The sequence below is a fragment of the Micromonospora sp. NPDC020750 genome, assembly GCF_044334565.1.
In the GTDB taxonomy this organism is placed as follows: Bacteria; Actinomycetota; Actinomycetes; order Mycobacteriales; family Micromonosporaceae; genus Micromonospora.
The window spans coordinates 228,108-335,739 of record NZ_JBIRTH010000003.1 but is presented as its reverse complement, the minus strand read 5'-3'; the positions used below and the strand labels follow the sequence as shown (position 1 = coordinate 335,739).

Below are 107,632 nucleotides of genomic sequence, written 5' to 3'. Positions count from 1 at the left end.
TGACACGGGGTAGGCCGGCACTCCTGACACGGGGTAGGCCGGCACTCCTGACACGGGGTAGGCCGGCACTCCTGACACGGGGTAGGCCGGCACTCCGGATACGGGGTAGGCCGGCACCCCTGACACGGGGTACGCCGGCACCCCGGAGATGGGCCGCGTGGGCGGTTCCGAGGCGGGCCGTGCCGGCGGTCCCGAGATGGGCCGCGTCGGCGGTATGGAGGCGGGCCGTGCCGGCGGCGCGGAGACGGGACGTGTCGGCTGTTCCGGTGTCGAGGGCGCCGACACCGGTGCCCCCGCGGCCCCACCCCTCGGCGTGGATGCCGGTCCCCCCTCCGCCGGCACCGCGACGGGCGAGGTTCCCGAGGTTGCCGTCGCGGTCGGCGGGCGGGCCGCGTCCGGGGCCGACGGCTCGGGGGCCGGCGCCTGCTCGGGGGCCGGCGGTGCGGGCCTGCTCGGTCGGAACCAGGCGTCCGAGTGGTCCGGGGCGGGCGCAGGGGCGCGTGACGGCTCGTTCGACACCGGAGTGTCGGGGCTGTTCGTCGGCGGTGTGGGCCGCGCCGTGGGGGAGTCGGCCGGCGCGGCCGTGGTCACGGTGTCCTGCGGCGCGGGGGCGGTCACGGCCGACGGCGGCTCGTCGACCGGCTGTCGGCCCGGTGGCCGCGCCTCCTGCCGAGACTGCGGGGTCGGCTCGCTCCCCGACGTCTCCTCAACGGCCCGGACGGCGAGACTTTCGTGTTCGTCGGCGACGGCACCCGCCTCGTCGGGGACGGCACCCGCCTCGTCGGCGACAATGCGCGGTTCGTCGGCGACGCCACCCGCCCCGTCGGCGACAATGCGCGGTTCGTCGGGGACGGCACCCGCCCCATCGGCGACGACACGCGGTTCGTCCACCCGGACCAGCGGCTCAACGGCTCCGACATGCGGCCCGTCGGCGTCGACGAGACCGTCGACGTCCCTGCTGTCGGTGTCCGTGCCGTCGGCGTCCGCCCCGGGGTCGTCGGCGTCCATGCCGACGGCGGCATCGTCGAGGTCCACGGCGAGGCCGGTGTCGGGCAGCGGACCGGCCGGCGGCTCCGGGTAGCCGACGATGGCATCCAGCCGGTCGTCGTCCACCCCATTGACGTCCGTCGGGCTGGCGTCCGGCTCGGCGGGTCGTGGTTCGACCGGGCCCGGATCCGGCTCGACCGGCGGCTCAGGGACGGCCTGGACCGCAGACAGCGGCTCCGGGACGGCCTGGACCGCAGACAGCGGCTCCGGGACCGCAGGCAACGGGTCGGTCGACGCCTCGGCTAGCTCCGGCTGGCGCGGAACCGGCCGTGCTTCCGCGCGCTCGGTCGGGCTGTCGTCCTCGGTCCGCAGGGGCGACGACAACTCGCCCGCGTCCGGCGTCCCGACACCGGCGTCCGGCTCTGCGGCCTCGGGCGCCGGGCCGGGGTCGGCGGGCGCCCCGGCGGCGACCGGAAGACGATCTGCCGGGGTGGGCGGAACTGGCCCGGCAACATCCACCGGTACGGACTCGTCGGCCACCGCGTCCACCGGGCCCGCCGCTGTCGGTGTGCCGGTGTGCGGGGCTGACCCCACCAGCGGTTCGTCCCGCTGTGCGGGTGCGGATACGTGCCCGGCCGGTTCGGGGGCCGGCAGGAACTCCAGTCGAAGCCGGGGCGCTGGCGGCCCGGAGACCGGCTCGACCGGAGCAGCGGACGCTGTGCCCCCGGGCGGCCCTGAGACGGGCCGGACCGCTGGCATGGGCCGGCCGGGTGGCCCGGACACCGGCCCGGACACCGGCGCGACGGACGTCAGGCCCGTGGCCGCCCGGATGGCGGGCGGCGGGGCGACCGGAGCTACCGGCTGTGCGGGGACGGGCGGCGCGGGTGGCCCGGAGACCGGCGGGCCGGACACGGGGGCACCCGCAACCGGCATACCGCGTGCCGGCCATTCGGAACCGAACGCGCCGGGAGCCGGCGGCCCGGCCAGCGGCGGCCCAGAGCTCGGAGGACCCGAGACGGGCCGCCCCGGAACAGGCCGTCCGGCCACGGGTGGACCTACCACCGCCCGGTCCGGCCCCGGCGGGCCCGAGACCGGCCGACCCGGGCCGTCCGAGACCGGGGCGTCCGAGACCGGGGGGCCCGAGGCCGGGGCGCCCGAGACCGGGACGGCCGAGACGGGCGCGTCGTTCGTGGGCGGGGTGCGGCGCTCGTCGTTCGATGCGTCGGCGGCCGGCTCGACCGGTGGCCGGTGTGGTGCAGCCGGTCGGTGCGGCGGTGGGCCGAACCGGGGCGCGTCGCTGGGCGGCTGCTCGGTGTCCGGGCGCTCGGCCGGCCGGTCCTGATGGACCGGATCCGGCCCGGGACGGCGTGCGGCCGGCTGGTCGGCGTCGGGCACGGGCCGGACCGGGGCCTCGGGCGGGTGCCCGGTGAACCGCCGGTCGTCGCGGAGCGGCTGCGTGCCCCGTTCGTCGCGAGGTGGCGGAGCGAGCCGTTCGTCGCCGGGCGCAGGGGTGAGCCGTTCGTCGCGGGCGGGCGGAACGGGCCGGTTCTCGCGGGCCGCTGGGGTGTCCCGGTCGACCGGCGCGGGGCGTCCGTACCGGTCGGTGGCGGACCGTGCGTCGGGCCGGCCTTCGACCGGTCCGTCCGGGCCGCGCAGGTCGGCCCGGGCGGCGTCCGCGAACCAGGGGTCCTGTCGCGTGCCGTCGACCCGTTCCGCGCGGTCGACCGGCCGCGTGCCGTCGACCGGCCGCGTGCCGTCGACCGGCCGCGCTCCGGGGCGGGCCGGGTCGGTCGGGCCTGCGCCGGGGCGGGGACCGTCGCCGGGGCCCGCGGGTCTCCGATCCGGGCCCGGCATCCGGCCCAGGTCCGGCCGTAGGGGACCGGGTTCCGGCCAGGGCAGACCGCCGTCGCGGGCCGGCGCCGGCCGACCGGTCGGGTGGCGGTACGGCTCCGCCCACGAGGCGGCCTCCCGGCTGGCGTCCCGGTGCGGTTGCCCCTCCCGATCGACGGGGCGGTGCGGCGCCCCGGCAGCGGGTCGGCCGGCGTCCGGCTGGCCGACGCCAGGCCGGCCGGCATCCCGCTGCCCGTGCTCGGGCACCGTCCCGTCGACGGGGCGCGCGGGGCCGGTTCCGGGCGACGGCGTCCAGCCGCCGCGGTCCGGCGTTGGCCGGCCGTCGCGCTCCTGGCTCGGCTGGCCGGCGCGGTCAGGGCTGGTCCGGCTTTCACGCTCCGGGCTCGGACGGCCGTCGTGGTCAGGGCTCGGCCGGCCGTCGCGGTCCAGGGTGGGCCGTTGACGTTCCGGCCAGCCGGGCCGGTCGGGTCCGGGCCGGTCAGTTCTGGGCCGGTCAGGTCCGGGCTGGTCAGGTCCGGGCCGCTCGGCACCGCTTCGGTCGCCGGTCGCCCGGTCGTAGGAGTGGTGACGGCGCTCCTCCGGCTCAGGCAGCCACCCCGGCTCCTGCCGGTGTGCGGGGGACACCGGCGCCGACGGCTCGGACGGGGGAGTCCGCCGGCCGGGGTCGGCGGGGTGCCGCTGGTCGTATCGGTCACCGTGCCAGCCGGCCGCCTGGCCGCGATCCACCGTCCACTCGGGCCGGCGCGGCTCGTGGCGCGCCGGCAGGTCCGGATCGGGCCGCAACGGGTACGCCTCGACCGGTCCCCGGTCCGCCGGGTGCTGGTCGCGGCGCCACCCGCTGTCGTCGCGGCCCCCGCGGCCGGAGCGGTCATGGTCCGTCGCCTCGGGCCGGCGGTCCTCGCCCCGCAGGCCGTACCCGCCCTCGCCGTGTTCTGCGGCCCCGGCGCCCCGCGGGCGCCACGCCTGTTCGCGCTCGTCGCGGCCGTGCCGGCCGGGATCCCGCTCGTCACGGCCCCGGCGGTCGTCGACGGGGGTGGCGCGGTCCCGGGGCGGGCCGGCCCAGGCCGGGCGCGCGTCGGGCCGGCGGGCCGGGCCCGCGCGGCGGTCGTCCCAACTGCGCCGGGCGTGGCCGTCCGGGGTGGGGGCCTCCCCGGGGTACGCCCCGTCGCGCCCACCCGGCGCCGGGCTCACCGGTCCGGTGTCGGGGTTGACCGGCTTCGCCTCGGCCCGGCCGACGACGGTGGCCCTGCCACGGTGCTGGGGCGGCAGGTGCCGCAGCCCGATGTCGCCGGGGTAGCGCTGCCCCGGGAACTGCGGCTGCCACTCCGAGGTCGGCGCGAAGACCCAGGACGGTTCGACCGGGTCGCGCCAGCGGTCGTAGAAGTCGCCGCTCATCGCACGGCCTCGTCGCCGCTCGCGTGGCGAGCCCCGGCGCCCGGCTCGCGTCGCTCGCTCACGGCGATGTCACCTCGTTGGAAATTGTCGCGCTGGGCGCCCCGCCCGCCGGTAAAGTCGCCCGGTCCGGCATGGCGTGGCTGCGGAAGGAGGGTAACGGCGTGGGCTCTGTCACCGCCACTGCGGCACCGCCCACCGAGTCAAACATTATCCTATGGTTTCGGACATTCAGTGCCATAGCGGGATCGGGATTCCGACGATACGCCACGTACCGCCAGGCGGCGGTGGCCGGTGCCGTCACCAATACCGTCTTCGGGTTCCTGCGCTGCTACGTCCTCCTCGCCGTGGCCGGCGCGGCCGGCAGCGCCGCCGGCTACGACCGGGAGCAGCTCGCCACCTTCGTCTGGGCCGGGCAGGGCCTGCTGGCGGTGGTCCTGTTCTGGAGCTGGACCGATCTGGCCGACCGGATCCGCACCGGTGAGGTGGCCAGCGACCTGCTGCGGCCGGTCCACCCGGTGACCAGCTACCTCGCCACCGACCTGGGCCGGGCGGGCTGGGCCGGCGTGTCCCGGCTGCTGCCGCCGTTGGCGGTGGGTCCGCTCTTCTTCGACGTCCATCTGCCCGCCCGCTGGCCGACCGTGCCGCTGTTCGCGCTCTCCGTGCTGCTCGCGGTGGTGATCTCCTTCGGCTGCCGCTTCCTGGTCAACGCCACCGCCTATTGGCTCGAGGACGTCCGTGGCCCGCAGATCCTGTGGGCGCTCGCCTCGGGCGTGCTCGCCGGGCTCTACTTCCCGCTGCCCTTCCTGCCCGACGCGTTCTACCTGGCGTTGCAGTTCGGCACCCCGTTCCCGAGCCTGTTGCAGATCCCGCTCGACGTGCTGGTCGAGCGGGACCCGACGGCCACCCAGGTCGGGTTGGTCGCGGTGCAGGTCGGCTGGGCGGTCGCGGTCCTGGCGCTGTGTCGGCTGGTGCAGCGCCGCGCCGAGGGCCGGCTGGTGGTGCAGGGTGGCTGAGCCGGTCGTCCTGCCCCGGCAGCGGCCACCGGGGAGCCCCCGGCGCCCGTCCGGCCGGCTGGCCGCGTACCGGGCGCTGCTCGGGGCGCAGGCGCGGTCCCAGGCCGCGTACCGGACGTCGTTCGTGGTGGACCTGGTCGGCAACGTCGGAGCCACGGTCTTCGACGTGGTCACCGTGCTGGTGATCTTCGGGGTCACCCGGGAGCTGGGCGGGTTCACCCTCCGCGAGGCGCTGGTCATGGTCGGGCTCTCCACCGCCGCGTTCGCCATCGCCGACCTGCTCGTCGGCAACGTCGAGCGGCTGCCCCGGTACGTGCGCACCGGCCTGTTCGACGCCGTGCTGCTGCGTCCGCTCGGCGCGCTGCCCCAGCTCCTGCTGATGGACCTGCCGCTGCGCAAGGTGTCCCGGGTGGTCTTCGGCGTGGGCGTGCTGGCGGTGGCGGTCGGCTCGGCGGGAATCGACTGGACCCCGGGCCGGGTGGCGCTGATGATCATCGCCCCGCTCGCCGGGGTGGTCTTCTTCGGGTCGGTCTTCGTGGCCACCGCGACCGTCTCGTTCTACTGGACCGAGTCGGGGGAGTTGGCCAACTCGATCACCTACGGCGGCAAGGACTTCACCTCGTACCCGGCCACCGTCTACGACGGCTGGTTCCGGGCGGCCTTCGCGTACGGGATGGGGTTCGCCTTCGTCAGCTACCAGCCGGCGCTGGCGCTGCTCGGCCGCGCCGACCCGCTCGGCCTGCCGGCCTGGGCCGGCTGGGCCGCCCCGGCGGTCGCGCTGGTCGCCGCCGCGCTCGCCGCCGCCGCCTGGCGCGTCGGGGTCCGCCACTACCGGAGTACGGGGTCATGAGCGTCATCGAGGCACGCAACCTGCGCAAGGAGTTCACGGTCCGGGTGAAGGCGGGGCGGCTGCGCCGCGAGAAGCGCACCGTCGGCGCGGTCGACGGGGTCGACCTGCTCGTCGAGCGGGGCGAGATGCTGGGCTACATCGGCCCGAACGGCGCCGGCAAGTCCACCACCCTGAAGATGCTCACCGGCGTGCTCACCCCCACCTCCGGCGAGGTGCGCGTCTGCGGCCTGCGCCCGGTGCCCGAGCGCACCCGGCTGGCGTTGCGCATCGGCGTGGTCTTCGGCCAGCGCTCCCAGCTCTGGTGGGACCTGCCGCTGGGTGACTCGTTCGACCTGTTGCGGCACGTCTACCGGGTGCCGGCCGACGCGCACGCCGCCCGGCTGCGCCGCTGCCGCGACCTGCTCGACCTGGACGGCTTCCTGGACACCCCGGTCCGGCAGCTCTCCCTCGGCCAGCGGATGCGCGGCGAGCTGACCGCCGCCCTGCTGCACGGCCCGGAGGTGCTCTTCCTCGACGAGCCGACCATCGGGCTGGACGTGGTGAGCAAGCAGGCCGTCCGGGGCTTCCTGGGCGAGCTGGGCCGGGCCGGCGACACCACCCTGGTGCTCACCACCCACGACCTGGCCGACATCGAGCGGCTGTGCCGGCGGCTCGTGGTGATCGACCACGGCCGGGTGGTGCACGACGGCACGATCGCCGCCCTGCACGACCGGTACGGCTCGCGCCGCCTCGTCGTCGCCGACCTGGACGCCGCCCTGCCGGAGCCCCCGGAGCTGCCCGGCGCCCCGCTGCGCCGGGTCGAGGCGGACGGGCACCGGCTGGTCTTCGCGCTGGAGTCGGCGGGTGCCGCCGAGGTGGTGGCCGCCCTGGCCGGGCTGGCCACCCTGCGCGACATCTCGATCGTCGAGCCGGACATCGAGGAGGTCGTCGCCCGACTCTACGGCCGGGGGGAAGGGCCCCTCGTCGACGCCGCCGGGGCGGCATCGTGACGGCCGCCCGCCAGGCGCGGGTCAGACCGGGTCGCCGACCTTGACCCGGGGCTCCGGTGCGCGCATCCGGCGGAAGGTGATCGACCGCATGATCGCGTACAGGTAGAGCGAGCCCATCCGCTCGCCGCTGTTCGGGAAGCGCGCCTGGACCAGCTTCTTGATCTTGCGGCTGATCAGGATCGAGTCGATCACCACGCCGAGGGCGAGCACACCCCAGAGGATGTTCGAGATCAGCCGGACGATCGGCGGCATCGCCTGGTTCGAGCCGAGCAGCACGATCAGCGCCCCGCCGAAGAACCAGGTGCCGATCGTGCGGCGGGAGTCGACCACGTTGCGGGCCAGCAGCTTCACCGGGCCCCGGTCGCGGGGGCCGCCCTCGCGGCGGAACTCGGCCGACGACTCGGCGCGCAACCGCCGCCGCCGCTCCCGGGCCTCCTCCTTGCTCAGCGGCTTGGTCGGGCCGGCCGGCCTGCGGCCGGCGACGGGCCGCTTCGGCGTCTCCCGCCCCAGTTCCTTCTTGCTCGGGGTGTAGCTGCGGCGGGCGGGCGAGGACGCCTCGTCGGGCGTCACCGGGGTGACGGACTCATCAACGAGGTCGGAGGACTTGCGGCGAAACAGCGACGGCACGAGGAAAGGGTAGCCACCCGCCCGCGCCCGGTGCACATCGCGGTGCACCCGGGCGCGGTCAGGCAGTGAGCGAGGTTACCGGCGGACCCCGCCGCGAGCGGCGCTACGGCCGCTCGACGTGGGCGCCCAGGTCGGCCAGCTTGGCCTCGAAGTCCTCGTAGCCCCGGTTGATCAGGTCGACGCCGTACACCCGGGAGGTGCCCTCGGCGGCGAGCGCGGCGATCAGGTGGCTGAACCCGGCGCGCAGGTCCGGGATGACCAGGTCGGCCGCGTGCAGCTTGCTCGGGCCGGCGATCACCGCGGAGTGCTTGAAGTTGCGCCGGCCGAACCGGCACGGGGTGCCGCCGAGGCAGTCGCGGTAGACCTGGATGTTGGCACCCATCGTGTTCAGCGCCTCGGTGTAGCCGAGCCGCTGCTCGTACACCGTCTCGTGGACGATCGACAGGCCCCGGGCCTGGGTCAGCGCCACGACGAGGGGCTGCTGCCAGTCGGTCATGAAGCCGGGGTGCACGTCGGTCTCCAGCGCCACGGCGTTCAGCTCGCCGCCCGGGTGCCAGAACCGGATGCCGCCCTCCTGGCCCGGGTCGCCCAGCTTCGGCGGCCGGGAGTCGGTCACCTCGTACTCGCCGCCGACCGACCGGAAGACGTTCAGGAAGGTCATCATGTCGGCCTGCTGCGCGCCGAGCACCTCGACGTGGCCGCGGGTGGCCAGCGCCGCCGCCGCCCAGCTCGCCGCCTCGATCCGGTCCGGGATCGGCCGGTGGGTGTAGCCGTGCAGCTTCGGCACGCCCTGGATCTCGATCACCCGGTCGGTGTGCACCTTGATGATCGCGCCCATCTTCTGCAGGATGCAGATCAGGTCGATGATCTCCGGCTCGACCGCGGCGTTGCGCAGCTCGGTGACGCCCTCGGCCATCACGGCGGTGAGCAGCACCTGCTCGGTCGCGCCGACGCTCGGGTACGGCAGGGCGAACTTGGTGCCGTGCAGCCCGTTCGGGGCGGACAGGTGCAGCCCTTCCGGGGTCTTCTCGACCGTGGCGCCGAACTCGCGCAGCGCCTGGAGGTGGAAGTCGATCGGGCGCGGCCCGATGTGGCAGCCGCCCAGGTCGGGGATGAAGGCGTGGCCGAGCCGGTGCAGCAGCGGCCCGCAGAACAGGATCGGGATGCGGCTGGAGCCGGCGTGCACGTTGATCTGGTCGGTGCTGGCGCTCTCGACGTTGGCCGGGTCGAAGACCAGCTCACCGATCTCCGCGCCGTCGGTGACCTTGACCCCGTGCAGGCCGAGCAGCCCGCGGACCACCTCGACGTCGCGGATGCGCGGCACGTCGAACAGGCGGCTGGGGCTGTCGCCCAGCAGGGCGGCGACCATCGCCTTGGAAACCAGGTTCTTCGCGCCGCGCACGCGGACCCGCCCTTCGAGCGGAGTACCTCCGTGTACGACCAGGACGTCATCGGTCAACGCAACCTCCAGCGCGTCGGTGCTGCCGTGTTTGTGATGTTGCGGGAGTTTGTTGGTGGTACCCGCGGTGCGGCCGGCGGTAAACGGGCCCGCGCGTGTCGTCGCCCCGGCAGCATAGCCCTCGGTGACCGGCTTGGATGGGGTCACATCGCCCCGGAGGGCACGAAACGGGGTGTCACGTGCGCAAACGCACCAAGCGCGTCACGCAGGGTGATCAGGTTGTCGGCGCTGCGGTGTCGGCGGCGGGGAGGGCCAGCATCTGGTCCAGCGCCACCCGGGCGTGGTGCGCGGTGTCCGGGTCCACCGTGATCTGGTTCACCACCCGGCCGGCCACCAGCTCCTCCAGCGCCCAGACCAGGTGCGGCAGGTCGATCCGGTTCATCGTCGAGCAGTAGCAGACCGCCTTGTCCAGGAACATGATCTGCTTGTCCGGGTGGGCCAGCGCCAGCCGGCGCACCAGGTTCAGCTCGGTGCCGATCGCCCACGCCGAGCCGGCCGGGGCGGCCTCGACGGCCCTGATGATGTACTCCGTCGAGCCCACGAGGTCGGCGGCGTTGACCACCTCGTGCCGGCACTCCGGGTGCACCAGCACGTTCACCCCCGGCACCCGCTCGCGGACGTCGTTGACGCTGTCCAGGGTGAACCGGCCGTGCACCGAGCAGTGCCCGCGCCACAGGATCATCTTCGCGTCGCGGAGCTGCTCCGGAGTGAGCCCGCCGTTCGGCTTGTGCGGGTCGTAGAGGACGCAGTCGTCGAGCGAGAAGCCCATCTCCAGCACGGCGGTGTTGCGGCCCAGGTGCTGGTCGGGCAGGAAGAACACCTTCGACCCCTGCTCGTACGCCCAGTCCAGCGCCCGCTTGGCGTTGGACGAGGTGCAGACCACGCCGCCGTTGCGGCCGACGAAGCCCTTGATGTCGGCCGAGGAGTTCATGTATGTCACCGGGACGGTGTCCTGCGCCACGCCCAGCTCGGTCAGCACGTCCCAGGCGGTCTCGACCTGGGACAGCACCGCCATGTCCGCCATCGAGCAGCCGGCGGCCAGGTCGGGCAGGATCACCTTCTGGCTGCCGGTGGTGAGGATGTCGGCGCTCTCGGCCATGAAGTGCACGCCGCAGAAGACGATGTACTCCGCGTCCGGCCGGGCCGCCGCCTCGCGGGCCAGCTTGAACGAGTCGCCGGTCACGTCGGCGAACTGGATCACCTCGTCGCGCTGGTAGTGGTGGCCCAGCACGAAGACGCTGTCGCCCAGCGCCGCCTTCGCCGCCGCCGCCCGGGCCACCAGGTCGGGATCGCTGGGTGCCGGCAGGTCGCCCGGACACTCCACGCCACGCTCGGTGGCGGAGTCACCCCCACGGCCGAGCAGCAGCAGGGCCGTCGCAGTGTTGGAGGGTTCCGCCCACGTCGAAGTCACGCCCCCATGGTTCCACAGCCGGGGAGAAGGTGGCTCGTGGCGGTGTGGGCTGCCGCACTGCCTCGTACCGAAGTGCCCTGCCACACTGCTCGGCATGCGCGTGCTGCTCTGTCCCGACAAGTTCGCCGGCACGCTGCCGGCTCAGGAGGTCGCCGCGGCGGTGGCCGAGGGCTGGCGGGAGGTGGCCGACGGGGACGACCTGCTCATCCGCCCGCTCGCCGACGGCGGGCCCGGCTTCGTCGCCGTCCTCGCCGAGGCGCTCGGCGGGCGCCGGGTGCCGGTGCCGACCGTCGACCCGCTCGGCCGGCCGGCCGAGGGTGAGATCCTGCTCACCGACGACGGCACGGCGTACCTGGAGAGTGCCCAGGCTTGCGGCCTGCACCTGCTCGCCGCCGCCGAGCGCGACCCGAAGGCCACCACCTCGTACGGGCTCGGCGCGCTGGTCACCGCAGCCGTGGAGCACGGCGCCGGGACGGTGGTGATCGGGCTCGGCGGTTCGGGCACCAACGACGGCGGGGCCGGCCTGCTCACCGCGCTCGGCGTCACCACGCTCGACGAGGCCGGCCGGGCCCTGCCGTACGGCGGGGCGGCGCTGGCCGGGATCGGCGGGCTGGACGGCGCGCCCCGGCTGCGCGGCGCCACCCTGGTCGCCGCCACCGACGTGGACAACCCGCTGCTCGGGCTGCACGGCGCCAGCAGCGTCTACGGCCCGCAGAAGGGCGCGACCCGCTCCGACGTGCTGCTGCTCGACGCCGCGCTGGAGCGCTTCGCCGGCGTGCTGGAGCGGGACCTGCCCGGCTGCCCGGCGGGCCTCGGCGCGCTGCCCGGCGGCGGCGCGGCCGGTGGCCTCGGCGCGGCGATCCTGGCTCTCGGTGGTCGGTGCGAGTCCGGCATCGGCCTGGTCACCGAGGCCATCGGGCTGTCGGCCGCGCTCGACGCGGTCGACCTGGTGGTCACCGGCGAGGGCTCCTTCGACCACCAGTCGCTGCGCGGCAAGGTCGTCGCCGGGGTGGCCGGGGCCGCCCGGGACCGGGGGGTGCCCTGCGTGGTGCTCGCGGGACAGGTGAGCACCGGGCGGCGCGAGGCCGCCTCGGCCGGGGTCACCGACGCGTACAGCCTGGTGGAGCACTTCGGCGGGGAGGAGCGCGGCGGGCTGGACGCGGCGCTCAGCCGCCCGGCGGAGGGGCTGCGTGAGCTCGGCGCCCGCCTCGCCCGCCAGTGGAGCCGCTGAGCGCCGGCGGGCGGCGGCTGACGACCTCGACGCCCCCGCCTCCCACCTATCCTCCTAGGACGGCCCGTCGGTTGTGCCAAGCCCGGGTCACGTCGACCGGGTGGCCCCGGCCGGGGCGGCGTACCATCGGGTCTGCGACCACATCGGGAATCACTGGACGACGCGAGACGTTGGCCAGTGCGTCCAGACCCAGACCGCGCAGGGAGATTTCCACGTGACCACGCCAGCGCAGACCGAGTCGACCGAGTCGACCGAGGCCCCTACTTCCATCGTCCTCACCGACGTGGCGGCGCAGAAGGTCAAGGCCCTGATCGAGCAGGAGGGCCGTGACGACCTGCGGCTCCGGGTGGCGGTGCAGCCGGGCGGTTGCTCCGGCCTGCGGTACCAGCTCTTCTTCGACGAGCGCTCGCTCGACGGTGACGTCGTCACCGACTACGACGGTGTCGAGGTCGTCGTGGACCGGATGAGCGCCCCCTACCTGTCCGGCGCCACCATCGACTTCGCCGACCGGATCGACGCCCAAGGCTTCACCATCGACAACCCGAACGCGGGTAGCTCCTGCGCCTGCGGCGACTCGTTCAGCTGAGTCGACACCCTCGGCCGATACGGCAGCGGGGCCACCCCTGACCCGGGGTGGCCCCGCTGTCTTTTTTGCGGCACGGCTTCACCGTCCGTAGCTACCCGCGGACGCAGTCACGGTGGGCCGACCAGTGCGGATCCGCTCCCCGGTGGACGCCGACCGGCCGGCCGGCGACGAGGGGTCAACCGGAACGTGAACGATCTCTCTCGACCCAGGACCACGACACCGAACGGCCCGGTAGGCTGACCCGCGCCGTGTTCCCGACCGCGAGGGTTGACATGAAGATCGCCGTGACCGGCTCGATCGCGACCGACCACCTGATGAGCTTCCCCGGCCGGTTCGCCGACCAGCTCATCGCCGACCAGCTCGACAAGGTCTCGCTTTCCTTCCTCGTGGACGACCTGGTGCTGCGCCGGGGCGGGGTGGCCGCCAACATCGCCTTCGGCATGGCGCAGCTCGGCCTGAGCCCGATCCTGCTCGGCGCGGTCGGCGCCGACTTCGCCGACTACCGTTCCTGGCTGGAGCGGCACGGCGTCGACTGCGACTCGGTGCACGTCAGCGAGGTGGCACACACCGCCCGGTTCGTCTGCACCACCGACACCGACATGTGCCAGATCGCCTCCTTCTACGCGGGCGCGATGAGCGAGGCACGCAACATCGAACTGGCCCCGGTCGCGAAGCGGCTCGACGGGCTCGACCTCGTGCTGGTCGGCGCCAACGACCCGGCGGCGATGCTGCGGCACTCCGCCGAGTGCCGCGAGCGCGGGTACGCCTTCGTCGCCGACCCGTCCCAGCAGCTTGCCCGGATGGGCGGCGACGACGTGGTGGGCCTGATCGACGGCGCCGAGTACCTGATGACCAACGAGTACGAGAAGGCGCTGCTGCAGAGCAAGGCCGGCCTCACCGACGCGCAGCTGCTGGACCGGGTGACGGTCCGGGTGACCACGCTGGGCAGTAACGGCGCGGAGATCGCCGGCCGGGACTTCGACACCATCCACGTGCCGATCGCCCGGGAGACCAGGGCGGTCGACCCCACCGGCGTCGGGGACGGCTTCCGGGCCGGATTCTTCGCCGGGCTCTCCTGGGGCCTGAATCTGGAGCGGTCCGCCCAGGTCGGCTCCCTGCTGGCCACCCTGGTGCTGGAGACCGTCGGCACCCAGGAGTACGAGGTGCGCCCAGACCTGTTCGTCAAGCGGCTCGCCGAGTCGTACGGCGACGCCGCCGCTGACGACGTCCGCCCCCACCTGCTCCCGTAGCGAGTACGCGGTGATCGTTTGCGCCTGACCGGCACGACACGCCGAGGCTGGTGCCGGTCAGGCGCAAACGATCGAAGGCTGCGAGGGCCGGCGGCCCCTGGTCGTGCCGGCACATCCGCTGTCACTCGTCTTCGTCGTCGCACTCCGGGAGATCGGGGAGATCTTGGAAGATTTCGGCCCCTGGAAGGGCCGTTTGCTTCCAAGATCTACCAGTTGGGGGGCTAGCGTGGGCCGGCTGCCTGCGGCGGGGCGACCGTGCCCGAGGTGGTTGCGGCGATGAATGCGGACCACTGGTGGAACGGGAAGATGAGCGTGGGGCCGGACCGGTCCTTGCTGTCGCGCACCGCCATCAGCTCGGGCAGAACGGCGCACTCCACGCAGTCACCGTTGTTGGCGCTGCGACTGCTGGTGAACCGGTCGGGGTGGGCATGGTGGCCTTCGAGGGTCAGGCCGCGCCGGCCAGCTCCCGGATCAACGCGCGCGACTCGGCGGGGGAGAGGGCGACCTGGCGCAGGTTGTCGGCCACCACGTTATGGGTGCGTACGCCGTCCGGGTCCTGCACGTACATCGCCCCGTCGAGCCCCCCGGTGTAGGCGATCGGCCGGACGTGGGCGAAGTCCAGCACCACGAACTTGCCCAGCGGCGTTGCGGAGTGCGGCCCGTCCTCGGGGCGGAGCACCTGCACGGTGACGTTCGGCAGCTCGGACATGGCGGCCAGGTGCGCGAGTTGGGCCCGCCGGGTCTCGTCGCCGTTGACCCGCAGCCGGAGCGCCGCCCCGCCGACCACCGCGTGCAGGGTGAGCGACTCGTCGTCGGTGAGCCTCCTGGCCCGGGTCTGCCGGAAGGACACGAAGCGCTCGGCGTGGTCGGGGCGGACGAACCCGGTGCCGAGGGTCAGCGCCTGGGCGTACTCCTCGGTCTGGAGCAGGCCGGGGATGACCATGGACCCGAACACGAACGCGGAGTCGGCCAGCCCTTCCAGGCCGACGTACGTCTTGAACGAGTCCGGCATCACGGCGGCCCACAATGCCCACCAGGTCTTGGCGTCGGAGCGGGTGGCGAGCGTGGTGAGTCGGTCGATCGCGGGCGGGTCGTGGGCGGCTCAGTGGGCGCGGCGGACGTCGTAGCCGGGGCCCTCGGAGTGCGCGGCGACGAACTCCTGGCCGCGCATCCGGCACCAGGCCGGGATGTCGACGGCCGCCGCCGGGTCGTCGGCGAGGACCCGCAGCACCGCGCCGACCGGCAGCTCCGGCAGCCGTCGGGCCAGCCCGATCACCGGCAGCGGGCAGCGCTGCCCCCGGCAGTCCAGCATCTCGGCGGGGGCGGCCGATGCCACCGGCCCGGTCACCTCCTCCGACTCGGTCACCCCGTCCGACTCGGTCACCCCGTCCGGCCCGGTCAAAGCCCCACCACCCCCGCCTCGGCGCGCAGGTCGGCGACGATCCCGGGCAGCTCGGCGAGGAACCGCTCCACATCCGCCTCCGTCGTCTCCCGGTGCAGCGACACCCGCACGTTGCCGTGCGAGAGCACCCCCATCGCCTCCAGCACGTGCGACGGGCGCAGCGTCGACGACGTGCAGGACGAGCCCGAGGAAACCGCGAACCCCCGGCGGTCCAGCGCGTGCAGCAGCGCCTCGCCGTCGACGTACAGGCAGGAGAAGGTAACCAGGTGGGGGAGTCGGTCGACCGCGTCGCCGACCACCTCGACGTCCGGCACCTCGGCCGCCACCCGGGCCCGGATCCGGTCCACCAGCGGGGCCAGCCGGGCCGCCTCGGCCGCCGCGTCGGCCGCCGCCGCGCGCAGGCTCGCCGCCGCCGCCACCACCGCGGGCAGGTTCACCACCCCGGGGGTACGCCCCGACTCCCGCTCGTCGGCCGGCCACGGCGACTCCCACCGGGTGCCCTTGCGCACCACCAGCAGCCCGACGCCGGGCGGGCCGCCCCACTTGTGCGCGCTGGCGGTCAGCACCGACCAGCCGCCCGGCACCGGGGCCCGCCCGACGAGCTGGGCCGCGTCGACGTACAGCGGCACCCCGGCGGCGGCGCACGCGGCGGCGGCCTCGGCCACCGGCTGCACGGTGCCCACCTCGTGACTGGCCCCGATCAGGGCGGCGAGGGCCACCCCCGGGGCGGCGACCGCAGCCGACCAGGTGGCCGGGTCGATCCGGCCGAGCCGGTCCACCGGCACGGAGGTCGCCGTGCCGCCTGCGGCGACGTGCCGCTCGGCGGCGTGCAGCACGGCCGAGTGCTCGATCGCCGAGTGCACCAGCGTCCCGCCCGACCGGCGCCGCCCGGCCAGGCTGCCGAGCACGGCCGAGTGCGCCGCGGTCGTACCGCTGGGGGTGAAGGACAGCTCGTCGGCGCGGACACCGAGGGTGGCCGCGGCGGCCTCGCGGGCGGCGTCGAGCAACTGCCGGGCGCGGCGAGCCTGCGTGTAGAGCCTGGCCGGGTCGGCCCAGCCGTCGTCGAGGGCGGCCAGCAGGGCCTGTCGGGCGACCGGATGCAGCGGCGCGGCGGTGGCCGCGTCCAGGTAGACGGGGGATGCGCTCACGGCTCCGACGCTATCGCGCCGGTATGCCCAAGATCCCCCCGATGGGGGCGGACAGTGACCCCAACACGGTCAGGCCCGTCATGGTCGAGTAATCTGCGACCGTCGGTGACGCCTTTGCCGCAGGTACGGGGACAACAACCACCGCGGCGCGCTAGGGAGGCAGGACCAGGTGGTCGCAAGGAGTTCGGAGGTACGGCCGTCCGCCGTACGGCACAGCGCTTCTCCGGGAGCCGGTGGAGGCCGGCGGCGTGGTGCTGGCCGGCTCGCCGGGCTCGGCCTCGGCGGCGCGGCGCTGCTGGTCCTGCTCACGGGCTGCGACGTCGGCAAGACGTTCGGCGGTTTCGGCTGGCCGCAGGGCGGCATCACGCCCGAGTCGCACCGGATGTACGACCTGTGGATCGCGTCCTGCATCGCGGCGCTCGCGGTCGGCGTGTTCGTCTGGGGCCTGATCTTCTGGTGCGTGGTGCGCTACCGGAAGCGGGGCAACGAGCTGCCGGTGCAGACCCGCTACAACATGCCGATGGAGTTCCTCTACACGATCGCCCCGATCCTGATCGTGTCGGTGCTCTTCTACTACACGGCGGTCGTGCAGACCGACGTGGTGAAGACGACGAAGAACCCGGACATCACGGTCGAGGTCGTCGCCTTCAAGTGGAACTGGCAGTTCAATTACCGCGACGGCCAGGGCAAGGACGCGAACACCGTGGCGTCGGTGCTCGGCACCAGCGAGGTCATCCCGATCCTGGTCCTGCCGACCGACCGGTCCATCCGGTTCGAGGAGACCAGCAAGGACGTCGTCCACTCCTTCTGGGTGCCGGAGATGCTGTTCAAGCGGGACGTCATGCCGGGCAACGTCCGCAACGTCTTCGAGGTGTCCAGCATCGACGCCGAGGGCGCGTACGTCGGTCGCTGCGCCGAGCTGTGCGGCACCTACCACGCGTTCATGAACTTCGAGCTGCGGGTGGTCTCTCCGGAGAAGTACGACCAGTTCCTGGCCGCGAAGCGGGACGGCAAGTCGACGCAGGAGGCGCTCACCGCGATCGGTGAGGACCCGTACGCCTCCACCACGCGGCCGTTCGACACGCGGCGCGGGACTGCCAACTTCAACCCGGACGACGTTGCCGCCGGCGCGGGAAGCTGAGGGAGCGGGCATGAAGACCGAGTGGCGTATCTTCCTGATCATCGCCGGGTTCCTCTTCGGCGTGACGGTCCTCTACGGCGCCTGGACGTACGGCGACTCCGGCGGACAAGTCGAGTGGATCGGCACCGTCGCGCTGCTGCTGTCGTTCCTGCTGTGCGCGATGTGTGGTGGCTTCTTCTGGTTCGTCTCCCGCCGCATCGACCTGCGGCCGGAGGACCGGCCGGACGGCGAGATCGCCGACGGCGCTGGCGAGATCGGCTTCTTCAGCCCGGGCAGCTACTGGCCGTTGGGGCTGGCGCTGTCCGCCGCGATCGCCGGTCTCGGCCTGGCGTTCTGGCAGTTCTGGCTGATCGGCCTGGGCCTGGTGTCCGTCATCTTCGCCGCCTGCGGCCTGCTCTTCGAGTACTACACCGGCACCCGGCGCACCGCCGAGCACTGACCGGCGACCCCGGCACTTCCGGAAGCCCGCACCCCCGAGGGGGTCGCGGGCTTCCGTGTGTCCGAAGGGGTCGCGGGCGGGGTGCGCGCAGCTCTGGGTGGCACGCCGACGCGATGGCGGGGTGCACGGTGCCGGGGTCCGTGCCGGTCAGGCCGCGCGGTGCCGGGTCGTGCCGGTCGGGCCGCGCGATCCCGGCGCGCGGCGGAGTCGGGGCGTTGGTGCTGCGGGGGTCGTGCCGGTCAGGCCGCGCGGTGCCGCGGCGCGCGGTGGCGGCGGCCGGCGGGCTGGTCGGCCGGGAGGGTGAACGTGCCGATCAGCACGGCCGCGCCGCAGCGGGTGCAGGCCAGATCCGGGCAGTCGGCCCCGTGGCCGTCGGCGCACGGTGGCGTCTCGAACGGCTGCACGCCCTCGCAGGTGTCGCAGTAGAGCTCGCGGTCCGACACGGGCGTCTCCTCTCGTCGCTGGACGCCGTCGTGGTCGCGCGGTGCCGTCGGGCGGCTGACCGGGGACCCACGGGGGACGTCGGCCGGCGGAATGGCCGGCGGCCCGGCCGGCGGTCGGGGCCGGAACGGGCGCGGAAAATCACTCGGATGTAGTTTCCCACGGGGGGCCGACACAACCGCCGGGGGATGCGCGTGGGTCGCCGGTGCCGTCTCGGCGCGCGGGGGCTGCCCAGAGCCAGGCCGGCCGGGCGCCGGTGGTCAGGCGGAGCGGGCGATCTCGATCCAGCGGTCCAGCGAGGCGGCGGCGGCACCGGAATCGATCGACTCGGCGGCCCGGGCCATCCCGGCGCGCAGCGCCTCGACCAGGTCGCCGTCGAGCGGGCCCTGGGTGGCCAGCGCGGCGGCGGCGTTGACGAGCACCGCGTCCCGCACCGGGCCTGTCTCGCCGGCCAGCAGCCGCCGGGCCACGCCGGCGTTGTACGTCGCGTCCCCGCCCCGCAGCTCGGCGAGGGTGGACCTGGGCACCCCGAGGTCGGTGGCGTCCACCACGGCCTCCCTGACGGTGCCGGCCTGGGCCGCCCAGACCCGGGTGGGCGCGGCGGTGGTGAACTCGTCGAGGCCGTCCTCGCCCCGCAGCACCAGCACCGAGTCGCCCCGACCGGCGAAGACGGCGGCCATCACCGGCGCCATCCGCAGGTCGAAGCAGCCGACCGCGCCGGCCCGGGGCCGGGCCGGGTTGGTCAGCGGGCCGAGGAAGTTGAAGAAGGTGGGCACGCCCAGCTCGCGCCGGGTCGGGCCGGTGTGTCGCATGCCCGGGTGGAACCGGCCGGCGAAGCAGAAGCCGATGCCGGCCTCGGCCACGCACCGGGCCACCCCCTCGGGGGACAGGTCGAGCGGCAGGCCCAGGAACTCCAGCAGGTCGGCCGTGCCGCACAGGGACGAGGCGGCCCGGTTGCCGTGCTTGACCACCCGGACCCCGGTGCCGGCCACCACGAGGGCGGCCATGGTGGAGATGTTCACGGTGTGGGCGAGGTCACCGCCGGTGCCGACCACGTCGAGCGCGGTCGTGCGCAGTTCCTCCGGCAGCTCGACGGGCACCGCCTCACCGAGCATCGCCTCGACCAGCCCGGCCAGCTCGGCCGGGGTCTCGCCCTTGGCCCGCAGCGCGACGGCGAAGCCGGCGATCTGCGCCGAACCCGCCGAGCCGGCCATGATCTCGCCCATCGCCCAGGCGGTGTCCGCGGTGGAGAGTTCCTCGCCGCGTAGCAGCGCGGAGATCAGGTGCGGCCAGGTCCGTTCGCCCATGGCGGGCCTCCCGATCGGGCGTGGGGTGCGGAAACGGGGTGCGACCGGGGTGGGCCGCGGGTCGGGCCGGGCGTCGCCGGTGGCGCCGGGCCGCGGTGGCTCAGGCCGGGGCGTGGCTGCGCAGCAGCTCGGCGACGGTGGTGCCGGTGGTCACCGGGTCGAGCGGGTGCACCAGGGTGGCGTCGACCTGGGCGTACGCGGCCAGCCAGCGGTCGGCGGCGCGGGCGATCACCAGGCAGGTCGGGGGGGCGTCGTCCCGGTCGTCCTTGATCTGCCGGGCGATGCCGAGGCCGCCGCCGGGGCTCGCCTCGCCGTCGAGCAGCATCAGGTCGATCTCGTACTCGTCGACCAGCCGGATGCACCCGGCGTAGTCGGACGCGTCGACGAACTCGATCTTCAGCCCGGGGGCGGGCCGGGTGCCGACGGCCAGCCGCATCCGGTCACGGACCTGCGGGTCGTCGCTGTAGAGCAGGACGGTGCAAAGACGATCGCTCATCGCTGGCTGGCTCCCACCTCGTAGCTGCGCGCTGATCGTACCCGCCGCCGCAGGCCCGTCGACCTCGCGCCCACGCGGCGCGGTCGGCGTACCGGAAAGGGCAGGTCAGGGTGTTGTTTCCGCCGCCTCCGCGGCGCGCTGGCGGGCCTCCTGGCGGTCCAGTTCGCGGTCGAGCCGGCGGGCCTCCCGCTCGGACTGGCGTATCCACTGCGCCACCAGCACCGCGAGCATCGTCACACTGACGAACTCGCCGCCGGCCCACAGGACCCCACCGGCGACCACCTGGTCGTCCCAGGGGTTCGACCAGGTCAGGCCGAGCGACGGGTACCAGTCGCCGCCGAAGAGCGTGGTGCTCTGCATGATCGTGAGCCCGAGCACGGTGTGGAACGGCACCGACAGCACCATGAGCAGCGCCCGGCCCGGGTACGGCCACCGGCCGGGCAGCGGGTCCAGCCCGAGCAGCGGCCAGAAGAACACGCAGCCGGTCATGATGAAGTGCGCGTGCACCACCTCGTGCGCCCAGGCGTGTTCGAGGGTGTAGCGGTACAGGTCGGTGAAGTAGAGCGCGAAGGGGTTCACCACGAAGATGGCGAACGCCACCAGCGGGAAGCTGTAGATCCGGGCGATCCGGCTGTGCACGATCGCCAGCAGCCGCTTGCGCGGCCGGACCGGCAGGGTGCGCAGGGCCAGGGTGATCGGGGCGCCGAGGGCCAGGAAGATGGGCGAGACCATCGACAGCACCATGTGTTGCACCATGTGCACCGACAGCAGCGCGGTGTCGTACGCGTGCAGGCCGCTGACCGTGACCGCGGCGATCCCGCCGAGGCCCGGGCCGAGGAAGAACACCGTGCGGGCGACCGGCCAGCGGTCCCCGCGCAGCCGGAGCCGGTGCACTCCGTAGAGGTACAGCCCGGCGGCGAGGACCAGCCCGAGGGCCAGCCAGCTGTCCAGCCGGGTCTCGGTGAACACCCGGGCCACGGTGAACGGCGGCGGAATCGGGTCGCCGCCGGCCGCGACAGCAGGCGGCGCGGCGACCGCCGAGGTGGCGGCGAAGATCGAATCGACGTGCAGCACGCTTTTCAGGCTAGGCCAGGCGAACCGGACCCCCACGATCGGGCCACCTGTGCCACCGATTTGCCCCCCCGCTGATCGCCGGCCGTGGTCAGGGGCAATAATGACCGCGTGACTGCGGCCCCAGCCATTGACAAGAGCCGGATCCACTCCCTGACACGGCCCAACATGGTCAGCGTCGGGACGATCGTGTGGCTCTCCAGCGAACTCATGTTCTTCGCGGCGCTGTTCGCGATGTACTTCTCCATCCGTGCGGCAGCGCCGGAGCAGTGGGCGAAGCACACCGAGCACCTCAACATCCCGTACGCGACCACCTTCACGGTGATCCTGGTGTTGTCCTCGGTGACCTGCCAGCTCGGTGTGTTCGCCGCCGAGAAGGGTGACGTCCACGCCCTCCGGCGTTGGTTCACCATCACCTTCGTGATGGGTCTGATCTTCGTGCTCGGTCAGGTGAACGAGTACCGGACCCTGGTCCACGAGGGCGTGAAGATCAACGCGGACGGGTACGGGTCGATGTTCTATCTGACCACCGGCTTCCACGGCCTGCACGTGACCGGCGGTCTGATCGCCTTCATCATCTTCATGGTCCGCACGACCATGGGCCGGTTCACCCCGGCCCAGGCCACGTCGGCGATCGTCGTGTCGTACTACTGGCACTTCGTTGATGTCGTGTGGATCGGCCTCTACGCCATGATCTACTGGCTTCAGTGATCTTGGCGCGTCACGAACCGCGCCGCTGCCCCGTCCCCTGAGACAAGGTCCCACCGGTTAAGGACACAGGTCATGACTTCTGACAACGACCGCCGACGCGGTCTGCTCGCGCGGCTGCGCGGCGAGCGGTCCGCGGGGCGCAGCAGGGGCCGCCGCCGGCTGGGCGCCGCGGTCCGGCTGATCGCCGCGCTGACGCTGGCCGGCGGCGCCTACACCGTCTTCGCCCCCGGCGTGCAGGCGCAGGAAAACCCGCCGATCACCGGCGCCGCCGCCGAGGGCAAGGCGCTGTTCGACGTGAGCTGCGTGTCCTGCCACGGTCGCAACGCGCAGGGCGTCGAGGGTCGTGGCCCGAGCCTGGTCGGGGTCGGTGCGGCCTCGGTCGAGTTCCAGGTCAGCTCCGGCCGCATGCCCATGGCCCGCCAGGAGGCGCAGGCCATGCGCAAGCCGCCGGTGTTCACCGACGAGGAGGTCCGCCAGCTCGGCCAGTACGTCCAGGAGCTCGGCGGCGGCCCGCAGGTGCCCGAGGGTGACCTGCGCGAGGGCGCCAACCTGGCGACCGGCGGTGAGTTGTTCCGGATCAACTGCTCGCAGTGCCACGCCTTCGGCGGTGGCGGTGGCGCCCTGTCCTCCGGCAAGTACGCGCCGAGCCTGCGCCCGGCCACCGACCGGCAGATCTACGCCGCCATGCTGAGCGGCCCGCAGAACATGCCGGTCTTCGGGGACAACCAGATCACCCCGGACCAGAAGGCGGACATCATCGCCTACATCCAGGACACCCTGAAGTCCGACCAGGATCAGGGTGGCTTCAACCTCGGTCGGTACGGGCCGTCCACCGAGGGCCTGGCGATCTTCCTGATCGGCATCGTCGCGCTCGTCTTCGCCAGCCTGTGGATCGCGGGCAAGTCGTGACCGAGCGGATCAATCGATTCAGCGCTGTGGTGCCGCAGCTCGGCACCGCCCGTAGCGAGGTGACGGCATGAGCACCAAGACCGAGCACCAGGCCCACCAGGGCCCGGAGCCGCTCGACGTCCACGATCCGCGGCTGAGCCGGTTCGACATCGTCCGGGAGGGCGCGCGTCGGGACGACATCGAGATCGTCCACTACGAGGAGCAGGTCGTCCCCGGCAGCCGGGCGGAGCGACGGCTGACCCGCACGGTCGCCTCGATGTTCCTGCTGACCGGCCTGGCCGCGACCGCCTTCCTGATCATCTACATCTGGTGGCCCTGGAAGTACGAGCCGGGCTCGGGCGGGGACAAGTACTACACCCCGCTGCTCGGCGTCACCCTCGGCCTGGCTCTGCTGAGCGTCGGCTTCGGCATCCTGACCTGGGGCAAGAAGTTGCTGCCCAAGGAGGTGTCGATCCAGGACCGGCACGTGGAAGACCCCGACGCGCCGGAGAGCCGGAAGATCACCGGCGAGACGATGCTCTTCCTCGCCGACGAGATGGGCGTGAAGCGCCGTCCCCTGCTGGGCATCTCGCTGCTGGCCGGCCTGGCCCCGGTCGGAGCGGTCGTCGCGGCGCCGCTGGTCGGTGGCCTGATCTCCAACCCGCACAAGAACAACCAGATGTTCACCACCGGCTTCGCGCCGGCCGGGGGCAAGAAGATCCGGCTGGTCCGCGAGGACGGCCGGCCGATCCGCCCGGCCGACGTCAGCGTCGGCGGCCAGCTCACGGTCTTCCCCGGCATCGAGCACGGGGTGAGCAACAAGCACGCCGACTCGCCGACGCTGCTGATCCACCTGCGCGAGGACGACGCCCAGCAGTCCCGGGCGGCCAACGCGCGGCCGAAGGTCGACCACGGCGACTACATGTGGGGCAACTTCGCGGCGTTCTCCAAGATCTGCACGCACGCGGGCTGCCCGGCGAGCCTGTACGAGCAGCAGACCAACCGTCTGCTCTGCCCGTGCCACCAGTCCCAGTTCCTGATCACCGACAACGCGCGGCCGATCTTCGGCCCGGCCAGCCGGCGGCTGCCGCAGCTGCCGATCGAGGTGGACGAAGAGGGCTTCTTCGTGGCGCGGTCGGACTACACCGAGACCGTCGGGCCTGACTTCTGGGAGCGGCCGTGAAGCGTCGTAAATTGGACATGGCGTCCGTGCCGGGCAAGGCGGCGGTGGGGGCGGACGAGCGGCTCCAGGTCTCCACTCCGCTGCGCAAGCTGCTGAACAAGGTCTTCCCGGACCACTGGTCGTTCCTGCTCGGCGAGATCGCGTTGTTCTCGTTCGTCGTGCTGCTGCTGACCGGTGTCTTCCTCACCTTCTTCTACGAGCCGGCGATGACCGAGGTGGTCTACAACGGCAGCTACGCCCCCCTGCGGGGCACGCCGATGTCGGCCGCGTACGCCTCCAGCCTGGACATCTCGTTCGATGTCCGCGGTGGCCTGATCATGCGGCAGATGCACCACTGGTCGGCGCTGCTGTTCATGGCCGCGATCGTCGTGCACATGCTGCGGGTCTTCTTCACCGGCGCGTTCCGCAAGCCGCGGGAGACCAACTGGATCATCGGCTCGCTGCTGTTCTGGGTCGGCTTCCTGGCCGGCTTCACCGGCTACTCGCTGCCGGACGACGGCCTGTCCGGCACCGGCCTGCGGATCGCCTCCGCGATCATGCTGTCGATCCCGGTGATCGGCTCCTGGGTCACCTCGTCGGTCTTCGGCGGGGAGTTCCCGGGCGAGATCATCATGAGCCGGTTCTTCATCGCCCACGTGCTGCTCGTCCCGGGCCTGCTGGTGGCGCTGATCAGCGCCCACCTCGGCCTGGTCTTCAAGCAGAAGCACACCCAGTGGCCCGGCCCCGGCCGGACCAACGACAACGTGGTCGGCGAGCGGATGTTCCCGCGGTACGCGCTGAAGCAGGGCGGCTTCTTCATGGTCGTCTTCGGCGTGATCGCCCTGATGGGTGGTCTGTTCCAGATCAACCCGATCTGGTACTTCGGCCCGTACGAGGCGTGGGTGGTCTCGGCCGCCAGCCAGCCCGACTGGTACGTCATGTTCCTCGACGGCTCGACCCGCCTCATGCCGGCGTGGGAGATCAACATCCCGATCGGCGACGGGTACGTCATCCCGCCGCTGTTCTGGCCCACGGTCGTGCTGCCGGGCATCCTGGTCGGCCTCTCCACGCTCTACCCGTTCGTGGAGGCCCGCCGGCTCAAGGACACCCGCATCCACAACCTGCTCCAGCGCCCCCGGGACGCCCCGGAGCGGACCGCGATCGGCGCGATGGCGGTGGCGTTCTACGTCGTGCTCACCCTCTCGGGCGCCAACGACGTGATCGCGGACAAGTTCCAGATCAGCCTGAACGCGATGACCTGGGCGGGCCGGATCGGCCTGCTGCTCCTCCCGCCGCTGGCGTACTACGTGACGTACCGGCTCTGCCTGGGCCTGCAGCAGCACGACCGGGAGGTGCTGGCCCACGGCGTGGAGACCGGCATCATCCGGCGGCTGCCGGACGGCCGGTTCGAGGAGGTCCACCAGCCGCTCACCGCGGCGGGCCACGACGGCCACGGCGAACTGGACTACGTCGGCTGGGTGGTGCCCAAGAAGATGAACCGGCTCGGCGCCCTCGGCCCGGCCATCCGGGGCTTCTTCTACCCGATCGAGAAGCTGGCCGAGGCGCCGGTCTCGCCGGGGCACCCGCCGGTCGAGCCCCGGCCGGAGCGGGAGGAGGTCGGCAGCGGCGAGAGCCGCCGCTGACCCGCCGAGACAACGCAAGCGTGGCGCCCTCCGGATCCCTCCGGCGGGCGCCACGTCCGTTTTTCGCCCTCCGGGTGGCCGCCGACCACCGGAGGCGCCCCCGGCGCCGCACGCGCGGTGGCTGCGGAACCGGCGGGGTTAATCCGGGTCAGCCGGGTATCCGTGCGGTCCAACGAAAAAGGGGGGGAAACATGTTGGGTCTCAAACGCCTCGGACTGCTCGCCGCCCTGGTGGTGGTCGGGCTGGCACCCGCGGCGGCGGCGCAGGCCGCGGCGCAGCCGTCGACGCAGGACACCCAGTATCTGCAGGCGCTGCACCAGGTGAACCTGGCGGAGATGGAAACCGGGAAGCTGGCGCAGGAAAAGGGCCAGAACCAGCAGGTCAAGGACCTTGGTGCGCAGTTCGTCACGGACCACACCCAGCTGGACCAGACGGTGCAGAGCACCGCGCAGCAGCTCAACGTCCAGTTGCCGGACGCGCCGACCGCCGACCAGCAGGAGGTCATCGACAGGCTGAAGAACCTCAACGGCGCCGAGTTCGACAAGGCGTGGGTGACCGCCGAGCTGGCCGGCCACGTCCAGGCCATCCAGGCCACCCAGACCGAGATCTCGCAGGGCTCCGAGCAGTCGGTGGTCCAGCTGGCCCAGAACGCCCTGCCGGTGCTCCAGGCGCACTACGACGCGCTGGTGGCCCTGGCCCAGACCCTGGGCGTCCCGGTCCCGCAGACCAGCGCCAGCGGCACGCCCAGCCCGGGTGGCAGCGCCACGACGCCGGCCCCGGGCGGCACCACCGAGTCGCCGGCCCAGGAGAACACCGAGTCGCCGACCCCGGAGAACACCGAGACGCCGGTTCCGAGCGTGAGCTGACGTCGTAGCACCGCCGGTAGCCAGCCCACCGACCGGTGGGCTGGCCAACCGCCGCGCGTGGGGTCGGGTCAGTCCGCGCTGGCCAGGCCGATGGCGAACGCCTCCTCCAGGTCGTGCCGGGAGTACGCCCGGAAGGCGATGTGCGACTCCGTGTCCAACACGCCGGGAACCTTGGAGATGCTGCCGGCGATCACCTGGGCGATCTCGTCGAACTCCCGGACCCGCACGACGGCGATCAGGTCGACGTGCCCGGCCACGGAGTAGACCTCGCTGACCCCGGGCAGGTTGGCCAGGTTCTCGGCCACCTCGGGGATCGAGTCGGTGGCGCAGTCGATCAGTACGATCGCGGTGATCACGGGTCCGCTCCTTCGTCGTGCGTCCACTCCCGCCGGTCGGCGTCGATCACCATGCTAGAGGCCGCCCGGTCCGCCCGGACCGGGACCGGCGGGCCGCAACGGGACGCCGCCGGAGGGTCACCCTCAGCGGCGCGCGGCCTGGACGGTCAGGCCCCCCGGCGCGCGGACCACCCCGGTCAGGCGCTCCCCGACGGCCACCTCGGCGCCCGGCCAGAGGACCGACCGGGTCACCTCGCCCCGCACCGTCGCCCCCGCGCCCACCACCGACTCCCGGCACCGACCGGTGACCGTGGCGCTCGGGTCGACCAGGTTGCCGCCGCCGGCGGCGTGCAGGTTCGCCGCCAGGTAGTCCGCCGGGGTGCCGGTGTCGTAGAAGGTGCCCCGGTAGGGCACCACGGTCAGCGCCCCGGCCGCCTCGGCCGGCCGCCACACCGCCCGGACCAGGTCGCCCGGCTCGACGGGCAGGCCCCGCACCAGCCGCCAGGGCAGCAGCGAGAAGCCGACGAACCGGTGGCCGTCGAAGGTGCCGGGGGCGGCCGGATCGTCGGCGGGCCGGCCGAGCAGGCGCACGGTCTCGCCGTCCCAGCCGGCCAGCAGCGCGGCGACGTCCGGGCCCGGCGCGGCGGCCGGATCCGCCAGGTACGCGTCGGCGTTGCCGACCAGCACGCCCCGGCCGGCGATCCAGTCCCGCAGGTTCGCCACGCCGCCGGCCGTGCCGAGCGGGTCGCCGGGCTCGACCGACAGGTGGGCCCGGCCGCCGACGTGCGCGACCACCTGGTCGCCGAGGTAGCAGGCGTTCACGGCGACCCGGGCCGGGCCGCTGAGGCCGAGCCCGGCCAGCCGGGCCAGCGCCCGGTCCAACAGCGGGGTGTTGCCGACCGGGCAGAGGGCCTTGGGCAGCCGCTCGGTCAGCGGGCGCAGCCGGGTCCCCTCGCCTGCGGCGAGCACCACCGCGCAGATCTCCGGCCCGCCCCCGCCGGACGCCGGGGCGGTCACGCCGTCGGGCGGGGCGGCGGCACCTCGCCGGCCCGCGGCCCGATGCCGTAGTACCCGAGCAGGTTCGCCGTCGCCCGGCTCAGCCGGGGCAGGTCGTCCAGCGGGTGCCAGGCGGCCTCGTAGACCTCAGCGCCGTCGACCTTCAGTTCCGTGGTCGACGCCGGGACCTCGGTCTCGAAGACCACGTCCACCCAGCCCTTGGCGTGCACCAGCGCGTTCGGCAACGCCGGGCGGAGCCGGTCCGGGGCGAGCTGGACCCCGGACTCCTCGAACAGCTCGCGCGCCGCGCCGACGACCGGGTCCTCGCCGCGTTGCAGCAGCCCGGCCGGGAGCGTCCAGCTGTGTCCCGGCGGCTGGCGCAGCAGCAGCAGGCGGCCGGGGCCGGCGGCCTCGGCGTCACGGACCAGGGTGACCGCCCCGACGATGTACTTCGGTGTGGCGAGCCGGACGAGCCGGCGTCGCACCGACACGGGCAGCCGGTAGAAGACCTGATAGGCGAAGGCCCGTCCGGTGGCGCGGGAGCGGGGGATCATGGGTCCAGGTTAGTGGCCGGCGGGGGCCGGGCCGGCCACCGGGGGGAGAACGGTCAGTGCCGATGGTCGACCAGGTCGATGAGCTGGAGCACCACCGCGTCGGGCTCGATGGCCCGGTCGAAGACCGCCACCAGCATGGTCTCCAGGTCCGGGTAGCCCAGTTCCTCCGACAGCCGCAGCAGCGGCAGGTCGTTGGCCAGCCCTCGGTTGTGCTTGCGCAGCGCCAGCCCGATGGTGGCCCGGCCGAGGCGGACCTTGTCGGCGATCGAGATGCCCGGCTCGGTGTGCTCGGCGAACCACCGGTTGATCTGCATCTGGGCGTGCGGGGACTTCACGAAGCCGAGCCACTCCTTGCGGGGGCCGCGCGGGGCGACGTCCGCCTCGAAGCCGGTCTCGGCGTCGGTCTCGGTGAAGATCTCCACCACGTCGCCCTCGTCCAGTTCGGAGGAGAGCGGGGCGAGCCGGCCGTTGATTCGGGCCGCCAGGCAGCGGTCGCCCCGGTCGGAGCCCAGCTCGTACGCCACGTCCACCGGGGTCGCCCCGGCGGGGAGGACCACCTGCCGGCCCTCGGTGACCACCTGGACCTGCGCCTCGGCGAGGTCGCAGCGCAGCGACTGGAGGAACTGTGCCGGGTCCGCGGCCTCCTGCTCCCAGTCGAGCACCCGGCGCAGCCAGTCGAGCTGTTGGGCGCGGGCGGCGGCCCCGGCGGTGCGGGGGAACCGGAAGTCGGCGGCGATGCCGTACTCGGCGGCGCGGTGCATCTCCTCGGTGCGGATCAGCACCTCGACCGTGCGGTTCTTCGGGCCGCACACGCTGGTGTGCAGCGAGCGGTAGAGGTTGTTCTTGGGGGAGGCGATGAAGTCCTTGAACCGGCCGGGCGCGGGCCGCCAGAGGCCGTGCACCGCGCCGAGGGCCGCGTAGCAGTCGGTCGCCGGGCCGTCCACCACGATCACGATCCGGGGCAGGTCGTACGGGGTGCCGTGGCTGCCGGCGACGGTGTCCTTCCAGATCGAGTAGAGGTGCCGGGGACGGGGGGCCACCTGCGCGTCGACCCGGCTGCGGCGCAGCGCCACCTTCGCCTTGGCGACCACGTCGCCGAGGTACGCGTCCCAGCCGGGCCGGTCGTGCACGAACCGGGCGATCCGGGCGTGCTCGTCGGGCTCCAGGTGCAGCAGCACCACGTCGTCCAGCTCGCGTTTGAGGGTCTGGATGCCGAGCCGGTCACAGAGCGGGACCAGCACCTCAAGCGTCTTGCGGGCGATGCGCTCCCGCGACGCGGCCGAACGGACCCCGAGGGTGCGCATGTTGTGCAGCCGGTCGGCCAGCTTGATGATCAGCACCCGGACGTCCTTGCCGGCCGCGATGATCATTTTCCGGGTGGTCTCCGCCTCGGCGGCCTTGCCGTAGAACGCCTTGTCGAACTTGGTCACCCCGTCGACCAGGTGGGCCACCTCGCCGCCGAAGTCCTCGGCCAGGGCCTGGAGGGTGTAGCGGGTGTCCTCCACCGTGTCGTGCAGCAGCGCGGCGACCAGGGTGGTGGGGTCCATGCCCAGCTCCGCGCAGATCTGGGCGACCGCCAGCGGGTGGGTGATGTAGGGCTCGCCGCTCTTGCGGAACTGGCCGCGGTGCATGTTCTCCGCGATCGTGTACGCCCGGCGCAGCACCGACGGGTCGGTGCCGGTGTGGATCGCCCGGTGGGTGCGGACGAGATGGGTGACCGGGTCTGTCTCGGCGCTCGGCCAGCTCAGCAACGACCGCAGCCGACGGGCCAGGGGCAGTTCACCTGGCTGGGTCGGGAGCGCGCCCCCCAGGGCGGCGCCGTGTCCGGCGTCGACGTCCACGAGGGACACCTCCTAACCCCGGCCCCACGACAGCCGGGCACCGGCAACCGGGAGCAGGCCCACGAAACGGGCAGTACTGCACTTCCTTAACAGCCTAAGCGAGGCGGGGTCGTCCGATCGGTCACTTGGTCATGGGCGTTCGGTCGAGAGTTGGTGGGACGAGGCGCCCTCGGCCTTGCTGAGCAGGTCACGGAAGCGGCCCGCCCCGGCAGCCGGGGACGACCAGCCGGAGGACATCTCCACCAACCGGGTATCGGGTCGCTCCAGCCAGGACAGGATCCGCTCCGACTCCTCGGCGGAGGCCCGGGGCACCGGGCCGTGCCCGGGCGGGACCGTCTCGGCCGTCGCCCGGATCGCGTTCAGCGTCGGCCGCGGGTGGACGCCGGGCGGGGAGACCCCCGCGCCGGCCAGCCGGCCGTGCCGGACCAGGGCCAGCTCCCAGCCGCCCCGGGCGGCGGGGCGGGCGGCGGCCAGCTCGGCGATGCCGGCCAGCGCGGCCAGCCGCTGCATCCGTACCGTCGCGCGCAGCACCGCGGCGAGCCGCGAGCGCACCACGGCCGCCTCCTCGTAGCGCTGGTCGGCCGCCAGCGCCTCGACCCGGGCCAGCAGGGCGTCCACCACGGACCCGGGGTCGCTGGCCGTGGCGGTGCGGAACGGCGCGACGGCGCGGTCGTCGTACTCCTGTGGGGTGATCCGGTGCTCGCAGGGCGCCGGACAGCGACCCAGCTCGGCCAGCGCGCAGGCCGGGGTGACCGTGCGCAGCGACAGCCGGTGCGTGCACTGGCGCAGCGGCACGGCGTCGTGGAAGCCGGCGGCGGCCAGGTCGGCCGCCCGCCGGGAGCTGAACGGCCCCAGGTAGGCCTCGTCACCGGGGGCCAGCGACCGGACCACCGACAACCGGGGGTACGGCCCGTCGGTGAGCCTGAGCCAGACCATCCGCTCGGGATACTTCGACCGCCGGTTGTACGGCGGCGCGTGCGCGCCGATCAGCCGCAGCTCGCGCACCTCCGCCTCCAGCGAGTGGGCGCACTCGACGGCCTCCACCCGCTCGGCGGCGGCGAGCATCTCGGATATCCGGGCCCGCTTCTCGGCGGCGGTGAAGTAGCTGCGCACCCGGGTGGCGATGTCGCCGGAGGTGCCGATGTAGAGCGGCCGGTCGTCGGCGGCCCGGAAGATGTAGACCCCGGGGACCTTCGGCAGCCCGTCGGCGAGGTGCCGCTTGCGCCGCTGGGTCGGGGTGACCGCCCGGGCGAACTCGATCGCCTCGCCGACCGTGTCGACCCGGTGCCCGCCCAGCCGGGCGATCAGCCCGTGCAGCACGTCGACGGTGGCCTTGGCGTCGTCGAGGGCCCGGTGGGTGGGCTGGGTGGCGGTGCGGAAGTACGCCGCCAGGGTGCCCAGCTTGCGGTTGGGCACCTCGTCGCGGGTGAGCACCCGGCGGGCCAGCGCCGCGGTGTCCAGCACCCGGGGGTTGGGCCAGCGGTAGCCGTGCCGCGCGCAGGCCGCCTTGAGGAAGCCGACGTCGTAGGGGGCGTTGTGGGCGACCAGCACCGCGTCGGCGATGAACTCCAGGAAGCTCGGCAGCACCTGCTCGATCGGCGGCGCGGGGATCAACATGGCCTGGGTGATCCCGGTCAGCACGGTGATGAACGGCGGGATCGGCACGCCCGGGTCGACCAGGCTGGCCAGCACCCCCAGCTCCTCGCCGCCGCGCACCTTGACCGCGCCGATCTCGGTGATCCCGCCACCGTCCGGCGCGCCGCCGGTGGTCTCCAGGTCGACCACCACGAAGGTCGTCGCGTACAGCGGCAGGGCCGGGTCCACCCCGTCGCCGGCGGCCCGGTCCAGACCGGCGAGCGCCTGCTGGACGTACTCCTCTCGTGCCACCTGCGGCACGTTAGTCCGCGGGTGCGACACTCGCGCATCAGCGGCCCCAGACGTCATAACCGGTCTAGGATGAGAGATCGGCTCACCACCGGGCGGTGGGCCCGGTCGCGGTGGGAGACTTGCCACATGCCCCTCACCGAGCCCTACGACGACAACCTCCCGGGGGAGGTGTCGGCCGGTGCCATGCGCCACCCCGGTGAGGACTCCCCGGACACCGACCGCGAGCCCGACCCGTCGCGTCCCGACCTGACGGAGCCGCCCGCTGGGGAGCCGCCCGCCGGGGAGCCGGAGCCGACACTGCCGGAGCCGGTACGCCAGCGGATCGTCGCGCTCACCGCCGCCGTGCTGCCGGTCCTGCCCGGCGACGAGGTGCCGGTGCCGCTGCGCCGGGTGGCCAAGTTCGCCCCCAACCGCCGGGCCCGGCTCGGCGCCTCGGTGATCGCCGCCCAACTCGCCGCCGACCCACTGTTCCGGCAGCGGATCAGCACGCGGGTGCTCGCCGACGCCGGCGACCTCGGCGCCGCCGTGGTCGAGGGCACCGCCCCGGCCGCCGCCGACCCCGTCGAGGTGGCCGCCCTGGCGTACCTGGCCCGGCCCCGGGGCTGGCGCGATCTGATCGAGGCCAGCGGCGCGGCGGTGCGGGCCGAGGCGGACAAGGCCGTCGTCGACGAGCTGATCCGCGAGGCCGAGCAGCGGGCCGGCCGGGCCGAGCACGACCGGGCAGTGGCCCGGGTGGAGGCCGACAAGCTGCGCGACGAGCTGGCCCGGGTCCGCGAGGAACTCGGCCAGCTCCGCGAGGAGAGCCGCCAGCTCGCCCGTACCCTGCGGGAGACCCAGGCCCGGGAGCGCAAGGCCGGCGAGTTGCTGGCCACCGAGCGGGGTCGGGCCACCCGGGCCGCGGCCGACGCGGACGCCGAGCTGCGCCGCGTCCGGGCCCGGCTGGCCGATGCCGAGGCGGCGGCCGGCGTGGCCCGGGTCAGCGCGAAGGAGGCCCGCTCGGTCGACGACGCGCGGCTGTGGTTGCTGCTGGAGACGATCGGGCAGGCCGCCGTCGGGTTGCGCCGCGAGCTGGCGCTGGACCCGGTCGACCAGCTTCCCGCCGACTTCGTCGCCGACGCCTTCGCCGACCGGTCGGCGCCCACCCCGGCCGGCGCCGCCACCCGGGCCCGCGACACCGACGACCCGGCCCGCCTCGACCAGCTCCTCGCGCTGCCCAAGGCGCACCTGGTGGTCGACGGCTACAACGTGACCAAACGCGGCTTCGGCGAGATGTCCCTGGAACAGCAGCGCAAGCGGCTGATCACCGGGCTGGGCGGGATCGCGGCCCAGACCGGTGACGAGGTCACCGTCGTCTTCGACGGCGCGGAGCGGATGCACGGCCTGCCGCCCACCCCGCGCGGCGTGCGGGTGCTCTTCTCCCGCAAGGGCGAGACCGCCGACGAGCTGATCCGGCGGCTGGTCCGGGCCGAGCCGGCCGGCCGGCCGGTGGTGGTGGTCTCCTCCGACCGGGAGGTCGCCGACGGGGTGCGCCGGCACGGCGCGTACCCGCTGGGCGCCGACTCGCTGCTGCGTCGGCTGGCCCGTTCCTGATCCGGGGCGCTTGCTCGGATCTGGGCGTAGCGAGCTGGTTGTCCGATTCTGTCGTACCCCTGCCGTAGCGTCGGGATGACCGACGGTGGCCGGCGGCGACGACGGCGACCTGGGCGACGACGTGGTCGGCCAGGTCGGTTCCGCCCGCCGCCGACGCATCGCTTCAGGAGGAACGATGCTGATCGACTGCGACAGGTGCGCGATCCGGGGCGCGGGCTGCTCCGGCTGCCTGGTGACCGCGTTGTTCGACGCCGACGGGCCGGGGGGCGAGCTCGGCGCCGCCGAGCAGCGGGCGATCGAGGTGTTCGCCCGGGCCGGCTTCGACGTCGAGGTGCTCCCGCCCGCCGCGCCCACCCGGGCGGCCCGCTCCCGCCCGGCCCGCCGCCGGGTGGCGTAACCGCCCACCCGCCGCCCGTCGGGGTGAGGGCTGCCGCGGCCCGGTCGGGCGGCCGCCGCCGGCCGCCGCCCAGAAAGGCCCCGCCGCCGGGCCATAGGATGGGCGCTCACGGCGGGAGGAGCGGCATGACGCGGGTACGACGCGACGGCGGTGCGCGCGACGCGACGCCGACCTGCCCACCGGCGGTGCCCGTCGCGGCCGGCCGCGTGCTGGCCCGTGCTCCGCTGGCCCGTGCTCCGCTGGCCCGGGGCCTGGTGGTGGCGGGGGTGGCGGGATGACGCCACGCGGCTGGGCGGTGCTCACCCTCGCCGGGTTGGCCGTGGCGCTGCTCGTCGCCGGTGCCCTACTGGTGCCGTGGCACCGGCCGCCGGCCCCGCGCGCCGACCAGCTCGCCGCGCTGCGGGACCTGCCCGTCGACCAGGTCGCCCACAGCCGGGAGTTCCGGGCCGCGCTGCGCCCCGCCGGCTGGGCCGGTCTCGCCCTCGGGCTGCTGGTGGCCGTGGCGCTCGGGCTCACCCCGCTGGGCAGTCGCCTCGTGGAGCTGGCAGGGCGCCCGTTCGGCGGGAACTGGATCGCCCAGGCGGTGCTCGGCGGGCTGGCCGTGGTGCTCGTCGCCGACCTGCTCACCCTGCCCCTCGCCGCCTGGCGGCAGACGATCCTCACCCGGTACGGGCTGAGCACCCAGGGCTGGGCCGGCTGGACGGCCGATCTGCTCAAGTCGTACGCGGTCAGCGCGGTGATCGGCGCGCTCGCGCTGCTCGGCTTCTACACCGTGACCCGGCTCGCCCCGCGTTGGTGGTGGGCGTTCGGCGCGGCCGGCGCGGCCGGGCTGGTGGTGCTGCTGTCGTTCGTGCTGCCGGTGCTGGTGGAGCCGGTGTTCAACCGGTTCACCCCGATGGAACAGGGCCCGCTGCGCACCGAGCTGATGGGCATGGCGGCCCGCGATGGGGTGCCGGTACGCGACGTGCTGGTCGCCGACGCGTCCCGGCGTACCCGCGCGGTCAATGCGTACGTCTCCGGGCTCGGGCCGACCCGCCGGGTCGTCGTCTACGACACCCTGCTGCGCGAGGCCACCCCGGCCGAGGTGACCAGCGTCGTCGCGCACGAGCTGGGGCACGCCAAGGACCGGGACGTGTGGACGGGCACGCTGACCGGGGCGCTGGGCGCCGCGCTGGCCGTGGTCGTGCTCTACCTGCTCGGCTCGGCCGGCCCGCTGCTGCGCCTGGCCGGCGTCGACTCGATCGCCGAGCCGCGCGCGTTCCCGCTGCTGATCGCGCTGGTCACGGTGGCCGGGCTGGTGACCGCCCCGGTCCAGGCACTGGTGTCCCGCCGGGTCGAGGTCCGGGCCGACGCGCACGCCCTCGCCCTCACCGGCGACCCGGCGACCTTCGAGGCGATGCAGCGCCGCCTGGCCGGGGTGAACCTGGCCGATCCCGATCCACCCCGCTGGGAGTACCTCTACTCGGCGTCGCACCCGTCCACGGTCGAGCGGATGGCCGCCGCCCGCGCCTACGCCAGGGAGACCGGCCGATGAGCCGCACGCTGCTGATCACCAACGACTTTCCGCCCCGCGCGGGCGGCATCCAGTCCTTCGTGCACAACCTCGCCGTCCGCCAGCCCACCGGATCCGTGGTGGTCTACGCGTCGAGTTGGCGCGGGGCGGAGAAGTTCGACGCCGACCAGCCGTTCGAGGTCGTCCGGGAGCGCACCCGGGTGCTGCTACCCACCCCGCTGGTCGCCCGCCGGGCCGCCCGGCTGGCCCGCGAGCACGACTGCGACACCGTCTGGTTCGGCGCGGCGGCCCCGCTCGGGCTGCTCGCCGCCGGGCTGCGCCGCCGCGCCGGCGTCCGCCGCGTGGTGGCCCTGACCCACGGGCACGAGGTGGGCTGGGCGGCTCTGCCCGTGGCCCGGGCCGCGCTGCGCCGGATCGGCCGGGGCGCGGACGTGGTGACGTACCTCGGCGAGTACACCCGGGTCCGGCTGGAGCGGGCGCTGCACGGGGTGACCGAGCTGCACCGGCTGGCTCCCGGCGTGGACGTCGAGACGTATCACCCGTCGGTCGACGGCGAGCCGGTCCGGGCCCGGCTCGGGCTGGCCGACCGGCCGGTGGTGGTCTGCGTCTCCCGGCTGGTGCCGCGCAAGGGCCAGGACATGCTGATCCGCGCCCTGCCGGCGATCCGCCGCCGGGTGCCGGACGCGGCGCTGCTGGTCGTCGGCGGCGGGCCGTACCGGGACACCCTGGAGAAGCTGGCCCGGCAGGCGGGCGTCGAGCGGGACGTGGTCTTCACCGGCTCGGTGCCCTCGGCGGACCTGCCCGCCCACTACGCCGCCGGTGACGTCTACGCCATGCCCTGCCGCACCCGCAACCGGGGCCTGGACGTCGAAGGGCTCGGCATCGTCTATCTGGAGGCGTCCGCGACCGGCCTGCCGGTGGTGGCGGGCGACTCGGGGGGTGCGCCCGACGCCGTCCGCGAGGGCGAGACCGGGTACGTGGTCTCCGGCCACGACGTCGCCCAGCTCGCCGACCGGGTGGCCACCCTGCTCGCCGACCGGGACCTGGCCCGGCAGCTCGGCGCGGCCGGCCGGGCCTGGGTGGAGCAGGAGTGGCGCTGGGAGACCCAGGCCGCCCGGATGGCCACCCTCCTCGCCGGCTGACCGCTGTCCCTCGGCCGGCTGCCGCTTGGCTGCTCGCTCTCTGCTGGTCGTCGTTCTTGGTTGGTCGTTGCTCTTGGTTGGTCGTCGTCCCCAAGGTTGGCGCAAGATCGGGAGTGAGCCGCCGCCGGGGGACGTCGGTCGCGGCCCTGGGGAGCTGCCCCGTCTGTGCACCCGCGCCGTGTCGGCCGCCGCACGTGGTGCCTGCCCCACGGCCCCGTCATGTCGGCTGCTCTGTGCCGGCTGAGGCTCGTGCCCAGGCCGCGCCGGCATATCGGCTGCTCTCTGCTGGTGCTGGTGCCCACGCCCGCGTCGGCCGCCGGGGCTGTCTCCCGTCCTCAGTTACGCCCGGGCTGTCTCCCGTCCTTACCTGTGCCCAGGGCTGTGACGGCCCCTGCCCTGGCTGTCATCGGCCCGTGTGCCCCGTTTGCGCGGGCAGCTCCAAAGGGCGTGCCGAGAGTGTCCCTGCGGGAGCCGCGTCCCGATAGAGGTGCTCAGCGCGACCAGCGTCAGGCCGGGGCCCGCGGCCAGCGGCGGCCCGCGGCCAGCGGCGGCCCGCGGCCAGAGGCGGTCCTGACCATGTGGTGACACCCCAACGAGGCCGGTCTCCGAACATGTCGGCGTCTCGGTCAGGCCGGCGTCCGGTCGGAGGGTCAGGTGCTCCAGGAGGGCGGCGGCGGTGCCGGTCGGCCGAAGTGCCAGCCCTGGGCGGCGTCGCAGCCGATGGCACGCAACCGGTCGGCCTGCCCGGCGGTCTCCACCCCCTCGGCGGTGACGGTCAGGTCCAGCGCGTGCGCCAGCGAGACCAGCGAGGCGAGGATCCGCTCGTCGGTGCGGCTGGCCGGGTCGTCCGCGGGGGCCCGCAGCCCGGCCACGAAATCCCCGGCCACCTTCAGCTCGGTCACCGGCAGGTCCCGCAGGTACGCCAGGTTGCAGTAGCCGGTGCCGAAGTCGTCGATGGCGATTCGCACGCCGAGGTCGGCCAGCACCCGCAGGGCGCGCACCGGCTCCTCGACGGCGCTCATCATGGTGCTCTCGGTGACCTCCAGCTGGAGCCGCTCGGGCGGCAGGCCGGTGCGGTCGAGCACGGCGCGCACCAGGTGCACCAGGTCGGGCCGGTGCACCTGCCGCACCGCCAGGTTGACGCTGACGAACGGCGCGGCACCCCCCGGCTCGGACCAGGTCGCCGCCTCCCGGCACGCCTCGGCGAGCACCCACCCGCCGAGCGGGACGATCAGCCCGGTCTCCTCGGCCAACCCGATGAAGCTGTCCGGGCGCAGCTCGCCGAGCGCGGGGTGCCGCCAGCGGACCAGGGCCTCGGCACCGAGCACGGTGCCGTCGCACAGCGAGGTCAGCGGCTGGTAGTCCAGGTAGAACTCACCCCGCTCCAGCGCCGCGGGGATCGCCGCGGAGAGCGCGTACCGGGCCAGCTCCCGGCGGTTGCGGTCGGCGTCGTACAGCGACCAGCGGGCACCCCCGGCGGCCTTGGCCCAGTGCAGCGTGGCGTCGGCGGCGCGCATCAGGTCGACGGGGGTGGTCCCGGCCACCGGGCGTTCGACGATGCCGATGCTCGCCGACACTGTCAGCTCGTGCCCGTCGACCAGGGCCGGCTCGCTGACTGCGGCGAGCGCCGCCTCGGCCACCTTCACCACGTCGTCGGTGCAGGCGGTCCGCTCGACCAGGATGACGAACTCGTCACCGCCGAGGCGGGCGACCAGATGCTCGTCGAGCGCCCGGCGCAGCCGGTCGGCGACCGAGACCAGCAGCCGGTCCCCGACCTGGTGGCCGAGGGAGTCGTTGACCACCTTGAAGCGGTCGAGGTCGAGGAAGCACACCCCGACCCGGTCGGCGCCCCGGCCCGGGACGTCGATCGCGGCGGCGAGCCGCTCGGTGAACAGGGTGCGGTTGGGTAGGTCGGTCAGCGGGTCGTGGGTGGCCTGGTGCCGGAACCGGGCCTCGCTGTCACGCAGCGCCCGCTCGGCCTGCGCCCGGGCCACCATCGCGGCCCGGCGGATGGACTCCTGCTCGTCCAGCGTGCGGCCCCGCAGCGCCCGGGCGTAGCCGGTGGCCACCGTGGCCAGCAGCCGGGCCAGCCGGTCCTCGACGTCCTCGCCGACCAGGCCCAGGTCGCGCAGCAGCCGGAGCTGCACGACCTCGATCGTGCGGCCCAGCCCTTCGGCGGAGGCGATGTGCGACTCGACCAGCTCCGCCCCGACCTGGTGGCCGACCCGCAGGTCGAACGGCTCGGCCACCAGCGCCTCGGCCAGCCGATCGGTGAACCGTTGCAGCAGCGCCTCCAACTGGGCCTGGGTCATCGGCAGGTAGCTGGTGCCGGAGACCGCCTTCGCCCAGGCCCGGGCGAAGGCCCCGGGGCGCGGGGTGAGGTGCCCCGGGTGCGGAGCGGGCGGCCCCGGATACGAGGCGAATGACCTCGGGCCCACCGGGCCCACCGGGCCGTCGGACCGCTTACCCACCGAGCCGCCCGACGCCGCCCATGAAGACCGCCTGCTCGGCGTCCTCCGCGCTCTCCGGTGTCTCGGGGCGCCACTGCGGCACCCAGCCCACTCCCGGGTCGACCAGCTCGAAGCCGTCGAAGAGGGAGGTCAGCTCGGCGCGGCTGCGGATGAACAGCGGATTGTCGGTGCGGCGGTAGACCGCCTCGGCCTCCGCGCGCTCCCCGGTGTTGTGCCGGTCCTCGTCACTGGCCTGGGAGAGCACCAGGTAGCTGCCCGGCACCAGCGCCTCGCGCAGCGTTCGCAGGATCTCCGCCGGCCGGTCGGAGTCCGGGACGAAGTGCAGCACCGCCACGATCATCACCGCGACCGGCTGCGACAGGTCCAGCATCCCGGTGACGTCGGGGTGGGTCAGGATCCGTTCGGGGTGGCGCAGGTCCTCCTGGACCACGGCGGCCCGGTTGTTGCCGCTGAGAATCTCCCGGCTGTGCGCCACCGCCACCGGGTCGACGTCGACGTAGACCACCCGGGAGGCGGGGTCGATCCGCTGGGCGATCTCGTGCACGTTGCCGACCGTCGGGATCCCGGAGCCGATGTCGAGGAACTGACGGATCCCGGCCTCGGCGAGGAAGTGCACCGCCCGGCGCAGGAACGCCCGGTTCGCCTGGGCCATCAGCGGCGCCTCGGGCACCGCGTCCACCATCGCCCGCGCGGCGGCCCGGTCGGCGGCGAAGTTGTGCGAGCCGCCGAGGTAGTAGTCGTACATGCGGGCCACGCTGGGACGCTCGATGTCGATGGTGTCGGGTGCCCAGTCCGGCCGCTGCATGCCCTACCCCTTTGTCAACGACGCGGAACACGTCGTCCCGCGCGGGTCATCCGGGTATTCTGCCCCGCCCGCCACACGGGTGACCAGAGAGGGCCGCTCCCCGCCCGACCGGCCGGTCGGGCGGTCCCGTTGACCGGACCCACCGGCCGTCGCGAAACCCCCGACCGGCGACTGCCGGTCGGACGGGGAAGCGGTCAGAACTTCGGGGCGTCCGGCGCCTCGAGCAGGCCGAGCCGAAGCGCCGTCATCAGCGCCTGCGCCCGGTTGGCCGCGCCCAGCTTCTCGTAGAGCTTCGAGATGTGGGTCTTGGCCGTCGACTCGCTGACGAAGAGCTGCTTGGCGATGCCCGCCACGCTCATGCCGTCGGCGAGCAGCCGCAGCACCTGGCCCTCCCGGGGGGAGAGCTGCGGACCGGACGGCGCGAGCCGCCGCTTCATCGCCTCGGCCAGGTCGGCCGCGGTGAACGCGCTCGGCGAGGAGGCGGCATGCCGGGCGGCGGCCACCACCTCGTCGGCCGGGGCCGTCTTGGGCACGAACGCGCTCGCCCCGGCCTCCAGGGCACCGAAGAGTTGGTCGTCGCCGGCGTACATGGTGAGCACGACGATGCCCATCGAAGCGCTGGACTTGCGCAGCGCGCGGGTGGCCTCCAGGCCACTGCCGTCGGGCAGTCGCAGGTCCATGATCACCACATCGGGCTGGAGGGCGCCGGCCTGCCGGACCCCCTCCGCCGCCGTGGCGGCCTCGCCGACGACCTCGAACTGCCGGTCCCGCTCGAAGGCGTGCCGCAGTCCCTTGCGGATCAGGTCGTGATCGTCGACAAGGAGGACCTTGGTGCGGGTCGCCGGTGTCGGGCTTGTGGTCATCCTCGGGTTACTCCCCTTCTGCTGCTGCGGCGTTGCCGCGCACCCTATCGCGCCGGGGCGAGGAGCCGAGAACCACCGCCACCGTCGTGCCGCTGGGTTGCCGCGGCCTGATCTCCAACCGGCCCCGGATACGTTCCGCCCTCTCGGCCATGATCGCAAGACCGTAGTGCCCGTCCGGGCGCTGTTCACCGATGCCGTGACCGTCATCCGACACTTCGATCTGCGCGTACGGCGGGTCCACCTCGCAGGTGACCCACAGGTTCGACGCCCCGGCGTGCTTGCGGGCGTTGGTGACCGCCTCCTGGGCGATGCGGAGGAGTTCCGCCTCGGTCGCGGCGGGCAGCCGGGCGCTCGACTCGTCCAGCGACAGGTGCACCCGCAGCCCACCGGACGCGCCGACGGTGCGAGCGTACTCGGCGATCGCGGCGGCCAGGCCACCCTGCCGGTCCACCTCGCTGCGCAGCTCGAACAGGCTCAGCCGCAGCTCGGTGATCACCCGGGTCACCTCATGGCGCAGCTGGCGCAGCGACTCGGCGGTCTCGTCGGCGTCCTCGAAGACGGTGGCCAGGGCGTTGTCGATGCCGTACCCGACCATGACCAGTTCCTGGGCCACCCCGTCGTGGATCTCCCGCGCCAGCCGCTGCCGCTCCTCGTTGGTGGCCAGCGAGCGCACCTCGTCGAAGAGCAGGGCGGCCTCCAGCCGTAGCGCGGCCGGGCGGGTCAGCGCCGTCACCCGGGACACCACCGGCGGCGGGTACGCCTGCGCGGCGTCCGCCTCCATCACCAGCATGCCGATCGTGCGGACGCCGGCGACCAGGGGCACGATCAGCGCCGACACGTCGCCGCCGGCGTGCGAGCGGGCCTGCGAGCGGCTCGCGGTCTGCGGCTGCTGGCTGGCCCAGGCGTCGGCGATCGCCGAGTCCGCGTCGAGCGTGGTCTCCCAGTCGACCCGGTCCACGCCCACCTGGGCGAGCACCACCAGCCGCCCGCCGCCGCTGGCCGAGAGCACCGCCGCCCGTTCGGCCCGGGCCACGGTGCGCAACTCCTCCAGCAGGTGCTCGGAGATGCCGCCCGGGTCGAGGGTGGCACCGGGAAGCTGCCGGGCGACCGTGCGGAGCTGGGTCAGCAGCCGGGTGGCCTCGGCGTACGGCTGGGGCTTGCCCTCGCTGCGGACCCGCATCACCCGGTGCAGGGTGCCGGCCGTGTAGAGCCCGAGGCCGGCCAGGATCAGCCACTGGGCGCAGACCGCGAGGTATCCCGGCTGGCCGAGCTGGCGACCGCCGTCGACCCCGGTGAGCGCGGCGCTGATCAGCAGGGTGGCGGCGCAGACGGCGAGCAGCGCCGCGCCCTCGCGGAACCGGCGGCGCAGCGCGGTCACGGTCACCGGGACGGCGAGGTAGGCCAGCACGGCCGAGGCGCCCAGCCCGCCGGTGGCGCCGTCGAGCGTGGTGACGGCGGCGACCTGGCTGGCGGCCAGCCCTAGCACCACGACCTCGGCGAAGCGGCTGAGCGGGCCGAGCAGCCGGTGCTGGGGGGCCAGGACGGCGGGCAGGCCGGCGGCTCCCAGCAGGGCGATCCACCAGAGCTGCCCGACGTCGCGGGTCGCGAGGAAGGTGAGGACGGCCACCAGCGCGAGCATGACCAGGCGCGCGGCGGTGGCGAGCGGCTGCGTGGGCGGCCGGACGGGTGTCGAGGAGGCTGGCACGTGACGGATCGTAGTCAGCGCCGGTAGATGTCGGCGATTTCCGCCGCGTACGTCTTGTGCACGGTCTGCCGTTTGACCTTCAGCGACGGGGTGAGTTCGCCGGTGGCCTCGGTGAAGTCGTGCGGCAGGATGCGGAACACCTTGATCCCCTCGGCCTTGGAGACCGACTGGTTGGTCTGGTCGACCGCGCCCTGCACCTCGGCGCGCAGCGCCTCGTCCTCGCGCAGTTCGGCGACCGGGGTGGTCTCCGGGCGGCCGTGGGCGGCCAGCCACTTCGGCAGCGCCTCCTCGTCGATGGTGACCAGCGCGGAGATGAACGGCTGGCGGTCACCGACCACGACACACTGGCTGATCAGCGGGTGCGCCCGGACCTGGTCCTCCAGCATCGCCGGGGCGACGTTCTTGCCGCCGGCGGTCACGATGATCTCCTTCTTCCGGCCGGTGATGCTGAGGAAGCCGTCGTCGTCGAGCGTCCCCAGGTCGCCGGTGCGGAACCAGCCGTCAGCGCTGAGCGCCTCGGCGGTGGCCGCCTCGTTGCGCCAGTACCCCCGGAAGATCAGGTCGCCGGAGATCAGGATCTCTCCGTCGTCCTCGATCCGGACGGTCACGCCGGGCAGCGGGCGCCCGACGGTGCCGATCCGGGTGGCGTCGGGCAGGTTCGCGGCGGCGGCCGGGGAGGTCTCGGTGAGCCCGTACCCCTCGCAGATGGTCACTCCGATGCCCCGGAAGAAGTGGCCGAGCCGGGCGCCGAGCGGCGCGCCGCCGGAGATCGCGTCCCGGCACCGGCCGCCCAGGGCGGCGCGCAACTTGCGGTAGACCAGCTTGTCGAAGACCGCGTGCTGCGCACGCAGCGCCAGGCCCGGCCCGCCCGGCTTGTCCAGGGCCTCGCTGTACGCGACCGCGACCTGCTCGGCCCGGTCGAAGATCTTCCCCTTGCCGTCGGCCTCGGCCTTCTGCCGGGCCCCGTTGTAGACCTTCTCGAAGACCCGGGGGACAGAGAGCACGAAGGTCGGCTTGAACTCCTGGAGCGCCCCGACGAGGTCCGTCGTGTCGGGGCAGTGCGCCATGGTGGCCCGCGCGTGCACCATGCCGATCTGGATGAGCCGGGCGAAGGCGTGCGCGAGCGGGAGGAACAGCAGGGTCGACGCGCCCGGCCGCAGGAACAGGTTCGGCAGTACGGGCACCGCGTTGGCGATGTCGGCGTACATGTTGCGGTGGGTCAGCACGCAGCCCTTGGGACGGCCGGTGGTGCCGCTGGTGTAGATGATGGTCGCCACGTCGTCGGCCCGGACCGCCGTGCGGCGCCGGTCGATCTCCAACGGGTCGACCGGGGCGCCGGCGGCGACCAGTTCGCCGACCGCGTCCAGCTCGATCTGCCAGACCTGCGCCAGCTCGGGGAGCCGGTCCCGGACGCCGGCGACCAGGGTTGCGTGCGCGGTGCTCTCGACCACGACCGCGACCGCGCCGGAGTCCTCCAGGATCCAGGCGGCCTGCTCGGCGCTGGAGGTCTCGTAGATCGGCACGGTGACCGCGCCGGTCGCCCAGATCGCGTAGTCGAACAGGGTCCACTCGTACCGGGTGCGGCTCATCAGGGCGACCCGGTCGCCGGGGGACACGCCGGCCGCGACCAGCCCGCGGGCCACCGCGACCACCTCGTCGCGGAACTGCTGGCAGGTCACGTCCTCCCGGCCCGCGCCCGCCTCGCTGGCCGACGGGACAGGGCGGACGAACTGCACCGCCTCCGGGGCCGCCTCGGCGTTGTCCCAGACCGGCTGGGTCAGGTTGGCCGAGTCGCCGACGGTGACGATCGGCGGAACGGAGAACTCGCGCACCTGCACTCCCTCGTGCTCGCACTGGCCGGGCGGGCGGGGCCCGGACGGGTCGGCTCTGTCGAAACCTACCCGCCCGCCCAGGTGACTGCGGTAGGAGGTTGCCCGCACCGCCTCCCGAATCGGCCCCGAGCGTGGCGCTCGCCGGACGGGTCCGCAGGCGACGGGCCGCCGCCTGGCGGGGGTGGACCGGGGCGTTCCCGCCCGCCGCCGGGTAGCCTCCCCCACATGGCGGACTCCTCCACCCAGTCGATCGTCATCGGCGCGTCACCGGATCGGGTCGCGGCGGTGATCTGCGACTTCGCGCGCTACCCCGAGTGGACCGAGGCGATGCGCCGGGCCGAGGTCGTCGAGGAGTACGAGGACGGCTACGCCAGTCAGGTCCGGTTCACCATCGACGCCGGGGTGCTGGCCGACGAGTACGTGCTCGCCTACGAGTACTCCGAGGACCTGACCCGCATCGAGTGGCATTTGGTGGCGCCCTCGAAGATGCAGCGCTCCCAGCACGGGTCGTACGACCTGGTCGGCAACCCGGACGGGACGACCACGGTGACCTACACCCTGGAGGTGGAGCTCTCCGTGGGCATGCTGGGCATGTTTCGGCGTAAGGCCGAAAAAATGATCATGGACACGGCGTTGAAGCAGCTCAAGCTTCGGGTAGAGGAATCCGGTGCGGCGCGGTGACGCGACCTGCTGCGGCACGCCCGGCACGGTAGAGGAGCCGACCATGGGGGGTACCGAGCCGGGTTCGGCCCGGGAAGAGGCGGAGCGGCTGGTCGCCACGGCGCTCGCGGCGGCCCGGCTGGCCGGGGCTCGCGCGGGCGCCGGTTCCGGGGCGGGCCCGTGGGGTCCGGTCGGTGGGATCCTGTCGAGTGTCCTCGGTCACAGCGCCGGTGGGCGGACGGCCGGCGGGCCCGCCGAGGCCGGCCGGGGCGGCTTCGCCACCGGTGCGGCAGAGTGCTGCATCTGCCCGGTATGCCGTGGTATCGCGGCGTTACGCGATCCGAGTCCGGAATTCGCCGAGCGGCTCGCCACCGGAGCGGGTGATCTGGCCGCCGGCGTGGCCAGCCTGCTGCGCGCGTTCGCCTCGGCCGGCGACCCCGCCCATGGCCCGCAGGAGCCGGGCGACGCAGCGCCGCCCCCGCCCCGGGCCGGGGCGCGCCAGGAGTCGGGCGATCATGTGTGGCGCGAGGCCACCCGTACCGGGCATGATTCTCAGCCGGCGCCGGAGCAGGACGTCTGGTCCGCCGCGACCCGGGGGGAGGGTCGGGGCGTTCCGGCTGCCGACGTGCCACCCGCCGACGACGCCGGGTCGGGCGCGCCGGGGGACCCCCGGCCGACGGCCGGCCAACCGGGGGTGCCCGTCTCGCGGACGCCCGGCGGCGCGGGCGAGGACGCACCAGGCGACGAGGCCTGACCACCGGACATCCCGACCCACCCCACGGCGGTTCGCCGTGGGGTGCCGGACAGCACAGCAGAGGGGAGTGGCAGCGGTGACGCTGACCATCGGAGTCGACGTCGGTGGCACGAAGGTGGCCGGCGGTGTCGTGGACGACACCGGCAAGGTTCTCGTGCAGGCCCGACGGGACACCCCCGCCGACAACGTGGCCAAGACCCGCGACGTCATCATCGATGTGGTCACCGAACTCGCCGCCGGCCGGCAGATCTACGCCGTCGGCATCGGCGCGGCCGGTTGGATCGACGTCAGCCGATCAAATGTCCTCTTCGCCCCGAACCTGGCCTGGCGCGACGAGCCGCTGCGCGAGTACGTCAGCGTCGCGACCGGCCTGCCGGTGATCGTGGAGAACGACGGAAACGTCGCAGCCTGGGCCGAGTTCCGCTACGGCGCGGCCCGGCACGCCGACGACTCGATGGTCATGTTCACCATCGGCACCGGCGTCGGCGGCGGCATCGTGCTCGGCGGTGAACTGGTGCGCGGGGCCAACGGCATCGCCGCCGAGTTGGGCCACATGCTCACCGTCCCCGACGGCCACCAGTGCGGCTGCGGCCGGCTCGGCTGCATCGAGCAGTACGCCAGCGGCAGCGCCCTGGTCCGGTTCGCCCGCGCCGCCGCCCGCCAGGAGCCGCACCGGGCCACCGCGCTGCTGGAACTGGCCGGCGGCGAGGCCGAGGCCGTCACCGGCCCGATGGTGACCGCCGCCGCCCAGGGCGGCGATCCCGTGTCCGCCGAGGCGTTCGCCCAGGTCGGGCGCTGGCTCGGCACCAGCCTCGCCGACATGGCGCAGATCCTCGACCCGCAGGTGCTGGTCGTCGGCGGTGGCGTCGTCGAGGCCGGCGACCTGCTGCTCGGCCCGACCCGGCGGTCCTTCACCGACGCGCTGGCCCAGCGCAGCCGGCTCCCGGTCGCCGAGGTGCGCCCCGCCGAGCTGGGCAACACCGCCGGCGTGATCGGCGCCGCCGACCTGGCCCGTCGGGTCTGAGGCGGGCCGGGATGAGCGAGAACGCGGGCGTGCCGCTGCGCGTCGTGTCGTACAACATCCACAGCCAGCGCGACGACACCGCCGCGCTGGCCGCGGTGGTCCGCGAGGCCGCGCCGGACGTGGTGATCGTGCAGGAGGCCCCCCGGCGGTTCCGGTGGCGGCAGAAGTCGGCCACGCTGGCCGGGTCGTTCGGGCTGGTGGTCGCCGCCGGCGGGCTGCCGTCGCTGGGCAACCTGCTGCTGACCAGCCTGCGGGTGCGGGTGCTCGACACCCGCTGCCAGCGCTACCCGCTGACCCCGGGGCGGCACCTGCGCGGCGCCGCGTACGCCGAGTGCCGGGTGGGCGGGGCGCGGTTCCTGCTGGCCGGCTCGCACCTGTCCACCGACCCGGCCGAGCGGCCCGCCCAGGCGGCGGCGTTCAAGCGGGAGTTGGCAGCCGCCGACCTGCCCGTGGTGGCCGGCGCCGACCTCAACGAGGGCCCCGACGGCCCGGCCTGGGCGACGGTGGGGGAGGGGCTGACCGACGCGGCGGTCGCGGCCGACCGGGCCGACCGGCACACCTACTCGTGCGCCGACCCGCGCCGGCGGATCGACGCGGTCTTCGTCGACCCCCGGATCACCGTGGTCGACTACGACGTGGTGGACACCCCGCAGACCCGCCGTGCCAGCGACCACTTCCCTGTCCTGGTCGACCTGCTGCTGCCGGCCGCCGGCTGACCGTCCCGGGGCGTCCGACCCTCCACAGGGGCTGGACAAACCGGTTGGGTTACCGGAAGGATTTCGCAGCGACCGGCACTCGTGCCGCACCTAAGGAGAATCCGGTGTCCCCCTCCACCGACCCCGGCCGTCCCGAGCCGGAAGCGGCGACGCCCGCCCCGACCCGGGAGGGCCGCCCGGTTTCCGACCGGGGCGACACGGTCTGCGTCATCGGGGCCGGGGCCAGCGGCCTGACCGCGGTGAAGAACCTGCGCGAACACGGCTTCGGCGTCGACTGCTACGAACGGGAGACCGGCGTCGGCGGCGCGTGGAACTGGCGGCACGACCGCAGCCCCGTGTACGCCAGCACCCACCTGATCTCGTCGCCGCCGTTCACCCAGTTCCCCGACTTCCCGATGCCGGACGACTGGCCGGACTACCCGCACCACAGCCAGTTGCTGTCCTACTTCGAGCGCTACGCCGACCACTTCGACCTGCGCCAGCACGTCTGGTTCGGCACCGAGGTGGTCCGGGTCGAGCCGGTCGCCGGCGACCGATGGGACGTCACCACCCGCAGCACCGGCGGGTACGGCCCGGAGCGCACCTCCCGGTACGCCGCCGTGGTCGTCGCCAACGGCCACAACTGGTCGCCGAAGCTGCCCCGCTACGAGGGGCTGGAGGAGTTCCGGGGCGAGATCATGCACGCCTCGTCCTACAAGGACCCGGCCCAGTTGCGCGGCAAGCGGGTGCTGGTCGTCGGGGCCGGCAACACCGGATGCGACATCGCGGTCGAGGCGGCCCAGCAGGCGTCCCACTGCTGGCACTCCACCCGCCGCGGCTACTGGTACGCCCCGAAGTACGTCCTCGGGCGCCCCGCCGACCAGGTCAATGACCGTCTGCTGGCGCTGCGGGTGCCGCTGCGGATCCGGCAGTGGCTCTACCACTGGACGCTGCGGCTCACCGTCGGCGACCTCACCCGGTTCGGCCTGCCGAAGCCCGACCACCGGGTCTACGAGACCCATCCGATCGCCAACAGCCAGCTCGTCTACTACGTCGGACACGGCGAGATCGCCCCGGTGCCGGACGTGGCCCGGTTCCACGCCAAGGCGGTGGAGCTGACCGACGGCCGCCGGATCGAGCCGGAGCTGGTCGTCTTCGCCACCGGCTACCTTCCCCGCTTCGAGTTCCTCGACCCGAGGATTCTCGGCGACGCCGACGGGTCGGGCCGGCCCCGGCTGTGGCTCAACGCCTTCGCCCCCGGCCATCCGACCCTCGCCGTCGCCGGTCTGGTCCAGTCCGACTCGGGGATCTTCACCCTGTCGCACTGGCAGACCGTGCTCTTCGCCCGGCTGCTCACGCTGCGCCTCACCCGGCCCGACCGGGCCGCCGTGTTCGCCAAGCGGGCCGCGGCCGGGGTCGGCGAGCGCTACTCCGGCAAGGTCAAGGACAGTAGCCGGCACTGGTTCGAGGTCGGCCACGCCGACTACCTGCGCGCCGTGCAGCGCGCGATGGATGACCTGGAGGAGAAGTGAGCGGCGGCGGGGAGCGGGTGCGGATCATGCGCGGCCGGGAGTGGGCCCGCCCGGTCCGCCCGGCCCGCCGCGAGGTGCTCAGCGCGCTCCCCGAGCTGGAGCAGGGCCGCCCTCCGCTGCTGTTCGTGCCCGGCTTCGGGCACGGCGCGTGGGCGTTCGCCGAGCACTGGCTGGAGCACGCCGCCGGGCGCGGCTTCCCGGCGTACGCGCTGAGCCTGCGCGGGCACGGCGGCAGCGAGCCGGCGCCGGAGGCGACGCTGCGGGCGTACACCCACGACGTGACGCAGGTGGCGGCGGGCCTGCCGCGCCAGGCGGTGCTGGTGGGGCACGGCGCCGGGGCACTGGTGGTCCGGCACGCCCTGGCCCGCTACCCGGCCCGGGCGGCGGTGCTGGTCGCCCCGGTGCTCGGCGAGTGGGGGACGCTGGGTGTCGCGTTGCGCCGCAACCCAGGCGGCACCCTGCCCGCCCTGGTCGGCGGCGGGCTGCGGCTGAGTCGCCGGCAGCTGTTCAGCCGCGAGTTGCCCGACGCCGAGGCCCGCCGGTACGCCTCCCGGCTCGGTCGGGCCAGCAGGCACGCGCAGTGGCAACTGCTGACCCATCGCGACCCGGAGCCGGCCGTGGGTCACCCGCCGGTGCTGGTGCTGGGCAGCCCCGACGACCGGGTGGTCCCGCCGGCCGCGCTGACCCGGGCCGCCCGGCGGCACGGCGGCGCGCCGCTGCTCTTCCCCGGGATGGGGCACGACCTGATGCTGGACGCCCGCTGGCGCGAGCCGATCGACGCGATCCTGGACTGGCTGGAGAAGGAGCACGCCCCGGCCTGACCCGCGCCGCCCCGGCCGGCCGGTTCAGCCGGTCGTGCTGATGTGGTTCAGCAGCGAGCCCTCGTCGTCGAGGGCGCTGAGGTAGGAGCGCGCCCAGGCGTGGATGTCGTTGCGGTGCAGGTGCTCGCGCATCGCGCGCATCCGGGCGGTCACGTCGGCCGGGTCGGCCTGGAGCGCGGCCAGCAGCTCCTGCTTGAGTCCCTCCAGGTCGTGCGGGTTGACCAGGTACGCCTGCGGCAGCTCCGCCGCCGCGCCGGCGAACTCGCTGAGCAGCAGCGCACCGGTGTCGTCCACCCGCGCCGCCACGTACTCCTTCGCGACCAGGTTCATCCCGTCCCGCAGCGGGGTCACCGCCATCACGTCGGCGATCCGGTAGAGCGCGGCCAGCTCGGCCCGGTCGAACGGCTGGGTGAGGTAGTGGATGGCGGGCTCGCCGACCCGGCCGAACTCTCCGTTGATCCGCCCCACCTCGCGCTCGACCCGGTCACGGAGGATCTGGTACTGCGTCACCCGCTCCCGGCTGGGCACCGCCACCTGCACCAGCACCGTGTCGCGCACCTTGACGTGCCCGCTGGCCAGCAGCTCGCTGTACGCCTTGAGACGCTGCTCGATGCCCTTGGTGTAGTCCATCCGGTCGACGCTGAGGATGACGTGGGCGGGGTCGCCGAGGTCGTGGCGCAGCCGCCGGGCCCGGGCGGCCACGTCGGGGCGGCCCGCCAGGGCGGCCATCTCGGCGGCGTCGATCGAGACGGGGAACGCCCCGATCCGGACCACCCGGTCGCCGATGCCGATCCGCCGGTCGGTCGCGGGCAGCTCCAGCACCTTGGCCACCAGCTGGGCGAAGTTGTGCGCTGCCTGGGCGCGCTGGAAGCCGATCAGGTCGGCGCCGAGCATGCCGCGCAGCAGTTCGGCCCGGCGGGGGAGCTGCATGAACAGCTCCGGCGGCGGGAACGGCACGTGTAGGAAGAAGCCGATCCGCAGGTCCGGCCGCAGCTCGCGGAGTAGGCCGGGAACCAGTTGCAGGTGGTAGTCCTGCACCCAGACCACCGCGCCCCGCTCGGCCACCTCGGCCGTCGCCTCGGCGAACCGCTGGTTGACCCGCTGGTACGCCTCCCACCAGCGGCGGTGGTACTCGGGCTGCTCGACCGCGTCGTGGTACAGCGGCCACAGGGTGGAGTTGGCGAAGCCCTCGTAGTGGTCACGAAGATCCTCGGAGCTCAGCGGCACGGTGTGCATCCGGACGCGGTCGACGTCGGGCAGGGCCGGTGCCGGCCCGGTGCCACCCGCCCAGCCGACCCAGGTGGCCGGGGTGTGCCGGAGCAGGGGGTGCAGGGCGCTCACCAGCCCGCCGGGGCTGCTTCGCCACTCGCAGGCGCCGTCGGGCGCCACACTGTCGTCGATGGGGAGGCGGTTTGCCACCACCACGAGTGAACTCTGTCGCATCTCGGGCATTCCGATCAGCAGAGACCGACCACCGCGAGCGAGGAACAACCGGGCAGTCAGTGGGGGAAGTGACGTACAGCGGTATTCCTACTGACAGTAAGTTACACCACTGTTACGCCTCTCGTGGTGGGCGGCGGCGTCCCGCAATCCGGGCACCCGGCGTCCGTGTCCGGGAACGGTACGCGACGGAGCGTGCACCTGCCGCCTCAGACCCGGGCGCCGTTGTCCGGGTCGTCGTCGGAGTCACCGGGGCGCAGCCGCCAGATCAGCGTTACGAAGCCGGCCAGTATCCCGGTGAACCCGAACAGGGTGACCACCGACCTGTCCACCGGCAGCAGCGACGGATTCAGGAAGAGCACGAAGCCGGCGATGATGGCGAGCACGCCGGCCGCCGCGTACTTGGAGATCCGGGGCAGGGGTGGGGGCGGCGGCGGGGTGTAGCGCTCCTCCGCGCCGTCGGGCAGGTCGGCGCCGAAGGTGTCCAGCCCGTCCAGCAGCGACGGCTCGTCCTGCCGGCCCTGGCCCACGGAGACGCCGGAGATGTCGGCGGCCCAGGGCAGCCGGCGCACGTCGGTGGCGGTCCCGCCCTCGTCCGTCCCGACCCGGCCGGCTCCGCCCGCCGCCGGCTCACCCGGCTCGTCGTCGACGTCCTCCGCCGCGGGCCAGGGGTGCGCCCCGGCGGCCGGGGCGGTGTGGAAGCCGGCCACGATGCGGGCCCACTCGGCGTCCACGTCCGGCTCGTTCCGGGCCGGCTCGGCGGGGGTCTCTTCGGCGAGCTGGGTGAGGTAGTCACGCGCCGTGGTCAGGTGCGACCGGTCGACGTAGAGCCGGTCGACCGGCCGGGACGGAACGGTGGTGGTGCGGGTGACGGGGTTCAGGTCGGCTGACGGCTGAAGGTACGCCGCGATGCCGCCGGCGGCCAGCACGTCGAGCAGATGCTCGCCGACGCGCGGATCCACGTCGCCGGCGACGGCGTACTCGCTCGCGTCGAGCCCGTTGTCCCGCCGCCCTCGGCGGGCCCCACCCGCTGACACCGGACATCCTCCCTCGGCGCACCTCACGGTGCGGTTGCCCCGGCGCCCCGCACGCCGTGCCCTGAATCGTGACACGTCGGGGCCCTGTTCCGGGAGTGCGTTGTGGCGTGCCGCTCCTGGTTCGTCGGCTCATGGCCGACAGTCCCGCTCGCCGAAGGCGCCCCGCCGGCCCACCCGGGCGCGTCCCGGGGCCCGGCCCGCCGGCCGCGGTGGCGTCGCGGCCAACCCTCGGGAAGGACGCCGGTGCTGTACTGGCTGATGAAGTACATCATCCTCGGCCCCTTGCTGAGGCTGATCATTGGCCCTCGGGTCGGGGCCTGCGCCACGTGCCCGACGGCGGGCCGGTCGTCCTCGCGGGCGGCCATCTGTCCTTCTCCGATCCGATCTTCATGCCGCTGGTCGGCAAGCGAAAAGTCACATTCATCGCGAAAGCGGAGTACCTCACCGGTAAGGGGCTCAAGGGTTGGCTGACGAAGCACCAGTACCAGCACCGGCGAGGCGGAGCAGGCCCGGCGCGTGGTTGCGGGCGGCGAACTCCCGCACCTGGGCCAGCACCTCGGCCGCGCCCGGCGGGTCCACCTCGCCGAGGGTGGGCAGCGCGAGCGCGAGGGCGAGCGCGTGGTCGGTGACGTCGCCCATCCGGCGGTACTGGTCGGCCGCCGACCGGAACAGCCCGGCGGCGGCGGGGGTGTCCCCGGCCGCCCGGGCGAGTGCGGCCTCTGCCTCCTGGCCGGCGGCCAGGGCCCACGGGGTCGTCCGCGGCGAGCGGGCCAGCAGCTCCCGGACCTGCCGGGCGGCGTCCCCGCCGAGCACCACCGCGACGTGCCCGATCGCGGGAACCCACTCGGCGAACGGGATCATCCGGCTCCGCCGCCAGTCGTCGTCCAGCTCGGCGAGCAGTCGCAGCGCCTCGGCGTCGCGTCCCTGCACCGCCCGGCAGAGCGCGGCGTGGGCCAGCGTCGAGCGGAGCACCCGGTGGAAGCCCGAGCGTCGGGCGGCCAGCACCGCCCGCTCCACCTGGCCGCCCTCGCCGCCCTCCTCGGCCCCGCTGGCCCCGCCCGGCCCGCTGGCGGCCTGCTCCGGGTGGTCGCGCAGCGCCCGCAGCCAGCCGGAGACCGCGACGATGTGCAGGTCCCACTCGGCGGTGGGCCGCCGGGTCGACTCGGCCACCAGCGCTGCCGCCGAACCCCAGTCCCCGGCGTAGTACGACCGGGCCCACTGGTCCTCGAAGCTCGTCGCGAGGCTGTGCTCGCCGCCGAGGTCCAGCGAGTGTTGCTCGTCCACGAGCCGGGCCGACCCGGCCAGGTCGCCCTCCTCCTGCAACACCCAGGCCAGGTTGTGCACCGCCCGGCGGCGGCTGGTCAGCCGCTCCACCCGGCAGTGCTCGGTGATCTCGGCCAGTTCGGCGTACGCCTCGCCGACGCCGGACAGGTAGCGGGCCACGGCGAGGGTGATCCGGGCGTTCGCGCTCACCTCGCGCAGTTGCAGGCGCTCGGCGAGCCCGGCGGCGGTCCGGGCCGCCGCGCAGGCCGGGTCGGTCTCCGCGTTGAGCATGTGCACCCGGGCCAGCTCCAGCAGGGCACCCGCCTTCTCCTCGGTGTCCGGCAGGTCGGCGTAGATGCCCAGCGCCCGGTCCAGGCAGCGCAGCGTCTCCGACCGGTCGGCCCGGCTCCACGCCGCCGTGGCGAGCAGCGTCCAGGCCCGGGCCGCCCCCGTCCACTCGCCGGCCTCGGCCAGCCGGTCGGCCAGCTCGGTCAGCTTGCCCGCGCCCTCGGCCACCAGGAACGCGTCGCCGTCGCGGTAGAACGCCAGCTCGGCGTCGAACAGCTCCAGCGTCGGGTCGGGCCCACCGGCCAGGGCCAGCGCCCGCCCGACCAGGGTCGCGGCGGTGTCCAGCGCGTGCAGCTCGTTCGCCCGCCGGGCCGCGCGGTGCAGGGCGGCCCGCGCCGCCGGGGCGTACGGGGCGGTGTCCAGGCCGACTGTGCGGGCGATCTCGTGCGCCGTCCAGCGGTGGTTGGCCAGCACCTCGACGAGGTCGTGCTGCCGGCCGTCGGTGACCTGCTCCAGCCAGTCGGCCGTGCGCTGGTGGCGCAGCACCCGCTCGGCGCGGGGAAGCCGCTGGTAGCAGACGTCCCGGACCAGGATGTGCCGGAAGCGGTACTCGGGCTGCCCGGGCATAGCCGAGGTGGACTGCTCGTACACCAGGTCGCGGCGTTGCAGCCGGTCCAGCGCCCGCTCGACCCACTCCACCGGCCGGCTCAGCGCGGTGGCCACCGGCCCCGGCCAGAACTGCACGCCGACCACTGCGGCGGCCTGGAGCACGGCCCGGTCGGACGGGTCGAGCAGGTCGAGCCGGTTGGCGATGACCGCCTGCACGGTGCGCGGCATACCCGGGGAGCCGACCGGGTCGAGCCGGACGTCCGGCCGGGTCGCGTCGAGCAGCCCGCCGTCGAGCAGCATCCGGGCGTACTCCTGGGCGTAGAGCGGGTTGCCGTCGGCGAATTCGATCAGTGGCCCCCGGGACTCGGGCGGCAGCGCGGCCTGCCCGAGCAGCAGCGAGTAGAGGGTGTCGATGTCCGCGTCGTGCATCGGCGGCACCGAGATCGACATCGCCCCGCTGATCGTCCCGGTCCAGGCCGGGTGGCGCTCCCGCAGCTCCGGCCGGGCGGTGGCCAACACCAGCAGCGGCACGCCGCGTGCCGCCGCGCCGAGCTGCTCGACGAAGGCGAGCATGGCCTGGTCGGCCCAGTGCATGTCCTCGAAGACCAGCACCGTCGGGCCGGCGGCGGCCAGGGTGAGCAGGAACCGCCGCCAGGACGCCTCGGTCTCGCCCGGGGTGAGCCGCTCGCCGGGCAGGCCGATCAGCGGGCCGAGCTGACCGGCCAGCCGGACGCCGTGCCGGTCGGCCAGCCCGCCCAGGCGGCGCCGCAGCAGGTCGTCGAGGGCCGTCGGGTCGTCGACGTCCGACACGCCGACCCACCCCTTGACGATGTCGGCGAGGGCGGCGTAGGTGACGTTCTCGCCGAACGGCGGGCACTGCCCGACCAGCCAGGTGACCGGCGGCCCGGGCAGGCTGGCGGCGTGCCGGGCCAACTCGCGCAGCAGTCGGCTCTTGCCCACCCCTGCCGGGCCGAAGACGGTGACCAACTGCGAGGTGCGCTCGGTGATCGTCCGGTGCAGGGCGTTGACCAGCAGGCCGCGCTCGTGTTCCCGGTTGACCATCGGGGTCAGCTCGGCGGTGCTCAGGTCCCGCTGGGGCAGCGCGCGGACGGCCAGCCAGATCCGGCTGATCGCCGAGCGGCCACGCAGCGTCACCGAGGGCTGGACGGCGTACTCCATGTCGTGCCGGGTGGCCGTCCAGGTGCTCTCGTCCACCACCACTCCGCCGGAGGGGGCGAGGGACTGCAACCGGGAGGCCGTGTTCACCACGTCCCCGGTGACGAAGCCCTGCCCGCCGTCGCGGGCCGCGGAGAGGTCGACCAGCGCCTCGCCGGTGGCGATGCCGACCCGGAACCCGAGCGGCGGGTGCGGGCCGACGGGCTGGCGGGCCAGGTTCCGTTGCAGCTCCAGCCCCGCGCGTACGCAGCGCAGTGCGTCGTTGTCGGTGGCCACCGGCGCCCCGAACAGCGCCATCACCGCGTCGCCGATGTACTTCTCGACCACCCCGCCGTACTGGTGCACCAGTTGGCGCACGGTGGCGAAGTAGCGCTGCTGGAGGCTGCGGGCCTGTTCCGGGTCGGCCCGCTCGGCGTACGTCGTGAAGTCGACGATGTCGATGAACAGGACGCTGACCTGGCGGCGGTCCTCCTGGGCCGCCACCGGCCGGTCGTGCAGCGGCTGGCCGCAGCTCGTGCAGAAGTTGGCCTCGGCGCCGTTGGCGTGCCCGCAGCGGGCGCAGCTCCGGCTCAATGCCTGCCCGCACCCGCCGCAGAAGCGGTCGTCGGGACCGGCTTCGCGTGAGCAGTGTCCACACTTCAGGTCGATGGTCGGCTCCGTAGCGCGAGGTGACCCCAGTATCACGCCCCCGCCACTGAGTCGGCTACCCGATATGTGGACGGACTGTGCGGCTGATCGGGCCAGACTAACCTTCCACTCAGGAGATACCCCGTCAGGAGAGTGCCGTGCACGTACGACTGTCCGCCCCGTGGATGGATTCGCGCGGGACCGTGTGGGCCCCGGGCGACACGGTCGAGGTCGACGCCGTCACTCTCGCCTCACTGGAGGAGCAAGGCATGGTTGAAGCACCGGACGGCCAGGGTACTGGTCCCGAGAACACCACGAACACCACGTCGACGCCCCCGCCGACGCCCAAGCCGACCGATCCGACAGAGATCGGTCCCGGCCCGGGTGCACCGCCCGCGGACGAGCCGGGCAACTGAATAACGGGATACGTCAATAACCGGTGAAAGGGCCGGCGGGCCTCGCCCGCCGGCCCTTTCCGTCGTCAGGGGCCGCCGGGCCGGGGTGGCTCAGCGGTCGTTCATGCCGGCCCGGCGGCGCAGCGCCCCCACGTCGGTGACCACGATCCGCCGGCCCTCGGTACGCAGCCAGCCACGGCTGGCGAACGAGCCGATCGCCTGGTTGACGCTCTGCCGGGAACCGCCGGCCATCTCCGCGAGCTGACTCTGGTTGAGCTCGATCGTGATCATCGGGGCCTGGCTCTCGCCGGCCAGCCGGACCAGCGTCTTGGCGACCCGACCGGGCAGGTCCAGGAAGACGTGGTCGGCGTTCTGCTCGGTCAGCCGGCGGATGAGTCCGCCGAGCGAGCGCATCACCGCGTCGAGGATGCGCGGGTTGGAGTGCACCAGCTCCATGAAGGCGGGGCGGGACAGCGCGAGCGCCGCGGAGTCCTCGATCGCCTCGGCCGACGCCGAGCGGGTGGACGCGTCGAGCAGGGAGACCTCGCCGAGCACGTCCGGGGGGCGGATCACCGACAGCACGGCCCGTTCGCCGGTCGGCGCGGTGCGGAACACTGCCACCGCGCCCCGGCGCAGCACGATCAGCGACTCGCCCGGGTCGTTCTCGACGAAGAGCAGTTGGCCCTTGCGATACGTTCGCGGCACCGCCGCCGCGATCACCCGCTGGCGCACCTCCGGTTCGAGGCCGGCGAACATGTCGACGCCGGTGAGGGCGTCACCCGGCTCCGGCAGGCGCATCTCCACGGCCCAACCCCTCCCCGGTCAAGGACCACAACTCGCAGCCGGGTGAACCTGACAGCCCCGGTACGAGGTTCTGAACCGGTTCGGCGTCCGGTAGCGGTACACATCAGATCATGACGGTCCAGTCGCTTGCTGTACACCCCTGGAAACACTTCCGTGACACTCCCGAGCTGCGACGGAGGGCGGCGGGGCGGGCCCCGGCCGACGGCGGGTGACGCGGGTGGGCCAGGATGGGCACGATGGTCTACCGCTACTTCTACGACTGCGAGTTCATCGAGGACGGGCGCACCGTCGACCTGGTGTCGATCGGCGTCGTCGACGAGAACGGGCGCGAGTTCTACGCCGTCTCCACCGAGTTCGATGACTCCCGGGCCGTGCCCTGGGTGCGCCGCAACGTGCTGGACAAGCTCCCCTCGCCGGCCGACCGGGCCTGGCGGTCACGGGAGCGGATCCGCGACGACCTCCACGAGTTCCTGGTCGAGCCGGTCCGGGACCGGCCGGGCGAGCAACTGGAGCTGTGGGCCTGGTACGCCGCGTACGACCACGTGGTGCTGGCCCAGCTCTGGGGTGCGATGCCGGCGCTGCCCCGGGAGATCCCCCGGTTCACCAAGGACCTGCGGCAACTCTGGGACGACCGGGGGCGCCCGCCGCTGCCGAACGCCGACGCCGCCCGGCACGACGCGCTGGTCGACGCCCGGCACAACCTCGCCCGCTGGCGCGCGATGACCGCCCGCTGACCTCGTCGGCTCCTTCAGGTTTGGTGGGGTCTGTCCCGGGCACCGCGTCGACATCCGGTCGATCGAGGGGGTACCGCCATGAGCAGTGAGCCGACAAGTGCCGCCGACGCCCGGCACCGGGTCACCGAGCTGATCCGCGAGGCGCGGATCTGCATGCTGACCACCATCGGCCTGGACGGGCGGCTGGTCAGCCGGCCGATGGGGCTCCAGGCGGCGGAGTTCGACGGCGACCTGTGGTTCTTCGCCCACGTCGACTCGGCGAAGGTCCGCCAGCTCCGGGTGAACCCGGAGGTCAACGTGGGCTTCTCCGACCAGCGGAACAACGCCTGGGTGTCGCTGTCCGGCACCGCGCAGGAGGGGTACGACCGGGCCCGCGCCGAGCAGTTGTGGAACCCGTTGCTGAAGACCTGGTTCCCGGACGGCCTGGACACCCCCGGGCTGACGCTGATCAAGGTGCACGCCAGCTCCGCGGAGTACTGGGGCTCGCCGAGCGGCACCGTGGTCAACCTGCTCGGCTTCGCCAGGCCAGCGGTCGTCGGGAAGCAGCCGAGGGCGGGGGAGAACCGGGAGGTGATCTTCTGAGCGGTGGGCGGGCCTGCCCGGGGCGCGCGGTCGACGCGCAGCTACGACGGCTACAGTTCGCACTGACGGCCCGCCCCGGGCCGGCAATGGCGCCGATGGTCTGATCTGACACATATCCTGGGGCAAATCGGGCTTTACCTGATGCTCCAGGAGGATTGAGCAGATCATGCGTATTGGCGTGCTCACCGGCGGCGGCGACTGCCCGGGTCTCAACGCGGTAATCCGGGCGGTGGTCCGCAAGGGCGTCGCCAACTACGGTCACGAGTTCGTGGGCTTCCAGGACGGCTGGAAGGGTCCGCTTGAGGGCCTGTCCAAGCCCCTGGGCATCGCCGAGGTGCGGGGCATCCTGCCGCGCGGCGGCACCATCCTCGGCTCGTCCCGCACCAACCCGTTCAAGATCGAGAACGGGGTCGAGCGGATCAAGGACAACCTTGCCGCCCAGGGCGTGGACGCGCTGATCGCGATCGGCGGCGAGGACACCCTCGGTGTCGCCACCAAGCTGTACGAGCTGGGCGTCAACGTGGTCGGCGTGCCGAAGACGATCGACAACGACCTCGGTGCCACCGACTACACCTTCGGCTTCGACACCGCCGTCAACATCGCCATGGAGGCGATCGACCGGCTGCACACCACGGCGGAGAGCCACCACCGCACCCTGGTCGTCGAGGTGATGGGCCGGCACGCCGGCTGGATCGCCCTGCACGCCGGCCTGGCCGGCGGCGCCAACGTCATCCTGCTGCCCGAGCGGCAGTTCGACGTCGAGCAGGTCGCCGGGTACGTCGAGAAGCGCTTCCAGCACCAGTACGCCCCGATCGTCGTGGTCGCCGAGGGCGCCCAGCCGCTGGACGGCCAGATGGTGCTGCACAACCAGGAGCTCGACTCGTTCGGCCACGTCCGCCTCGGCGGCATCGGCCAGTGGCTCGCCGAGCAGTTGGAGGCCAAGACCGGCAAGGAGGCGCGGACCGTCGTGCTGGGCCACATCCAGCGCGGTGGCACCCCGACCGCGTTCGACCGGGTGCTCGCCACCCGGCTCGGCCTCCAGGCCATCGATGCGGTGCACGAGGGCGACTGGGGCAAGATGGTCGCGATGCAGAGCACGGACATCGTCCGGGTGCCGCTGGCCGAGGCCACCCGCGAGCTGAAGACCGTGCCGCTGGAGCGGTACGAAGAGGCCGAGGTCTTCTTCGGCAGCTGACGCCCACGCGGCGCGTGCGGCACCCCCGGGCGGGGGACGCCGCACGCGCCGCCGGGCTTCCGCCGCGGCCGGTCCAGGGCGTCCGCGGCGGCCGTCGCGCGGGCCGCGGCCTCCGGGTCGGGCGTCCGACCGGGCGACGACACCCTGGAGCGACGCGAGGCGGGCGACTGAGGGGGTACGGCCATGGCGGCGGGGAAACACACCGTGGCGGTGATCGGGGCCGGCAAGATCGGCGAGCTGATGCTCTCCGGTCTGCTGCGCTCCGGGTGGCCGGTGGAGCGGCTGCTCGCCACCGCCCGGCGGCCGAGCCGGGCCGAGGAGCTGACCGCCCGCTACGGCGTCCGGGTGGTCGACAACCTGACCGCGGTGGACGAGGCGGCGGTGCTGGCCGTCTCCGTGAAGCCGCAGGACGCCTCCGCCCTGCTCGACGAGATCGGGCCGAAGGTGCCGGCCGACAAGCTGGTCATCTCGCTCTGCGCCGGCCTGCCCACCACCTTCTTCAGCCGGCGGCTGCCCGAGGGCACCCCGGTGGTCCGGGTCATGACCAACACCCCCGCCCTGGTCGACGAGGCGATGAGCGCGATCTCGGCCGGCGCGCACGCCACCGGCGAGCACCTGGCCCTGGCCGAGGAGATGTTCTCCCCGCTGGGCGCGACCGTCCGGGTCCCCGAGTCCCAGCAGGACGCCGTGACCGCCCTGTCCGGCTCCGGGCCGGCGTACTTCTACCTGCTGGTCGAGGCGATGATCGACGCCGGCATCCTGCTCGGCCTGCCCCGACAGGTCGCCCACGAGCTGATCGTGCAGACCGCGATCGGCTCGGCGGTGATGCTGCGCGACTCCGGCGAGCACCCGGTGAAGCTGCGCGAGGCGGTCACCTCGCCCGCCGGCACCACCATCTCCGCCATCCGGGAGCTGGAGAACCACGGCGTCCGCGCGGCCATGCTCGCCGCGCTGGAGGCGGCCCGCGACCGCGCCCGGGAACTGGCCGCCCAGTCCGAGTAGCGGCCCGGCACCGGTCACCGTCCCACCGCAGCGCCGGTCGCCGCCTCTCGGACGGGCCGGCGGGACATGCCGTCCGCAGGAATGCCCCATACTGTCGCGGTGTTCACACTCGCCCAGGCGCGGCACCTGGCTGCCACCCTGCACCCACGCGTCGACGAGCTGATCCGGCTCCGGGCCGACCTGGCCGAGCTGCGGGTCGACCTCGCCGACGGCGGGCTGAGCCCGCTCGGCGGCCTGGCCGAGGTCAAGGGCCTGGAGGCCCGGCTGCACGGGATCGTGGACGAGCTGCACGAGCACGACATCCAGGTCAAGGGCATCGCCCCGGTGCTGCTGGACTTCCCCGGCGAGCGGGCCGGCCGCCCGGTGCTGTGGTGCTGGCTGGAGGGCGACTCCGACGTGCGCTGGTACCACCGCGTCGAGTGCGGCTTCGCCGGCCGCCGCCCCGTCTGAAGGGGCATCCACCAGCCTGCGACCCGCCGCCCGGCCGGCACAGGCCGGGCTGTCAGGCGAGGGTGGACAAGGTGGCGGGGGAGACGTTGCCGCCGCTGAGCACCAGCACCGTGCGGGTGCCCGGGGCGGCGGAGACCAGGCCGGTCCGCAGCGCCGCGAGGGTTACCGCGGCGGCGGGCTCGACCAGCAGCTTCGTGGCGTCCAGCAGCTCCCACCAGGTGTCCCGGATCTCGTCCTCGGAAACCTCGACCACGTCGTCCACCAGGGCCCGGACGTGGGCCAGGGTGTGCCGACCGGCGAACGGCGCCGCCAGCCCGTCCGCCATCGACCTCGGCCGCTCCGGCAGGGCCGCGTTCCCGGTGCGCAGGGCGTGGCCGATCGCGTTGGCGGTGACGGGCTCCACCCCGACGATCCGCGCCGTGGGGGCCGCCGTCCGTACCGCCGCAGCCGCCCCGCTGATCAGCCCCCGCCGCCTATCGGCACCAGGACCAACTCCGGCGGCGGGCCGTCGGCCACGATCTCCCGGCCGCCACCGAGGCCGCGTCGTGGGCGGCCACCTTCCGGTACGCCGACGCGGCGGCCCGCCATTTCCGGGCGGCGACGGGCGGTGGCCCGCAAGGGCGGGACGGGCCGTTGCTGTTCGCGAGCCTCGCCCGGCTGGTCGACGGCGGCGACGACCCGGCGGGGCGGGCGGCCCTGCTGACGGTGCTCGGCCGGGCCCGGAACCGTCGAGCTGCACGTCCGAGCCGTCGCCGCAGGCGCCGTCTCCCGCGCCCTGGTGCACGAGGTACGCCCCGGCGAGCCGCTCTGGCTCGGCCCGCCCGCCGAGGTCGGGCTGACCCTCCACCCGCGACCCCGCCGGGACCTGCTCTTGGTCGCCGGGGCACTGGCCTCGCGCCGCTGCGCGCCCTCGTCGAGCAGGTCGCCGCCGCTCCGGACGGCCGCCGGGTCACCCTCGTTGTGGGTGCCCGCACCTTCGCCGACCTGTACGACGCGATCAGCCTGGACAAGCTCCAGTGCGCCCACGGCTGGCTGACCATCGTGCCGGCGTTCTCGCACGACGTCTTCGCCGAGCCGGCCGAGCGGGGCGACGCCCTCACCCTGGCCCTCGATCACCACGATCCCGGGCAGGAGGTGTACGTCTGTTGACGGCTGCCCGCAGCCGGTCCGCCGTCAGTCGCGTGGCTTCGTCTCCAGGGGCCACTGCGTGCTGACCCTCTCGTCCCGGCCCTGCCGGTCGAAGTAGCTCTGGAGGTCCCGGGACTGCTCGGCGTACCAGCCGATCTGTGCCTGGTGCAGCAGGTCCGGCCGCATCCGGGCGATGCGCCCGTGCCGGGCCGCGATCGACCGGGCCATGTCGGCCGCCGCCCGCGCGTCGCTGGCCGCCTCGTGGGCGGTCTCCAGCGTGACCTCGTAGTACCGGCACAGATCGCCCAACTGCTTGCTGCCGTACCAGCGGGGCTCGACCTCCTTGTGCAGCACCGACGGGTCGATGATGACGGCCCGGTCCCAGTCGATGGCGGGCAGGCCGTGCCGGGCCAGTTCCGTGTGCAGGGCCGTGACGTCGTACGGGGCGCAGAAGGCCACCAGCGGGATTCCGTCGGCGATCAGCTTGGCGACCGCCGTGCCCAGGTCCGCCAGCGCCTCCCGGGCGGGCTGGCCGCCGCCGCGGACCATCTCGTCGGTGATGCCGTGCCGGGCCGTCGCGTCGGCGGGGATCGGCACACCCGGGTCGATGAGCCACTCCTGCGTCGTCCCGTCCGAGTGGACCAGGGCTGCGGAGACGATCCGGGTCTCCGTCGGCTCGGGCAGCGTGCCCTCGAGGTCGAAGCCCACCACCGGCAGGTCGTGCCACCCGGCGTGCCGGCCGACCGGCGGCGCGACCCGGACCGGGACGCACCCGTGGTGGTACGAGCTCCAGCGCCCATCGACGTTGGCGGCCTGACCGGCGCCGGCCTCCACCGGTGCGCTGCACGTGCCGCAGCGCCCGGCGTACTTGTTGATCATCTCGGAGATCTCCTGTGGGAGTTGCTTGTGAGTCTGGAGATGATCTTCGAGTATGTGCCGGGCGGACGTCCGCCCGGGATCGCCGACGATCGGCCCGAGTGCCGCTCCGTTCGCTGGTGGTGGTGGTGGGCTCGTCGTCCGGCTCGGGGAAGCGACCGTCTCGGTGGGTTACCGCCTTCCGCCACTCTGGACGGTTGCGGACTGAAGCACCCCTATCCACCCCTGTAGGCAATCGGTGATCTTCCATCGAGCCGGCATTCAGTGATACCTATCTCTCACCACGACTTCCCACCCCCAGGAGTGCTACGTGCGGAGATCCCGCTTCATTACCCTCGCCGTGAGTGTTGCGGCGTCCCTCGGTGCCACGCTCACGCTGGCCGTTCCCGCCCAGGCGTCCGCCAGCGACCACTACGTCGCCCTCGGTGACTCGTACGCCTCCGGCGTCGGCGCCGACAACTACACCGCCGAGAGCGGTGCCTGTAAGCGCAGCACAAACGCGTACTCCGCGCTGTACAACACCAAGATCAAGCCCGCCTCGTACAAGTCGGTGGCCTGTTCCGGGGCGATCACGTCGGACGTGATCAACAAGCAGATCTCGGCGCTGTCGTCGAGCACCACGCTGGTCAGCGTCACCATCGGCGGCAACGACGTCGGCTTCTCCACCATCATGCAGACCTGCGTGCTCCAGGGCGAGAGCCAGTGCGTGGCCGCCGTGGCCGCCGCCGAGGTGAAGGCGCGCACGGAGCTGCCCGGCAAGCTGGCGAACGTCTACAACGGAATCAAGGCCAAGGCGCCCTCGGCCCGGGTGGTGGTCGTCGGCTACCCGGTCTTCTACCAGCTCGGCACGCCCTGCGTCGGGCTCACCACGACCTCCCGGACGAGGCTCAACGCGGGCATCAACCTGGTCGACGACATCATCCGCGCCGCCGCCACCTCGGCCGGGTTCAAGTTCGCCGACGTGCGGTCGGCCTTCGTCGGCCACCAGCTGTGCAGCTACGGCGACAAGTGGATGCACGCCCTGAACTTCCTCAACATCGGCGTCTCGTACCACCCGACGGCGGCCGGCCAGTCCGGCGGCTACTACCCGGTGTTCCGCTCTGCCGCGGGCTGACCGGGCCGGCCCCGGCCGGTGACCTCCGAGGCCGCGCCCCCACCCCGACGGGTGGGCGCGCGGCCTCGATCAATTTCGGGTAGGTGGGCCCGGCGGGCTAGGCCGGCAGGATCTCCTCGATCGCCGCGCGCAGCTCGGGGGAGTCCGGCGCGACGGTCGGGGCGAACCGGGCGGCCACCGTGCCGTCCGGCGCCACCAGGAACTTCTCGAAGTTCCACCGCACGTCTCCGGCGTGCCCGTCGGCGTCCGGCGTGGTCACCAGCTCCGCGTACAGCGGGTGCCGGGCCGGGCCGTTGACGTCCACCTTCTCCGTGAGCGGAAAGGTCACCCCGTAGTTGACCTGGCAGAACTCGCCGATCTCGGGGGCGGTGCCCGGCTCCTGGCCGGCGAACTGGTTGCACGGCACGCCGAGCACCACCAGGCCCCGGTCGGCATAGGTCTCGTGCAGGGCCTGGAGCCCGGCGTACTGCGGGGTGAGGCCGCAGCGGGACGCCACGTTCACCACCAGCAGGGCCCGGCCCCGGTGGCGGTCGAGTTCCGCCGGGCCACCGGTCAGCGCGTCGATCTGAGTGTCGAAAACGGTCATCCGCCGAGGCTACCGACCGGCCGCGACGGCTGGCCGGACCCCGGTTTCTCGTGGATCGACGCATGTACATCTTGACGAAGTGATGACGTCGTGAGTAGCGTCTCACCATCCTTTAGGAAAGTTTCCTAACTGTTTGGGGAGACGCCACATGAAGAGATCGTTCCGCCGGGCACTCTGGGCCGGCGCCCTGGTCGCGGTGACCGCCGCAGCGGTCCCGATGACCTCGGCGTTCGGCGCCGGAAGTGTGACCGCCACGTTCGCCAAGGCGCAGGACTGGGGGACCGGTCACGAAGCCCGGGTGACCGTCGCCAACGGCTCCGCCGCCAGCATCAGCACCTGGCGCATCGAGTTCGACCTGCCGGCCGGCACCACCATCAGCAGTTCCTGGGACGCCGACGTCACCAGCAGCGGCAACCACTACGTGGCGGTGAAGAAGAGCTGGGGCGGCCCGATCGCCCCCGGGGCGAGCTTCAGCTGGGGCTACAACGGAGTCGGGGCGTACAAGGCGCCGTTGAACTGCACCATCAACGGCGCGCCGTGCGCCGGGGGCGTCACCCCGACCACCAGCGCCCCGCCGCCGACGACGCCCCCGCCGACCACCCCGCCCCCCACGACCCCGCCCCCCACGACCCCGCCGCCGACCACCCCGCCGCCGACCACGCCCCCGCCGGGCGGCAAGAAGGTCGTCGGCTACTTCGCCGAGTGGGGCGTCTACGGCCGCAACTACCACGTCAAGAACATCCACACCAGCGGGTCCGCCGCGAAGCTGACCCACATCCTGTACGCCTTCGGCAACACCGCCGGCGGCCGTTGCAGCATCGGCGACAGCTACGCCGACTACGACAAGGCGTACACCGCCGCGGACAGCGTCGACGGCGTCGCCGACACCTGGGACCAGCCGCTGCGCGGCAGCTTCAACCAGCTCCGCAAGCTGAAGAAGATGTATCCGCACCTCAAGGTCATCTACTCCGTCGGCGGGTGGACCTGGTCGGGCGGCTTCACCCAGGCCGCGCAGAACCCGGCCGCGTTCGCCGAGAGCTGCTACAACATGGTCGAGGACCCGCGCTGGGCGGACGTCTTCGACGGCATCGACGTCGACTGGGAGTACCCGAACGCCTGCGGCCTCACCTGTGACACCAGCGGCCCCAACGCCTTCAAGAACGTGGTCGGCGCGCTGCGGACCAAGTTCGGCTCCTCGGCGCTGGTCACCGCGGCCATCACCGCCGACGGCAGCGACGGCGGCAAGATCGACGCCACCGACTACGCCGGCGCGGCGGCGAACCTCAACTGGATCATGCCGATGACGTACGACTTCTTCGGCGCCTGGGCGGCGCAGGGCCCCACCGCCCCGCACTCGCCGCTCACCTCGTACGCGGGCATCCCGCAGCAGGGCTTCTGGAGCGACGCGGCGATCCAGAAGCTCAAGAGCAAGGGCATTCCGTCCGACAAGCTGCTGCTCGGCATCGGCTTCTACGGCCGAGGCTGGACCGGGGTCACCCAGGCCGCCCCGGGCGGCACCGCCACCGGCGCGGCCCCCGGCACGTACGAGGCCGGCATCGAGGACTACAAGGTCCTCAAGAACACCTGCCCGGCCACCGGCACCATCGCCGGCACCGCGTACGCCAAGTGCGGCAGCAACTGGTGGAGCTACGACACCCCGTCGACCATCGGCGGCAAGATGACGTACGCGAAGAACCAGGGCCTCGGTGGCGCGTTCTTCTGGGAGCTTTCCGGCGACACGAGCAACGGTGAGCTGATCGGCGCCATCAAGGGCGGCCTCGGCTGAGCCGAGGGCCGACGCAACACCCACACGGCGGGGAGGGACCGGACACCGGTCCCTCCCCGCCCGCTCGTGCCGCCGGCACCCCGCCGACGCCCCGGTGACGCCCGTCCCGTCGACACCTCGCCACACCCGCCCCGCCTGCCCCGTCGTGGCGCCCGCGTGGCGCACCGGATGCTCGGCGGGGCCGGGGCGATGTGTCAGACTCGCGCATCGGCACCTGCCCGTGCCGGGTCCAGGGGAGGGACGGATGGCTGTGACTCACTCCAGGTCGGCGCTCGTCGCGGCGCTCGCGCTCCTGCCGTTCGCCCTGTTCGGCTGCGGGCTCGGCGACGACGACGAGAAGGCGGCGGCGGAGCAGCCCGGGCGGGCGCCCGCAGAGGAGGCGGCCACCAAGGCCCGCGAGCGGGTGCAGGCGTACCTCGACGCGATGATCGCCAAGGACGCCGCGGCTGGGCGCAGCCAGCTCTGCGCCCCCGCCCAGGGTGGCTTCGACTCCGCCGCCACCGGCCCGAACGGCGACTTCGCCGACCACTTCACCGTGACGGAGGCGGCCATCACCGACGTCCGCCCCGGTGCGGCCGGGCAGGAGGTCAGCACGTCGGTCACCGTCACCGTCGGGGCCCGCGCGGCCAACCGGCCGCTGCTGTTCACCGTCACCCGCAGCGGCGCCGACTGGTGCGTCGCGGGGGAAGCGCCGGGCGGGCACACCCCGGGGCCGACGGTTACCCCCTGACATCCTCCCGCCACGCCGGGCTGTGGCGTTCCGGAACTCCCAACCTCCGGAACCGTCCCCCTCGACGCCCGGTCCCTCCGGGGGCCGCCGTACGCTTTCCCCATGCGCCATGAGTGGCATCAGCTGAGCCATCCCGCGGTGGGCAGCCCCGGCCTGCAGACCAGCCGTCCGACCGTCGACTCCGCCGAGGACGCAGCCCTCGGCCTGGACCGCTGGCGGGACCTGCCCCGGGCACAGATCCCGCCGTGGCCGGACCCGGCCGCGGTCGCCGAGGTCTGCAAGGTGCTCGACACCGTGCCGTCGGTCGTCGCGCCCTACGAGGTAGACCAACTCCGGAACCGCCTCGCGCTGGTCTGCGAGGGCAAGGCGTTCCTGCTCCAGGGCGGCGACTGCGCGGAGACCTTCGTCGACAACACCGAGCATCACCTGCTCGCCAACGCCCGCACCCTGCTCCAGATGGCGATCGTGCTGACCTACGGCGCGTCGCTGCCGGTGATCAAGGTCGCCCGGGTCGCCGGGCAGTACACCAAGCCCCGGTCGCTGCCGACCGACGCCCGAGGGCTGCCCGCCTACCGCGGCGACCTGATCAACTCGCTGGAGGCCACGCCGGAGGCGCGCGTCGCCGACCCGCAGCGCATGATCCGGGCGTACGCGAACTCGGCCGCCGCGATGAACATGCTCCGGGCGTACCTGGCGGGCGGGCTGGCCGACCTGCACGCGGTGCACGACTGGAACAAGGGCTTCGTCAAGAGCTCCCCGGCCGGCGAGCGCTACGAGGCGATCGCCCGGGAGATCGACCGGGCGCTCGCCTTCATCAGCGCCTGCGGGATGACCGAGGACGACGCGCTGCGCACCGTCACCCTCTACTGCTCCCACGAGGCCCTCGCGCTTGAGTACGACCGGGCGCTCACCCGGGTCTCCGGCAACCGGGGGTACGGCCTGTCCGGGCACTTCCTCTGGATCGGCGAGCGGACCCGGCAGATCGACGGCGCGCACATCGACTACATCTCCCGCATCGCCAACCCGATCGGCGTGAAGCTCGGCCCGACCACCACCCCGGACGAGGCGATCGAGCTCTGCGAGAAGCTCAACCCGGACAACATCCCCGGCCGGCTGACCCTGATCAGCCGGATGGGCAACCACAAGGTCCGCGACGCCCTGCCGCCGATCGTGGCGAAGGTCACCGCCGCCGGCGCGAAGGTCGTCTGGCAGTGCGACCCGATGCACGGCAACACCCACGAGTCCTCCAACGGCTACAAGACCCGGCACTTCGACCGGATCGTCGACGAGGTTCTCGGCTACTTCGAGGTGCACCGGGGCCTGGGGACCCACCCGGGTGGCCTGCACGTCGAGCTGACCGGTGAAAACGTCACCGAGTGCCTCGGCGGCGCCCAGGGCATCGAGGACCTCGACCTGCCGGACCGGTACGAGACCGCCTGCGACCCACGGCTGAACACCCAGCAGTCGCTGGAGCTGGCGTTCCTGGTGGCGGAGATGCTCCGTGGCTGACGCGAGGAGTGAGCTTGCGAGCCCCGCAGTCGGCGGCCGAAGGGATGACTGTGGCTGAGCTTCTCGTCGACCTGCGCTCGGACACCGTGACCCGGCCCACCGCCCGGATGCGGGAGGCGATGGCCAACGCCGAGGTCGGCGACGACGTCTACGGCGAGGACCCGACGGTCAACGCCCTGGAGGCCGAGGTCGCCGCCCTGTTCGGGCACGAGGCGGCGCTGTTCGCCCCGACCGGGTCGATGGCCAACCAGATCGCCCTGCAACTGGTGGTGCCGCCCGGAGACGAACTGCTCTGCGACGCCGACGCGCACATCGTCACGTACGAGATCGGCGCGGCGGCGGCGTACGGCGGGATCTCGTCGCGGACCTGGCCGGCGGACGGCGCGGACATCAACCCCGAACTGGTCGCCGGCATGGTCCGGCCGGACGGCTACTTCGCGGTGCCGACCCGGGCCATCGCCGTGGAGCAGACCCACAACCGCGGCGGCGGCGGGGTGATCCCGCTGGCCACCCTGCACGAGCTGCGCCGGGTCGCCGACGCCAACGGGCTGGCCCTGCACTGCGACGGCGCCCGGATCTGGCACGCGCACGTCGCGGACGCCGTGCCGCTGGCCACCTACGGAGCCTTGTTCGACACCATGTCGGTCTGCCTGTCCAAGGGCCTCGGCGCGCCGGTCGGCTCGCTCGTCGTCGGCAGCGCGGAGAAGATCGAGCGGGCCCGGTTCGTCCGCAAGCGGATGGGCGGCGGGATGCGCCAGGCCGGCGTGCTTGCCGCCGCCGGCCGGTACGCCCTCGCGCACCACGTCCAGCGGCTCGCCGACGACCACGCGAAGGCCGCCCGACTGGCCGAGGCGGTCGCGCCGTTCGGGGTGCTCGCCTCGGCGGTGCGGACGAACATCGTCCCGCTGGACCTGACCAAGTCTCCGCTGGACGCGCGGGGCCTGGCCGCCGCCGCCCGCGCCGAGGGCGTGCTGATCTCGGTCCTCGGCCCGCGCACCGCCCGCCTGGTCACCCACCTGGACGTCGACGACACCGCCATCGCCCACGCCAGCCAGATCCTGACAACCCTCCTCCACCCCTAACCTGCGGATCGCCCCGGTGATCACGTCATCACCGCCGGTCGGGCCACCGCCGTCGCGTGGCCCACCACCCCGTCGGGTCGTTCGCTTGCGGTCGCCGATCGCGGCGGGCGTGGGTAGCGCTCCCGCCCGACTTCGCAATCGCCCTGGGTGATCAAGAGGTTTGCGCCGGGATCCGGCTCGAATGACGTAACGCACCTTGATCACCCAAGCCCGTCCGTGGCCCGGCCGGCCGGTGGGGTGGGTCAGGGGTGGAGGCGGGTGAGGGTGGCTATGTCGGCGGCGTGGCCCTCGTGTTTTTCGGTGGGGGTCTCCACCACCACCGGGATGCCCGCCGTGGCGGGGTGGGACATCAGCTCGGCGAACGCCGGCTCGCCGATGCCGCCCTTGCCGATGTTCTCGTGCCGGTCCCGGGTCGAGCCGCACAGGTCCTTCGAGTCGTTGGCGTGCACCAGCCGAAGCCGGTCCGGCCCGACCGTGGCGACCAGCGTGTCCAGGCAGGCCGTCATGCCGCCCTCGACGGCCAGGTCGTGCCCGGCGGCCCAGGCGTGGCAGGTGTCGAAGCAGACGCCCAGGCCGGGGTGTCGGTCCACCGAGTCCAGGTACGGGCCGAGATGCTCCACCCGGGAGGCCAGCGACCGGCCGCCACCCGCGCTCGGCTCGACCAGCAGCAGCGGGCCACCCGTCGCCAGCGTCTCGTCGAGCAGGGGCAGCAGCGCCTCGCGTACCTGACGCATGGCCGCGTCGGCGTGACCCGGGTCGACCGCGCTGCCGGCGTGGAAGACCACCCCGAGGGCGCCGATCGCCCGCCCCCGGCGCAGCGCGTGGGCCAGGGTCTGCGCCGACCGCTCGACCGTTGCCGGGGTGGGGGAGCCGAGGTTCACCAGCAGCGACGCGTGGACGAACACCGGCACGCCCCGCTCGGCGCAGCCGTCGCGGAACAGCGTGTCCTGGGCCGGGTCGCCCGCCGGGAGCGCCCAGCCCCGGGAGTTGGAGACGTAGACCTGGACGGCCTCGGAGCCGGCCGCGTCGACGTACGGCAGGGCGGCCTTCGCCAGTCCGCCCGACGTGGGGGTGTGCGAGCCGACCGGCCGGCGGAGAACGGACGCCGACATCTCTACAGACACCCGATCGTGATCTGGGTGCCCGGCGCCACCTGGGCGTTCTCGCCCGGGTTCTGGAACCGGACGATGCCGTTCGGGTTGAACTGCACGTTCACCGGGAAGCCCTGGCTCTCCAACTGCTGCTTGGCCTGCTGACAGGGCAGGTCGAGCACCCGGGGCACGACCACCGGGGCGGGGCCCTTGCTGACGTCCAGCTTGACCTGGGCCCCCTTCTCCACGCCCGCGCCGTCCGCCGGGCTCTGCCCGAGGATCTCGTCCTTCGGCTTGTCCGAGTCCTTGTACGTCTCGACCGGCACCAGGCCGAGCTGGGACAGGGCGGTGCGGGCCTCGTTGACGCTCTTGCCGACGAGGTTCGGCACCGAGATCGGGGCCTTGCCCTTGCTCAGGATGACGGTGACCTTCGCGCCCGGCTTGACCTCGGCACCGACCTTCGGGTTGGTGTCCACCACCACGCCCTCGGGCAGGTTGTCGTCGTACCGGGGGGTGCCCTTGGCGACCACCAGCTTGGCGTTGACCAGGTCGGCCTGGGCCAGCTCGAACTCCTTGCCGACCACGTCCGGCACGGGGAACCGGTCCGGCCCCAGCGAGAGGGTGAGGGTGATGGCACCGCCCTTGAGGATCCGGGCGGCCGAGACCGGGCTCTGTGCCACCACGCCGTCGCGCGGGACCTTCTCGTCGTAGCGGGGCTCGGCGTACTCGAGGGTGAAACCGCCCCGGGTCGCCTGCGCCTGCGCCTCGGCCTTGCTGAGGCTGACCAGTTCCGGGGCCACCGTGTACCGGCCCACCCCGAACCACCAGCCGGTGAGCGCGGCGATCAGGACGAGCACCACGGCCGCCGCGAGCAGGCCCATGCGCCCCCGCCGGTCGCCAAGCACCCGGGCCCGCAGGGCGGCGATCCGGCCGCCCGGACCGGGGCTCTCCGGCTCGGCCCGCCGCCGGTGCGGGCGCTGCTCCTTGTGCTCGGGCAGCCGGGCCCAGGCCGGGCGCTCGGCGGGCCGGACCGCCGCTACCACCATGGTGGGCTGAGTCAGCGGGGTTGCGTCGTCGGTCACCGCGCGCAGCACGGCGGTGTGCGCGTTCGGGTTGCCCAGCTCGTCGCGGGCGACCTGGACCTCGGCCAGCAGGACGCCGGCGTCGGCCGGCCGCGCCTCCGGGTCGCGTCGGGTGGCCCGGGCGACGAGTTCGTCGAGCGCCTTCGGCAGCCCCGGCACCAGCGTCGACGGGGCCGGCACGTCGTTGTCGACGTGCTGCCAGGCGACGTCCACCGGCCGGTCGCCGTCGTACGGGACCCGGCCGGTGAGCATTTCGAACAGCACGATGCCGGCCGAGTAGACGTCGGTGCGGGTGTCGGAGTGCCCGTCGGTGACCAGTTCCGGCGCGACGTACGCCACCGTGGCCATGAGCTGGTTGCCCGGCTCGTCCTCGGCGCTGGCCTCCACCGCCCGGGCCAGCCCGAAGTCGGCGACCTTGACCACGCTGTCGACCAGGTTGGCGACCCCGCCGGCGGGCGCCTCGGCGACCAGCACGTTCTCCGGTTTGACGTCGCGGTGCACCAGGCCGGCCCGATGCGCGGCGGCGATCGCGGCGAGCATCTGCTCCATGATCGCCAGCGCCTCGTCCGGGTGCAGCCGGCGCCGCTCGGCGAGCACGTCGCGCAGCGTCCGGCCGCGCACGTACTCCATCACCAGGTACGGCAGGCCGGCGTGGGTGCCCTGGTCGTAGACCGCCACCACGTTCGGGTGGGTCAGCCGGGCGATGGTCTTCGCCTCGTCGGTGAACCGCTCCAGGAACCCGGCCATCCGGGCCCGCGTCTCGGCGGCCTGGGTCGGGTGAATGATCTTGACCGCGACGGTGCGCTCCAGGCGCTCGTCGGTGGCGGTGTACACGGTCGCCATGCCGCCACGGGCCACGCGACCGCGAATGCGGTAGCGCCCGTCGACCAGCGAGCCCAGCAACGTGTCGGCGACCTGTGTGTCCATCGGCAGGCAGTCTATGTGTCCAGGGGGCAGAGGTTGAACAGGATGCTACAGATGGTTGGCGAGAGGGTCCTTCCCGCCGCGCTCACGTCGTCCCCGGAGCCCTCCCGGTGCCCGTCCGGACCGGTTGAGGGGGTGCCCTCGCCGCTGCTGCCGGCAACGTGGCAGGGTGATCGGGTGACCGACTCCGTACCCTCCGACCAGGCTGCCTCCGGCGCCGGCCCCGCCGGCCCGACCGATCCGGCCCGCTGGCTGACCCTGCCGGACGTCGCCGAGCGCCTCGACCTGTCGATCAGCAAGATCCACCAGATGATCCGGGACCGGGAGTTGCTCGCGGTGCGCCGCGACGGCGTCCGCCGGATTCCCGTCGACCTGGTGGCCAACCAAACCGTGCTCAAGCACCTGCCCGGGGTGCTCACCCTGATGACCGACGCCGGCTACGACGACGAGGCCGCGCTGCGTTGGCTCTACGAGCCCGACGACACCCTGTCCGGCGGCACCCCGGCCGCCACGCTCGGCGGCGACCACGCCCGCGAGGTCAAGCGCCGCGCCCAGGCCCTCGGCTTCTGACCCCCTGACCCACCCCGCCCGACCCCTGTTTCCCGTCGCACCGGGCGGGTCGGGCGGACTGCGCCGTACCGGGCGGGCTGCGCTGCACCGGGCGGGCTTGGCCGTACCGGGCGGGCTTGGCCGTACCGGGCGGGCTTGGCTGCACCGGGCGGGCCTGGCCGGGATGGCGGGTCGGCCGGGCGGGACGGGGTCAGTCGGCGCGGCGGGTGGCGGCGACGGCGAGGTCGACCAGGGCCTGGCGGGCCTCCGTCTCCAAATCGACGGCGGCCAGCGCGGCCAGCGCCGTGTCGGTCAGCGTGGCGATCCGTTCCTCGGTGCGGGCCAGCGCCCCGGTCGAAGTGATCAGCTCGCGCAGCCGGGTTACCCCGTCCTCGTCCAGGCCCGGGTCGCCGAGCCGGCCGAGCAGTAGCTCCCGGCCGGCCGCGTCGGTGGCCTCCGCGGCCACCGCGACCAGGTACGTCCGCTTGCCCTCGCGCAGATCGTCGCCGGCCGGCTTGCCGGTCTGCGACGGGTCGCCGAACACCCCCAGCACGTCGTCGCGCAACTGGAACGCCTCGCCCAGCGGCAGCCCGTACGCCGAGTAGGCCGCCCGGACGTCCGCCGTCGCGCCGGCCAGCGCGGCGCCCAGCAGCAGCGGACGCTCGACCGTGTACTTCGCCGACTTGTACCGGGCGACCTTGCCCGCGCGCTCCACCGAGGTGTCGCCGGTGGCCTGGGTGAGCACGTCGAGGTACTGCCCAACGGTGACCTCGGTGCGCATCTCGTCGAAGACCGGGCGGGCCCGGGCCACGATCCGCGGGTCCAACCCGGCGGAGTGCAGCAGCTCGTCGGACCAGACCAGACACAGGTCGCCGAGCAGGATCGCCGCCGCGTCGCCGAACCCGTCGGCGTTGCCGCCCCAGCCGGCGCCGCGATGCCGGGCGGCGAACCGCCGGTGCACCGCCGGCTCGCCGCGCCGGGTGTCCGAGCGGTCCATCAGGTCGTCGTGGATCAGCGCGCTGGCCTGCACGAACTCCAGTGCGGCCAGCGCGGTCACCACCTGGTCCGAGTCGCCCCCGCCGGCGCCCCGGAACCCCCAGTACGCGAAGGCCGGGCGCAGCCGCTTGCCGCCGCCCAGCACGAACGCCTCGATCGCCTCGGCCACCGGCACCAGGTCTTCGTCGACGCCCTTCATCCAGGCGTGCTGGCCGGCCAGGAACTCGGTCAGGGCCTTGTCGACCCGTTGACGCAGGCCGGCGCGGTCGACGGGGGACACGGGAGCAGCGTGGGTCACGCCCCCGACGCTAGCGGGTCGCCCGGGACCGCGTCGCATCCGTGGCCCATGGCGCGCCGTAGGCCACTCCGGCTGCCGAGCGCCGTCGCGCCGGAGTCAGCGCCTGGTCGCGGGCGGTGATCGCCGGCCCGCCCGGTGGACTGGCCGGTCGGGTGGTGGCGCTGGCCGGGTGGTGGCGCCGGTCGGGTGGTGGCGCCGGTCGGGTGGTGGCGCTGGCCGGGTGGCGGCGCCGGTCGGGTGGTGGCGCTGGCCGGGTGGCGGCGCCGGTCGGGTGGTGGTGTCGGTCGGATGGTGGCACCGGTCGGGCAGGTGACGGGCCGCCGCGCAGGCGAGGGCGGCGTGTCGCCGTACCGCCGGCTCGCGGGCGTGCCGGGCCGGCCGCCGGCGTGCCCCGGCGCGCTGGCCGGCTGTGCTCGGCGGCCTCGGCCAGTAGCTCGACCGGCACGGCGAGGGTCACGGCCAGCCATCCCAGCCAGAAGTCCCCCGGCACGCGGAGCTGCCGCTCCCAGCGCGACACCTCGTGCCGACTCAGCGTGGGCACGCCCGAGGCGGCGCACAGCTCGGCGGCGAGGAGCTGCTGACTGCGACCCCGGGCCAACCGGAGCCGGGCGAGCAGCGGCCCGAGCGGCTCGGGGCCGGGTGGCGTGGGCGGCGTCATCGGTCCTCCGGGAGGGGTCGGCGCGGTGGCGGCGTCGACCTGCCCGAACGGGCGGGACCGGACGCCGCCGGTCGGTGCTGACCCCCGCGCGGGCCCCCGGGAGCCGGCCCCGTCCGCGCTGCCCACCTGTCTACTCCGGGGGTACGACGGTGGCCGTCGTGGCGTGGTGCGAGAGGAACCTCAGGGTCGGTACGGCCCGCCCTCCGGGCACCGGGACGACCGGTTCCGTCCCGCGGATCCTGGTGCGGTCGCGCCAGGTGGGAAAGCCCTGGGCCCGGCAGGTGCCGGCCGCTAGAGTTCAGGCGTGGCGCTCGGTCTTCCCTCGGTCCTCCCCAATCCGCAGCCGGCGATCGGGGAGCTGATCCGCGACCGTCAGCCCACCTTCTCGTTCGAGTTCTTCCCGCCCAAGACTCCGCAGGGTGAGCGGCTGCTCTGGCAGGCGATCCGCGAGCTGGAGTCGCTGCGCCCGTCGTTCGTGTCGATCACCTACGGGGCCGGCGGGTCGACCCGGGACACCACGGTCGCGGTGACCGAGCGGATCGCCACCGAGACCACCCTGCTGCCGATGGCGCACCTGACCGCGGTCAACCACTCCGTCGCCGAGCTGCGCAACGTCATCGGCCGGTTGGCCGGCGTCGGGGTGCGCAACATTCTGGCGGTGCGGGGCGACCCGCCGGGCGACCCGGGCGGGGAGTGGGTCCGCCACCCCGAGGGCGTGCTCTACGCCGAGGATCTGGTCCGGCTGGTCCGCGACGCCGGCGACTTCAGCGTCGGGGTGGCCGCCTTTCCGTACAAGCACCCGCGCTCGGCCGACGTGGCCGGCGACACCGCGAACTTCGTCCGCAAGTGCCAGGCCGGTGCGGAGTTCGCGATCACCCAGATGTTCTTCGACGCCGACGACTACCTGCGGCTGCGCGACCGGGTGGCGGCGGCCGGCTGCGCCACCCCCATTCTGGCCGGGGTGATGCCGGTCACCCAGCTGAGCACCATCGAGCGCTCGACGCAGCTTTCCGGGGCGCCGTTCCCACCGGTCCTGGCCGCGCGGTTCGCCCAGGTCGCCGACGACCCGGAGGCGGTCCGCCGGCTCGGCATCGAGCAGGCGGCCGAGATGTGCCGACGGCTGCTGGACGAGGGCATCCCCGGGATTCACTTCATCACCCTCAACCGGTCCACCGCGACCCGGGAGGTCTGGCAGCAGTTGCAGGTCGACACCCGGGTGTGACCCCCGTGGCGCGACACCTGAGCGCCGATGCGACGGTTGTTCCGTGGTGGGCAGTCAGCTGAACTGGGACGAATACGCGACGGCGTGGGCGCGGCTGCACGGGGGCTTCGATCCCCGGGTGGCGGCCCCGGTGGTCCGCGCCTGGCTGCGGTTCGCCTACCACGTCGGGTACGTGCTGGGCCGGCTGCGGGTCGCCCCGACCGCGGTCACCGTGGTGGGCGTGCTGCTCTGCCTCTGCGTACCGCTGTTCGCCGTCCGGCCCGTGAACGGGCCGATCATCGGGGCGCTGTTCGTGCTGGCCGCCTCGGTGGCCGACAGCGTCGACGGCGCGGTGGCGGTCGCCACCAACCGCACCACCCGGCTCGGGTACGTCTACGACTCCGTGGCCGACCGGCTCGGCGAGGTCGCCTGGCTGGCCGCGTTCTGGCTGTTGGGCGCGCCGGGCCCGCTGGTCGTAGCCGCGGGCGGGCTGTCCTGGCTGCACGAGTACGTCCGGGCCCGGGCGGTCTCGGCCGGGATGCGGGAGATCAGCGTGGTCACCGTGGGGGAGCGTCCCACCCGGGTCTGCGTGGCCCTGGTCGGGCTGCTGCTGGCCGGGCTGGCCGGACTGATCGACCCGGACCTGACCGCCGGCACCATCACCATGGCCACCGCCGTCTGGGTGCTGCTCGCCGGCTTCGGCCTGGGCCAACTCCTCTCCACCGTCCGCCGCGCCCTCATCGACGCCGACTGACGACACCCCACCCCACCAAACCCCGTCCCGCCCTCGCCCCGCCCCGCCTCGCACTCGCTCCCGACGTCGCGCAGTTTCACGGAAAGAGTGGCCTCCAGGCTCGTCGAGGCCACTCTTTCCGTGAAACTGCGATGATCTTGGGGCGGGGGCGGGGGCGGGGGCGGGGGCGGGGGCGGGGGTGAGGCGGGAGCGGGGTGGGATTGGCTTTTCTCAGGCCCAGGCGGGGCCGATCTCGTCGGCGACGATCTGCGCGGAGAGGGCGACCATCGGGAGGCCGCCGCCCGGGTGGGTGGAGCCGCCGACGAGCCAGAGGCCGGCCGCCGGGCCCCGGTTGGCCGGGCGGAGCAGGCCGCCGGCCGTGCCGTAGATCGACCCGCCGGGCGCGCCGGTGGTGACGTCCAGGTCGGCCGGGGTGCGGACCTCCCGGAACGCCAGCCGGTCCCGCACGTCCACGCCCCGCTCGGCGAGCACGTCGAGGACCCGCTCGGCGTACGCGTCGGCGAGCCCCGGCCGGCGCCAGTCCACCGCCCCGGTGGCGGTGCCGTGCCGGGCGGCGTTGACCAGCACGAACCACGCCTCCTGCCCCTCGGGGCGGACGGCCGGGTCGTCGGCGACGGTGACGAAGACCGTCGGGTCGGGCGCGGGACGGGCCCGGATCCCGCGCCCCGGGTGGCCGAAGACCGCGTCGAACTCGGCGTCGTAGTCGCGCGGGAAGAACACGTTGTGGTGGGCCAGCCCGGTGTCACCGGTCACCCCGAGCAGCAGGACGAAGCCGGCGAGGCTGCGGTCGGTGAGCCCGGCCAGCCGGCGCGGGCTGGGCAGTAGGTCCCGGTAGACGGTCAGCGCGTCCACGTTGGCCACCACCACGTCGGCGGGGACGGGCGCGGCGACGCCGGCCAGGCGTACCCCGTGCACCCGGCCGCCCGCGGCGTCGATCCGGGTGACCGCGGTGCCGGTCCGCACGACCACGCCGAGGTCCAGGCACCGGGTCAGCAGCGCGTCAGCGAGGGTGCCCAGGCCGCCGCGCAGGTACCAGCCGCCGAACGTCAGCTCGGCGTACGGCACGGCGACCAGCGCGGCCGGGGCCCGGCGGGGGTCGGCCCCGGTGTAGGTGGCGTACCGGTCCAGCAGCATCCGCAACCGGGGGTCGGACAGGTGTCGGCGGCCCAGCCCGCGCAGGGTGCGGCCGGGCCCGATCGCGGCGAGGTCGCCCAGCCGCCAGGCCAGCCCGGCGAGGTCCAGCGGGGAGTCGACGGCCCGGCGCAGGACGTCGGAGTGCGAGGCGTCCCAGACCCGGGCGGCGCGTCGCCACAGCCGCTGCCAGTCGGCGGCGGCCCGGTCGCCGAACGCCGCCCCGACGCGGGCGGCGAACTCCGCCGGGTCGGCGCACGAGTCGAGCGTGGCCCCGTCGGGGAAGACGTGCCGGACGATCGGGTCCACCGGGACCAGGTCGAGGTACTCGTCGAGCTTCGCCCCGGTCGCCTCGAACAGGTCGTGGAAGACCTCCGGCAGGGTGAGCAGACTCGGCCCGGTGTCGAAGTGGAACGACCCGCCGGGGGTGTCGTGGACGTACCGGCCGAGCTTGCCGCCGACGGTGTCGGCCCGCTCGAAGACGGTCACCTCGTGCCCGGTGGCGGCCAACCGGGCGGCGGTGGCCAGCCCGCCCACCCCTGCGCCGACGACCACGATCCGCGCCATGACGTGCCCTCCTAGCTGACCGGGCGGCCGCGCCAGGACAGGCGGCGCCGCTTCCGCAGATGGTACGACCGCAGGGTCAGCCAACCGAGGACCACGACCGACACGGGGTGGCCGAGCGCGTCGGGCCACCACCGGCCGCCGGTCGCCCGGGCGCTGACCGCCCGCCCGGCGGCCCCGAGCAGGTAGCCGAGGAACGCCGCCGCCGCGACCGCCGGAGCGCCCGCCGCGAGGGCCCCCAGCGCCAGCAGCGGGGGAGCGGTGTACAGCAGGAGCAGCAGGGCCAGCACGGCCGCCGCCGCGCCCGGGTGGCCGAACGTGGCCCACAGCGACTTGGTGTAGCCGTCGCGCAGCTGCGGCCAGTCGTCGTACATCCGGCAGGCGGCCAGCCGGGAGCCGTCGGCGAGGGCGATCCGGCCGCCGGACCGCTTGACCGCCCGGGCCAGCTCGATGTCCTCCAGGACCCTCGCGCGCACGGCGGCGTGCCCGCCGGCCGCGTCGTACCCGGCCCGGTCCGCCACCAGGAACTGCCCGCCGGCCGCGGCCAGCGACGGCCGCGGCGATCGCTCCATCGCCCGCAGCGGCAGGAAGGTCAGCCACAGCCACTGCAACAGCGGCTGCACCAGCCGGTCGGCCGCCGTCGCCACCACGATCCGGGGGTACGGCGACAGCAGCGTCACCCGCGCGGCGCGCAGCTCCGCCACCGCCGCCGCCACCGCGTACGGGGTGAGCACCACGTCGGCGTCGACGAACGCCAGCACGGTGGCGGCCGGGTCGGCCCGGGTGGCGAGCTGGTGGCAGGCGTGCGGCTTGCCCAGCCAGCCCGGCGGCGGGGCAACCCCGGTGAGCAGGGTGACCCGGGGGTCGGCGCCGGCCACCGCACGGACCACGCCGGCGGTGCCGTCGGTCGAGCCGTCGTCGAGCACCACGATCCGCAGGTCGGGCACGCCCCGCTGGGCGAGCAGCGCCCGCAGGCACGGGGTGACCCGGGCGGCCTCGTCGCGCAGCGGCAGCAGCAACGCGACGGTCTCGGCGACCTCGACCGGCCCGTCGGCGGGGCGGCGCAGCCACCGGGTGGCGTTGACCCAGGTGTGCGCGGTGAGCGCGGCGACGCCCGCGACCAGCAGCAGGACGCCGGTCATGCGGTGGCGTCGGCCGGCCGGCGCGGGCGGCGCTCCCGGTGTTCCCGGCGCAGTGCCAGGGCCAGCGGCACGGCGGCCACCGCCATCCCGGCAGCGCCCCACGCCGCCGAGGCGGGCAGGCCGAGGAAGACCGCGTGGGCCAGGATGCTGGACAGGTACGTCCACAGGTAGAGCGCGAACATCGGGGCGTCCCGGGAGTCCGCGTGGTCGATCACCGGCCCGGCCAGCGGGCGCAGCGCCGCCATCAGCAGCGCCGCGAACAGCAGCCAGCCGAGGTAGTTGCTGACCGGCACGCCGGGCAGGCCGGGCAGCGCCGGGGTGGCGTCCCGCCACACCCAGTAGCCCTCGGCGACCATCTGCGGGTCGAGGAAGAGGTCCCAGGCGGCCAGCCCGACGGCTGCGAGCGCCACCCGGCCGACCCCGGGCGGGGTGAGCCGGGCCGCGGTCAGCCAGGCCGGCCAGGCCATCCACGTCCAGGCGAGCGGGATGATCAGGGGCACCCCGGCCAGCTTCGGGCCCAGCTCGCCGGAGTAGTCGTAGCTGCCGAACGGGAAGCCGGTGGCCACTCCCAGGGCCTCGATCGCGAAGCCGCCGCCGGTGGCCACGGCGACCAGCGCCACCGCCGCGCGGGGCCCCCGGCTCAGCAGCGCGTGACCGACCGAGAGCAGGCACCCGAGCACGACGGTGGCTACGGTCAGCCCGGCCCGGGTGGCGCCGGTGGTGAGCGGGTAGCAGATCTGGGCCAGGACCAGCACGCCCAGTCCGGCCCAGGGCAGCCGGCCGTCCAGCCCGGCCCGGGTCAGCCGGGGTCGGGTCACGGCACGCCCGGGCCCGGGGCGGAGGCCGCCCGGTCCGCGGGGGCCTGCGGGGTGAGCGGGAGGTCCCGGCCGAGGATGCCGAACGGGCGTTCGTCGCCGGGGAAGTGGAAGTGGCGCAGCACGTCGACGAAGCCGAACCGACGGTACAGCCGCCAGGCACGGGAGTGCTGCTCGTCGGCCTCCGGGGTGGACAGCAGGGTGGCGCTGCCCGGTGCCATGGTGAGCAGGGCGGTGAGCTGCCGAGCGCCCAGGCCGTGCCCCTGCGCGGGCGGCCGGACGTGCAGCTCGACCACCTCGAAGCAGTCGGCGAGCCAGCGCCGCCGGGCGTCGCCGTCCAGCGCCCGGTGCACCTGGTCGTGCCACCACTGGCCTGCGGCGCCGAGGTATCCGTACCCGAAGCCGGCCAGGTGGCCCTCGGAGGTGAGGCTGGCGACGGCGCGGAAGCCGGGGCGGCGCACGTGGGTGGCGATGTAGCCGCGCCGGGCCGCCAACAGGTCCGTCCGGTAGTTCATCGCCTCGCCGTAGACGGCCACCACGTCGTCCAGCCGCCGGACCAGGTCGTCCGGCGTCCAGCGCACCAACCTCATGCCCGTCCATCCTTCGCCGTCTCCGGATCGCCGTCGGCGACCCAACCCAGCACCGACCGGTCGCCGACCACGTCGCGCACCTCGAACCGCGCGAAGAGTTCCTCCGCGTACCACCCTGCGGTGGGGGTGCGCGTGATCGCGGCGCGGTGCTCGGGGTGACGGTACGCGAACGCGACGAGGTCCGCCGTGTCGCGCCACACGCTGACCGTGCCCTGCCAACCCAGCGGGGCCTCGCCGACGCCGAACCGGGCCAGCAGGCCGGGCGCGGCGTGCAGGGCGGCGGCCACCGGCGGCACCGCCCGCCAGAAGGTGGCCGCCCGGCGGGCCCGCAGCCGGGCCCGGGTCAGCGCCAGCACCGGGCCGGCGACCCGGCCGCCGGACGGCTCGCCGAACGGGCGTCGGCCGGACCACTCACCCCGGCTGGTCAGCGGGCGCAGGTCCACCCGGGCCGAGGAGCGGGCGACGCGGGCCCAGGAGCGGCCCACGGGCGAGTCGGCGAAGCCGGCCGCGGCGGCCGGCGAGTCCCAGACGGCCAGCGCCGCCCAGCGGGTCAGGTCGGCGTCGCTGGGGCCGAAGCCGGTGCCGGTCCCGGTGCCGAGCAACTTGCCGAACCGCACCCCGTCGGTGCGGCGCAGCCGCGTCGGGTGCGTCGCCATCCGGGCCAGCGCCCCGGGCAGCGCCGCCCGGGAAATCCGCCAGACGTGCAGGGTGACCAGCTCGGGTACGCCGCTCACGCCACCTCGGCCGGGGTGCCGGCGGTGATCCGGAGCAGCTCCGCGTACGTGGTGGGGAAGACCGCCCGGGGCACCCCGCCGGCCGCCCAGACCTCGTCGTACCCCTCCAGGGCGGTGTCGACCAGGGTGCGCAGCGGCGCGGGGTGGCCGAGCGGGGCGACCCCGCCGATCACCTGGCCGGTGTGCTGCCGGACGAACTCGGGAGTGGCCCGGCGCAGGTGGGTGACCCCGAGGGACGCGGCCAGGCCGGCCGTGTCCACCCGGTGCGCGCCGGAGGTGAGCACCAGCAGCGGGGCGTCGTCGGCGGCGAAGACCAGCGAGTTGGCGATGGCGCCGACGCCCACGCCGAGCGCCTCGGCCGCCGCGGCGGCGGTGTGCACCGCCTCGGGCAGCAGGCGAACCGCGCTGGGTCGGCCGGCGCCGTCGAGCGCGCCCGCGGCGTCGAGGGCCTCCCGCATCGCCCGTACGTTCGGGTGTGACTGCATGACGCCTATTCTTCCCGGCCCGCTCCCGCCCAGCTCCCAGGGGCGGCCCGAGCCTCGTCCGGCCCGTTCGTTCCCCGGCCCCTTGAGCGGCCGGGCGGGCGGTGCCGGGTCGAGCGTGACGGTGTCGGGCGCGGGCGGCGTGCTCGCCCGGGGTGTGGCCACCCGGGCCGTCTCGGCCAGCGCCACCCCGAGCAGCACCAGCGCCCCGCCGCCGAGTTGTGCGGTGTTGAGCGTCTCGCCGTCGCCGATGACCACCCAGGCGACCGCCGCGGCGAGTACCGGCTCCACCATGCCGACGATCCCGACGCTGGTCGCCGGCAGGTGCCGCATCGCGCCCGCCACCAGCAGGTACGGCACGATCGAGCCGAGCACCACCACGTACCCGCAGAGCAGGGCGACCGGGACGCCCGCCGCGCTGCCGGTCAGCGGCTCCCAGCCGCCGGTGCCGGCGGTGACCGCCCGGGTGAGCAACCCGGCCACGGCGGACGCGCCGAACGCCCAGGTGCACAGCGACAGGGTGTCCCGCCCCTGCACGCCACGCGCGCCGAGCACGTAGTAGACGGCCAGGAAGACCGCCGCGCCGAGGCCGGCGAGGATGCCGAGCCCGTCCAGCTTCAGCTCGCCCCACACCTCGGCCACGCAGCCCAGCCCGGCGAGGCTCAGCGCCAGGCCGGCCCAGAGCCGGGGGCGGACCCGGTGTCGCTGGCCGAACCGGGCCCAGAGGGCGACCAGCAGCGGGGCGGAGTACTCGAACAGCAGGCCGAGGCCGACCGGCAGCCGGGAGATGGCGACGAAGTAGAGCATCGGCACCAGGAAGAAGCCGGTCAGGCCGTACGCGACCAGCAGCGGAATCTGCCGGGGGGTGGTCCGGAGCCGGCGCACGCCCGGGCGCAGCACCAGGCTCAGCAGGAGCAGGCCCGTGACGGCGCCGAGCGCGCGCAGCAGGGTGAGCTGCTGGGCGTTCAGGCCGGCCCGGAGCACCAGCTTGGAGACCGTGCCGTTGACGGCGAACAGGGCTCCCGAGCCGAGCACCATGGCGACGCCGAGGGCGGGGCGGGAGGTCGTCACGAGCAGAGGCTAGCGCCGCGGTCGTCAGGGGCGTAGGGATGGGCGCTCGTTACCCGTCCGCGCCCCGCGCGGGCGCCGGGCGGTCGGGCCCCGTCGGGTGCGGGGAGCCGGTCCGGCGCGGGGGGCCGACCGGTCGTTGTCGCTGCACCGCGCCCGTCCGCCGTACGTTGCATTTTCGTCGGGCGCGGGGTGTACTGTCAGCAGCAGTTAGAACGAGTGTTCGATTGTCTAGAACACTCGTTCCAACAGCCCGGGCGGTGTTTCGCGGCACCGGCCCCGGGCGGTGCGGCTCCGCGGGCCGCACCTGGGTCCCGGGCAGTCGCGAGTCCGGGCCCGTCAGGCAGGAGCGTCGCCCGCCGCCCACGACCCCCGGGCGGCGGGCGACGAACCCGCCGGTACGCCGGCCGGGTGTGGTGTGGGGAAGCGTCCACACCCGGCCGGCCCCCCAACGGTGCGTCTTCCTCCGCACCACTCGACGGCCCGTGCGCCGGCGGCCCCGGTCGCCCGCGCCCCGCCCCGGCCACGTGGAGGAGACGGCCCATGCCGACCAACCCGGCCCAGCCACCGACGGTGCCGGCACATGTGCTGCCGCACCGCACCCCGGCCCAGCTTCTCGCGGTGGCCCGCCACGGGCTGACCGAAGCCGCCCGGACCGGCCCGGACGGGCTGCGCTACGCGGCGGCCCACCTAGCCGCGCTCCGCGCCGCCGCAGCCCTGCTCGCAGCCCGGGCCCGCCCCGCCCCGGCCCGGCGCAACCGGATCACCAGCGTCTGGGTCCTGCTCTCCACCGTCGCCCCCGAGCTCGACGAGTGGGCGGCGTTCTTCGCGGCCGGTGCCAGCAAGCGCGCCGCGGCCGAGGCCGGCATCCCCCGGGTGGTCACCGCCCGGCAGGCAGACGACCTGCTCCGGGCGGCCGAGCAGTTCGTGACGGTGGTGGAGACCACCCTCGGGCTGGCCCATCAGCCGGCGCTCGACGGCCTGGCCGCCTGAACGAGCGCCGCCCGGCGGGCGCTGCCCCCGGAGGGGCGGCCTCCGCCCAGCCCGCGCAGGGCTCCGATTCCGGCACGACGAGCACGACGGGGGGTAGGTCCGATGGCGGGCCGAATGGTGATCGGTTCCGCCGCGCTCGCGGGCCTGGTACGCCCGGCGAGCGCGCCGGACCCGGCCGGCGGGCAGCGGGTGCTCCCGGTGCCCCCCGAGCTGACCGGCCTGCTGCCCAACCGAGGGCTGCGCCGGGGCAGCACGATCGCGGTCGCCACCGGCCAGCCCCGGCGCAGCGGCGGCACGTCGCTGCTGCTGGCGCTGCTCGCCGAGGCGTCCCGAGCCGGCTCGTGGTGCGCCGTGGTGGGGGTGCCGACCTTCGGCGCGGGCGCGGCGGCCGAGGCCGGGCTCGCCCTGGACCGGCTCGCCCTGGTGCCGCAGCCGGGGCCGGAATGGCCCACCGTCGTCGCCGCGCTGATCGACGGGGTCGACGTGGTGGTGGCCGCCGTGCCGGCCACCGTCTCGGCCTCGGTCGCCAACCGGCTGGCCGCCCGGGCCCGGCAGCGGGGCAGCGTGCTCGTCCCGTACGGCCGCTGGGACGGCGCGGACATCACGTTGCAGGTGGTCCGGGGCGTCTGGGAGGGGCTGGGACAGGGCCGGGGCCGGCTGCGTCGGCGCGAGGTCACCGTCTCCGCCCGGGGGCGGGGCGCGGCCGCCCGGCCCAAGGAGATCAAGGTCTGGCTCCCCGGCGACGGGCTCACCCGGGTCATCCCCCGCCCGGCAGCCGTCCCGGCCGCCTCCGTCACCGGCCGCTCGGCCGCCGGCCGGCTCCGTCCGGTGTCCCCGGCGTTCCCGCCCGCCTTCGACGTTCCGCCCGCCCTCGACGTCCCGCCCACCTTCGACGTCCCGCCCGCCCGTGGCGGGCTCGTCCGCGATGTCCCGTCCCGTCGCGGCGTTGCGGGCCATCGTGGCGCGTCCGCCTCCGGCGTCCCGCCCGACCGTGGCGGGCTTGCCGTGGTCGGTCCCGCGTGACCGGGGTGCCGACGCGCACGCTGCTGCTCTGGTGCCCGGACTGGCCGGTGCTGGCCGCCGAGATCGTCGACGGGGTACCGGCCATCGGGCCGGTCGCCGTGCTGCACGCCAATCGGGTGGTCGCCTGCTCCGAGCGGGCCCGCGCCGAGGGCGTCCGTCGAGGGCTGCGCAAGCGGGAGGCGCAGGGGCGTTGCCCGCAGCTGACCGTCGTCGACCACGACCCGGGCCGGGACGCCCGGGCGTTCGAGCCGGTGGTCGCCGCGGTCGAGGAGGTCGCCGCCGGGGTCGAGGTGGTCCGCCCGGGCGCCTGCGCGCTGGGCGCGCGGGGTCCGAGCCGCTATCTCGGCGGCGAGGAGCCAGCCGCCGAGCGGCTCGTCGAGCACGTCGCGCAGACCTGCGCGGTGGAGAGCCAGGTGGGGATCGCCGACGGGGTGTTCGCCGCCGGCCTCGCCGCCCGCGTCGGACAGGTGGTGCCCGCCGGCGGCACGCCCGGGTTCCTGGCGGGCCTGCCGGTGGAGGCACTCGGCCGGCCGGCCCTGGCCGACCTGCTGCGTCGGCTCGGTGTCCGTACCCTCGGGGACTTCGCCGCGCTGCCGGCGGGGGACGTGCTGGCCCGGTTCGGGTTCGACGGTGCGCTGGCCCACCGGCTCGCCGCAGGCCGGGACCACCGGCCGTTGGCCGTCCGTCAGCCCCCGGCCGACCTGGCGGTCACCGCCGACCACGACGAGCCGATCGACCGGGTGGACGCGGCGGCCTTCGCCGCCCGTGCGCTGGCCGAGCGGTTGCACGACCGGCTGGCCGCGCACGGCCTGGCCTGCACCCGGCTCGGCATCGAGGCGGTTACCGCACACGGCCAGGAGCTGCACCGGGTCTGGCGGCACGACGGCCTGCTCACCGCCGCGGCCATCGCCGACCGGGTGCGCTGGCAGCTCGACGGTTGGCTCTCCGGCAGCACCGGGCGGCCCGGCGCCCGCCCGGCCCGGCCGACAGCCGGGATCATCCGGTTGCGGCTGGTGCCCGACGGGGTGCTCGCCCAGGCCGGCCTGCAACCCGGGCTGTGGGGGGAGGCGGGCGAGGAACGGGAGCGGGCGCACCGGGCGTTGAGCCGGGTGCAGGGCATCCTCGGCCCCGAGGCGGTGGTCACCGCGGTGCTCGGCGGCGGGCGGTCCCCGGCCGACCAGGTGCGGCTGGTGCCCTGGGGCGACGAGCGGCTGCCCGCCCGCCCGGGCGCGCCCACCTGGCCGGGCCGGGATGCCCTGCCGTCGCCGGTGGAACCGGCGGGGTCCGGCGGTGTCGTCGGGTCCGGCGGTGCTGTCAGGTCCAGTGGTGCTGTCGGGTCCGGCGGTGCTGTCGGGTCCAGTGGTGCTGTCGGAGCTGGTGGTGTCGTCGGGTCCGCCGCCGGGGTCGGTGGCGCCACCGGACCCGGTGTTCCTCCGTGGCCGGGGCGCCTTCCGCCGCCCGCGCCGGCCGTGGTGCTCCCCGCGCCGCTGGCCGCGACGGTGTACGACGCCGTCGGCGAGCCGGTCGGGGTCAGCGCCCGGCTCCAGGTGAGCGCCGCCCCCGCCCGACTGGTGGTCGGCACGGCCCGTCCGGTGGACATCGTCGGCTGGGCCGGCCCGTGGCCGGTGGACGAGCGCTGGTGGGCGCCGGCCGAGGCCCGCCGCCGGGCCCGGTTCCAGGTCTGCCTGGCCGACGGGGCCGCCCTCCTCCTCGCGGTCGAGGCCGGCCAGTGGCTGGTGGAGGCCATCTATGACTGACCGACGGGCCGCCCTACCCGCGGTTCTTGGAAGATTCCGGCCCCTCCAGGGGCCGGAATCTTCCAAGATCTCCGCCGAACCGGGGGCGTGGTGAGTTTCCACAATCCGCGGATGCAGTGGGCGGAGTTGGAGCGGGTGCTCTCCGGGCGGTCCGGCGGCGCGATGGCGGGTGGGCGGCACCTGCACGTGGTGGATCCACTCGCCGTCGACGCCGACGGGGGCGACGCGCCGGCCCGGGGGCGCCGGCGGGAGCCGTCCCGGCCGTCGGAGCCGTCCCGGCCGTCGGAGCCGTCCCGGCCGTCGGAGCCGTTCCGCCCCGGCGGCGCGGTGCCCTACGCCGAGTTGCACGCGCACAGCAACTTCAGCTTCCTGGACGGGGCCAGCCACCCCGGGGAACTGGCTGAGGAGGCGGCCCGGCTCGGGCTCACCGCGCTCGCCGTCACCGATCACGACGGCTTCTACGGCGTGGTCCGCTTCGCCGAGTCGGCCCGTGCGCTGGGACTGCCCACGGTGATCGGCGCGGAGCTGTCGCTGGGCCTGCCCGGCCCGCAGAACGGCGAGCCCGACCCGCGCGGCACCCACCTGCTCGCCCTCGCCCACGGCCCCGAGGGGTACGCGCGGCTGGCCCGTACCATCGCCCGCGCCCAGCTACGCGGCGGGGAGAAGGGCCGCCCGGACTACGGCGAGTTGGAGGAACTCGCCGCCGAGCTGCGCGACCACGTGCTGGTGCTCACCGGCTGCCGCAAGGGGCACGTGCCGGCGGCGCTGCTCACCGAGGGCGTCGACGCGGCGGCCTGGGAGCTGGACCGGCTGACCGCGCTGTTCGGCGCGGACACGGTGGCGGTGGAGCTGACCGACCACGGCCATCCGGTCGACGCCGACCGCAACGACGCCCTCGCCGAGCTGGCCGCCGCGGCGGGGCTGCCCACGGTGGCCACGAACAACGTGCACTACGCCACGCCGGGCCGGCGCCGGCTGGCCACCACCCTGGCCGCGGTGCGGGCCCGGCGCAGCCTGGACGAGATCGACGGCTGGCTGCCCGCCGCGTCCACCGCGCACCTGCGCAGCGGAGAGGAGATGGCGGCCCGGTTCGCCGCGTACCCGGGTGCGGTGGCCCGGGCCGCCGAGTTCGGCGCGGAACTGGCGTTCGACCTCCAGCTCGTGGCGCCACGGCTGCCGGCGTACCCGGTGCCGCCGGGGCACACCGAGATGACCTGGCTGCGCCGGCTCACCATGGACGGCGCCCGGGAGCGGTACGGGCCACCCGGGGCGCACCCGGCGGCGTACCGGCAGCTCGACCACGAACTGCGGATGATCGACGAGCTGGGCTTCCCCGGCTACTTCCTGGTGGTGTACGACATCGTCACGTTCTGCCGCCGGCAGGACATCTACTGCCAGGGCCGGGGGTCTGCGGCGAACTCGGCGGTCTGCTACGCGCTGCGGATCACCAACGTGGACGCCGTCCGGCACCGGCTGCTCTTCGAGCGCTTCCTCGCCCCGGAGCGCGACGGCCCGCCCGACATCGACGTGGACATCGAGTCCGACCGCCGGGAGGAGGTCATCCAGCACGTCTACGCCCGGTACGGCCGGGAGCACACCGCCCAGGTCGCCAACGTCATCTCGTACCGGCCCCGGTCGGCGGTGCGGGACGTGGCGAAGGCGTTCGGCTTCTCGCCCGGCCAGCAGGACGCCTGGAGCAGGCAGATCGACCGCTGGGGCTCCGTCGCCTCCGTCGACGTCGAGGGCATCCCCGAGCAGGTCGTCGCGTACGCCGACGAGTTGCAGACGTTCCCCCGGCACCTGGGCATCCACTCGGGTGGGATGGTCATCTGCGACCGGCCGGTGATCGAGGTCTGCCCGGTGGAGTGGGGCCGGATGCCCGGGCGCAGCGTGCTCCAGTGGGACAAGGACGACTGCGCAGCCGTCGGCCTGGTCAAGTTCGACCTGCTCGGCCTCGGTATGCTCTCCGCCCTGCACTACGGCTACGACATGATCGGCGAGACCCTCGACCTGGGCGACATGACGCTGGACGACCCCGAGGTGTACGACATGCTCTGCCGGGCCGACTCGGTCGGGGTGTTCCAGGTGGAGAGCCGTGCCCAGATGGCCACCCTGCCCCGGCTCAAGCCCCGCGAGTTCTACGACCTGGTGGTGGAGGTGGCGCTGATCCGTCCCGGCCCGATCCAGGGCGGCTCGGTGCACCCGTACATCCGGCGCAAGAACGGCCAGGAGCCGGTGACGTTCGCGCATCCGCTGATGCGCAACGCGCTGGAGAAGACCCTCGGCGTGCCGCTGTTCCAGGAGCAGCTCATGCAGCTCGCCATCGACCTCGCGGGCTTCGACGCGGCCGGGGCCGACCAGCTCCGCCGGGCGATGGGGGCCAAGCGCTCGGTGGAGCGGATGGCGCAGATCGCCGAGCGGCTCTACGCCGGGATGGCCGAGCGCGGCATCGCCGGGGAGTTGGCCGACGACGTCTACCGCAAGCTCACCGCGTTCGCCAGCTACGGCTTCCCGGAGAGCCACGCGATGAGCTTCGCCTACCTGGTGTACGCCAGCTCCTGGCTCAAGCGTTACCACCCGGGCCCGTTCCTGGCCGCCCTGCTCAACGCCCAGCCGATGGGCTTCTACTCGCCGCAGACCCTGGTCGACGACGCCCGCCGGCACGGGGTGGAGGTTCGCCGGCCGGACGTCAACGCCAGCGGCGCGAAGGCCGTCCTCGAGTCCACCCCGGTCACCCGGTGGGGCAGCGCCCCCGGGGAGCCCCCGCACGAGTGGGGGCTCGGCGGGCCGGCCGTCCGGCTCGGGCTGGGCGGCGTGCGTACCCTCGGCGACGGCGTGGCCGAGCGGATCGAGGACGAGCGGGCGGCGCACGGGCCGTACCGGGACATGCCGGACCTGGCCCGGCGGGTGGGTCTCACCGCCGCGCAGCTGGAGGCGCTGGCCACCGCGGACGCCTTCGCCTGCTTCGGGCTGACCCGGCGGCAGGCGCTCTGGGCCGCCGGGGCGGCGGCCCAGGACCGGCCGGGCCGGCTGCCGGGCACGGTGACCGGCGCGACCGCCCCGACCCTGCCGGGGATGGAGGCGGTGGACCGCCTCGTCGCCGACGTCTGGGCGACCGGGTTGTCGCCGGAGAGCCACCCGGCCCGGTTCATCCGGGACCGCCTCGACGCCCTCGGTGCGGTGCCGATCGCCCGGCTCGGCCGGGTGGAGCCGGGTCGGCGGATCCGGGTCGGCGGGATCGTCACCCACCGGCAGCGGCCGGCCACCGCAGGCGGGGTCACCTTCCTCAATCTGGAGGACGAGACCGGCATGCTCAACGTCACCTGCTCGCCGGGGCTGTGGCAGCGCCACCGGCGGGTGGCGCGGACCAGCGCCGCCCTGGTGGTGCGCGGCCGGTTGCAGCGGCACGAGGGGGTGATCAGCCTCACCGCCGACCGGCTCGACCCGATCGAGCCGCCGGTCGCCCCGGCCTCCCGCGACTTCCGGTGATCGACGTTACAGTGTGGCGGGCGATCGCGAGGGAGACTTGTGACCGCGCGCGGGCAGAGTGGCCCGGGTTCCACGAGGGGGTAGAACGAGTGGCGGGTAACGACACGTACACCGGTGCGGTGGCCAACGCCCGACGCACCCGGCTCGATGCCGGTTGGGTCGCGGCGCACACCACCGAGATTCGCGAATACTCGGTGACGGACGGACCGGTGGCCAACGCCCGCCGGTCCCGTGCCGAGGACGACCCGGCCGGCGGCGGCGAGTCCTGACACCACCCGGTCCGGAGCCCGCCCGGCTCGACCGGTCGCCGTTCCCCGGCCACCGGATGCGCCGGGCGGCTGGACCAGGTGACTAGGCTCGACCGCGTGGAGCAGACCCGTGGCCGGCTCACCGGCCCGCCGTTGACCCCCCGTACCGCCGTTATCTGGTCCGTGCTCCGGGCCGAACTGGACCGCCGCGCCGATGACCGGCTCACCGTCCTCGACGTCGGCGGCGGCACCGGCGGGTTCGCCGTGCCGCTGGCCCAGGCCGGGCACGGGGTCACCGTGGTCGACGCCAGCCCCGACGCCCTCGCCGCGCTGACCCGCCGGGCCGCCGAGGCCGGCGTCGCCGACCGGGTACGCGCCGTGCAGGGCGACGGCGACGCGCTCGCCGGGCTGGTCGAGCCGGCGAGCGTCGATCTGGTGCTCTGCCACTCCGTGCTGGAGGTGGTCGACGACCCCGCGCCGGTGGTGGCCGCGCTGGTCGCCGCGCTGCGCCCGGGCGGCGCGGCCAGCGTCCTGGTCGCCGGGCAGGCCGCCGCGGTGCTCGGCCGGGCGATGAACGGCCACCTCGACCTGGCTGCCGCCGTGGCCGCCGACCCGGCCGGCGCCGCCGGTCCCCGGGACACCCTGCGCCGGCGCTACGACGCCGACCGCGCCGCGGCGCTGCTCACCGACGGGGGCCTCGCGGTCGAGGAGATCCACGGGGTACGCGTCCTGGCCGACCTGCTCCCCGCCGCCGTCGCGGACGGCCAACAGGCCGCCCTGGTCGAGTTGGAGCGGGCCCTGGCCGCCCGGCCGCCGTACCGGGACCTCGCCGCCCAGCTGCATCTGTTCGCGCGCCGGCCGGTATGACCGGGCCCGTGCCGCCCCTGCCCGGCGATCCGGCCCGCCCGGCGCCGTCGGGCGGGCCGGAGTTCCCGGTCACGCCGGCCCGCCCGGCGCCGGGGCCGGAGTTCCCGGTCGCGCGGATGGAGCCGGTCGCGCCGCTGGAGCCGGTCGCGCCCCGGTACGGCGGCGGAAGCCTGGCCGACGTGCTGCCCAGCGCGCTGGCGGTGCTCGGGGTGCCGGGGGCCGTGGACCTGCTCGGGCTGACCCCCGGGCTGGCCGGGGTGCGGCGGGTCGCCGTGCTGCTGGTCGACGGGCTCGGCTGGCACCAGATCCCCACCGCCGCCCCGTACGCCCCGACCCTGGCCGGGCTGGCCGCGACCGTCGGCCGCCCGCTCACCTCCGGTTTCCCGTCGACCACCCCGACCAGCCTGGTGACCCTGGGCACCGGCGTGGCCCCCGGCGCGCACGGGGTGCTCGGCTTCAAGGTCCGGGTACCCGGCACCGACCGGGTGCTCAGCCACATCGAGTGGGCCGGCGACCCGGAGCCGCTGCGCTGGCAGCCCGTCGCCACCCAGTTCGAACGGGCCCGCGCCGCCGGGGTCGCGGTGACCGTGGTGAGCCGTCCCGAGTACGCCGGCAGCGGCCTCACCCTGGCCGCCAACCGGGGCGGCGACTACCGGGGCGCCGCCGACGCCGACGCGCTCGCTGCCGCGATGCTCACCGCGCTGGCCGCGGGGACCGGGCCGACCCTGGTCTCCGGCTACCACCCCGACCTGGACCGGCACGGCCATCTCAGCGGGGTCGACTCCGCGCCGTGGCGGGTCGCCGCCGCCGTGGTGGACGAGCTGCTCGCCCGGCTGGTCGACGGCCTCCCGAAGGACGCCGCGCTGCTGGTCACGGCCGATCACGGCCAGCTCGACGTGCCGGTGGCGGACCGGGTCGACTTCGACGCCGACCCCGGGTTGCGGGCCGGGGTGCGGGTGCTGGCCGGCGAACCCCGGGTCCGTTACCTGCACGTCGAGCCCGGCGCGGCCGACGACGTGGTGGCGGCCTGGTCGGCGGTGCTCGGCGACGCGGCCCGGGTGCTGCACCGGGGCGAGGCGGTGGCCACCGGTTGGTTCGGCCCGGTGCCGGAGGTGCACCTGCGCCGGGTCGGCGACGTGGTGGTGGTCTGCCGGGGCACGTCCGCGGTGGTGGCCACCCGGTCGGAGAAGCCGATCGAGTCGCGCCTGGTGGCGTACCACGGGGCGGACACGGCGGCCGAGATGACCATCCCGCTGCTGGTGGTCCGCGGCTGAGCCGCCGTGCGGTCCCCGGGGTGTCGTACCCGGGGGCTAGCCTGCGGGGATGGGCCGCAGTCAGTCGTTGCCGCGCGGGGGTGACTCGCGTTTCGGGCCCGACGGCGACGACTCCGGCTGCCCGATCCTGCACGTCGACATGGACGCCTTCTTCGCCTCTGTCGAGGTGCGCCGCCGCCCCGAGCTGCGCGGCCGGCCCGTCGTGGTCGGCGGGGTCGGGCCGCGCGGCGTGGTCAGCTCCGCCAGCTACGAGGCCCGACGGTACGGCGTCCGCAGCGCCATGCCCACCGGGCGGGCCCGGGCGCTCTGCCCGCACGCGGTCTACCTGTCGCCCGACTTCGCGCAGTACACGGCGGCCTCCCGGGCGGTCATGCAGGTCTTCCGGGACGTCACGCCGCTGGTCGAGCCGCTCTCGCTCGACGAGGCGTTCCTCGACGTGGCCGGCGCCCGCCGGCTCTTCGGTGCACCGGCCGAGATCGCCCGGCGGATCCGCGCCCGGGTCGAGCGGGAACAGGAGCTGACCTGCTCGGTGGGGGTCGCGCCGAGCAAGTTCGTGGCCAAGCTCGGCTCCACCCGCGCCAAGCCCGACGGGCTGCTGGTGGTGCCCGCCGACCGGGTGCTCGAATTCCTGCACCCGTTGCCCGTCTCCGCGCTCTGGGGGGTGGGGGAGCGGTCCACCGAGACGCTGTGCAGGCTGGGGCTGAACACCGTCGGTGACCTGGCCGAGGCGCCCTTCGGCATGCTCCGCAAGGCGGTCGGGGCGGCCGCCGCCGGCCACCTGCACGAGCTGGCCTGGGGGCGGGACCCGCGCCGGGTCACCCCGGAGCAGGTGGAGAAGTCGATCGGCGCCGAGGTGACCTTCGACGTCGACGTCGGCGACCCGCTGGAGATCCGCCGGGCGCTGCTGGCCCTCGCCGAGAAGGTCGGCGTCCGGCTGCGCCGGGCCGGCCAGGTCGGCCGGACGGTGTCGATCAAGGTGCGGATGGCCGACTTCCGCACGGTCAACCGCTCCCGCACCCTCGGCGTCCCCACCGACACGGCCCGGGAGATCTTCGACACCGCATGGGCGCTCTACACCGTTCTCGACCCCGGCGAGCGGATCCGCCTCGTCGGCGTGCGGCTGGAGGGCCTCGCACCGGCGGAGCAGACTCCGCAGCAGCTCACCCTCGGCGCCCCCGAGCGCGGCTGGCGGGAGGCAGAGGCGGCCGCGGACGCCGCAGCTGCCCGTTTCGGGCGGTCCGTCATAGGTCCGGCGAGCCTGCTTCGTCGTCGCGACCGAGGGCGAAATGAAAATCCACCCGGCCCATAGGTCGTCCCGCTTTCCGACGCGCGACCCCCCTCGTAGACTTGGCGGTAAGCAGCCGGTTGGCTGCCACGGTCTATCGGCCCGCCCGGGCCGACCCACGTGACCGGGGAGGAGTGCCGTGCCGCTCTCGGAGCACGAGCAGCGGCTGTTCGAGCAGATCGAGCGGTCGCTTGCCGAGGACCCCAAATTCGCCTCGGCCGTGCGTGCCAGCGATCCGCGCTTCCATGCGCGGCGTCGCCTGCTTGTCGCTGCCGGCGCGATCATCGTTGGGCTGGCCCTGCTGGTCTACGGTGCGGTGATCAAGACTCCGCCGCTCGCGGTGGCGGGTTTCGTCGTCATGCTGGGTTCGGCGGCGTACGCGGTGCAGTCGCACCGCAAGGCGCAGTCTCCCGACCTGCACGTGGTCGGCGGGACGACCAGTCGGCGCCGCCCGCGTGGGCGGTCAGGCCGGCGGTCGTCGTTCCTGGACCGGATGGAGGACCGGTGGCGGCAGCGCCCGGAGGGGCACCGCTGACCCGGCCCCTCCACTGATCCCCGGTCCCGCCGACCCGGCGGAACCGTGCTGATCCCGGCCCGTCCGAGGTCCCGCCGACCCGGCGGGGCCGCGCCGACCGGCCTGCCCGTCCGTCGACGGGCCGCTGTTTCGCGCCCGCGCCGATGCCGCGCGGGCCTTTCCGGCCGCCGAGGGGCGGCCGATTTCTTTCTGCCGTCCCATCTCTGTCGTGGCGTCTGCTTCGTCTCCACCGGCGGTACATACGCCCGGATCTTGGACATCCTCGTGCACGTTGAACGAGAACTGTCCAGGAATCGCGATTCGTCGGGGGTGTTCGCCGGTCAACGGAGCGTCAGCGCCTGAGCCCGCCGACGAACGAGGTCCAGGCGGACGGGCTGAACGACAGCGCCGGCCCCTGCCGGTCCTTGCTGTCGCGCACCATGACGGCCTGGGGTGGCGTGGCAACCTCCACACAGTCCCCGCCCGCGTTGCTGCGGGTGGACTTCTTCCACATGAGCGTGGTCATGTCTGCTCCCCTGCTATAGATGCGATGAGTTGCGAGACATCGCCTGGCTGAGGGCCTTCTTCTCGGTGGCGGACCATACGCTCCCGTACAGCCTCTACCTCGGCGGGCTTGTCGAGGTAGAGAGCGCCGGTGAGGCCGTCGGAGTAGATGATCGAAGGTTGACGATGTGGCCGAGCTGTTCGGCGTCCGCGCCGCGCCGCAGCGCCGCTTCGTCGAGCAGGATGTCGACCTGCGGGGCCGGCGGCATGGTGCGGGTCAGCAGGGCCTGCCGGCCGAGTCGCAGCGCCACGCCCCGATCGATCTCCTCGGGGGTCATCTCCGGACGCGCGACCTGGAAGACCCCTGTGGCGTATGCCTTGGTCTGAAGCAGCCCAGGGATTAGCTGAGCCTCGTCTGATCGGTGGGTCAGCGGCCGGAGCGGGCGGCCAGCAGCCGGCGCGGGTTCCAGCGCAGCAGCCGGTACCGGGCGTCGCCGGTCCTGGCCACCACCCGCGAGGATGTGTCGCTCACCGCCGTCCGCCAGCGCAGCAGCACCGACGGGGGCAGCGCGGCGGCCAGCAGCCTGGTCCGCCGGTCGGCCCGGGCGGCGAGTACGCCGCGGACGCTGCGCAGGGCCGGGGTCAGCTCCTCGCCGGCGAGCGGGTCCCGGGCGTAGCGGGCCCGCTCCTCGGCGCGCCCGAGTAGCCGCGCCGCCGCGGCGGCGGAGGCGTCCTCGGTCAGCGCGTCGGTGGCCAGGCGCTCGGCCGTCGCCCGGGGGGTCTCCGTCCGGTCCACCCGGACCCGGTAGTCGACCAGGGTGTCGAGCAGCTCGTCCCAGGCCGCGTGCGCTTTTGCCCGGGCCCGGGCGGGGTCCACCCCCACCACGATCGCCCGCTCGACCCCGTCCTGGCCGGTGCCGGCGTCCACCATGGTCGCCTTCGGGGCCGCCGCCACCCGGGTGCCCCGGCGTCGACGCAGCGCAGCCCGGCGCAGTGCCGGCACCGCGAGCAGGACGAGCAGGGCGAGCAGTCCCGCCGCCCACCAGAGCCAGACGGGGGCCTGCCGGGTGGGGTCACCGGCCCCGACGGCCAGCCCCGCGTCGGTGTCCCGGTCGGCGGCGTCCGGGCCGGCGGCCTCCGAGGAGGGACCGTTGTCGCCCGGGGCGCTCGGAGCGCCGGATTCGGGGGTGACGGACTCCGGGGCGTCGGTGTCCGGGGCCCACGCCGAGCGGGTCGAGCCCTGCACTCCGTACGCCGGGGTGGCGTCGAAGGGCACCCAGCCCATCCCGTCGAAGTAGACCTCCGTCCAGGCGTGCAGGTTCCGGTTGGTCAGCACGTACCCCTCGCCGGTGCGGCCGGTGCCGTTGGTGAAGCCGAACGCCACCCGGGCCGGGATGCCGGCCGCTCGGACCAGCCACGCCATCGCCGCCGCGTACTGCTGGCAGAACCCGGCCTTGTTGTTGAGGAAGTCGACGATGTCCTGCCCGTTGGTGCCGCCCTTGGTGGTCAGGCTGTAGGTGAAGCCGTTGTCCGAGGAGAAGTAGTCGTAGATCGCCCGCACCTTGTCGTAGTCGGTGCGCTTGCCCCGGACGAGGTCCGAGACCAGGGTGTCCACCTGCGACACCGGCGGGGTCTCGGTCTGCTGGACCCGGACGGGATGGTCGGCCGGCAGCGAGGGGGCGCGGCGCAGTGCCGCCGGGCTGTACGTCGACCGGACGTAGTCGAACGAGTAGCGCTTGTCGCGGGCGTTGTCCCGCTTGGAGAAGATCAGTTGCAGGGCCGGGTCGTACAGCCAGTTGCCGCCCAGATCCTCGGTCCGCACCGGCTCGCCGTAGACCGGCAGCAGGGGCATGGGGAAGTTCTTCGTCACCTCGACGGTGGCCCGGTACTCCTGCTGCTCGACGCCCTCCCCGGCCCGGGCCGGGTCGGGCAGCCCCCGGTTCACCGGCCGGCCGTTCGGGTCGCTCTCCCGGAAGCCGTCCGCCCGGAGCCTGTCCGCGACGCCGAAGCGCAGGTAGAACGGGCTCGGCTCGGTGGTGGTCACCTTCACCATCTCGACGACCTCGGACTGGTTGAGCTCGCCGCTCAGCGCGGCGAACAGGTCGACCTTGCCCGGGCTGCCGCCCTGGCCGGCGCGTCCGGTGCCGTTGCCCGTCCCGGAGCTGAGGGCGTCGAGCAGCCCGCCGGTCATCCCCGGCACGGCCAGCGGCAGCACCACCGCCAGCGCGACCCCCACCACGGCCAGCCGGCGGCCGGCGGCGGCCAGCGGGGACGACTCCCACACGTCGACGTCCCGGCCGTCACCGGTGAACCGGCGGCCGAACCGGCGTACCCGCTCGACGTTGTCGGCGACCAACAGCCAGAGGTACCCGGCGGCGCCGACCATGAACGGCACGGCGGGGACGCTGTCGATGTACACCGCGACCGGCACCGAGTAGATGGCGAGCATCGGCAGGCCGGCCAGCGCCGGGCGGCGCAGCCCGACGGCGAGCACGTCCACCACCATCGCCACCCCGCCGATGCCGAGCACGCTGATGAACAGCAGCGGGTCGGTGTCGGGCACCTTGACCCCGTACGAGCGCATGTCCTGCGCGGACGCCCCGAGCAAATCGCCGAAGTGGGCGAAGGTGGCCGGGGTGGGCAGGAACGCCACCAGCTCCCCGCCGCTGGGGAAGAGCCAGGTCAGCGCGAGTACCAGCCCGGCGAGCATGCCCAGGACCTGCCCCCACAGCGGCGCCCGGACCAGCCGGGTCAACGCCGCCACGCCGGCCACCACCGCGACCGCGATGGCGGCCTGGATGAGCCAGGTCCAGCGTTCGAAGATGGCCGACAGCGGGGCCGCCGAGAGCAGGGTCGCCCCGGCGGCCACGAAGCCGAGGTTGCGGGTCGCGGTCACGGGACCACCCTTCCGGTGTGTGTCATGCCCGGCGTGCCGGGCCCCTCGCGTGCTCCCACCCGGGGAGGGGAGCGTCACCTCACGCCCGAGCCGGAGCGTCGGTCCGCCGCCCTGGCCCGGGCGTCACTTCACGCCACCCGCGACCGTCTCGGCCAGCGCCGCCCGTAGGGCGAATCCCTGCGAGCCCCGGCCGGCCTGCGGCCAGAGCGCGGGCAGCCGGGCCCCGTGGTCGACCCCGATCACCCGCCACCCGTTGCGCACCAGGGCGAGCGCGGCGGCGCCGTGCGCGTGGTCGGCCTCGGCCCGGGCCCGGGCCGGCAGGTTCAGCCAGGTGGAACTGTTCAGCAGGAAGCCGACACAGGTGGCGCCGTTGCCGCGCAGCCCGGCGAGCAGCTCGGCCTCGGCGGTGTTCAGCGAGCCGAACAGCGCGATGATCAGGCCGCCGTCGGAGCGCTGCCGGACCCGCTGCACCAGCGTGGTGATCTCGCCGCGCCCGTCGAGCCGAACCTCGGCGAGGTGGTCGAGGAGCACCCCGTCCCCGGCGCCCTCGGCCGCGTCGACGTCCGCGCCGCCGCCGGTGACCAGACGCAGCTTGTACCCGGCCTGACGCAGGTGCACGGCGATGCTGGCCGCCGCGGAGACGGTCCACTCGAAGCTCGCCGTCGGCCCGTCGCCGCGGTGGCCGTACCCCCGGGTGTCCAGGACGACGGTGGCCCGGCTCTCCCAGGGCTGCTCCTCGCGGCGGACCATCAGCTCCCCGGTGCGGGCGGTCGACTTCCAGTGCACCCGGCGCAGGTCGTCGCCCACCCGGTACTCCCGGGTCGCCGCGTCGTCCTCGCCGTGCACCGCCACCGAGCGGGCCCGGCTGTCGCCGCTGCCCGCGTACTCGCCGGGGAGCCGGACCGAGGGCAGGGCCGTGACCTGCGGGATCACCGTGAGGTGGTCGGTGCCGGGGAAGGCCCGGCTCAGCTCGCAGAGCCCGAACGGGTCGGTCAACCGGACCACCAGGGGGCCCAGCCCGTACCGGCCGCGCACGTCCGCGCGGACGGTGTACGCCACCGAGCTGGCCTGGTGCGCGCCGAGCCGCTCCAGCACCACCCGGGGCCGGCTGCCCAGCGCGTACGGCAGCCGGTCCTCCAGCAGCAGCGTGCCGGTGGGCAGCCGGGACATGTTCTGCAACCGCAGCACCACCCGGGAGCTGGCCCCGACCGGCACCCGGTGCGGCTCCAGGGACCGGTTGCCGGCCAGCTTGTACCGGCTGCGCCCGACGTACGCGGCGGCGAGCAGCGGCAGAGCGGCCAGCAGCACCGCCACCCGCAGCAGGTCCTTCTCGCCGAGGATGGCGGCGGAGACGCCAGCGGCCAGCGCGGCGGCCAGGAAGGAACGGCCGCGGGTGGTCAGGCCCCGGAGCCCTTCGCGCACGGTCACCGCCTCCGGGGCTCGTACGTGGCTCGGCCGTTGCCCTCGCCGGTGGGCCGGTTGTCGTACGGGGAGCGCTGGCGGTCGTGCGGCAGCGGGAGCCGGTGCACCAGCTCGGACACGATCGCGTCGGTGGTGCGCCGGGCGAGCTGGGCGTCGGCGGTCGGGATGATCCGGTGGGCGAGCACCGGCACCGCGAGCGCCTGGAGGTCGTCGGGCAGGACGTAGTCGCGGCCCTCCAGGGCGGCGACGGCCCGGGCGGTGCGCAGGAGCTGGAGAGTGGCCCGGGGGGACGCGCCCAGTCGCAGGTCGGGAGCCTCCCGGGTGGCGGTGACCAGGTCGACGGCGTACTGCTTCACCGCGTCGGCGACGTGCACCTCGCGGACCGTGGCGATCAGCCGGCGGACCGTGTCGGCGTCGGAGACGGCCCCCAGCTCCTGGAGCGGGTCGGCCGCGCCGTGCCCGTCCAGCATGGCCAGCTCGGCCGCGGGGTCCGGGTATCCCATGGCGATCCGGGCGGTGAACCGGTCCCGCTGCGCCTCGGGCAGCGGGTACGTCCCCTCCATCTCGATCGGGTTCTGGGTGGCGATCACCATGAACGGGGTCTGCAACTGGTAGGTGACCCCGTCGACCGTGACCTGTCGCTCCTCCATGCACTCCAGCAGCGCGGACTGGGTCTTCGGCGAGGCGCGGTTGATCTCGTCGCCGACGACCAGGTTGGCGAAGACCGCCCCGGGCCGGAACTCGAAGTCGTGGGTCTCCTGGTTGTAGACGCTCACCCCGGTGACGTCGCTGGGCAGCAGGTCCGGCGTGAACTGGATGCGGCGCACGGAGCAGTCGATCGACCGGGCGAGGGCCTTCGCCAGCTTGGTCTTGCCGACGCCTGGGACGTCCTCGATGAGGAGGTGGCCCTCGGCGAGCAGGACGGCGAGGGCGAGCCGGATCGTGGCGGTCTTGCCCTCGATGACCTGCTCGATGTTGGCCACGATGGCCTCGCTGGCGGCGCGGAACTCGTCGTGCGGCAGCAGACCGCCCACCTCGTCCCAGGTCTGTTGTGTCACGGGCCTCCTCCTCGTCGCCGGAACGGCAGCTCTGTACAGAGCACCTGGACCCGCCGCCGGGTTCGCAGCGGGAACAAATCTTCTCGTCTGCCGCAGAAATCTCACAGGCCCCTCAGGCTAACCATGTTTGTCGTGATCGCCGACTCCCGCAGGAACTCGGCCGGTTACCCCCCGAATATTCGCCGGACGGGGGAGTCGGACGGGGGAAGCAGAGTCCGCACCGTCGGTGGAGGGGCCGCGCCGGCACTCCGCCTCCCCGAGGCGGGCGACGCGCGCGCCCGGCCCGCGGGGTACACTCCCCGACATGGCCGGAGTCTTCCTGCTTCTTACCGGGCCGTGCTGATGCGCTGACGCGCGACAGCACGGCGGCCCCTCCTGCGCGAGGGGCTTTTTTGTGCCCTCCGCCGGTCGGGCCCGCTCCGGCGACGGGCGGCAACGGGTCCCCGCCGCCGCGCGGCGGCGGAGCACTCCCCATGACGACATGACCGCGCCGAGCGAGGTCAGCACCCAGCACGGCCGAGGGATGGCCGGCGGCGACGAGCGAAGCGAGGAGACACCATGAGTGAGGCAGCACCAACGGGCGACATCCCCCCGTACCGGTACACCGCGGCCCTGGCCGACGAGATCGAGCGGCGCTGGCAGGACACCTGGGAGCGGGAGGGCACCTTCCACGCCCCGAACCCGACCGGTCCGCTGGCCGACCCCGACCACCCGCGGGCCGGCGCGGAGAAGCTGTACGTGCTGGACATGTTCCCGTACCCGTCGGGGGCGGGCCTGCACGTCGGGCACCCGCTGGGGTACATCGGCACCGACTGCTTCGCCCGCTACCAGCGGATGGCCGGGCGTAACGTGCTGCACGCGATGGGCTTCGACGCGTTCGGGCTGCCCGCCGAGCAGTACGCGGTGCAGACCGGCACCCACCCGCGCACCACCACCGTGGCGAACATCGCCCGGTACAAGGAGCAGCTGCGCCGGCTGGGAATGGCCCACGACGACCGCCGCTCGGTGGCCACCATCGACACCGACTTCTACCGCTGGACCCAGTGGATCTTCCTGCAGGTCTTCAACTCCTGGTACGACCAGGACGCGAAGAAGGCCCGCCCGGTCGCCGAGCTGATCGCCGAGTTCGCCGGCGGCACCCGGCCCACCCCGGACGGCCGCCCCTGGGCGGAGCTGACCGTCGCCGAGCGGCGGAGGATCGTCGACGACCGCCGGCTGGCGTACGTCTCGGAAGCGCCGGTGAACTGGTGCCCAGGGCTGGGCACCGTGCTGGCCAATGAGGAGGTCACCGCCGACGGGCGCTCGGACCGGGGCAACTTCCCGGTGTTCAAGCGGAACCTGAAGCAGTGGAAGATGCGGATCACCGCGTACGGCGACCGGCTGCTGGACGACCTGGACACGCTGGACTGGCCCGAGCCGATCAAGCTGATGCAGCGCAACTGGATCGGCCGATCCACGGGCGCGCACATCGACTTCCCGACCGCCGTCGCGCCGGTGCGGGTGTTCACGACCCGGCCCGACACCGTCTTCGGGGCCACCTACATGGTGCTGGCCCCCGAGCACGAGCTGGTCGACGCGCTGGTGCCGGCGGCCTGGCCGGAGGGCACGAAGGACGCCTGGACCGGCGGGCACACCGGCCCCCGGGCGGCCGTCGAGGCGTACCGGAAGGCGGCGGCGGCCAAGACGGACGTGGAGCGGCAGTCCGACACGAAGGAGAAGACCGGCGTCTTCGTCGGCGCGTACGCCACGAACCCGGTCACCGGCGGGCAGGTCCCGATCTTCATCGCCGACTACGTGCTGGCCGGCTACGGCACCGGCGCGATCATGGCGGTGCCCGCGCAGGACGAGCGGGACTGGGCGTTCGCCGAGGTCTTCGACCTGCCGATCGTGCGCACGGTGCAGCCGGCCGACGGCTTCGACGGCAAGGCGTACACCGGGGACGGCCCGGCGATCAACAGCGCCGTGCCCGAGCGCGGTCTGGACCTGAACGGCCTGGGGGTGGCCGACGCCAAGGTGGCGATCATCGCCTGGCTGGAGGCCGAGGGGCACGGCACCGGCGCGGTCACCTACCGGCTGCGCGACTGGCTGTTCTCCCGGCAGCGCTACTGGGGCGAGCCGTTCCCCATCGTGTACGACGAGACCGGGGCGACCATCGCGCTGCCGGAGGAGATGCTGCCGGTCGAGCTGCCCGAGGTGGACGACTTCTCCCCGAAGACGTTCGCCCCGGACGACGCCGCCAGCAACCCGGAGACCCCGCTGTCGCGCCGGCGCGACTGGGTGGAGGTGGAGCTGGACCTGGGCGACGGGCCGAAGCGGTACACCCGGGAGACCAACGTGATGCCGCAGTGGGCCGGCTCCTGCTGGTACGAGCTGCGCTACCTGGACCCGACCAACGCCGACCGGTTCGTTGACGCCGAGAACGAGCGGTACTGGATGGGCCCGCGCGCCGAGGGCGACTGCGGGGGCACCGACCTGTACGTCGGCGGCGCCGAGCACGCCGTACTGCACCTGCTGTACGCCCGCTTCTGGCACAAGGTGCTGTACGACCTGGGCCACGTCTCGTCGTTCGAGCCGTACCGCAAGCTGTTCAACCAGGGCATGATCCAGGCGTATGCGTACGTCGATCCCCGGGGCTCCTACGTGCAGGCCGAGGAGGTCGTCGAGCGCGACGGCGGCTGGTTCCTGGGCGACGAGGAGGTGCGCCGCGAGTACGGCAAGATGGGCAAGTCGCTGAAGAACGTGGTCACCCCCGACGACATGTGCGCCGCGTACGGCGCGGACACCTTCCGTTTGTACGAGATGTCGATGGGCCCGCTGGAGGTGTCCCGCCCGTGGGAGACCCGGGCGGTCGTCGGGTCGTACCGGTTCCTGCAGCGGGTCTGGCGGGCCGTCGTCGACGAGCAGACCGGCGCGCTGCGGATCACCGACGCCCCGGCCGACGACGCCACCCGGCGGCTGCTGCACAAGGTGGTCGACGGGGTACGCGGCGACATGGAGGGGATCCGGTTCAACACCGCGATCGCCAAGCTGATCGAGCTGACCAACGCGCTGACCCGGCTGCCGGTGACCCCCCGCGAGGTGGCCGAGCCGCTGGTGCTGATGCTGGCCCCGTTCGCCCCGCACGTCGCCGAGGAGCTGTGGCGCGGGCTGGGCCACGACGCCTCGCTGGCGTACGCGGACTTCCCGGTCGCCGACCCGGCGCTGCTGGTCGCCGAGACGGTGACGTACCCGGTGCAGATCAACGGCAAGGTCCGCGGTCGCGTCGAGGTCCCCGCCGACGCGTCCGAGGACGACGTGCGGGCGGCGGCCCTGGAGGCGGTCGCGTCCGCCCTGGCCGGCAAGGAACCCCGCAAGGTCATCGTCATCAAGGGCCGCATGGTCTCCGTCGTCGCCTGACCCCGCCCCCGCCCCCACCCCCGCCCCCACCCCCCCCGCCCCCGCGGGAGCGGGGCGACAAATTCACGGAAAGAGTGGTCATTCCACGCGTGGATGCCACTCTTTCCGTGAATTTGTGCGGGCAGGGGCGGGCGGGGGCGGGCGGGGCGGGGGGCGGGCGGGGCGGGCGGGGCGGGGGTTACGGGTCGCGGCGCTGGATGAGAGTGATCGCCGCCAGCGTCGCGGCCAGGGACCAGGCGGCGAGGGTCAGCCAGGAGCCGGTGATGGTGGCCGGGTACGGGTCCCGGCTGATGACGTCGGGGTGCACCTCGATCAGGCGCAGCCAGGCGGTGAGGGGCAGGGCGTTGTACAGCTCGGCGATCCACCGGTGCTCGTCGCTGTCCACCACCATCGGCACCAGCACGAGCACCGCCGTGGCGGCGGCCACGGCCCCGGCGGCGTGCCGGGTGAGCGCGCCCAGACCCATCCCGACCAGCGCGCACACGGGCACCAGCACGGCGCTCGCCACGACGGCGCGCAGCACCCCCGGCTCGCCGATCGACCAGCCGGCGTTCCGGTCGGCGAGGATCGCCTGGGACACCCAGAACGAGGTCGCCGCGGTTACCGCGCCGAAGCCGAGCATGACCCCGGCCAGCACGGCGGCCTTCGCCGCGACCACCGCCCGGCGGGCGGGTACGGCGGCGAACGTGGCCCGGATCAGCCCGCTCTGGTACTCGCCGACGACGGTCAGGGCGCCGAGGGTGGCCGAGGCGAGGATCAGCAGCAGATAGCCGGCCTCGGGGAAGGCGTCGCGCACCGGCCCGTACAGGCGGAACATCTCCCGGCGCGCCTCGACGTACGCCGGCCAGTTCCGGTGGTCGGCGAGGCTGGCGTTGACGGCGACCCCGACCACGAACAGGAAGACCAGCGGCAGCGTCCAGCGGGTCGACCGTAGCGACCACAGTTTGATCCACTCGGCGGCCAGCAGGTCGCGGAACCGGGCCGGCGTCCCGCTCACGGTCGGCCGGCGGTTCAGTTCGGTCACGGCGGTCATCGGGTCGCCTCCCCGGCGAGGTACTCGACGCTGTCGGCGGTGAGTTCCATGAAGGCCTCCTCCAACGAGGCGGTGCGGGTGGCGAGTCCGTGCAGCCCGATGCCGTGGGCGAGCGCGAGGTCGCCGATCCGGGCGGCCGTCAGGCCGGTCACGACGAGCGCCCCGGCGTCGGCCGGAAGGACGTCCGCACCCTCGGCTTCCAGCACGGCGGCCAGCGTCGTCGGGTCGGGCGTACGGACGGCCACGCTGGCCCGGGTGCTCCGGGCGGCGAACTCGGCGAGGCTCTGCTCGGCGATGAGCCGCCCCCGGCCGATCACCACGAGCCGGTCGGCGCAGTGCTCCATCTCGCTCATCAGGTGGCTGGAGACGAAGACCGTGCGCCCCTGCGCCGCCAGCCGCCGGAACAGGTCCCGCACCCAGCGCACCCCCTCCGGGTCGAGGCCGTTGAACGGCTCGTCGAAGAGCAGCACGGGCGGGTCACCGAGCAGCGCGGCGGCGATGCCGAGCCGCTGCCGCATGCCGAGCGAGAAGCCGCCGATCCGCCGCCGGGCGACGCCGGCCAGCCCCACGTCCCGCAGCACCTCGTCGACCCGGCCGCGCGCGATGCCGTTGCTGCGGGCCAGGGCCGACAGGTGGGCCGCGGCGCTCCGTCCACCGTGCACGTCACCGGCGTCGAGCAGCGCGCCGGCGTGACGCAGCCCGCGCGGCCGGTTGGCGAACCGGACCCCGTCCACCGTGACGGTGCCGCTGGTCGGCGCGGTGAGCCCGAGGATCATCCGCAGCGTGGTGGACTTGCCGGCCCCGTTGGGCCCGAGGAAGCCGGTAACGTGGCCGGGACGCACGGTCAGGGTGAGGTCGTCGACGGCCGTCGTGCGGCCGTACCGTCTCGTCAGGGCTCGAAGTTCGATCACCTGCCCCACGCTGCCGGGCGGCGGCCGGCGCAGCGTCGCCCCGACGGCCACAACGGGCGGCCGGGCCTCAGCCCCGGGGCGTACGCCCGTGGGCCGATGCCCGGGCGGCGGCCGGCTGACTACCGTGGGCGCATGGACCCGACCGTGCCGTTGTCGCGCCGCGCCTCGTCGCTGGCGCGGGCGGTCCTGCCCTGGGCCGGCGTCGTGCTGCTGCCGGTCGCACTGCTCCTCGCCCCGCCGATGGCGTCGAGTCGGGGCGGGGTGGGGTTCGGCGACTGGTGGATTCCGGAGCGCTATCTGGTGCCGCTGCTGGCCGTGGGGTTGCCCGCCGGCCTGCTGCGGCGCCGGCCGGTGCTCGCCCTGGCGCTGATGCTCCTCGCGGCGTGCGTGGTCACCGTGGTCGTCGGCGGCCCGGAGAACGGCTACCTGACCGACATCTGGTACACGCAGTTCCTGGCGATCGACCTGGTGGTGGGGCTGATCGCGGCGAACCGGTCCCGCCGCGTCTCGGTGCCGGTGGCCGTCGGGGCGCTCGCCGTGCAGATGGCCGCCAGCTTCGTGAACCTCGCCACCGAGCCCCTCAACCGGGCCATGCTCTCCGTGCTGGCGGTCGTCACCGCGTGGACGGTCGGCAACTCGGTGCGGGCCCGGCGCGGCTACGCAGAGGCCGTCCGGGCGCACACCGCTTC

The 107,632-nt window shown here is 74.2% G+C and carries 94 protein-coding genes and 4 pseudogenes (1 of these 98 running past the window's edge); 52 read left to right on the top strand and 46 right to left on the bottom strand.

Features of this window, described 5'->3' with window-relative positions; genetic code table 11:
* Nucleotides 1–732: 732 nt before the first annotated feature.
* The 5 genes from ACH4T9_RS11725 (at nt 733) to ACH4T9_RS11705 (ending at nt 7,085) form a co-directional block, all read left to right on the top strand.
* The gene (locus ACH4T9_RS11725; RefSeq protein ID WP_396671019.1) at nt 733–1,293 is read left to right on the top strand and encodes a hypothetical protein; all 561 of its coding nucleotides are present in this window, start codon (nt 733–735) and stop codon (nt 1,291–1,293) included.
* 960 nt (nt 1,294–2,253) lie between these two features.
* Nucleotides 2,254–2,862 (top strand): hypothetical protein, encoded by a 609-nt coding sequence (locus ACH4T9_RS11720; protein ID WP_396671018.1) that lies wholly within the window; start codon nt 2,254–2,256, stop codon nt 2,860–2,862.
* 1,532 nt (nt 2,863–4,394) lie between these two features.
* On the top strand, nt 4,395–5,246 hold the full coding sequence (locus tag ACH4T9_RS11715) for an ABC transporter permease (protein ID WP_396671017.1): 852 nt from the start codon (nt 4,395–4,397) through the stop codon (nt 5,244–5,246).
* The gene (locus tag ACH4T9_RS11710) at nt 5,239–6,096 is read left to right on the top strand and encodes an ABC transporter permease (protein WP_396671016.1); all 858 of its coding nucleotides are present in this window, start codon (nt 5,239–5,241) and stop codon (nt 6,094–6,096) included. Before ACH4T9_RS11715 ends, ACH4T9_RS11710 begins: the two co-directional genes overlap by 8 nt.
* Entirely contained in the window at nt 6,093–7,085 is a 993-nt protein-coding gene (locus ACH4T9_RS11705) for an ATP-binding cassette domain-containing protein (RefSeq protein ID WP_396671015.1), read from the top strand. The genes ACH4T9_RS11710 and ACH4T9_RS11705 overlap by 4 nt, the downstream gene beginning before the upstream one ends.
* Before the next feature lie 21 nt (nt 7,086–7,106).
* Here the strand turns inward: ACH4T9_RS11705 and ACH4T9_RS11700 are convergent, their stop codons facing one another.
* From ACH4T9_RS11700 to nadA, 3 genes are all read right to left on the bottom strand, one after another.
* Nucleotides 7,107–7,712, bottom strand: a complete 606-nt coding sequence (locus tag ACH4T9_RS11700) for a DUF3043 domain-containing protein (RefSeq protein ID WP_396671014.1) — start codon at nt 7,710–7,712, stop codon at nt 7,107–7,109.
* A 103-nt stretch (nt 7,713–7,815) separates the two neighbouring features.
* Complete coding sequence (murA, locus tag ACH4T9_RS11695; RefSeq protein ID WP_396671013.1) at nt 7,816–9,171, bottom strand: UDP-N-acetylglucosamine 1-carboxyvinyltransferase; 1,356 nt, start codon at nt 9,169–9,171, stop codon at nt 7,816–7,818.
* A gap of 214 nt (nt 9,172–9,385) precedes the next feature.
* Nucleotides 9,386–10,582 (bottom strand): quinolinate synthase NadA, encoded by a 1,197-nt coding sequence (gene nadA, locus ACH4T9_RS11690; RefSeq protein WP_396671012.1) that lies wholly within the window; start codon nt 10,580–10,582, stop codon nt 9,386–9,388.
* A gap of 94 nt (nt 10,583–10,676) precedes the next feature.
* Here nadA and ACH4T9_RS11685 point away from each other — a divergent pair, with 94 nt between their 5' ends.
* The 3 genes from ACH4T9_RS11685 to ACH4T9_RS11675 all read left to right on the top strand — a co-directional run bounded on the left by ACH4T9_RS11685 (nt 10,677) and on the right by ACH4T9_RS11675 (nt 13,649).
* Complete coding sequence (locus ACH4T9_RS11685) at nt 10,677–11,813, top strand: glycerate kinase (protein WP_396671011.1); 1,137 nt, start codon at nt 10,677–10,679, stop codon at nt 11,811–11,813.
* A 214-nt stretch (nt 11,814–12,027) separates the two neighbouring features.
* Nucleotides 12,028–12,399, top strand: coding sequence for an iron-sulfur cluster insertion protein ErpA (erpA, locus tag ACH4T9_RS11680; protein WP_161690397.1), 372 nt, complete (start codon nt 12,028–12,030; stop codon nt 12,397–12,399).
* Nucleotides 12,400–12,671: 272 nt separating this feature from the next.
* A complete protein-coding gene (locus ACH4T9_RS11675) occupies nt 12,672–13,649 on the top strand; it encodes a carbohydrate kinase family protein (protein ID WP_396671010.1) in 978 nt (325 codons plus the stop codon).
* 221 nt (nt 13,650–13,870) lie between these two features.
* On the opposite strand, the gene ACH4T9_RS11670 is transcribed toward ACH4T9_RS11675, so the two are convergent.
* The 4 genes from ACH4T9_RS11670 to ACH4T9_RS11655 all read right to left on the bottom strand — a co-directional run bounded on the left by ACH4T9_RS11670 (nt 13,871) and on the right by ACH4T9_RS11655 (nt 16,199).
* Nucleotides 13,871–14,098: a DUF397 domain-containing protein gene (locus ACH4T9_RS11670; RefSeq protein ID WP_396671466.1), complete on the bottom strand. Its 228-nt coding sequence runs from the start codon at nt 14,096–14,098 to the stop codon at nt 13,871–13,873.
* Nucleotides 14,095–14,661 carry a DUF5753 domain-containing protein gene (locus tag ACH4T9_RS11665; RefSeq protein WP_396671465.1) on the bottom strand — a complete coding sequence of 189 codons (567 nt, stop codon included), beginning with the start codon at nt 14,659–14,661 and terminating at the stop codon, nt 14,095–14,097. The genes ACH4T9_RS11670 and ACH4T9_RS11665 overlap by 4 nt, the downstream gene beginning before the upstream one ends.
* Before the next feature lie 90 nt (nt 14,662–14,751).
* Complete coding sequence (locus ACH4T9_RS11660; protein ID WP_396671464.1) at nt 14,752–14,961, bottom strand: sulfurtransferase TusA family protein; 210 nt, start codon at nt 14,959–14,961, stop codon at nt 14,752–14,754.
* Between the two features lie 86 nt (nt 14,962–15,047).
* Nucleotides 15,048–16,199, bottom strand: coding sequence for a cysteine desulfurase family protein (locus ACH4T9_RS11655; RefSeq protein WP_396671009.1), 1,152 nt, complete (start codon nt 16,197–16,199; stop codon nt 15,048–15,050).
* Nucleotides 16,200–16,368: 169 nt separating this feature from the next.
* Between ACH4T9_RS11655 and coxB the strand changes: the two genes are divergently transcribed.
* Together coxB and ACH4T9_RS11645 are read left to right on the top strand one after the other, a co-directional pair.
* The gene (gene coxB, locus ACH4T9_RS11650) at nt 16,369–17,340 is read left to right on the top strand and encodes a cytochrome c oxidase subunit II (RefSeq protein ID WP_396671008.1); all 972 of its coding nucleotides are present in this window, start codon (nt 16,369–16,371) and stop codon (nt 17,338–17,340) included.
* Between the two features lie 10 nt (nt 17,341–17,350).
* On the top strand, nt 17,351–17,779 hold the full coding sequence (locus tag ACH4T9_RS11645; RefSeq protein ID WP_387023619.1) for a cytochrome c oxidase subunit 4: 429 nt from the start codon (nt 17,351–17,353) through the stop codon (nt 17,777–17,779).
* A gap of 239 nt (nt 17,780–18,018) precedes the next feature.
* Here the strand turns inward: ACH4T9_RS11645 and ACH4T9_RS11640 are convergent, their stop codons facing one another.
* The 4 genes from ACH4T9_RS11640 to ACH4T9_RS11625 form a co-directional block, all read right to left on the bottom strand.
* Nucleotides 18,019–18,222 (bottom strand): hypothetical protein, encoded by a 204-nt coding sequence (locus ACH4T9_RS11640; RefSeq protein WP_396671007.1) that lies wholly within the window; start codon nt 18,220–18,222, stop codon nt 18,019–18,021.
* A gap of 258 nt (nt 18,223–18,480) precedes the next feature.
* Complete coding sequence (gene trpD / locus ACH4T9_RS11635) at nt 18,481–19,527, bottom strand: anthranilate phosphoribosyltransferase (RefSeq protein ID WP_396671006.1); 1,047 nt, start codon at nt 19,525–19,527, stop codon at nt 18,481–18,483.
* Nucleotides 19,528–19,627: 100 nt separating this feature from the next.
* Complete coding sequence (locus ACH4T9_RS11630) at nt 19,628–20,023, bottom strand: hypothetical protein (RefSeq protein ID WP_396671005.1); 396 nt, start codon at nt 20,021–20,023, stop codon at nt 19,628–19,630.
* Nucleotides 20,024–20,128: 105 nt separating this feature from the next.
* Nucleotides 20,129–21,097, bottom strand: coding sequence for a cytochrome c oxidase assembly protein (locus ACH4T9_RS11625; protein WP_396671004.1), 969 nt, complete (start codon nt 21,095–21,097; stop codon nt 20,129–20,131).
* A gap of 108 nt (nt 21,098–21,205) precedes the next feature.
* Here ACH4T9_RS11625 and ACH4T9_RS11620 point away from each other — a divergent pair, with 108 nt between their 5' ends.
* The 5 genes from ACH4T9_RS11620 to ACH4T9_RS11600 all read left to right on the top strand — a co-directional run bounded on the left by ACH4T9_RS11620 (nt 21,206) and on the right by ACH4T9_RS11600 (nt 26,364).
* Nucleotides 21,206–21,805, top strand: a complete 600-nt coding sequence (locus ACH4T9_RS11620) for a heme-copper oxidase subunit III (protein ID WP_350882823.1) — start codon at nt 21,206–21,208, stop codon at nt 21,803–21,805.
* Between the two features lie 72 nt (nt 21,806–21,877).
* Nucleotides 21,878–22,714 carry a cytochrome c gene (locus ACH4T9_RS11615; RefSeq protein ID WP_396671003.1) on the top strand — a complete coding sequence of 279 codons (837 nt, stop codon included), beginning with the start codon at nt 21,878–21,880 and terminating at the stop codon, nt 22,712–22,714.
* A 67-nt stretch (nt 22,715–22,781) separates the two neighbouring features.
* On the top strand, nt 22,782–23,876 hold the full coding sequence (locus ACH4T9_RS11610; RefSeq protein ID WP_396671002.1) for a ubiquinol-cytochrome c reductase iron-sulfur subunit: 1,095 nt from the start codon (nt 22,782–22,784) through the stop codon (nt 23,874–23,876).
* Nucleotides 23,873–25,498, top strand: a complete 1,626-nt coding sequence (locus ACH4T9_RS11605) for a cytochrome bc complex cytochrome b subunit (RefSeq protein WP_396671001.1) — start codon at nt 23,873–23,875, stop codon at nt 25,496–25,498. The genes ACH4T9_RS11610 and ACH4T9_RS11605 overlap by 4 nt, the downstream gene beginning before the upstream one ends.
* A gap of 191 nt (nt 25,499–25,689) precedes the next feature.
* Entirely contained in the window at nt 25,690–26,364 is a 675-nt protein-coding gene (locus ACH4T9_RS11600) for a DUF4142 domain-containing protein (RefSeq protein WP_396671000.1), read from the top strand.
* 68 nt (nt 26,365–26,432) lie between these two features.
* Here the strand turns inward: ACH4T9_RS11600 and ACH4T9_RS11595 are convergent, their stop codons facing one another.
* From ACH4T9_RS11595 to ACH4T9_RS11575, 5 genes are all read right to left on the bottom strand, one after another.
* Nucleotides 26,433–26,720, bottom strand: coding sequence for an Lrp/AsnC family transcriptional regulator (locus ACH4T9_RS11595; RefSeq protein ID WP_396670999.1), 288 nt, complete (start codon nt 26,718–26,720; stop codon nt 26,433–26,435).
* A 123-nt stretch (nt 26,721–26,843) separates the two neighbouring features.
* Complete coding sequence (locus tag ACH4T9_RS11590) at nt 26,844–27,716, bottom strand: NDP-sugar synthase (protein ID WP_396670998.1); 873 nt, start codon at nt 27,714–27,716, stop codon at nt 26,844–26,846.
* Entirely contained in the window at nt 27,713–28,249 is a 537-nt protein-coding gene (locus ACH4T9_RS11585; protein WP_396670997.1) for an NUDIX hydrolase, read from the bottom strand. The genes ACH4T9_RS11590 and ACH4T9_RS11585 overlap by 4 nt, the downstream gene beginning before the upstream one ends.
* 53 nt (nt 28,250–28,302) lie before the next feature.
* Nucleotides 28,303–30,090 carry a RelA/SpoT family protein gene (locus ACH4T9_RS11580; protein WP_396670996.1) on the bottom strand — a complete coding sequence of 596 codons (1,788 nt, stop codon included), beginning with the start codon at nt 30,088–30,090 and terminating at the stop codon, nt 28,303–28,305.
* 129 nt (nt 30,091–30,219) lie between these two features.
* Nucleotides 30,220–31,977 (bottom strand): DEDD exonuclease domain-containing protein, encoded by a 1,758-nt coding sequence (locus ACH4T9_RS11575; protein ID WP_396670995.1) that lies wholly within the window; start codon nt 31,975–31,977, stop codon nt 30,220–30,222.
* A gap of 126 nt (nt 31,978–32,103) precedes the next feature.
* On the opposite strand from ACH4T9_RS11575, the gene ACH4T9_RS11570 reads away from it, so the two are divergent.
* The 5 genes from ACH4T9_RS11570 to ACH4T9_RS11550 all read left to right on the top strand — a co-directional run bounded on the left by ACH4T9_RS11570 (nt 32,104) and on the right by ACH4T9_RS11550 (nt 36,619).
* Nucleotides 32,104–33,567 (top strand): NYN domain-containing protein, encoded by a 1,464-nt coding sequence (locus ACH4T9_RS11570; protein WP_396670994.1) that lies wholly within the window; start codon nt 32,104–32,106, stop codon nt 33,565–33,567.
* 175 nt (nt 33,568–33,742) lie between these two features.
* Entirely contained in the window at nt 33,743–33,964 is a 222-nt protein-coding gene (locus ACH4T9_RS11565) for a hypothetical protein (RefSeq protein ID WP_396671463.1), read from the top strand.
* Between the two features lie 125 nt (nt 33,965–34,089).
* The gene (locus ACH4T9_RS11560) at nt 34,090–34,242 is read left to right on the top strand and encodes a hypothetical protein (RefSeq protein WP_396670993.1); all 153 of its coding nucleotides are present in this window, start codon (nt 34,090–34,092) and stop codon (nt 34,240–34,242) included.
* The gene (locus tag ACH4T9_RS11555; protein ID WP_396670992.1) at nt 34,239–35,498 is read left to right on the top strand and encodes a M48 family metallopeptidase; all 1,260 of its coding nucleotides are present in this window, start codon (nt 34,239–34,241) and stop codon (nt 35,496–35,498) included. The genes ACH4T9_RS11560 and ACH4T9_RS11555 overlap by 4 nt, the downstream gene beginning before the upstream one ends.
* The gene (locus tag ACH4T9_RS11550; RefSeq protein ID WP_396670991.1) at nt 35,495–36,619 is read left to right on the top strand and encodes a glycosyltransferase family 4 protein; all 1,125 of its coding nucleotides are present in this window, start codon (nt 35,495–35,497) and stop codon (nt 36,617–36,619) included. The genes ACH4T9_RS11555 and ACH4T9_RS11550 overlap by 4 nt, the downstream gene beginning before the upstream one ends.
* A gap of 650 nt (nt 36,620–37,269) precedes the next feature.
* On the opposite strand, the gene ACH4T9_RS11545 is transcribed toward ACH4T9_RS11550, so the two are convergent.
* From ACH4T9_RS11545 to ACH4T9_RS11525, 5 genes are all read right to left on the bottom strand, one after another.
* Nucleotides 37,270–38,931 carry a putative bifunctional diguanylate cyclase/phosphodiesterase gene (locus ACH4T9_RS11545; RefSeq protein WP_396671462.1) on the bottom strand — a complete coding sequence of 554 codons (1,662 nt, stop codon included), beginning with the start codon at nt 38,929–38,931 and terminating at the stop codon, nt 37,270–37,272.
* 151 nt (nt 38,932–39,082) lie between these two features.
* Nucleotides 39,083–39,895 (bottom strand): SAM-dependent methyltransferase, encoded by an 813-nt coding sequence (locus ACH4T9_RS11540; protein ID WP_396670990.1) that lies wholly within the window; start codon nt 39,893–39,895, stop codon nt 39,083–39,085.
* Nucleotides 39,896–40,089: 194 nt separating this feature from the next.
* Complete coding sequence (locus ACH4T9_RS11535; RefSeq protein ID WP_007072219.1) at nt 40,090–40,758, bottom strand: response regulator transcription factor; 669 nt, start codon at nt 40,756–40,758, stop codon at nt 40,090–40,092.
* A 7-nt stretch (nt 40,759–40,765) separates the two neighbouring features.
* On the bottom strand, nt 40,766–42,403 hold the full coding sequence (locus ACH4T9_RS11530) for a GAF domain-containing sensor histidine kinase (protein WP_396671461.1): 1,638 nt from the start codon (nt 42,401–42,403) through the stop codon (nt 40,766–40,768).
* 74 nt (nt 42,404–42,477) lie between these two features.
* On the bottom strand, nt 42,478–44,295 hold the full coding sequence (locus ACH4T9_RS11525) for an AMP-dependent synthetase/ligase (protein WP_396670989.1): 1,818 nt from the start codon (nt 44,293–44,295) through the stop codon (nt 42,478–42,480).
* Between the two features lie 225 nt (nt 44,296–44,520).
* Here ACH4T9_RS11525 and ACH4T9_RS11520 point away from each other — a divergent pair, with 225 nt between their 5' ends.
* The 6 genes from ACH4T9_RS11520 to ACH4T9_RS11495 all read left to right on the top strand — a co-directional run bounded on the left by ACH4T9_RS11520 (nt 44,521) and on the right by ACH4T9_RS11495 (nt 49,781).
* Nucleotides 44,521–44,976, top strand: a complete 456-nt coding sequence (locus ACH4T9_RS11520) for an SRPBCC family protein (protein ID WP_396670988.1) — start codon at nt 44,521–44,523, stop codon at nt 44,974–44,976.
* A 43-nt stretch (nt 44,977–45,019) separates the two neighbouring features.
* Nucleotides 45,020–45,709: a hypothetical protein gene (locus ACH4T9_RS11515; RefSeq protein ID WP_396670987.1), complete on the top strand. Its 690-nt coding sequence runs from the start codon at nt 45,020–45,022 to the stop codon at nt 45,707–45,709.
* Nucleotides 45,710–45,785: 76 nt separating this feature from the next.
* Entirely contained in the window at nt 45,786–46,733 is a 948-nt protein-coding gene (locus tag ACH4T9_RS11510; RefSeq protein ID WP_387023575.1) for an ROK family glucokinase, read from the top strand.
* An 11-nt stretch (nt 46,734–46,744) separates the two neighbouring features.
* Complete coding sequence (locus ACH4T9_RS11505; RefSeq protein ID WP_396670986.1) at nt 46,745–47,449, top strand: endonuclease/exonuclease/phosphatase family protein; 705 nt, start codon at nt 46,745–46,747, stop codon at nt 47,447–47,449.
* A 104-nt stretch (nt 47,450–47,553) separates the two neighbouring features.
* Nucleotides 47,554–48,960, top strand: coding sequence for a flavin-containing monooxygenase (locus ACH4T9_RS11500; RefSeq protein WP_396670985.1), 1,407 nt, complete (start codon nt 47,554–47,556; stop codon nt 48,958–48,960).
* A gap of 26 nt (nt 48,961–48,986) precedes the next feature.
* The gene (locus tag ACH4T9_RS11495) at nt 48,987–49,781 is read left to right on the top strand and encodes an alpha/beta hydrolase (RefSeq protein ID WP_396671460.1); all 795 of its coding nucleotides are present in this window, start codon (nt 48,987–48,989) and stop codon (nt 49,779–49,781) included.
* Nucleotides 49,782–49,805: 24 nt separating this feature from the next.
* On the opposite strand, the gene ACH4T9_RS11490 is transcribed toward ACH4T9_RS11495, so the two are convergent.
* From ACH4T9_RS11490 to ACH4T9_RS11475, 4 genes are all read right to left on the bottom strand, one after another.
* Entirely contained in the window at nt 49,806–51,224 is a 1,419-nt protein-coding gene (locus tag ACH4T9_RS11490) for a trehalose-6-phosphate synthase (protein WP_396670984.1), read from the bottom strand.
* Nucleotides 51,225–51,430: 206 nt separating this feature from the next.
* On the bottom strand, nt 51,431–52,258 hold the full coding sequence (locus ACH4T9_RS11485; protein WP_396670983.1) for a DUF308 domain-containing protein: 828 nt from the start codon (nt 52,256–52,258) through the stop codon (nt 51,431–51,433).
* A gap of 456 nt (nt 52,259–52,714) precedes the next feature.
* A complete protein-coding gene (locus tag ACH4T9_RS11480; RefSeq protein ID WP_396670982.1) occupies nt 52,715–56,278 on the bottom strand; it encodes an ATP-binding protein in 3,564 nt (1,187 codons plus the stop codon).
* A 449-nt stretch (nt 56,279–56,727) separates the two neighbouring features.
* A complete protein-coding gene (locus ACH4T9_RS11475) occupies nt 56,728–57,420 on the bottom strand; it encodes a Crp/Fnr family transcriptional regulator (protein WP_161690328.1) in 693 nt (230 codons plus the stop codon).
* A 236-nt stretch (nt 57,421–57,656) separates the two neighbouring features.
* Here ACH4T9_RS11475 and ACH4T9_RS11470 point away from each other — a divergent pair, with 236 nt between their 5' ends.
* The 5 genes from ACH4T9_RS11470 to ACH4T9_RS11450 all read left to right on the top strand — a co-directional run bounded on the left by ACH4T9_RS11470 (nt 57,657) and on the right by ACH4T9_RS11450 (nt 61,383).
* Nucleotides 57,657–58,154: a polyadenylate-specific 3'-exoribonuclease AS gene (locus ACH4T9_RS11470; protein ID WP_350882944.1), complete on the top strand. Its 498-nt coding sequence runs from the start codon at nt 57,657–57,659 to the stop codon at nt 58,152–58,154.
* A gap of 78 nt (nt 58,155–58,232) precedes the next feature.
* On the top strand, nt 58,233–58,736 hold the full coding sequence (locus tag ACH4T9_RS11465; RefSeq protein WP_396670981.1) for a pyridoxamine 5'-phosphate oxidase family protein: 504 nt from the start codon (nt 58,233–58,235) through the stop codon (nt 58,734–58,736).
* 166 nt (nt 58,737–58,902) lie between these two features.
* On the top strand, nt 58,903–59,931 hold the full coding sequence (locus ACH4T9_RS11460) for a 6-phosphofructokinase (RefSeq protein ID WP_350882946.1): 1,029 nt from the start codon (nt 58,903–58,905) through the stop codon (nt 59,929–59,931).
* A gap of 183 nt (nt 59,932–60,114) precedes the next feature.
* The gene (gene proC, locus ACH4T9_RS11455; protein ID WP_396670980.1) at nt 60,115–60,933 is read left to right on the top strand and encodes a pyrroline-5-carboxylate reductase; all 819 of its coding nucleotides are present in this window, start codon (nt 60,115–60,117) and stop codon (nt 60,931–60,933) included.
* A 99-nt stretch (nt 60,934–61,032) separates the two neighbouring features.
* Entirely contained in the window at nt 61,033–61,383 is a 351-nt protein-coding gene (locus ACH4T9_RS11450; protein WP_396670979.1) for a DUF2203 domain-containing protein, read from the top strand.
* 52 nt (nt 61,384–61,435) lie between these two features.
* Here the strand turns inward: ACH4T9_RS11450 and ACH4T9_RS11445 are convergent, their stop codons facing one another.
* Nucleotides 61,436–62,122, bottom strand: coding sequence for a pyridoxal-phosphate dependent enzyme (locus tag ACH4T9_RS11445; RefSeq protein WP_396670978.1), 687 nt, complete (start codon nt 62,120–62,122; stop codon nt 61,436–61,438).
* Between ACH4T9_RS11445 and ACH4T9_RS11440 the strand changes: the two genes are divergently transcribed.
* The gene (locus ACH4T9_RS11440; protein ID WP_396670977.1) at nt 62,089–62,532 is read left to right on the top strand and encodes a hypothetical protein; all 444 of its coding nucleotides are present in this window, start codon (nt 62,089–62,091) and stop codon (nt 62,530–62,532) included. The two genes, ACH4T9_RS11445 and ACH4T9_RS11440, sit on opposite strands and share 34 nt — an antisense overlap.
* A 24-nt stretch (nt 62,533–62,556) precedes the next feature.
* Here ACH4T9_RS11440 and ACH4T9_RS11435 read toward each other — a convergent pair whose 3' ends face one another.
* The gene (locus ACH4T9_RS11435) at nt 62,557–63,390 is read right to left on the bottom strand and encodes an exonuclease domain-containing protein (RefSeq protein ID WP_396670976.1); all 834 of its coding nucleotides are present in this window, start codon (nt 63,388–63,390) and stop codon (nt 62,557–62,559) included.
* Nucleotides 63,391–63,727: 337 nt separating this feature from the next.
* Between ACH4T9_RS11435 and ACH4T9_RS11430 the strand changes: the two genes are divergently transcribed.
* Nucleotides 63,728–64,501 (top strand): SGNH/GDSL hydrolase family protein, encoded by a 774-nt coding sequence (locus ACH4T9_RS11430; protein ID WP_396670975.1) that lies wholly within the window; start codon nt 63,728–63,730, stop codon nt 64,499–64,501.
* A 97-nt stretch (nt 64,502–64,598) separates the two neighbouring features.
* Here the strand turns inward: ACH4T9_RS11430 and ACH4T9_RS11425 are convergent, their stop codons facing one another.
* Nucleotides 64,599–65,087: a glutathione peroxidase gene (locus ACH4T9_RS11425; RefSeq protein WP_396670974.1), complete on the bottom strand. Its 489-nt coding sequence runs from the start codon at nt 65,085–65,087 to the stop codon at nt 64,599–64,601.
* A 148-nt stretch (nt 65,088–65,235) separates the two neighbouring features.
* Between ACH4T9_RS11425 and ACH4T9_RS11420 the strand changes: the two genes are divergently transcribed.
* From ACH4T9_RS11420 to ACH4T9_RS11405, 4 genes are all read left to right on the top strand, one after another.
* Entirely contained in the window at nt 65,236–66,873 is a 1,638-nt protein-coding gene (locus ACH4T9_RS11420; RefSeq protein WP_396670973.1) for a glycosyl hydrolase family 18 protein, read from the top strand.
* Between the two features lie 244 nt (nt 66,874–67,117).
* Nucleotides 67,118–67,603, top strand: coding sequence for a hypothetical protein (locus ACH4T9_RS11415; protein ID WP_396670972.1), 486 nt, complete (start codon nt 67,118–67,120; stop codon nt 67,601–67,603).
* Nucleotides 67,604–67,705: 102 nt separating this feature from the next.
* Complete coding sequence (locus ACH4T9_RS11410; protein ID WP_396670971.1) at nt 67,706–69,112, top strand: class II 3-deoxy-7-phosphoheptulonate synthase; 1,407 nt, start codon at nt 67,706–67,708, stop codon at nt 69,110–69,112.
* A gap of 44 nt (nt 69,113–69,156) precedes the next feature.
* A complete protein-coding gene (locus tag ACH4T9_RS11405) occupies nt 69,157–70,194 on the top strand; it encodes a threonine aldolase family protein (protein ID WP_396671459.1) in 1,038 nt (345 codons plus the stop codon).
* 242 nt (nt 70,195–70,436) lie between these two features.
* Here ACH4T9_RS11405 and ACH4T9_RS11400 read toward each other — a convergent pair whose 3' ends face one another.
* Nucleotides 70,437–71,306 carry a deoxyribonuclease IV gene (locus ACH4T9_RS11400; protein WP_396670970.1) on the bottom strand — a complete coding sequence of 290 codons (870 nt, stop codon included), beginning with the start codon at nt 71,304–71,306 and terminating at the stop codon, nt 70,437–70,439.
* Between the two features lie 2 nt (nt 71,307–71,308).
* Nucleotides 71,309–73,294, bottom strand: coding sequence for a Stk1 family PASTA domain-containing Ser/Thr kinase (pknB, locus tag ACH4T9_RS11395; RefSeq protein ID WP_396670969.1), 1,986 nt, complete (start codon nt 73,292–73,294; stop codon nt 71,309–71,311).
* A 174-nt stretch (nt 73,295–73,468) separates the two neighbouring features.
* On the opposite strand from pknB, the gene ACH4T9_RS11390 reads away from it, so the two are divergent.
* A complete protein-coding gene (locus ACH4T9_RS11390; RefSeq protein ID WP_396670968.1) occupies nt 73,469–73,861 on the top strand; it encodes an Rv2175c family DNA-binding protein in 393 nt (130 codons plus the stop codon).
* A 190-nt stretch (nt 73,862–74,051) separates the two neighbouring features.
* Here the strand turns inward: ACH4T9_RS11390 and ACH4T9_RS11385 are convergent, their stop codons facing one another.
* Nucleotides 74,052–75,134, bottom strand: coding sequence for a polyprenyl synthetase family protein (locus tag ACH4T9_RS11385; RefSeq protein WP_396670967.1), 1,083 nt, complete (start codon nt 75,132–75,134; stop codon nt 74,052–74,054).
* 10 nt (nt 75,135–75,144) lie between these two features.
* Entirely contained in the window at nt 75,145–75,792 is a 648-nt protein-coding gene (locus tag ACH4T9_RS11380) for a helix-turn-helix domain-containing protein (RefSeq protein ID WP_396670966.1), read from the bottom strand.
* Between the two features lie 304 nt (nt 75,793–76,096).
* Between ACH4T9_RS11380 and metF the strand changes: the two genes are divergently transcribed.
* A complete protein-coding gene (gene metF, locus ACH4T9_RS11375; protein ID WP_396670965.1) occupies nt 76,097–77,014 on the top strand; it encodes a methylenetetrahydrofolate reductase [NAD(P)H] in 918 nt (305 codons plus the stop codon).
* 43 nt (nt 77,015–77,057) lie between these two features.
* Nucleotides 77,058–77,747, top strand: a complete 690-nt coding sequence (locus ACH4T9_RS11370) for a CDP-alcohol phosphatidyltransferase family protein (protein ID WP_396670964.1) — start codon at nt 77,058–77,060, stop codon at nt 77,745–77,747.
* A gap of 210 nt (nt 77,748–77,957) precedes the next feature.
* Here ACH4T9_RS11370 and ACH4T9_RS11365 read toward each other — a convergent pair whose 3' ends face one another.
* The 7 genes and pseudogenes from ACH4T9_RS11365 to ACH4T9_RS11335 all read right to left on the bottom strand — a co-directional run.
* Nucleotides 77,958–79,445, bottom strand: coding sequence for a phytoene desaturase family protein (locus tag ACH4T9_RS11365; protein WP_396670963.1), 1,488 nt, complete (start codon nt 79,443–79,445; stop codon nt 77,958–77,960).
* An 11-nt stretch (nt 79,446–79,456) separates the two neighbouring features.
* Nucleotides 79,457–80,584, bottom strand: a complete 1,128-nt coding sequence (locus ACH4T9_RS11360) for a glycosyltransferase (RefSeq protein WP_396670962.1) — start codon at nt 80,582–80,584, stop codon at nt 79,457–79,459.
* A complete protein-coding gene (locus ACH4T9_RS11355; RefSeq protein ID WP_396670961.1) occupies nt 80,581–81,402 on the bottom strand; it encodes a carotenoid biosynthesis protein in 822 nt (273 codons plus the stop codon). Before ACH4T9_RS11355 ends, ACH4T9_RS11360 begins: the two co-directional genes overlap by 4 nt.
* Nucleotides 81,399–81,989 (bottom strand): GNAT family N-acetyltransferase, encoded by a 591-nt coding sequence (locus ACH4T9_RS11350; RefSeq protein ID WP_396670960.1) that lies wholly within the window; start codon nt 81,987–81,989, stop codon nt 81,399–81,401. Before ACH4T9_RS11350 ends, ACH4T9_RS11355 begins: the two co-directional genes overlap by 4 nt.
* Nucleotides 81,986–82,723, bottom strand: a complete 738-nt coding sequence (locus ACH4T9_RS11345; RefSeq protein WP_396670959.1) for a monooxygenase — start codon at nt 82,721–82,723, stop codon at nt 81,986–81,988. The genes ACH4T9_RS11350 and ACH4T9_RS11345 overlap by 4 nt, the downstream gene beginning before the upstream one ends.
* A complete protein-coding gene (locus ACH4T9_RS11340) occupies nt 82,720–83,208 on the bottom strand; it encodes a YbaK/EbsC family protein (RefSeq protein ID WP_350882954.1) in 489 nt (162 codons plus the stop codon). The genes ACH4T9_RS11345 and ACH4T9_RS11340 overlap by 4 nt, the downstream gene beginning before the upstream one ends.
* Nucleotides 83,209–83,397: 189 nt before the next feature.
* Nucleotides 83,398–84,243, bottom strand: a pseudogene (locus ACH4T9_RS11335) (EamA family transporter); the annotation flags it as partial.
* A gap of 573 nt (nt 84,244–84,816) precedes the next feature.
* Between ACH4T9_RS11335 and ACH4T9_RS11330 the strand changes: the two are divergent.
* The 10 genes and pseudogenes from ACH4T9_RS11330 to ACH4T9_RS11285 all read left to right on the top strand — a co-directional run bounded on the left by ACH4T9_RS11330 (nt 84,817) and on the right by ACH4T9_RS11285 (nt 95,744).
* Nucleotides 84,817–85,266, top strand: coding sequence for an SAV_6107 family HEPN domain-containing protein (locus tag ACH4T9_RS11330; RefSeq protein ID WP_387023519.1), 450 nt, complete (start codon nt 84,817–84,819; stop codon nt 85,264–85,266).
* Nucleotides 85,267–85,368: 102 nt separating this feature from the next.
* Nucleotides 85,369–86,106: pseudogene (locus ACH4T9_RS11325) on the top strand (hypothetical protein); the annotation flags it as partial.
* A 188-nt stretch (nt 86,107–86,294) separates the two neighbouring features.
* A pseudogene (locus ACH4T9_RS11320) lies at nt 86,295–87,539 on the top strand (DNA polymerase Y family protein); the annotation flags it as partial.
* Nucleotides 87,540–87,710: 171 nt separating this feature from the next.
* A pseudogene (locus ACH4T9_RS11315) lies at nt 87,711–88,046 on the top strand (DNA polymerase Y family protein); the annotation flags it as partial.
* A gap of 90 nt (nt 88,047–88,136) precedes the next feature.
* Complete coding sequence (locus ACH4T9_RS11310; RefSeq protein WP_396670958.1) at nt 88,137–91,535, top strand: error-prone DNA polymerase; 3,399 nt, start codon at nt 88,137–88,139, stop codon at nt 91,533–91,535.
* A gap of 89 nt (nt 91,536–91,624) precedes the next feature.
* Nucleotides 91,625–91,804 (top strand): hypothetical protein, encoded by a 180-nt coding sequence (locus ACH4T9_RS11305; protein WP_387023514.1) that lies wholly within the window; start codon nt 91,625–91,627, stop codon nt 91,802–91,804.
* Nucleotides 91,805–91,882: 78 nt separating this feature from the next.
* On the top strand, nt 91,883–92,650 hold the full coding sequence (locus tag ACH4T9_RS11300; RefSeq protein ID WP_396670957.1) for a methyltransferase domain-containing protein: 768 nt from the start codon (nt 91,883–91,885) through the stop codon (nt 92,648–92,650).
* Nucleotides 92,647–93,924, top strand: coding sequence for an alkaline phosphatase family protein (locus ACH4T9_RS11295; RefSeq protein WP_396670956.1), 1,278 nt, complete (start codon nt 92,647–92,649; stop codon nt 93,922–93,924). Before ACH4T9_RS11300 ends, ACH4T9_RS11295 begins: the two co-directional genes overlap by 4 nt.
* 49 nt (nt 93,925–93,973) lie before the next feature.
* Entirely contained in the window at nt 93,974–95,233 is a 1,260-nt protein-coding gene (locus ACH4T9_RS11290) for a DNA polymerase IV (protein ID WP_396670955.1), read from the top strand.
* A 115-nt stretch (nt 95,234–95,348) separates the two neighbouring features.
* Nucleotides 95,349–95,744: a DUF3040 domain-containing protein gene (locus ACH4T9_RS11285; RefSeq protein WP_350882919.1), complete on the top strand. Its 396-nt coding sequence runs from the start codon at nt 95,349–95,351 to the stop codon at nt 95,742–95,744.
* Between the two features lie 331 nt (nt 95,745–96,075).
* Here the strand turns inward: ACH4T9_RS11285 and ACH4T9_RS11280 are convergent, their stop codons facing one another.
* The 5 genes from ACH4T9_RS11280 to ACH4T9_RS11260 all read right to left on the bottom strand — a co-directional run bounded on the left by ACH4T9_RS11280 (nt 96,076) and on the right by ACH4T9_RS11260 (nt 101,603).
* Nucleotides 96,076–96,249 (bottom strand): DUF397 domain-containing protein, encoded by a 174-nt coding sequence (locus ACH4T9_RS11280; protein ID WP_396670954.1) that lies wholly within the window; start codon nt 96,247–96,249, stop codon nt 96,076–96,078.
* A 94-nt stretch (nt 96,250–96,343) separates the two neighbouring features.
* A complete protein-coding gene (locus ACH4T9_RS11275; RefSeq protein ID WP_396671458.1) occupies nt 96,344–96,628 on the bottom strand; it encodes a Scr1 family TA system antitoxin-like transcriptional regulator in 285 nt (94 codons plus the stop codon).
* A 26-nt stretch (nt 96,629–96,654) separates the two neighbouring features.
* Nucleotides 96,655–99,123: a transglutaminaseTgpA domain-containing protein gene (locus ACH4T9_RS11270; protein ID WP_396670953.1), complete on the bottom strand. Its 2,469-nt coding sequence runs from the start codon at nt 99,121–99,123 to the stop codon at nt 96,655–96,657.
* A 123-nt stretch (nt 99,124–99,246) separates the two neighbouring features.
* The gene (locus ACH4T9_RS11265) at nt 99,247–100,545 is read right to left on the bottom strand and encodes a DUF58 domain-containing protein (protein WP_396670952.1); all 1,299 of its coding nucleotides are present in this window, start codon (nt 100,543–100,545) and stop codon (nt 99,247–99,249) included.
* 2 nt (nt 100,546–100,547) lie between these two features.
* Complete coding sequence (locus ACH4T9_RS11260) at nt 100,548–101,603, bottom strand: AAA family ATPase (protein ID WP_396670951.1); 1,056 nt, start codon at nt 101,601–101,603, stop codon at nt 100,548–100,550.
* 558 nt (nt 101,604–102,161) lie between these two features.
* Here ACH4T9_RS11260 and leuS point away from each other — a divergent pair.
* A complete protein-coding gene (gene leuS, locus ACH4T9_RS11255; protein WP_396670950.1) occupies nt 102,162–104,999 on the top strand; it encodes a leucine--tRNA ligase in 2,838 nt (945 codons plus the stop codon).
* A 178-nt stretch (nt 105,000–105,177) separates the two neighbouring features.
* Here leuS and ACH4T9_RS11250 read toward each other — a convergent pair whose 3' ends face one another.
* Together ACH4T9_RS11250 and ACH4T9_RS11245 are read right to left on the bottom strand one after the other, a co-directional pair.
* Complete coding sequence (locus tag ACH4T9_RS11250; protein ID WP_396670949.1) at nt 105,178–106,032, bottom strand: ABC transporter permease subunit; 855 nt, start codon at nt 106,030–106,032, stop codon at nt 105,178–105,180.
* Nucleotides 106,029–106,943 (bottom strand): ABC transporter ATP-binding protein, encoded by a 915-nt coding sequence (locus tag ACH4T9_RS11245; protein WP_396670948.1) that lies wholly within the window; start codon nt 106,941–106,943, stop codon nt 106,029–106,031. Before ACH4T9_RS11245 ends, ACH4T9_RS11250 begins: the two co-directional genes overlap by 4 nt.
* A gap of 132 nt (nt 106,944–107,075) precedes the next feature.
* Between ACH4T9_RS11245 and ACH4T9_RS11240 the strand changes: the two genes are divergently transcribed.
* Nucleotides 107,076–107,632, top strand: the beginning of a protein-coding gene (locus tag ACH4T9_RS11240; protein ID WP_396670947.1) for a sensor histidine kinase. It continues 691 nt past the right edge of the window; 557 of the gene's 1,248 nt are visible here — the first part of the coding sequence; it begins with the start codon at nt 107,076–107,078; its stop codon lies off the right edge, out of view.

What these genes read in the sequence shown, in the direction of transcription:
- ACH4T9_RS11555 (WP_396670992.1), top strand. Translation starts at nt 34,239, where the DNA reads ATGACGCCACGCGGCTGGGCGGTGCTCACCCTCGCCGGGTTGGCCGTG.
- trpD (WP_396671006.1), bottom strand. Translation starts at nt 19,527, where the DNA reads ATGGGCGAACGGACCTGGCCGCACCTGATCTCCGCGCTGCTACGCGGC.
- ACH4T9_RS11465 (WP_396670981.1), top strand. Translation starts at nt 58,233, where the DNA reads ATGAGCAGTGAGCCGACAAGTGCCGCCGACGCCCGGCACCGGGTCACC.
- ACH4T9_RS11330 (WP_387023519.1), top strand. Translation starts at nt 84,817, where the DNA reads ATGCCGACCAACCCGGCCCAGCCACCGACGGTGCCGGCACATGTGCTG.
- ACH4T9_RS11560 (WP_396670993.1), top strand. Translation starts at nt 34,090, where the DNA reads ATGACGCGGGTACGACGCGACGGCGGTGCGCGCGACGCGACGCCGACC.
- ACH4T9_RS11405 (WP_396671459.1), top strand. Translation starts at nt 69,157, where the DNA reads ATGACTGTGGCTGAGCTTCTCGTCGACCTGCGCTCGGACACCGTGACC.
- ACH4T9_RS11515 (WP_396670987.1), top strand. Translation starts at nt 45,020, where the DNA reads ATGGGGGGTACCGAGCCGGGTTCGGCCCGGGAAGAGGCGGAGCGGCTG.
- ACH4T9_RS11705 (WP_396671015.1), top strand. Translation starts at nt 6,093, where the DNA reads ATGAGCGTCATCGAGGCACGCAACCTGCGCAAGGAGTTCACGGTCCGG.
- proC (WP_396670980.1), top strand. Translation starts at nt 60,115, where the DNA reads ATGGCGGCGGGGAAACACACCGTGGCGGTGATCGGGGCCGGCAAGATC.
- ACH4T9_RS11435 (WP_396670976.1), bottom strand. Translation starts at nt 63,390, where the DNA reads ATGATCAACAAGTACGCCGGGCGCTGCGGCACGTGCAGCGCACCGGTG.
- ACH4T9_RS11420 (WP_396670973.1), top strand. Translation starts at nt 65,236, where the DNA reads ATGAAGAGATCGTTCCGCCGGGCACTCTGGGCCGGCGCCCTGGTCGCG.
- ACH4T9_RS11545 (WP_396671462.1), bottom strand. Translation starts at nt 38,931, where the DNA reads ATGACCCAGGCCCAGTTGGAGGCGCTGCTGCAACGGTTCACCGATCGG.
- ACH4T9_RS11290 (WP_396670955.1), top strand. Translation starts at nt 93,974, where the DNA reads ATGGGCCGCAGTCAGTCGTTGCCGCGCGGGGGTGACTCGCGTTTCGGG.
- ACH4T9_RS11610 (WP_396671002.1), top strand. Translation starts at nt 22,782, where the DNA reads ATGAGCACCAAGACCGAGCACCAGGCCCACCAGGGCCCGGAGCCGCTC.
- ACH4T9_RS11460 (WP_350882946.1), top strand. Translation starts at nt 58,903, where the DNA reads ATGCGTATTGGCGTGCTCACCGGCGGCGGCGACTGCCCGGGTCTCAAC.
- ACH4T9_RS11600 (WP_396671000.1), top strand. Translation starts at nt 25,690, where the DNA reads ATGTTGGGTCTCAAACGCCTCGGACTGCTCGCCGCCCTGGTGGTGGTC.
- ACH4T9_RS11250 (WP_396670949.1), bottom strand. Translation starts at nt 106,032, where the DNA reads ATGACCGCCGTGACCGAACTGAACCGCCGGCCGACCGTGAGCGGGACG.
- ACH4T9_RS11660 (WP_396671464.1), bottom strand. Translation starts at nt 14,961, where the DNA reads ATGCTGGACTGCCGGGGGCAGCGCTGCCCGCTGCCGGTGATCGGGCTG.
- ACH4T9_RS11380 (WP_396670966.1), bottom strand. Translation starts at nt 75,792, where the DNA reads ATGACGCCGCCCACGCCACCCGGCCCCGAGCCGCTCGGGCCGCTGCTC.
- ACH4T9_RS11645 (WP_387023619.1), top strand. Translation starts at nt 17,351, where the DNA reads ATGAAGACCGAGTGGCGTATCTTCCTGATCATCGCCGGGTTCCTCTTC.
- leuS (WP_396670950.1), top strand. Translation starts at nt 102,162, where the DNA reads ATGAGTGAGGCAGCACCAACGGGCGACATCCCCCCGTACCGGTACACC.
- ACH4T9_RS11360 (WP_396670962.1), bottom strand. Translation starts at nt 80,584, where the DNA reads ATGACCGGCGTCCTGCTGCTGGTCGCGGGCGTCGCCGCGCTCACCGCG.
- ACH4T9_RS11685 (WP_396671011.1), top strand. Translation starts at nt 10,677, where the DNA reads ATGCGCGTGCTGCTCTGTCCCGACAAGTTCGCCGGCACGCTGCCGGCT.
- ACH4T9_RS11570 (WP_396670994.1), top strand. Translation starts at nt 32,104, where the DNA reads ATGCCCCTCACCGAGCCCTACGACGACAACCTCCCGGGGGAGGTGTCG.
- ACH4T9_RS11665 (WP_396671465.1), bottom strand. Translation starts at nt 14,661, where the DNA reads ATGCCGGACTCGTTCAAGACGTACGTCGGCCTGGAAGGGCTGGCCGAC.
- ACH4T9_RS11505 (WP_396670986.1), top strand. Translation starts at nt 46,745, where the DNA reads ATGAGCGAGAACGCGGGCGTGCCGCTGCGCGTCGTGTCGTACAACATC.
- ACH4T9_RS11585 (WP_396670997.1), bottom strand. Translation starts at nt 28,249, where the DNA reads ATGATCCCCCGCTCCCGCGCCACCGGACGGGCCTTCGCCTATCAGGTC.
- ACH4T9_RS11470 (WP_350882944.1), top strand. Translation starts at nt 57,657, where the DNA reads ATGGTCTACCGCTACTTCTACGACTGCGAGTTCATCGAGGACGGGCGC.
- ACH4T9_RS11550 (WP_396670991.1), top strand. Translation starts at nt 35,495, where the DNA reads ATGAGCCGCACGCTGCTGATCACCAACGACTTTCCGCCCCGCGCGGGC.
- ACH4T9_RS11490 (WP_396670984.1), bottom strand. Translation starts at nt 51,224, where the DNA reads ATGCGACAGAGTTCACTCGTGGTGGTGGCAAACCGCCTCCCCATCGAC.
- ACH4T9_RS11630 (WP_396671005.1), bottom strand. Translation starts at nt 20,023, where the DNA reads ATGAGCGATCGTCTTTGCACCGTCCTGCTCTACAGCGACGACCCGCAG.
- ACH4T9_RS11295 (WP_396670956.1), top strand. Translation starts at nt 92,647, where the DNA reads ATGACCGGGCCCGTGCCGCCCCTGCCCGGCGATCCGGCCCGCCCGGCG.
- ACH4T9_RS11365 (WP_396670963.1), bottom strand. Translation starts at nt 79,445, where the DNA reads ATGGCGCGGATCGTGGTCGTCGGCGCAGGGGTGGGCGGGCTGGCCACC.
- ACH4T9_RS11615 (WP_396671003.1), top strand. Translation starts at nt 21,878, where the DNA reads ATGACTTCTGACAACGACCGCCGACGCGGTCTGCTCGCGCGGCTGCGC.
- ACH4T9_RS11425 (WP_396670974.1), bottom strand. Translation starts at nt 65,087, where the DNA reads ATGACCGTTTTCGACACTCAGATCGACGCGCTGACCGGTGGCCCGGCG.
- ACH4T9_RS11410 (WP_396670971.1), top strand. Translation starts at nt 67,706, where the DNA reads ATGCGCCATGAGTGGCATCAGCTGAGCCATCCCGCGGTGGGCAGCCCC.
- ACH4T9_RS11495 (WP_396671460.1), top strand. Translation starts at nt 48,987, where the DNA reads ATGCGCGGCCGGGAGTGGGCCCGCCCGGTCCGCCCGGCCCGCCGCGAG.
- ACH4T9_RS11565 (WP_396671463.1), top strand. Translation starts at nt 33,743, where the DNA reads ATGCTGATCGACTGCGACAGGTGCGCGATCCGGGGCGCGGGCTGCTCC.
- ACH4T9_RS11520 (WP_396670988.1), top strand. Translation starts at nt 44,521, where the DNA reads ATGGCGGACTCCTCCACCCAGTCGATCGTCATCGGCGCGTCACCGGAT.
- ACH4T9_RS11350 (WP_396670960.1), bottom strand. Translation starts at nt 81,989, where the DNA reads ATGAGGTTGGTGCGCTGGACGCCGGACGACCTGGTCCGGCGGCTGGAC.
- ACH4T9_RS11415 (WP_396670972.1), top strand. Translation starts at nt 67,118, where the DNA reads ATGGCTGTGACTCACTCCAGGTCGGCGCTCGTCGCGGCGCTCGCGCTC.
- ACH4T9_RS11535 (WP_007072219.1), bottom strand. Translation starts at nt 40,758, where the DNA reads ATGACCACAAGCCCGACACCGGCGACCCGCACCAAGGTCCTCCTTGTC.
- ACH4T9_RS11675 (WP_396671010.1), top strand. Translation starts at nt 12,672, where the DNA reads ATGAAGATCGCCGTGACCGGCTCGATCGCGACCGACCACCTGATGAGC.
- ACH4T9_RS11540 (WP_396670990.1), bottom strand. Translation starts at nt 39,895, where the DNA reads ATGCAGCGGCCGGACTGGGCACCCGACACCATCGACATCGAGCGTCCC.
- ACH4T9_RS11340 (WP_350882954.1), bottom strand. Translation starts at nt 83,208, where the DNA reads ATGCAGTCACACCCGAACGTACGGGCGATGCGGGAGGCCCTCGACGCC.
- ACH4T9_RS11280 (WP_396670954.1), bottom strand. Translation starts at nt 96,249, where the DNA reads ATGACCACGCTCATGTGGAAGAAGTCCACCCGCAGCAACGCGGGCGGG.
- pknB (WP_396670969.1), bottom strand. Translation starts at nt 73,294, where the DNA reads ATGGACACACAGGTCGCCGACACGTTGCTGGGCTCGCTGGTCGACGGG.
- ACH4T9_RS11400 (WP_396670970.1), bottom strand. Translation starts at nt 71,306, where the DNA reads ATGTCGGCGTCCGTTCTCCGCCGGCCGGTCGGCTCGCACACCCCCACG.